110 protein-coding genes and 4 tRNA genes (2 of these 114 running past the window's edge) are annotated in these 113223 nt (G+C 64.8%); 49 read left to right on the top strand and 65 right to left on the bottom strand.

What is annotated here, in order from left to right; translation table 11 throughout:
- From JQ603_RS01395 to JQ603_RS01365, 7 genes are all read right to left on the bottom strand, one after another.
- Positions 1-108: the beginning of an FkbM family methyltransferase gene (locus JQ603_RS01395; protein ID WP_212335987.1), read on the bottom strand. Its footprint begins 855 nt before the window's first position; the window shows 108 of its 963 coding nt (coding positions 1-108); it begins with the start codon at positions 106-108; its stop codon lies beyond the left edge, outside the window.
- The gene (locus JQ603_RS01390; RefSeq protein ID WP_212335986.1) at positions 108-1304 is read right to left on the bottom strand and encodes an NADH-quinone oxidoreductase subunit D; all 1197 of its coding nucleotides are present in this window, start codon (positions 1302-1304) and stop codon (positions 108-110) included. Before JQ603_RS01390 ends, JQ603_RS01395 begins: the two co-directional genes overlap by 1 nt.
- Before the next feature lie 2 nt (positions 1305-1306).
- Positions 1307-1918 (bottom strand): NADH-quinone oxidoreductase subunit C, encoded by a 612-nt coding sequence (locus JQ603_RS01385; protein WP_212335985.1) that lies wholly within the window; start codon positions 1916-1918, stop codon positions 1307-1309.
- Between the two features lie 11 nt (positions 1919-1929).
- Entirely contained in the window at positions 1930-2511 is a 582-nt protein-coding gene (locus JQ603_RS01380; protein WP_371740171.1) for a NuoB/complex I 20 kDa subunit family protein, read from the bottom strand.
- Positions 2508-2873 (bottom strand): NADH-quinone oxidoreductase subunit A, encoded by a 366-nt coding sequence (locus tag JQ603_RS01375; RefSeq protein ID WP_008136158.1) that lies wholly within the window; start codon positions 2871-2873, stop codon positions 2508-2510. Before JQ603_RS01375 ends, JQ603_RS01380 begins: the two co-directional genes overlap by 4 nt.
- Before the next feature lie 715 nt (positions 2874-3588).
- Complete coding sequence (locus JQ603_RS01370; protein WP_212335984.1) at positions 3589-5847, bottom strand: TonB-dependent siderophore receptor; 2259 nt, start codon at positions 5845-5847, stop codon at positions 3589-3591.
- 176 nt (positions 5848-6023) lie between these two features.
- Complete coding sequence (locus JQ603_RS01365; protein WP_212335983.1) at positions 6024-6536, bottom strand: MarR family winged helix-turn-helix transcriptional regulator; 513 nt, start codon at positions 6534-6536, stop codon at positions 6024-6026.
- A 181-nt stretch (positions 6537-6717) separates the two neighbouring features.
- Here JQ603_RS01365 and JQ603_RS01360 point away from each other — a divergent pair, with 181 nt between their 5' ends.
- The 6 genes from JQ603_RS01360 to pepT all read left to right on the top strand — a co-directional run bounded on the left by JQ603_RS01360 (position 6718) and on the right by pepT (position 11731).
- Positions 6718-7908: an aromatic ring-hydroxylating dioxygenase subunit alpha gene (locus JQ603_RS01360; protein ID WP_212335982.1), complete on the top strand. Its 1191-nt coding sequence runs from the start codon at positions 6718-6720 to the stop codon at positions 7906-7908.
- A gap of 57 nt (positions 7909-7965) precedes the next feature.
- Positions 7966-9261, top strand: coding sequence for a spinster family MFS transporter (locus JQ603_RS01355; protein ID WP_212335981.1), 1296 nt, complete (start codon positions 7966-7968; stop codon positions 9259-9261).
- A 143-nt stretch (positions 9262-9404) separates the two neighbouring features.
- Positions 9405-9608, top strand: coding sequence for a hypothetical protein (locus JQ603_RS01350; RefSeq protein WP_212335980.1), 204 nt, complete (start codon positions 9405-9407; stop codon positions 9606-9608).
- A 160-nt stretch (positions 9609-9768) separates the two neighbouring features.
- Positions 9769-9845, top strand: a tRNA-Asp gene (locus JQ603_RS01345).
- 186 nt (positions 9846-10031) lie between these two features.
- Entirely contained in the window at positions 10032-10361 is a 330-nt protein-coding gene (locus JQ603_RS01340; RefSeq protein ID WP_212335979.1) for an HU family DNA-binding protein, read from the top strand.
- A gap of 119 nt (positions 10362-10480) precedes the next feature.
- Positions 10481-11731 carry a peptidase T gene (gene pepT / locus JQ603_RS01335; protein WP_212335978.1) on the top strand — a complete coding sequence of 417 codons (1251 nt, stop codon included), beginning with the start codon at positions 10481-10483 and terminating at the stop codon, positions 11729-11731.
- A gap of 51 nt (positions 11732-11782) precedes the next feature.
- Here pepT and JQ603_RS01330 read toward each other — a convergent pair whose 3' ends face one another.
- Entirely contained in the window at positions 11783-12499 is a 717-nt protein-coding gene (locus JQ603_RS01330; RefSeq protein ID WP_212335977.1) for a cation transporter, read from the bottom strand.
- Between the two features lie 231 nt (positions 12500-12730).
- On the opposite strand from JQ603_RS01330, the gene JQ603_RS01325 reads away from it, so the two are divergent.
- The 12 genes from JQ603_RS01325 (at position 12731) to JQ603_RS01270 (ending at position 27477) form a co-directional block, all read left to right on the top strand.
- The gene (locus JQ603_RS01325; RefSeq protein WP_212335976.1) at positions 12731-13288 is read left to right on the top strand and encodes a sigma-70 family RNA polymerase sigma factor; all 558 of its coding nucleotides are present in this window, start codon (positions 12731-12733) and stop codon (positions 13286-13288) included.
- Complete coding sequence (locus tag JQ603_RS01320; protein WP_212335975.1) at positions 13285-13926, top strand: NrsF family protein; 642 nt, start codon at positions 13285-13287, stop codon at positions 13924-13926. The genes JQ603_RS01325 and JQ603_RS01320 overlap by 4 nt, the downstream gene beginning before the upstream one ends.
- A 464-nt stretch (positions 13927-14390) precedes the next feature.
- Positions 14391-14900, top strand: coding sequence for a DUF411 domain-containing protein (locus JQ603_RS37910; protein WP_245003341.1), 510 nt, complete (start codon positions 14391-14393; stop codon positions 14898-14900).
- A 94-nt stretch (positions 14901-14994) separates the two neighbouring features.
- Complete coding sequence (locus tag JQ603_RS01310) at positions 14995-15351, top strand: hypothetical protein (RefSeq protein WP_212335974.1); 357 nt, start codon at positions 14995-14997, stop codon at positions 15349-15351.
- A gap of 116 nt (positions 15352-15467) precedes the next feature.
- Positions 15468-15866, top strand: coding sequence for a FixH family protein (locus JQ603_RS01305; protein ID WP_212335973.1), 399 nt, complete (start codon positions 15468-15470; stop codon positions 15864-15866).
- On the top strand, positions 15863-17308 hold the full coding sequence (locus JQ603_RS01300) for an efflux RND transporter periplasmic adaptor subunit (RefSeq protein WP_212335972.1): 1446 nt from the start codon (positions 15863-15865) through the stop codon (positions 17306-17308). The genes JQ603_RS01305 and JQ603_RS01300 overlap by 4 nt, the downstream gene beginning before the upstream one ends.
- Positions 17305-20463: an efflux RND transporter permease subunit gene (locus tag JQ603_RS01295; RefSeq protein WP_212335971.1), complete on the top strand. Its 3159-nt coding sequence runs from the start codon at positions 17305-17307 to the stop codon at positions 20461-20463. The genes JQ603_RS01300 and JQ603_RS01295 overlap by 4 nt, the downstream gene beginning before the upstream one ends.
- 142 nt (positions 20464-20605) lie before the next feature.
- The gene (locus JQ603_RS01290; protein WP_212335970.1) at positions 20606-20971 is read left to right on the top strand and encodes a hypothetical protein; all 366 of its coding nucleotides are present in this window, start codon (positions 20606-20608) and stop codon (positions 20969-20971) included.
- Between the two features lie 57 nt (positions 20972-21028).
- Entirely contained in the window at positions 21029-22303 is a 1275-nt protein-coding gene (gene ihpA / locus JQ603_RS01285; protein WP_212335969.1) for a divalent metal ion exporter subunit IhpA, read from the top strand.
- Positions 22300-23277: a divalent metal ion exporter adaptor subunit IhpB gene (gene ihpB, locus JQ603_RS01280; RefSeq protein ID WP_212335968.1), complete on the top strand. Its 978-nt coding sequence runs from the start codon at positions 22300-22302 to the stop codon at positions 23275-23277. The genes ihpA and ihpB overlap by 4 nt, the downstream gene beginning before the upstream one ends.
- On the top strand, positions 23270-26482 hold the full coding sequence (ihpC, locus tag JQ603_RS01275) for a divalent metal ion exporter subunit IhpC (RefSeq protein WP_212335967.1): 3213 nt from the start codon (positions 23270-23272) through the stop codon (positions 26480-26482). Before ihpB ends, ihpC begins: the two co-directional genes overlap by 8 nt.
- A 2-nt stretch (positions 26483-26484) precedes the next feature.
- A complete protein-coding gene (locus JQ603_RS01270; RefSeq protein ID WP_212335966.1) occupies positions 26485-27477 on the top strand; it encodes a cation diffusion facilitator family transporter in 993 nt (330 codons plus the stop codon).
- 58 nt (positions 27478-27535) lie between these two features.
- Here the strand turns inward: JQ603_RS01270 and JQ603_RS01265 are convergent, their stop codons facing one another.
- The 3 genes from JQ603_RS01265 to JQ603_RS01255 all read right to left on the bottom strand — a co-directional run bounded on the left by JQ603_RS01265 (position 27536) and on the right by JQ603_RS01255 (position 30773).
- On the bottom strand, positions 27536-27805 hold the full coding sequence (locus JQ603_RS01265) for a hypothetical protein (RefSeq protein ID WP_212335965.1): 270 nt from the start codon (positions 27803-27805) through the stop codon (positions 27536-27538).
- A 16-nt stretch (positions 27806-27821) separates the two neighbouring features.
- On the bottom strand, positions 27822-28682 hold the full coding sequence (locus JQ603_RS01260; RefSeq protein WP_212335964.1) for a class I SAM-dependent methyltransferase: 861 nt from the start codon (positions 28680-28682) through the stop codon (positions 27822-27824).
- 129 nt (positions 28683-28811) lie between these two features.
- Positions 28812-30773, bottom strand: coding sequence for an acyltransferase family protein (locus tag JQ603_RS01255; RefSeq protein ID WP_212335963.1), 1962 nt, complete (start codon positions 30771-30773; stop codon positions 28812-28814).
- Between the two features lie 260 nt (positions 30774-31033).
- On the opposite strand from JQ603_RS01255, the gene JQ603_RS01250 reads away from it, so the two are divergent.
- The 3 genes from JQ603_RS01250 (at position 31034) to JQ603_RS01240 (ending at position 33947) form a co-directional block, all read left to right on the top strand.
- Positions 31034-32878, top strand: a complete 1845-nt coding sequence (locus JQ603_RS01250) for a caspase family protein (RefSeq protein WP_212335962.1) — start codon at positions 31034-31036, stop codon at positions 32876-32878.
- Between the two features lie 401 nt (positions 32879-33279).
- Positions 33280-33642: a hypothetical protein gene (locus JQ603_RS01245; protein ID WP_212335961.1), complete on the top strand. Its 363-nt coding sequence runs from the start codon at positions 33280-33282 to the stop codon at positions 33640-33642.
- Positions 33643-33870: 228 nt separating this feature from the next.
- A tRNA-Val gene (locus JQ603_RS01240) sits at positions 33871-33947 on the top strand.
- Between the two features lie 141 nt (positions 33948-34088).
- Here the strand turns inward: JQ603_RS01240 and JQ603_RS01235 are convergent.
- The 6 genes from JQ603_RS01235 to JQ603_RS01210 all read right to left on the bottom strand — a co-directional run bounded on the left by JQ603_RS01235 (position 34089) and on the right by JQ603_RS01210 (position 41651).
- Positions 34089-34493 carry a GFA family protein gene (locus tag JQ603_RS01235; RefSeq protein WP_212335960.1) on the bottom strand — a complete coding sequence of 135 codons (405 nt, stop codon included), beginning with the start codon at positions 34491-34493 and terminating at the stop codon, positions 34089-34091.
- A gap of 67 nt (positions 34494-34560) precedes the next feature.
- Positions 34561-36984 (bottom strand): endopeptidase La, encoded by a 2424-nt coding sequence (lon, locus tag JQ603_RS01230; protein WP_212335959.1) that lies wholly within the window; start codon positions 36982-36984, stop codon positions 34561-34563.
- Between the two features lie 325 nt (positions 36985-37309).
- Positions 37310-38581 (bottom strand): ATP-dependent Clp protease ATP-binding subunit ClpX, encoded by a 1272-nt coding sequence (gene clpX / locus JQ603_RS01225; protein ID WP_211402163.1) that lies wholly within the window; start codon positions 38579-38581, stop codon positions 37310-37312.
- Positions 38582-39032: 451 nt separating this feature from the next.
- Positions 39033-39668, bottom strand: coding sequence for an ATP-dependent Clp protease proteolytic subunit (locus JQ603_RS01220; protein WP_212335958.1), 636 nt, complete (start codon positions 39666-39668; stop codon positions 39033-39035).
- Between the two features lie 366 nt (positions 39669-40034).
- The gene (gene tig, locus JQ603_RS01215) at positions 40035-41396 is read right to left on the bottom strand and encodes a trigger factor (protein WP_212335957.1); all 1362 of its coding nucleotides are present in this window, start codon (positions 41394-41396) and stop codon (positions 40035-40037) included.
- Between the two features lie 170 nt (positions 41397-41566).
- Positions 41567-41651: transfer RNA gene (locus JQ603_RS01210), tRNA-Leu, on the bottom strand.
- 154 nt (positions 41652-41805) lie between these two features.
- On the opposite strand from JQ603_RS01210, the gene JQ603_RS01205 reads away from it, so the two are divergent.
- Positions 41806-43110, top strand: coding sequence for a multicopper oxidase family protein (locus tag JQ603_RS01205; RefSeq protein ID WP_212335956.1), 1305 nt, complete (start codon positions 41806-41808; stop codon positions 43108-43110).
- Positions 43111-43215: 105 nt separating this feature from the next.
- Here the strand turns inward: JQ603_RS01205 and JQ603_RS01200 are convergent, their stop codons facing one another.
- Together JQ603_RS01200 and JQ603_RS01195 are read right to left on the bottom strand one after the other, a co-directional pair.
- Positions 43216-43650: a GNAT family N-acetyltransferase gene (locus JQ603_RS01200; protein ID WP_212335955.1), complete on the bottom strand. Its 435-nt coding sequence runs from the start codon at positions 43648-43650 to the stop codon at positions 43216-43218.
- Positions 43650-45149 carry an NAD(P)H-hydrate dehydratase gene (locus JQ603_RS01195; protein ID WP_212335954.1) on the bottom strand — a complete coding sequence of 500 codons (1500 nt, stop codon included), beginning with the start codon at positions 45147-45149 and terminating at the stop codon, positions 43650-43652. Before JQ603_RS01195 ends, JQ603_RS01200 begins: the two co-directional genes overlap by 1 nt.
- A gap of 380 nt (positions 45150-45529) precedes the next feature.
- Here JQ603_RS01195 and JQ603_RS01190 point away from each other — a divergent pair, with 380 nt between their 5' ends.
- Together JQ603_RS01190 and glnA are read left to right on the top strand one after the other, a co-directional pair.
- Positions 45530-45868 carry a P-II family nitrogen regulator gene (locus JQ603_RS01190; RefSeq protein ID WP_007603495.1) on the top strand — a complete coding sequence of 113 codons (339 nt, stop codon included), beginning with the start codon at positions 45530-45532 and terminating at the stop codon, positions 45866-45868.
- A gap of 151 nt (positions 45869-46019) precedes the next feature.
- Complete coding sequence (gene glnA, locus JQ603_RS01185; protein WP_014494828.1) at positions 46020-47429, top strand: type I glutamate--ammonia ligase; 1410 nt, start codon at positions 46020-46022, stop codon at positions 47427-47429.
- A 221-nt stretch (positions 47430-47650) separates the two neighbouring features.
- On the opposite strand, the gene JQ603_RS01180 is transcribed toward glnA, so the two are convergent.
- The 4 genes from JQ603_RS01180 to JQ603_RS01165 form a co-directional block, all read right to left on the bottom strand.
- A complete protein-coding gene (locus JQ603_RS01180; protein ID WP_212335953.1) occupies positions 47651-48790 on the bottom strand; it encodes an asparaginase in 1140 nt (379 codons plus the stop codon).
- Between the two features lie 81 nt (positions 48791-48871).
- A complete protein-coding gene (locus JQ603_RS01175) occupies positions 48872-49633 on the bottom strand; it encodes a slipin family protein (protein WP_063683133.1) in 762 nt (253 codons plus the stop codon).
- Positions 49630-51051 (bottom strand): NfeD family protein, encoded by a 1422-nt coding sequence (locus JQ603_RS01170; protein ID WP_212335952.1) that lies wholly within the window; start codon positions 51049-51051, stop codon positions 49630-49632. The genes JQ603_RS01175 and JQ603_RS01170 overlap by 4 nt, the downstream gene beginning before the upstream one ends.
- A 196-nt stretch (positions 51052-51247) precedes the next feature.
- A complete protein-coding gene (locus JQ603_RS01165; protein ID WP_212335951.1) occupies positions 51248-51502 on the bottom strand; it encodes a tautomerase family protein in 255 nt (84 codons plus the stop codon).
- A gap of 150 nt (positions 51503-51652) precedes the next feature.
- On the opposite strand from JQ603_RS01165, the gene JQ603_RS01160 reads away from it, so the two are divergent.
- Positions 51653-52633 (top strand): GlxA family transcriptional regulator, encoded by a 981-nt coding sequence (locus tag JQ603_RS01160; protein WP_212335950.1) that lies wholly within the window; start codon positions 51653-51655, stop codon positions 52631-52633.
- A 178-nt stretch (positions 52634-52811) separates the two neighbouring features.
- Here JQ603_RS01160 and JQ603_RS01155 read toward each other — a convergent pair whose 3' ends face one another.
- Positions 52812-53585, bottom strand: a complete 774-nt coding sequence (locus JQ603_RS01155) for a gamma-glutamyl-gamma-aminobutyrate hydrolase family protein (RefSeq protein ID WP_212335949.1) — start codon at positions 53583-53585, stop codon at positions 52812-52814.
- A 283-nt stretch (positions 53586-53868) separates the two neighbouring features.
- Between JQ603_RS01155 and JQ603_RS01150 the strand changes: the two genes are divergently transcribed.
- Positions 53869-55002, top strand: a complete 1134-nt coding sequence (locus tag JQ603_RS01150) for an AI-2E family transporter (RefSeq protein WP_212335948.1) — start codon at positions 53869-53871, stop codon at positions 55000-55002.
- Positions 55003-55067: 65 nt separating this feature from the next.
- Here JQ603_RS01150 and JQ603_RS01145 read toward each other — a convergent pair whose 3' ends face one another.
- The 6 genes from JQ603_RS01145 to JQ603_RS01120 form a co-directional block, all read right to left on the bottom strand.
- Positions 55068-55364: an antibiotic biosynthesis monooxygenase family protein gene (locus tag JQ603_RS01145; protein ID WP_025036647.1), complete on the bottom strand. Its 297-nt coding sequence runs from the start codon at positions 55362-55364 to the stop codon at positions 55068-55070.
- A 100-nt stretch (positions 55365-55464) separates the two neighbouring features.
- Positions 55465-55701: a hypothetical protein gene (locus tag JQ603_RS01140; protein WP_212335947.1), complete on the bottom strand. Its 237-nt coding sequence runs from the start codon at positions 55699-55701 to the stop codon at positions 55465-55467.
- 59 nt (positions 55702-55760) lie between these two features.
- Complete coding sequence (locus tag JQ603_RS01135) at positions 55761-56981, bottom strand: GGDEF domain-containing protein (RefSeq protein WP_212335946.1); 1221 nt, start codon at positions 56979-56981, stop codon at positions 55761-55763.
- Between the two features lie 230 nt (positions 56982-57211).
- On the bottom strand, positions 57212-57691 hold the full coding sequence (rpsI, locus tag JQ603_RS01130; protein ID WP_018642439.1) for a 30S ribosomal protein S9: 480 nt from the start codon (positions 57689-57691) through the stop codon (positions 57212-57214).
- A 1-nt stretch (position 57692) separates the two neighbouring features.
- Positions 57693-58157, bottom strand: a complete 465-nt coding sequence (gene rplM, locus JQ603_RS01125) for a 50S ribosomal protein L13 (protein WP_018642440.1) — start codon at positions 58155-58157, stop codon at positions 57693-57695.
- A gap of 158 nt (positions 58158-58315) precedes the next feature.
- Positions 58316-58744, bottom strand: a complete 429-nt coding sequence (locus JQ603_RS01120; RefSeq protein WP_025036650.1) for a PaaI family thioesterase — start codon at positions 58742-58744, stop codon at positions 58316-58318.
- 86 nt (positions 58745-58830) lie between these two features.
- Between JQ603_RS01120 and JQ603_RS01115 the strand changes: the two genes are divergently transcribed.
- The 4 genes from JQ603_RS01115 to JQ603_RS01100 all read left to right on the top strand — a co-directional run bounded on the left by JQ603_RS01115 (position 58831) and on the right by JQ603_RS01100 (position 62312).
- Positions 58831-59655, top strand: a complete 825-nt coding sequence (locus JQ603_RS01115; RefSeq protein WP_212335945.1) for an enoyl-CoA hydratase — start codon at positions 58831-58833, stop codon at positions 59653-59655.
- Between the two features lie 123 nt (positions 59656-59778).
- On the top strand, positions 59779-60363 hold the full coding sequence (locus JQ603_RS01110; protein WP_018642443.1) for a CoA-binding protein: 585 nt from the start codon (positions 59779-59781) through the stop codon (positions 60361-60363).
- Positions 60364-60492: 129 nt separating this feature from the next.
- Positions 60493-61773 (top strand): O-acetylhomoserine aminocarboxypropyltransferase, encoded by a 1281-nt coding sequence (locus JQ603_RS01105; RefSeq protein ID WP_212335944.1) that lies wholly within the window; start codon positions 60493-60495, stop codon positions 61771-61773.
- Between the two features lie 194 nt (positions 61774-61967).
- Positions 61968-62312, top strand: a complete 345-nt coding sequence (locus tag JQ603_RS01100) for a hypothetical protein (protein ID WP_212335943.1) — start codon at positions 61968-61970, stop codon at positions 62310-62312.
- Here the strand turns inward: JQ603_RS01100 and JQ603_RS01095 are convergent, their stop codons facing one another.
- Positions 62313-63395, bottom strand: a complete 1083-nt coding sequence (locus JQ603_RS01095; protein ID WP_212335942.1) for a COX15/CtaA family protein — start codon at positions 63393-63395, stop codon at positions 62313-62315.
- Between the two features lie 109 nt (positions 63396-63504).
- Here JQ603_RS01095 and JQ603_RS01090 point away from each other — a divergent pair, with 109 nt between their 5' ends.
- On the top strand, positions 63505-63726 hold the full coding sequence (locus JQ603_RS01090; protein WP_018642447.1) for a DUF2842 domain-containing protein: 222 nt from the start codon (positions 63505-63507) through the stop codon (positions 63724-63726).
- On the opposite strand, the gene JQ603_RS01085 is transcribed toward JQ603_RS01090, so the two are convergent.
- On the bottom strand, positions 63710-64759 hold the full coding sequence (locus JQ603_RS01085; RefSeq protein ID WP_212335941.1) for a polysaccharide deacetylase family protein: 1050 nt from the start codon (positions 64757-64759) through the stop codon (positions 63710-63712). The two genes, JQ603_RS01090 and JQ603_RS01085, sit on opposite strands and share 17 nt — an antisense overlap.
- A gap of 141 nt (positions 64760-64900) precedes the next feature.
- On the opposite strand from JQ603_RS01085, the gene JQ603_RS01080 reads away from it, so the two are divergent.
- On the top strand, positions 64901-66082 hold the full coding sequence (locus tag JQ603_RS01080; RefSeq protein ID WP_212335940.1) for a GNAT family N-acetyltransferase: 1182 nt from the start codon (positions 64901-64903) through the stop codon (positions 66080-66082).
- Positions 66083-66270: 188 nt separating this feature from the next.
- Here JQ603_RS01080 and JQ603_RS01075 read toward each other — a convergent pair whose 3' ends face one another.
- Positions 66271-68610, bottom strand: coding sequence for a GumC family protein (locus JQ603_RS01075; RefSeq protein WP_212335939.1), 2340 nt, complete (start codon positions 68608-68610; stop codon positions 66271-66273).
- Between the two features lie 202 nt (positions 68611-68812).
- Between JQ603_RS01075 and JQ603_RS01070 the strand changes: the two genes are divergently transcribed.
- From JQ603_RS01070 to JQ603_RS01060, 3 genes are all read left to right on the top strand, one after another.
- Complete coding sequence (locus tag JQ603_RS01070) at positions 68813-69946, top strand: glycosyltransferase family 4 protein (RefSeq protein ID WP_212335938.1); 1134 nt, start codon at positions 68813-68815, stop codon at positions 69944-69946.
- A 119-nt stretch (positions 69947-70065) separates the two neighbouring features.
- Positions 70066-71616, top strand: a complete 1551-nt coding sequence (locus tag JQ603_RS01065; RefSeq protein WP_212335937.1) for an undecaprenyl-phosphate glucose phosphotransferase — start codon at positions 70066-70068, stop codon at positions 71614-71616.
- 153 nt (positions 71617-71769) lie between these two features.
- Complete coding sequence (locus JQ603_RS01060) at positions 71770-73020, top strand: O-antigen ligase family protein (protein ID WP_212335936.1); 1251 nt, start codon at positions 71770-71772, stop codon at positions 73018-73020.
- Here the strand turns inward: JQ603_RS01060 and JQ603_RS01055 are convergent.
- Positions 72995-73465, bottom strand: a complete 471-nt coding sequence (locus tag JQ603_RS01055) for a MarR family transcriptional regulator (protein WP_212338107.1) — start codon at positions 73463-73465, stop codon at positions 72995-72997. The genes JQ603_RS01060 and JQ603_RS01055 overlap by 26 nt on opposite strands.
- Before the next feature lie 147 nt (positions 73466-73612).
- Between JQ603_RS01055 and JQ603_RS01050 the strand changes: the two genes are divergently transcribed.
- Positions 73613-74809 carry an FAD-dependent monooxygenase gene (locus JQ603_RS01050; RefSeq protein WP_212335935.1) on the top strand — a complete coding sequence of 399 codons (1197 nt, stop codon included), beginning with the start codon at positions 73613-73615 and terminating at the stop codon, positions 74807-74809.
- 102 nt (positions 74810-74911) lie between these two features.
- Here the strand turns inward: JQ603_RS01050 and JQ603_RS01045 are convergent, their stop codons facing one another.
- From JQ603_RS01045 to JQ603_RS01035, 3 genes are read right to left on the bottom strand one after another with little or no spacing between them, the layout of a single operon-like run.
- Positions 74912-76090 (bottom strand): saccharopine dehydrogenase family protein, encoded by a 1179-nt coding sequence (locus JQ603_RS01045; protein WP_212335934.1) that lies wholly within the window; start codon positions 76088-76090, stop codon positions 74912-74914.
- A 9-nt stretch (positions 76091-76099) separates the two neighbouring features.
- A complete protein-coding gene (locus tag JQ603_RS01040; RefSeq protein ID WP_212335933.1) occupies positions 76100-76882 on the bottom strand; it encodes a DUF169 domain-containing protein in 783 nt (260 codons plus the stop codon).
- Between the two features lie 60 nt (positions 76883-76942).
- Positions 76943-77746: a YdcF family protein gene (locus JQ603_RS01035; RefSeq protein ID WP_245003432.1), complete on the bottom strand. Its 804-nt coding sequence runs from the start codon at positions 77744-77746 to the stop codon at positions 76943-76945.
- A gap of 132 nt (positions 77747-77878) precedes the next feature.
- On the opposite strand from JQ603_RS01035, the gene JQ603_RS01030 reads away from it, so the two are divergent.
- The 3 genes from JQ603_RS01030 (at position 77879) to JQ603_RS01020 (ending at position 79772) form a co-directional block, all read left to right on the top strand.
- Positions 77879-78820, top strand: a complete 942-nt coding sequence (locus JQ603_RS01030) for an acetamidase/formamidase family protein (RefSeq protein WP_212335932.1) — start codon at positions 77879-77881, stop codon at positions 78818-78820.
- Between the two features lie 200 nt (positions 78821-79020).
- Positions 79021-79218, top strand: coding sequence for a hypothetical protein (locus tag JQ603_RS01025; RefSeq protein WP_007603456.1), 198 nt, complete (start codon positions 79021-79023; stop codon positions 79216-79218).
- Positions 79219-79292: 74 nt separating this feature from the next.
- Positions 79293-79772, top strand: coding sequence for a GcrA family cell cycle regulator (locus JQ603_RS01020; protein ID WP_212335931.1), 480 nt, complete (start codon positions 79293-79295; stop codon positions 79770-79772).
- Positions 79773-80044: 272 nt separating this feature from the next.
- On the opposite strand, the gene JQ603_RS01015 is transcribed toward JQ603_RS01020, so the two are convergent.
- Positions 80045-81601: a porin gene (locus JQ603_RS01015; RefSeq protein WP_212335930.1), complete on the bottom strand. Its 1557-nt coding sequence runs from the start codon at positions 81599-81601 to the stop codon at positions 80045-80047.
- A gap of 408 nt (positions 81602-82009) precedes the next feature.
- Here JQ603_RS01015 and JQ603_RS01010 point away from each other — a divergent pair, with 408 nt between their 5' ends.
- On the top strand, positions 82010-82516 hold the full coding sequence (locus JQ603_RS01010; RefSeq protein WP_212335929.1) for a MarR family winged helix-turn-helix transcriptional regulator: 507 nt from the start codon (positions 82010-82012) through the stop codon (positions 82514-82516).
- Between the two features lie 12 nt (positions 82517-82528).
- Here JQ603_RS01010 and JQ603_RS01005 read toward each other — a convergent pair whose 3' ends face one another.
- From JQ603_RS01005 to JQ603_RS00995, 3 genes are all read right to left on the bottom strand, one after another.
- Positions 82529-83641, bottom strand: a complete 1113-nt coding sequence (locus JQ603_RS01005; protein WP_212335928.1) for an alpha/beta hydrolase family protein — start codon at positions 83639-83641, stop codon at positions 82529-82531.
- Positions 83642-83917: 276 nt separating this feature from the next.
- A complete protein-coding gene (locus JQ603_RS01000) occupies positions 83918-84889 on the bottom strand; it encodes an SDR family NAD(P)-dependent oxidoreductase (RefSeq protein WP_212335927.1) in 972 nt (323 codons plus the stop codon).
- Between the two features lie 143 nt (positions 84890-85032).
- A complete protein-coding gene (locus JQ603_RS00995) occupies positions 85033-85941 on the bottom strand; it encodes a dihydrodipicolinate synthase family protein (RefSeq protein ID WP_212335926.1) in 909 nt (302 codons plus the stop codon).
- Positions 85942-86269: 328 nt separating this feature from the next.
- On the opposite strand from JQ603_RS00995, the gene JQ603_RS00990 reads away from it, so the two are divergent.
- A complete protein-coding gene (locus tag JQ603_RS00990) occupies positions 86270-86509 on the top strand; it encodes a hypothetical protein (protein ID WP_027547402.1) in 240 nt (79 codons plus the stop codon).
- A 155-nt stretch (positions 86510-86664) separates the two neighbouring features.
- On the opposite strand, the gene JQ603_RS00985 is transcribed toward JQ603_RS00990, so the two are convergent.
- Positions 86665-87639 carry an alpha/beta fold hydrolase gene (locus tag JQ603_RS00985; protein WP_212335925.1) on the bottom strand — a complete coding sequence of 325 codons (975 nt, stop codon included), beginning with the start codon at positions 87637-87639 and terminating at the stop codon, positions 86665-86667.
- A gap of 121 nt (positions 87640-87760) precedes the next feature.
- Here JQ603_RS00985 and JQ603_RS00980 point away from each other — a divergent pair, with 121 nt between their 5' ends.
- Positions 87761-88384 (top strand): TetR/AcrR family transcriptional regulator, encoded by a 624-nt coding sequence (locus JQ603_RS00980; RefSeq protein ID WP_212335924.1) that lies wholly within the window; start codon positions 87761-87763, stop codon positions 88382-88384.
- A 29-nt stretch (positions 88385-88413) separates the two neighbouring features.
- Here JQ603_RS00980 and JQ603_RS00975 read toward each other — a convergent pair whose 3' ends face one another.
- The 8 genes from JQ603_RS00975 to JQ603_RS00940 all read right to left on the bottom strand — a co-directional run bounded on the left by JQ603_RS00975 (position 88414) and on the right by JQ603_RS00940 (position 93740).
- The gene (locus tag JQ603_RS00975) at positions 88414-88782 is read right to left on the bottom strand and encodes a hypothetical protein (RefSeq protein WP_212335923.1); all 369 of its coding nucleotides are present in this window, start codon (positions 88780-88782) and stop codon (positions 88414-88416) included.
- A 239-nt stretch (positions 88783-89021) separates the two neighbouring features.
- A tRNA-Pro gene (locus JQ603_RS00970) sits at positions 89022-89099 on the bottom strand.
- 112 nt (positions 89100-89211) lie between these two features.
- Positions 89212-89787 (bottom strand): MerR family transcriptional regulator, encoded by a 576-nt coding sequence (locus tag JQ603_RS00965; RefSeq protein WP_212335922.1) that lies wholly within the window; start codon positions 89785-89787, stop codon positions 89212-89214.
- Positions 89788-89811: 24 nt separating this feature from the next.
- Positions 89812-90153: an integration host factor subunit alpha gene (locus JQ603_RS00960; RefSeq protein WP_026311906.1), complete on the bottom strand. Its 342-nt coding sequence runs from the start codon at positions 90151-90153 to the stop codon at positions 89812-89814.
- Between the two features lie 134 nt (positions 90154-90287).
- Positions 90288-91268, bottom strand: a complete 981-nt coding sequence (locus JQ603_RS00955) for a beta-ketoacyl-ACP synthase III (protein WP_212335921.1) — start codon at positions 91266-91268, stop codon at positions 90288-90290.
- Complete coding sequence (gene plsX, locus JQ603_RS00950; RefSeq protein WP_212335920.1) at positions 91265-92326, bottom strand: phosphate acyltransferase PlsX; 1062 nt, start codon at positions 92324-92326, stop codon at positions 91265-91267. The genes JQ603_RS00955 and plsX overlap by 4 nt, the downstream gene beginning before the upstream one ends.
- A 296-nt stretch (positions 92327-92622) precedes the next feature.
- Complete coding sequence (locus JQ603_RS00945; RefSeq protein ID WP_212335919.1) at positions 92623-93192, bottom strand: YceD family protein; 570 nt, start codon at positions 93190-93192, stop codon at positions 92623-92625.
- Positions 93189-93740, bottom strand: a complete 552-nt coding sequence (locus JQ603_RS00940; RefSeq protein ID WP_212335918.1) for a ubiquinol-cytochrome C chaperone family protein — start codon at positions 93738-93740, stop codon at positions 93189-93191. The genes JQ603_RS00945 and JQ603_RS00940 overlap by 4 nt, the downstream gene beginning before the upstream one ends.
- Before the next feature lie 98 nt (positions 93741-93838).
- On the opposite strand from JQ603_RS00940, the gene JQ603_RS00935 reads away from it, so the two are divergent.
- Positions 93839-94324, top strand: coding sequence for an outer membrane protein assembly factor BamE (locus tag JQ603_RS00935; protein ID WP_183247812.1), 486 nt, complete (start codon positions 93839-93841; stop codon positions 94322-94324).
- 117 nt (positions 94325-94441) lie between these two features.
- Positions 94442-95455 carry a Bug family tripartite tricarboxylate transporter substrate binding protein gene (locus JQ603_RS00930; RefSeq protein WP_271583282.1) on the top strand — a complete coding sequence of 338 codons (1014 nt, stop codon included), beginning with the start codon at positions 94442-94444 and terminating at the stop codon, positions 95453-95455.
- 131 nt (positions 95456-95586) lie between these two features.
- Here the strand turns inward: JQ603_RS00930 and JQ603_RS00925 are convergent, their stop codons facing one another.
- Positions 95587-95964 carry a VOC family protein gene (locus tag JQ603_RS00925; RefSeq protein ID WP_212335917.1) on the bottom strand — a complete coding sequence of 126 codons (378 nt, stop codon included), beginning with the start codon at positions 95962-95964 and terminating at the stop codon, positions 95587-95589.
- A 206-nt stretch (positions 95965-96170) separates the two neighbouring features.
- A complete protein-coding gene (locus tag JQ603_RS00920; protein WP_212338102.1) occupies positions 96171-96689 on the bottom strand; it encodes a DinB family protein in 519 nt (172 codons plus the stop codon).
- Positions 96690-96775: 86 nt separating this feature from the next.
- On the opposite strand from JQ603_RS00920, the gene JQ603_RS00915 reads away from it, so the two are divergent.
- Positions 96776-97639, top strand: coding sequence for a LysR substrate-binding domain-containing protein (locus tag JQ603_RS00915; RefSeq protein ID WP_212335916.1), 864 nt, complete (start codon positions 96776-96778; stop codon positions 97637-97639).
- Between the two features lie 80 nt (positions 97640-97719).
- Here JQ603_RS00915 and JQ603_RS00910 read toward each other — a convergent pair whose 3' ends face one another.
- From JQ603_RS00910 to JQ603_RS00855, 12 genes are all read right to left on the bottom strand, one after another.
- Positions 97720-99834: a sodium-translocating pyrophosphatase gene (locus JQ603_RS00910; protein WP_212335915.1), complete on the bottom strand. Its 2115-nt coding sequence runs from the start codon at positions 99832-99834 to the stop codon at positions 97720-97722.
- Between the two features lie 233 nt (positions 99835-100067).
- Positions 100068-101069, bottom strand: a complete 1002-nt coding sequence (gene thiL / locus JQ603_RS00905; RefSeq protein WP_212335914.1) for a thiamine-phosphate kinase — start codon at positions 101067-101069, stop codon at positions 100068-100070.
- A 154-nt stretch (positions 101070-101223) separates the two neighbouring features.
- Positions 101224-101721, bottom strand: a complete 498-nt coding sequence (gene nusB / locus JQ603_RS00900) for a transcription antitermination factor NusB (RefSeq protein WP_212335913.1) — start codon at positions 101719-101721, stop codon at positions 101224-101226.
- Between the two features lie 4 nt (positions 101722-101725).
- Positions 101726-102217 (bottom strand): 6,7-dimethyl-8-ribityllumazine synthase, encoded by a 492-nt coding sequence (ribH, locus tag JQ603_RS00895; protein WP_212335912.1) that lies wholly within the window; start codon positions 102215-102217, stop codon positions 101726-101728.
- A gap of 179 nt (positions 102218-102396) precedes the next feature.
- Positions 102397-103020: a riboflavin synthase gene (locus JQ603_RS00890; RefSeq protein WP_212335911.1), complete on the bottom strand. Its 624-nt coding sequence runs from the start codon at positions 103018-103020 to the stop codon at positions 102397-102399.
- Between the two features lies 1 nt (position 103021).
- Entirely contained in the window at positions 103022-104170 is a 1149-nt protein-coding gene (gene ribD / locus JQ603_RS00885; protein ID WP_212335910.1) for a bifunctional diaminohydroxyphosphoribosylaminopyrimidine deaminase/5-amino-6-(5-phosphoribosylamino)uracil reductase RibD, read from the bottom strand.
- A complete protein-coding gene (gene nrdR / locus JQ603_RS00880; RefSeq protein WP_011087793.1) occupies positions 104167-104649 on the bottom strand; it encodes a transcriptional regulator NrdR in 483 nt (160 codons plus the stop codon). The genes ribD and nrdR overlap by 4 nt, the downstream gene beginning before the upstream one ends.
- 15 nt (positions 104650-104664) lie before the next feature.
- Positions 104665-105963, bottom strand: a complete 1299-nt coding sequence (gene glyA / locus JQ603_RS00875; RefSeq protein WP_212335909.1) for a serine hydroxymethyltransferase — start codon at positions 105961-105963, stop codon at positions 104665-104667.
- A gap of 270 nt (positions 105964-106233) precedes the next feature.
- Positions 106234-106455, bottom strand: a complete 222-nt coding sequence (locus JQ603_RS00870; protein ID WP_212335908.1) for a hypothetical protein — start codon at positions 106453-106455, stop codon at positions 106234-106236.
- A 37-nt stretch (positions 106456-106492) separates the two neighbouring features.
- Positions 106493-106729, bottom strand: a complete 237-nt coding sequence (locus JQ603_RS00865; protein ID WP_212335907.1) for a hypothetical protein — start codon at positions 106727-106729, stop codon at positions 106493-106495.
- Positions 106730-106924: 195 nt separating this feature from the next.
- Positions 106925-107443: a transcriptional regulator LdtR gene (ldtR, locus tag JQ603_RS00860; protein WP_018320040.1), complete on the bottom strand. Its 519-nt coding sequence runs from the start codon at positions 107441-107443 to the stop codon at positions 106925-106927.
- Positions 107444-107957: 514 nt separating this feature from the next.
- Positions 107958-108455 carry a DUF6163 family protein gene (locus JQ603_RS00855; protein ID WP_212335906.1) on the bottom strand — a complete coding sequence of 166 codons (498 nt, stop codon included), beginning with the start codon at positions 108453-108455 and terminating at the stop codon, positions 107958-107960.
- 123 nt (positions 108456-108578) lie between these two features.
- On the opposite strand from JQ603_RS00855, the gene hemB reads away from it, so the two are divergent.
- From hemB to JQ603_RS00840, 3 genes are all read left to right on the top strand, one after another.
- A complete protein-coding gene (gene hemB, locus JQ603_RS00850) occupies positions 108579-109640 on the top strand; it encodes a porphobilinogen synthase (protein WP_212338100.1) in 1062 nt (353 codons plus the stop codon).
- Between the two features lie 201 nt (positions 109641-109841).
- Entirely contained in the window at positions 109842-110417 is a 576-nt protein-coding gene (locus tag JQ603_RS00845; protein ID WP_212335905.1) for an RDD family protein, read from the top strand.
- Between the two features lie 119 nt (positions 110418-110536).
- Positions 110537-111313: an arginyltransferase gene (locus JQ603_RS00840; RefSeq protein WP_212335904.1), complete on the top strand. Its 777-nt coding sequence runs from the start codon at positions 110537-110539 to the stop codon at positions 111311-111313.
- A gap of 127 nt (positions 111314-111440) precedes the next feature.
- Here JQ603_RS00840 and JQ603_RS00835 read toward each other — a convergent pair whose 3' ends face one another.
- Positions 111441-112793 carry an Nramp family divalent metal transporter gene (locus tag JQ603_RS00835; protein ID WP_212335903.1) on the bottom strand — a complete coding sequence of 451 codons (1353 nt, stop codon included), beginning with the start codon at positions 112791-112793 and terminating at the stop codon, positions 111441-111443.
- Positions 112794-112962: 169 nt separating this feature from the next.
- Between JQ603_RS00835 and JQ603_RS00830 the strand changes: the two genes are divergently transcribed.
- On the top strand, positions 112963-113223 hold the start of the coding sequence (locus JQ603_RS00830; protein WP_212335902.1) for an MFS transporter. 984 nt of this gene lie beyond the right edge of the window; only the first 261 of its 1245 coding nucleotides appear in the window; its start codon is at positions 112963-112965; the stop codon falls past the right edge of the window.

The following is a 113223-nucleotide window of genomic DNA, read 5'->3' as shown; positions in this document are numbered from 1 at the left end:
GGAGATCTTCGATCCCGTCACCAGCGCCAAGGCAGCCGTCCGCTCCCACAGGTTGGCCCCTTCAAGGGCCCCCGAGGCGCGGTCAAACTGGATTGGCGCCTGCGCCATCACCGATCGACCTCTCCGAACACGATGTCGAGCGAGCCCAGGATCGCCGAGACGTCCGCGAGCAGATGGCCGCGGCAGATGTGGTCCATCGCCTGCAGATGGGCAAAGCCCGGCGCGCGGATCTTGCACTTGTACGGCTTGTTGGTGCCGTCAGAGATCAGGTAGACGCCGAACTCGCCCTTGGGCGCTTCGACCGCGGCATAGACTTCGCCGGCCGGCACGTGGACGCCTTCGGTGTAGAGCTTGAAGTGGTGGATCAGCGCTTCCATCGAGCGCTTCATCTCGCCGCGGCGCGGCGGCGCGACCTTGTTGTCCTCGACGACGACGGGGCCCTTGCCATCCGGCGCATTCAGCTTCTGGATGCACTGCTTCATGATGCGCACGGCCTGGCGCATCTCTTCCATGCGGATCAGATAGCGGTCGTAGCAGTCGCCGTTCTTGCCGATCGGAATGTCGAAATCCATCTCGGCGTAGCATTCATAGGGCTGCGACTTGCGCAGGTCCCAGGCCGCGCCCGAGCCGCGCACCATCACGCCCGAAAAACCCCACTCCCAGGCTTCCTTCAGCGGCACCACGCCGATGTCGACGTTGCGCTGCTTGAAGATGCGGTTGGCGGTGAGCAGCCGGTCGAGGTCGTCCACGACCTTCAGGAACGGATCGCACCAGGCCTCGATGTCGTCGACCAGCTTCTGCGGCAGGTCCTGATGCACGCCGCCGACGCGGAAGAAGGCTGCATGCATGCGGCTGCCCGAGGCGCGCTCGTAGAACACCATCAGCTTCTCGCGCTCTTCGAAGCCCCACAGCGGCGGGGTGAGCGCGCCGACGTCCATCGCCTGCGTGGTGACGTTGAGCAGATGCGACAGGATGCGGCCGATCTCGCAATAGAGCACGCGGATGAGCTGGCCGCGGCGCGGCACCTCGATGCCCAGCAGCTTTTCAGCGGCGAGGCAGAAGGCATGCTCCTGGTTCATCGGCGCGACGTAGTCGAGGCGGTCGAAATAAGGGATCGCCTGGAGATAGGTCTTCTGCTCGATCAGCTTTTCGGTGCCGCGGTGAAGCAGGCCGATATGCGGGTCGACGCGGGCGACCACCTCACCGTCCAGCTCCAGCACCAGGCGCAGCACGCCGTGCGCCGCAGGGTGTTGCGGGCCGAAGTTGATGGTAAAGTTTCTGAGGTTCTCAGGTTGTTCATTCATGATCAGACCTTCGGCCCCGCCTTTTCGTCGCCAGGCAGCGGATAGTCCGCGCCTTCCCACGGCGACAAGAAATCAAACTTGCGGAATTCCTGGTTGAGCCGGACAGGCTCGTACACCACCCGCTTCTCCTGGTCGTCGTAGCGGACCTCGACGAAGCCGGTAAGCGGGAAATCCTTGCGCAGCGGATGGCCCTCGAAACCGTAATCGGTGAGGATGCGGCGCATGTCGGGATGGCCGACGAAGAACACGCCGTAGAGGTCGTAGGCCTCGCGCTCGAACCAGTCGGCGCCCGGGAACACCTCGATCAGCGACGGCACCTGGGTGGTCTCGTCGGCCTGGGCCTTGAGGCGGATGCGCGTGTTCAGGGTGGGTGACAGGAAGTGATAGATCACGTCGAAGCGCTTTTCGCGCGACGGATAGTCCGCAGCCGTGATGTCGGTGAAGTTGACGAAACGGCAGTTCGGATCGTCGCGGAGGTACTTGACCACCTCGACGATCTTGCTGGCCTCGACATCAACTGTGAGCTGGTTGAAGGCCACCGTGTGACCGGTGGCGGCGCCCGGAAGCGCGCTAACGATCGTCTGCCCCAGTGCGTCGAGCTTGGCGTCGTCCATGACGTAAAACCTTAGCGTTCGATGGTGCCGGTGCGGCGGATCTTCTTCTGCAGCAGCAGCACGCCGTAGAGCAGCGCTTCCGCCGTGGGCGGGCAGCCCGGCACGTAGATGTCGATCGGCACGATGCGGTCGCAGCCGCGCACGACCGAGTAGGAATAGTGGTAGTAGCCGCCGCCATTGGCGCAGGAGCCCATCGAGATGACGTAGCGCGGCTCGGGCATCTGGTCGTAGACCTTGCGCAGCGCGGGCGCCATCTTGTTGGTCAGCGTGCCCGCGACGATCATCACGTCGGACTGGCGCGGCGAGGCACGCGGGGCGAAGCCGAAGCGCTCGACGTCGTAGCGCGGCATCGACACCTGCATCATCTCGACGGCGCAGCAGGCGAGACCGAACGTCATCCACATCAGCGAGCCGGTACGGGCCCAGGTGATGAGATCGTCGGTCGCGGCCACGAAGAAGCCCTTGTCGGACAGCTCGGAGTTGACCTCGAGGAAGAACGGATCATTGGCCCCGACCGGCTTGCCGGTCGACGGATCCAGAATGCCCTTTGGGGCCGGTGCAACGACCGGACCGGCGGACGGTGCAGGGTTCAATCCCATTCCAGTGCCCCTTTCTTCCATTCATAGGCGAACCCGACCGTCAGCACGGCGAGGAACACCACCATGGACCAGAAGCCGGTCGCGCCAAGCTTGCCGAACGCCACCGCCCAGGGAAACAGGAACGCCACCTCGAGGTCGAAGATGATGAAGAGGATGGCGACCAGATAGAAGCGGACGTCGAACTTCATTCGCGCGTCGTCGAAGGCGTTGAAACCGCACTCATACGCCGACAGCTTTTCCGGGTCCGGCTGCTGGAACGCCACGATGAACGGCGCGATCAGCAGCACGAGGCCGATGAGGCCCGCTACCCCTATAAAGACGACGAGTGGAAGATAGTTCTGTAGAATGCCGCTCATTGACGAGCCCTTTTTCCCGCGACGTCGGGGGAGCCGCGGATTCGTCCCGATTTGGAATTATTCTGAGCCTTAGCGCAGTGCACCAATGGGCGCAAGACACGCTCTTTTCAGGCCCTTTGCCGCCCCCAGAACGGTGGAAATCCCGGAATCACCCCGCGGTTGGTATGGAGCAGATCGCCCAGACCAGCAAGGGTGACCACAGTTTTGCACGGTGGCTTGTTCTGAGATTGTGGGGCGCGGACCAGGACCGCGATTTGCGACACAGCGTCCGGTCAAAATTCTCGGGTTTTTCGTGCGGCAGCGCACCCAGACCCAGGCAATAACGGCCGTGACGGCCCTTTCCGTCACTCGGGCGACATACTGACCCGGCCGGTTGGCGCAACGGAGGGCCGGTGAAGGTCGCGGGCGCAGGCAGGACATGCGCGGCAATATCCGTATCCGCAGGCGCGGCTGGTCAGCCATGCATCATGACGGGACCGCACCTCGTCCGGCGAATGCGTCAGGACAGCATCCGATCCGGAGCGACCGCGAGCGCGGCGGCGACTTGCTGGGCCGTCGCACGCGCCGCGCTCGCATGAGCTTCGGGCCGGGGGGCATGGCCCGGGAGCTCATCGATCTCCCGATGGGAGATCAGCGGTCGTCCGGTCGGTAGAGCCTCGGGATGATCGAGATCAGGGGCGCTCGATGCTGCCCCCGCCTCTCCTCATCCCTTGCTTCACCATTTGTAGGAGACGCTGGCGGTGACGCGCCGGCGGTCGCCGTAGAAGCAGGCCCCGTCCGAGGCGCAGCTCGCGACATAGATCTTGTCGGTCACGTTGATCACATTGAGTGCCGTGCGCCAGTTCTGCCATTCGTAATGGACCGTGAGATCGCCGAGCACCACCGCGGGAACTTCGAGGGTGTTGGCGATGTCGGCCCAGGAGGAGCCGATATAGCGGACGCCGCCGCCGAAGCCGAAGCCCTCAAGCGGTCCGTCCTTGAAGGTGTAGTCGGCCCAGCCCGACACCAGCATCTCGGGCGTGTTGGTCGGCGTCTTGCCGATCACCGAGGGGTCGATATCCTTGCTGTTGAAGAGATGATAGGCGGTGAAGGCGCCGATCAGCTTCAGCTCCTTCGTGGCATTGGCCACCGCTTCGAGCTCGATGCCGCGCGAGGTGACCTCTGCGGTCTGGTTCTGCAACGTGACGATCGCGCCCGGCGCGGTGGACGCCACGTTCTGCCGCTTCAGGTCGAAAACCGAGGCGGTGAAGTAGCCATCGAAACCCTTCGGCGCGACCTTCACGCCGATCTCGGCCTGCTGGCCGGTCTCCGGCAGGAACAACTGGTTCGTCGCATTGAGGCCGATGATCGGATTGTAGCTCGTCGCATAGGAGACGTAGGGCGCAATTCCGTTGTCGCAATTGTAGATCAGTCCGGCACGCCCGCTGAACTTGCTGTCGTCACGCTGGCCGACGACGGCGCCGGTGTCTCGGGCGGCCTGGGTCGTCTCGACCCAGTCGTTGCGGCCGCTCAAGACCAGCGTGAAGTTGCCGAGCTTCATCTGGTCCTGGAGATAGGTGCCGGCCTGCTTCTGCGTGATCTGGAAATTGCGGAACGGCGCGCCCGTGATCGGAATGTCGCCGACACCATATGCTGGATTTAGGACGTTGATCGACGGCACGCCGAAGAAGTTGAAAGCCTGATAGTCGTCGATCTGGTAGCCCTTCAGGTCGACGCCGAACAGCATCGTGTGCCTTACCGGTCCGGTGTTGAAGCGATACTCCAACTGATTGTCGAGATTGGCCTGATTGGCCGTATCCTTTGCATACCAATTGTAACGGAAGAGATCGCCGGTCGCCGCGCTGGTGTAGCCGCTGGCCACGTAGCCGCGATAGGTCACGTCGACATGTGCGAACCGCGCATTCTGCCGGAACGTCAGGTCGTCGGTCAGATTGCGCTCGAACTGATAGCCGAGCATCTCCTGCTCGCGCGTGAACTTGTCGACGCTGGGATCGCCGGCGAAGAAGCTGGTCGAGATCTTGCCGAACGGCGCGCTGGTCACCGTGCCCTGGTAAGGCAGGAAGTTGATTCCACGCGTGTCCTGCTTGGAGGCCGACGCCAGCACCGTGAAGGTGGTGTCGGCATCCGGCTTCCAGGTGAATGACGGAGCGATGAAGTAATTGTTGTCGGGCGTGAAGTTGACCTGCGTCGGGCCGTTCTGAACCTGACCGACGACGCGGTAGAACAGCTTGCCGTCCTGAGGCTGCGTCGCGACCGGACCGCCGAAATCGAAACCGACATAGGCATTGCCGAAATTGTTGACGCCGGTCTCGACGTAGCGGATCGGCTCGGCCGGCGGCATCTTGCTGATGACGTTGACGATGCCGCTCGGGCTCGATCCGCCGTAAAGCACCGCCGACGGACCGCGCAGCACCTCGACGCGCTCCATGTTGAACGGCTGGAGCTTCCAGCTCGCATAGGACGTGTAGAACAGCTGCATGCCGTCGAGAAACAGGCCGATATCGTCGGACTTGAAGCCGCGGATCAGCCACCAGTCGTTGCGCGTATCCGCACCAAAGGTCCCTGCCCGCACGCCGGCGGTATAGCGCAGCACCTCGTCGAGCTTGTTCGGCTTCTGGTCGCGGATCTGCTCCGCGCCGATGACGGACACCGATTGCGGTGTCTCCATGATCGGCGTGTCGGTCTTGGTGCCGGACGAGCTGCGGCCGGCGACGTAGCCGCGCACCGGGCCGCGCGGCGTCTCGACGAAGCCGGCATTGCGCTGGGGCTGCGGCTTGCTTCTGTTCGCGGCCTGCACCGATCGCCGTGGCGCGCTGCGCGCGGCGGAGGCGGGTGCGCGGCGGCGCGCTTCCGGTGCGGTGACGGTCACGGACGGCAGGTTCTGCGCGCCGCTCTGCGTGGACGATTGTGCGAGCGATGCCTGCGGCACCAAAACCCAAGCGGATGCGGTCGCCAACACGGCCGACCGCAGCATTCCAAGACTGTTCAACGCGCCACCCCAAAGCTGCATGTTTGATGCGTCATGCCGTGTCCCGGCACGGCATGCGCCTGATGGTGACGCTTATGTGAGGGCGCTCGATTTCCCTAATTGAAAGCTTCTTAGAGCGACTCTTAGAATCGATCCATTGTTCCCGGGCACGATCGGGAACGTCAGCGCGAATTCTTCTCGCTCTCGAGCATCTCGGCGGCGATCGCCGTGAGCTGATCGACCTGCTGCAGCAGCATGTCGAACTCGGCTGGGCTCAGATGTTCCAGCAGGCGGCGGTTGCGCTCCTGCGCGCCTTCGACGATCGCATCATGCGCGGCGAGGCCCGCCGCGGTGAGCGAGATCAGCACCTCTCGGCTATCTTTCGGATTTGCCGATTTCGCGATCAGCTTGCGCGACACCAGATTGGCCAGAGCGCGGCTGATCTGCCCCTTGTCCTGGCCGACGGCCTCGGCGAGCCGCGCCACGCTCATCGGCGGACGCCGGCCGAGCGAGGCGACGAGACCGAACTCGACGGAGGACAATCCGGTGAGGCGCTTGTAGCGCAGGATGGCGCCGCGCTTGAGCAGATTGGCGAGCACCATCAGCCGCGAGGACAGCATCGCGGTGATCGGCGCCGGCTCGCTCTCGCCCGGCTCGGGGGCCGTCCACCCGTCCCTGCTCGGTGTCTGGTTCATCGTCCACCTCTGCCAAGAAAGCCCGGCCCTGCCAAGCCTGAGCCCGCTGCGGCCAGCCCTTCTCCTCAAATGCGATTAAGAGGCATTTAGAAGATCGTTGACAATGTCATCGAATTAACTTTCACTGCGGCCAAGACATCAAAAAGGCCCGGCCAGCACGGCCGACAGCGGGAGGAGCAGCATGACCATCACCCAGCGGGATCGTGATCTCGGCACGGCCTATGCGATGAAGCCGGCGCACACGCGTACCGAGCTCACCTCGGTCGTGCGCGGCACGCCGATGGGCGAACTGCTGCGCCGCTACTGGCATCCGGTCGGGCTCACCAGCGATGCCACCGACACGCCGAAGAAGGTGCGCGCGCTGGGCGAGGACCTGGTGCTGTTCCGCGACAAGCATGGGCGCGCCGGGCTCCTGCACGCCCGCTGCTGCCACCGCGGCACCACGCTCTATTACGGAAAGGTCGAGGAGGACGGCATCCGCTGCTGCTATCACGGCTGGAAGTTCGACACCGAAGGCCACTGCCTGGAGCAGCCCTGCGAGCCCGATGGCGGCCAGTTCAAGGACAAGATCCGCCAGCCCTGGTATCCGGTCGAGGAACGCTACGGGCTGATCTTCGCCTATATGGGCCCGGCCGAGAAGCGCCCGGTGCTGCCGCGCTATGAGTGCCTGGAAAAGATGGATGACGGCGAGCTGGTCGAGGCCGACGATTCCTCGATCGGCGGCGGCGGTCCCGCGATCATCCCCTGCAACTGGCTCCAGCATTTCGAGAACGTGGTCGACCCCTACCACGTGCCGGTGCTGCACGGCTCGTTCTCGGGCCCGCAATTCACCAACATGATGGCGTCGATCCCGGAGGTGAAATTCGAGAAATCGCCGCGCGGCGTGCTCGTGCGCTCCGAGCGCAAGCAGGACGACGGCAAGGTGTTTTATCGCGTCAGCGAGGCAGCGCTGCCGACGCTGCGCGTGGTGCCGAACCCGCGGGTCGCGCAGTTCGCCCGCGTCGAATCGATCGGCTGGGTGTTGCCGATCGACGACAGCTCGTTCCGCATCTATGTCGCCGGCCGCGTCAAGGCTCCCGGCGAGATCAGCCGCATGCGCTCGAAGTTCAACGGAAAATTCTGGTGGGACATGAGCGAGGAAGAGCACCAGCAATTCCCGGGCGACTATGAGGCCCAGGTCGGCCAGGGCGAGGTGACGGTTCACTCCGAGGAGCATTTCGGCCAGAGCGACCGCGGCATCCTGATGATCCGGCGCATGCTGAGCGACCAGCTCGACGCGCTCGCCGCGGGCCGCGATCCGATCGGCGTGTCCTTTGATGCGAGCACGCCGCCGGTCGAGTTCGAAGCGGGGAATTACATCCGCGAAGGCTGAGCCACCAGCCCACAGGGCTGGACCGACAACGACAACAAAGACAAATTGGGGGAAGCGATGGTCGATGTAACGTCACAAGTGTCGGTGCAAACGGCTGCGGCGGCAAAGCCCTCCGCGCGGCGCTACTACGTGCTGGGGCTGCTCACCGTCATCTACGCGCTGAACTTCCTCGACCGCACGATCTTCAACGTCCTGATCGAGCCGATCAAGAAGGAGTTCGCCCTCAGCGACACCATGATGGGCCTGCTCGCAGGGTTCGGCTTCGCGCTGTTCTATTCCCTGCTCGGCATTCCCATCGCGCGCGTCGCCGACCGGCTGAACCGGCGCAACATCGTCGCCGTCGCCTTCGCGTTCTGGAGTGCGATGACGGCTCTGTGCGGCGCGGCCACCAGCCTGACCTCGCTGGCGCTGGCACGCATCGGCGTCGGCATCGGCGAATCCGCGGGATCCCCGGCCTCGCAGTCGATCGTCGCCGATCTCTTCGCCAAGAACGAGCGACCGCGCGCGCTCGGCATCTACGCCATCGGCACCTATCTCGGCGTCTTCCTCGGCTATTTCGTCGGCGGCTACGTCAACCAGCATTATGGCTGGCGGATGGCCTTCTACGTCGCCGGCCTGCCCGGCATCCTGCTCGCGGCTGTCCTGTGGCTGACGATCTCCGAGCCGAAGCGCGGCGCCATGCAGGAGAGTTTTGTGCCCGAGCCGCTCGGCCCGACGCTGCGCTTCCTCGCGTCCCAGCAGAGCTTCATCATCGTGCTGATCGGCTTCTGCCTCACCACCTACACCAACTATGCGACCGCGGCCTGGATCCCGCCGTTCCTGGCCCGCGTGCACCATTTGTCGAGCGCCGAGATCGGCACCTATGCCGGCACCTTCAAGGGCCTCGCCGGCATGGCGGGCACCCTGCTCGGCGGCTTCGTGGTGGCGCAAATCAGCCGCCGCGACGACCGCTGGAAACTGTGGGCGCCCGCGATCACCTCAGGCCTCGCCGGACCGGTGTTCGCGCTCTGCATGCTGACGCAGGATTTCGCGATGATGGTGGCGATGCTGGCGCTGACCTCGTTCCTGGTCGGCTTTCATCTCGGCCCGATCTTCGCGATCGCGCAGACCGTGGCAAAACCCAGCATGCGCGCGCTGGCCTCCGCGCTGATCGCGCTGACAGCCACCTGCTTCGGCCAGGGTGTCGGCCCGCTCGCCGTAGGGATGGTCAACGATGCCCTGAAGGGCAGCTATGGCGCGGAAGCGGTGCGCTATTCGCTGCTCTCGGCGGCGGTCACGACCACGCTCGGCGCGCTCCTGTTCGTCTGGGCCGCCCGCTCGATCCGGAACGATATCGGCCGGGCCGCGGCCTGAAAGCGGGCCCCGCGCCACCGCCCGGCGAAACCAGCCGGGCGGGCAGATGAAACCATTTTGCGGAACCCGCGAAACCATCCGGAAACAGATGGCCCTTAGAAGAAGAGCCCATAGACGGCGGCAAAGCCCGTCGGGAGGCTCACATGAACCACTCAATTCACTCTGCTGATCGTGCGACCCACCTGAAGATCGTGGTGGTGGCGCTGGTGGCCGGCATTGTGGTGGCCGGATTCGGGATCGCGGCCCGTACCAATGCCGATTACGGCCAGACCGCCCAGTCCAGTCAGGTGATCAAGGCCGGCAAGCCGGTGGCGATCACCAGCGCGGGCACGTCGGAGATTCGCTGATAAGCCCTGCTCCGGGCTAACCAGAGGCCGCCTCCGGGCGGCCTTTTTCGTTTTCCAGAGCAATGCTTAGCCGAGATGTGCTGGCGAAGCGCAACGTCCTTGACTTCACCAAGCCCCGCCTTTAAGTCCCCCCTCGTTCCGCGCGCTTTCAGCGAGCCACGCGGGAGTAGCTCAGTTGGTTAGAGCGCCGGCCTGTCACGCCGGAGGTCGCGGGTTCGAGCCCCGTCTCTCGCGCCATTTTGGCAATCCCTTCATAGCCTTAGTCCGAACTTCTCGACGCCTTTCGCGGCCTTGTCCGCGAAGTCGGGAACCCGTGGCATAGTCAGCCCGCGTCCGAATCGTCTACGCCTTCCAGGACTTAAGAAGGGATCCCCATGCTTTTCCGGCTTTTCCGGGGCTTCCCTGTCATTGAGGAGGCCAGACATGGCAAAAAAGGATTCGGCAAAGAAGGATTCGGCAAAGAAGGCAGTTGCTCCCGCCACCATCACGCTCAAGCACCTCGCCGCCGATATCGCCGAGAGCCAGGACCTGTCCAAGAAGCACGCCGAGGCCGTCCTGACCGACATGGTCGATCTGATCACCAAGCACCTGAAGAAGGGTGACCGGGTCCGCATCGTGGGGCTCGGCATCCTCCAGGTCCGCAAGCGCGCCGCCCGCACCGGCCGCAATCCCTCCACCGGCGAAGCCATTCACATCAAGGCGAGCAAGAAGGTCGCGTTCCGCCCGGTCAAGGAACTCAAAGAGGCGATCTAGCGCTTACATTCCATTAAGGCTGATCCGAGCTCGTTCCGGCCGCATCACGGCCCGCTTTTCTGATATACCGCCTGCTTCCCCAAGACCTGCTCCCAAAAGCCCCGGCGGTTTGACCAGAAATGTCCTCCCTCACCTTTTCGCACACCGTGACCGAGCGCTTCCTGCGCTACGTCACCATCGACACCCAGTCCGATCCGGAATCCCCTCGCTCGCCCTCGACCGAGAAGCAGAAGGATCTCGGCCGCGTGCTCGCCGCCGAGCTGAAGGCCATGGGCGTCGCCGACGCCCATCTCGACGATTACGGCTATGTCTATGGCACCATCCCGGCCAACACGACCAAGAAGGTGCCGGTGATCTGCTTCTGCTCGCACATGGACACCTCGCCCGACGTCACGGGCAAGGACGTCAAGCCGCAGATGGTGAAGAACTATCGCGGCGGCGACATCGTGCTGCCGGGCGACACCAGCCAGGTGATCCGCTTCGCCGAGCATCCGGCGCTGAAGAACCAGATCGGCAACGACATCATCACCACCGACGGCACCACGCTGCTGGGCGCCGACAACAAGGCCGGCGTCGCCGAGATCATGGATGCCGCGCATTTCTTCATCAACAACCCTGATGTGAAGCACGGCACCATCAAGATCCTGTTCACGCCGGACGAGGAGATCGGCCGCGGCGTCGACAATGTCGATCTGAACAAGCTCGGTGCCGATTTCGGCTACACCATGGACGGCGAGAGCGCGGGCTCGGTCGAGGACGAGACCTTCTCGGCTGATGGTGCCACCATCACGATCAACGGCGTCAGCGCCCATCCCGGCTACGCCAAGGGCAAGATGGAGCACGCGATCAAGATCGCGGCCGCCATCGTCGATCGGCTGCCGAAGGAGGGCTGCTCGCCCGAGACCACCTCAGGCAAGCAGGGCTTTCTGCATCCGATCGGCATCGACGGCGCGCTGGAGCAGGCGAGCCTCTCCTTCATCGTCCGCGACTTCACCGAGGAAGGGCTGAAGGAGAAGGAGGCGCTGCTCGAGGGCATCGTCAAGGACGTGATGAAGGACTATCCGCGCTCGACCTATAGCTTCGAGGTCAGGGAGCAGTACCGCAACATGAAGCAGGTGATCGACCGTCACCCGCACGTGCTCGAATACGCCATCGAGGCGATCCGCCGAGCCGGCCTGCGCCCGATGCGCACGGCCATCCGCGGCGGCACCGACGGCTCCCGCCTGTCCTTCATGGGCCTGCCCTGCCCCAATATCTTCGCCGGCGAACACGCCTTCCACTCGCGCCTCGAATGGGTCAGCCGGCAGGACATGGAGAAGGCGGTGCAGACCATCGTCCACCTCGCCATGATCTGGGAGGAGAAGGCGTAGCTTGCGCTGGGTTCAAGTTCCGTCGCGGCTCACCTGTTCGTCCGTCCGGCCTCAGGCCGTCGCAGCAGCTTGCCCGCCGCGATACTCCGCCCACGCTTGCCGCAGGATTTGCAGCGATGAGGTGAGGAAGATTCCTGCCATCACCGCGGCGACAGCCAGATCGGGCCAAGCCGTCGCGGTGCCGAACACGCCAATGGCAGCAACCATCACGATGACGTTGCCAATGGCGTCATTGCGCGAGCAGAGCCATACCGACCGGACATTGGCGTCACCGTCCTTGTAGCGCGCGAGCAGGAGAACCGAGGTCAAGTTAGCCGCCAGTGCGGCCAGGCTCATCGCTCCCATCACCTCTGCGCGGGGCAGCCCCAGGACGAGGGTCTGGTAGACCGTCGACCCGAACACCCAGGCGGCCATGGCGCTGAGCGACAGGCCCTTGAACAGCGCGGCAGTTGCGCGCGTCCTGATGCTCGCACCGATCACCGAAAGGCTCAGGCCGTAGGTGACGGTATCGGCGAGGAAGTCGAGGGCATCGGCCTTGAGAGCCTGCGAGCCGGCCAAGTGGCCCGCCGCCATTTCGCTCACGAACATCGTCGCATTGATGGCGATGACGGTCCACAGCACGCGCTTGTATCGTGGATCGAGCCCGTCGAAGACCGGAACGCCTGCCGAGCAGCAGTCGGCGCAGCCTGACGTGGCGACCTCCTCCACCCGGGGTTTAACGGCTTCCCCGCAGCACGCGTCGTGCGAGCAGCAAGTCTCTTCGGGCATTCCAGGCTCCTCTCCGCGTGCCATCTTACCATCAGCCCGCCCCGATGGCGACTTCCAGGCATGTTTCACAATTGCCTGGGCCTCTAGCCCCTTCGAACGAAGCCATCCGACCCGCGTTGCGCCCTCCTCGATCGGCCCCTTCGCACCGTTTCCCTTGGAGCCGGAAAATGAGAATCTTTCGAACTGACTGTAACCGGGTCGGCAATACGACCGAACTAAAGCCAAGTGGGTATGACGTCTCCAGAAATAGAGCTGAAGGCACTGATGCTTGCCAGCCAGGACGGCGATGGGGCTGCGCATCGGGTGCTGTTGGAGCGGTTAAGCCGCCATTTGCGCGCCTATTACAAGGGCAAGCTCGTAAGAATAGGCCGAGGTACAACGGAAGCCGAGGATCTGGTTCAGGAGGCCGTGCTGGCGATCCACCTCCAGCGACACACCTACGATCCGGAGGAGCCGTTAACGCCCTGGGTATATGCGATCGCACGCTACAAGCTGATCGATTTTTTGCGCCGGAACCGGGCATCCGTCGCCGACGTGCCGATCGATGAAGCGCACGAAGTCACGGCGAATGACGATCACCTCGGCGCAGAGAGCAGCTTTGATGTCAGGCGCCTGCTAATGCGCCTGCCCGAAAAGATGCGATGCGCCATCGAGGCCGTGAAATTGGACGGATTGAGCGTAGCCGAAGCGGCACTGCGCTGCCGTATTTCGGAGTCTGGGGTGAAGGTCAACATTCATCGCGGGTTGAAGGCGTTGGCGGCGCTGATCGCACAGAGGACGCAATCATGAAGACGGACGAACTGATCACTGCACTCAGCATGAACGTCGAACCGGTCAACCGCCGGCTGGTCAACCGCGGCGTAGGCATTGCGCTCGCGGTAGGAACCGCCGTTGCGATAGGTGTGACGCTCGTTGCGCTCGGCCTCCGCGCGGACCTGGCCACACCTCGCGCCGTGATTTTCCTGTTCCTGAAACTCCTGTTCGCGATCGGCACGGTGGGCGCGGCATCTGTCTATCTGGCGCGGCTGGCACGTCCCGGAGGCGAGCGAAGAGTATCCTCAGGTCTCGCCGCGCTGCCATTTTTGGCGATCCTGCTGCTTGCCGGCATCAGCCTGGGACAGGCGCCCAGCTCCCATTGGGACAAGATGGTGATGGGGAATGACTGGCTCGAATGCCTCGTTTCCATCCCGGTCATTGCGGTCGTTCCCTTTGCCGTCGTTATTTGGGCAGTGCGAAGGGCGGCCCCAACCAGTCTGGTTCGCACAGGCGCCTTCAGCGGGCTTGTCGCAGGCGGGATCAGTGCGATCGCCTATGCACTTCACTGTACCGACGACTCGCTGCCCTTTGTCGCGCTCTGGTATGGCGGCACGATCGTGCTGTGTACGCTCGCAGGCGCGATACTGGGGCCGCGGCTGCTGCGCTGGTAACAGATCTCACGTCGGCGTGAGCTTGTAACCGTCGGACGGACGGCTCCGAACTCCTCAGTAGAAGCGCAACAGAGGCGCTTCCGCAAAAATGATGGAGCCGGAACTATGTTGACGAAGAGCCTACTCGCACTCACGCTTCTCGTGGCCGTGTCGGCCAGCGCCCATGCGGGCTCTACCATTTCCGACAGGAGCTACTGGCCGAGCGAGGCCAGGCAAGCCACACAATCCAGCGCAGGTATCTCGCAACGCGACCTGAGCTCCGCGTTCGCCTATGATGCCGGATCTCGCGCGCAGCCTGCGACTGCACCGACCGTCGGCGCATCCGGCGGGCGCTATCAGGGGGGACCCAAGTCCCGCTAGTTCTTTGAGCGGCCTATATTCGCTTTGTCCGGCGTGGGATCGCGCAATAGCATGGTGCTCCGCGATCCCTCGCGTTCGAATTCACCGCAACGGAGACACGTCTGATGATTCCAAGCGACCATGCAGGAAGCGCCAAAAAGGACGCACACCGTTTTGCGCGACGATCCCTTCTGGGGTTGATCGCTGCCGCAACACTCGGAGTGGTGACGCGCCCTGCTTTAGCTGCTGAACCGGTGATCAAGGTTCACAAGGATCCGAACTGCGGCTGTTGCTCTGGTTGGGTACAACACTTGCGCGACGCAGGGTTCACCGTCGAAGCGGAGGATGCTTCTGACCTCCCGAGCGTGCGGAGGCGCCTGGGCGTCCCACTCGATCTAGCGGCGTGCCATACGGCAGAGGTGGGCGGCTACATCATTGAGGGACACGTCCCGGCGTCGGCGGTGCAGCGGTTGCTGGCCGAACGCCCGAAGGCTACGGGGCTCGCTGTGCCCGGCATGCCCATAGGGTCGCCGGGAATGGAAGGTGGGGACCCCCAGCCTTATACCATCGTGCTGTTTGGACCGGCCGGTCGGACGCCGTTCATGCGTTTTGTTGGCAAGGAAGCCATTGGTTGACCCGTTTGAGACAAGTTAACCACAGGGCGCCTGGCTCGCGCATTTGTGAACCGGAGGACTTTCCAGCGTCTCCCCCGCGTGAGAGTGTGGCACCATGATTGCTCGTCGCATCCTCAGGCTCCTGCTCGCGGTCCTCGTGACCGCGGGGCTGACGGTTGCGCCGCTGGTGACGCCGGCGGCGGGGCCAGCGATGGCGAGCGACATGCAGATGACCGATGCGCAAGGCATGTCGGCCGACATGCCCTGCTGCCCCGACGAGCCGAACAGCAAGCAGTGCCAGGACTGCCCTCTCCTCGCGATCTGCATGTTGAAGGTGTTGCAGGCGGGGCCCGCCGTCATGACGGCAACCCGCTATGCGCGCGCCCTCGCTCTGCTTCGGCCGCTCGATGATGCCATCGTCGACGGCCTCGCCCGCCCGCCTCCGGACCACCCACCTCGATCGATCGTCTGACAGGCGCCCCGAGCGCCTGGTGAACATGCGCGCCGGAACCGGCGCGCATCGCTGCCTGCCGTCTCGCAACACGTCGTTGCGTGCGGCTCCATCAGACCCATCGAGGAATTGAAATCATGACAACGTCCAACCTCGCGCGCGCCGCTCTGGCCGCGCTCATCACCGCAGCGTTCGCGACTGCCGCGCGCGCCGAGATCAAGAACTACGAATTCCAGCTGGTGCAGCCGACCGTCAAGGCCGGCGCCGATCGCGTCGTGGCGGTGCGACTGGTCGACAAGACCACCGGCAAGGCGGTGCCCGACGCGGTGATCTTTGCCAGCCGGCTCGACATGGCGCCCGACGGCATGCAGGAGATGGCCACCAAGGTCACCGCGATGTCGGGCACCGAGCCCGGCACCTATCGGTTCAAGGCGACCTTCGGCATGGCCGGGCGCTGGCAGCTTTCGCTCGGCGCCAAGGTGCAGGGCGAAACCGGAACGGTCGAGAACAAGCTCCTCGTCACGGCCGAGAAATGACCCGCCGCCTCCACATCGGTGCTGCCGCTATGATCCTCGCAGCGGCAGGCGTCATGCCGCTCGCGGGGCTGCTGCGACAGCAGCCGCATGAGGGCGCCATCGTATCCGCGGCAAATGCTGCGGATACGGCTGCCCCGATCTATTACCAGGACCCGGACGGCAAGCCGCTCTATTCGCTGACCCCGAAGAAAGCCAAGGACGGCCGCGACTATCGTGCCGTCCCTGCCGGCGCGGACATCAGCTTCGACGAGTCCGAGCAGCCCGCGGAGATGACGGCGGCCGAGCCCACGACGGAGCATAAGGCTGAGCAAAAGAGCGTTCGCAAGATCAAATACTACCGCAACCCGATGGGCCTGCCCGACACCTCGCCGGTGCCGAAGAAGGATTCGATGGGGATGGACTACATCCCCGTCTATGACGGCGACGACAGCGACGATGGCTCGGTAAAACTGTCGCCCGGCAAGATCCAGCGCAGCGGCGTCAAATCGGAGCCTGCCGAACTGCGCCGGCTGCGGACGCTGGTGCGCGCGCCCGGCACGATCCAGCTCGACGAACGGCGGATCTCGGTGATCGCCATGCGCGCCGAGAGCTTTGTGCAGAAGGTTGCCGACGTCACCACCGGAAGCCGCGTGACCAAGGGGCAGCCGCTGATGGAGATCTACAGCCCCGCGGTGTCGTCCGCGGCGGCCGAATATCTCGCGACCATCACCTCGAAGACCACCGCGGGCATCGAGCCCTATGGCCGGGGCTCGCGGCAGCGGCTGGTCAATCTCGACGTCCCCGAACCCGTCATCACCGAGATGGAGAAGAGCCACTCGGTCCCGATCACCATCCCATGGTCGTCACCGCGTGACGGCATCGTGCTCCAGCGCAATGCCATCGACGGCATGCGCGCCCAGCCGGGCGACATCCTGTTCCGCATTGCCGACATCTCGCTGGTGTGGGCCAATGTCGACATCGCCGAGCGCGACCTCGGCGGCATTGCGGTCGACCAGCCCGTGACGGTACGCGCGCGCAGCTATCCCGGCCGCGAGTTCAAGGGCCGGATCAGCGTCATCTACCCGCAGCTGAACAAGGAGACGCGCACGGCCCGTTTGCGGATCGAGCTCGCCAACGCCGACCTCGCGCTGCTTCCCGACATGTATGTCGATGCCGAGATCGATACCGGCACTCCGACGCCGGTGCTCAGCGTCGCCGAAAGCGCGGTGCTCGACACCGGCAGCCGCCAGGCCGTCCTGGTCGACAAGGGACAGGGCCGCTTCGAGCCGCGCGAAGTCAAGCTCGGACGGCGGGGCGATGGTTATGTCGAGATCCGCGACGGCCTTGCCGAGGGCGACGCCATCGTCACCTCCGCCAACTTCCTGATCGACGCCGAGAGCAACCTCAAGGCGGCCCTCAAGGGGCTCGCCGAAGGCGGCAACCCGATGGGAGGCAAGCCATGATCGCGCGCATCATCGCCTGGTCGGCACGCAACCTGCTGCTGGTGCTGTTCGGCACCGGCTTTGCCGCCGCTGCCGGCCTTTATGCCCTGCTGCATCTGCCGCTGGATGCCATCCCCGATCTCTCCGACACCCAGGTCATCGTCTACACCGAATACCAGGGGCAGGCGCCCCAGGTGATCGAGGACCAGGTCACCTATCCCCTCACCACCGCGATGCTGACGGTGCCGAAGTCGAAAGTGGTGCGCGGCTTCTCCTTCTTCGGCGTCTCTTTCGTCTACGTCATCTTCGAGGACGGCACCGACATCTACTGGGCCCGCTCGCGCGTGCTCGAATTCCTCAACGGTGCAGCCTCCCGGTTGCCGGCCGGGGTCACGCCGACGATCGGCCCCGACGCCACCGGTGTCGGCTGGGTCTACCAATATGCCGTGATGTCCAAGGAACTGAACCTCGCGGAAACCCGGACGATCCAGGACTGGAATCTGAAGTTCGCGCTCGCCAGGGCGGAAGGCGTGGCGGAGGTTGCCGGCGTCGGCGGCTTCGTCCGGCAGTACAACGTCGTCCTCGATCCGCAGCGCATGCGCGACCTCGGCATCACCATGCAGAAGATGCGCGAGGCCATCCGCGCCAGCAACGCCGACGTCGGCGGCCGCACCGTCGAGCTCTCCGAGTTCGAATATGTCATTCGCGGCAAGGGCTATCTGAAAAGCGTCGACGATCTCGGCAACATCGTGCTGAAGACCGACAACGGAACGCCGGTCAAGCTGCGCGACGTCGCCCGCGTCGAGCTCGGGCCGGACGAGCGGCGCGGCATCGCCGAGCTCAACGGCGAGGGCGAGGTGGCGAGCGGCATCGTGCTGCAGCGCTTCGGCATGAACGCGCTCGACGTGATCGAGAACGTCAAGAAGCGGTTCAAGGAGATCGCGACCAGCCTGCCGAAATCGGTCGAGATCGTCCCGGTCTACGACCGCTCCAACCTCATCAAGGCCGCGATCGACACGCTCCGGCACACGCTGCTCGAGGAGAGCATCGTGGTGGCGCTGGTCTGCATCGTGTTCCTGCTGCATGTCCGCAGCGCGCTGGTTGCCATCCTGATGCTCCCCGTCGGCGTTCTCATGGCCTTCGGGGCCATGAAGCTGCTCGGGATCGGCTCCAACATCATGAGCCTCGGCGGCATCGCGATCGCGATCGGCGCCATGATCGACGCCGCCATCGTCATGATCGAGAACGCGCACAAGCATCTCGAGCGCGCCGAGCCCGGCCAATCCAGGGTCGCGATCCTGACCGAGGCCGCCGCCGAGGTCGGCCCGGCGCTGTTCTTCAGCCTCCTGATCATCACCGTATCGTTCATGCCGATCTTCACGCTGGAATCGCAGGAGGGCCGGCTGTTCAGCCCGCTCGCCTTCACCAAGACCTTTGCGATGGCGGCGGCAGCCTTGCTGTCGGTGACGCTGGTGCCGGCGCTGATGGTGATCTTCGTCCGCGGCAGGATCATTCCGGAGCACAGGAACCCGATCAACCGCCTCCTGATCTGGATCTACCGGCCGGTGATCTCAGGCGTGCTGCGGGCGCGGATCCCGGTGATCCTGCTCGCGCTCGGCGTGCTCGCCGCCTCGATCTGGCCGGCGGGCCGGCTCGGCTCCGAGTTCATGCCGAACCTCAACGAGGGCACCCTGCTCTACATGCCGACGACGCTGCCCGGCATTTCCGTGACCAAGGCCGCCGAGCTGATGCAGACCCAGAACCGGATCATCCGCTCGTTTCCGGAAGTCGCCTCGGTCTACGGCAAGGCCGGCCGCGCGGCGACCGCGACCGATCCGGCGCCGTCGGAGATGTTCGAGACCATCGTCGACCTCAAGCCGAAGGAGCAATGGCGCACCGGCGTGACCATCGACAGCCTGATCGCCGAGATGGACAAGGCGCTGCAGTTTCCCGGCGTCTCCAACGCCTGGACCATGCCGATCAAGGCGCGCATCGACATGCTCTCGACCGGCATCCGCACACCCGTGGGCATCAAGGTCATCGGCACCGATCTGGTCGGAATCGACAAGCTCGCCCGGCAGATCGAGCAGGTGCTCAAGGCGGTGCCGGGCACGTCCTCGGCCTATGCCGAGCGCAGCCTCGGCGGCTACTATCTCGAGATCGCGCCGGACCGCGAGGCGCTGTCGCGCTACGGCATCATGGTGCAGGACGTGCAGGACACGATCGCCACCGCGCTCGGCGGCCAGGCGGTGACGACGACGGTCGAGGGCCGCCAGCGCTTCACCGTCAACATGCGCTACCCCCGCGACCTGCGCGACAATCCGAAGGCGATCGCCAGCGACATCCTGGTGCCGATGCCATCAGGCGGTGCCGTCCCGCTCGGCGAGGTCGCCAGCGTCACGCCGGCGCGCGGGCCGACCTCGATCCGGACCGAGAACGGGCAGCTCGCCACCTACATCTATGTCGACATCCGTGACCGCGACCTCGGCGGCTATGTCGCCGATGCGCGGGCGGCGGTGCAGGCGAGCGTCGCGTTCCCGCCCGGCTACTACGTGGTCTGGAGCGGACAATACGAATATCTGGAACGTGCCACCGCGCGGCTCAAGATCGTCGTGCCGGTGACGCTGCTGATCATCTTCCTGCTGCTCTATCTCAACTTCCGCTCCATCACCGAGACCATGATCGTGATGCTGTCCCTGCCCTTCGCGCTCGTCGGCGGCTTGTGGCTGATGTGGTGGCTCGGCTTCAACCTCTCGGTCGCGGTCGCCGTCGGCTTCATCGCGCTCGCGGGCGTGGCCGCCGAAACCGGCGTGGTGATGCTGATCTATCTCAACCAGGCCCTTGCCGAGACCAAGGCGCGCTGCGCGCGTGCAGGCCGCGCCCTGACCCGCGCCGATCTCAATGAGGCCATCATGGAAGGCGCGGTCGAGCGCGTCCGCCCGAAGATGATGACGGTGGTTGCGATCATGGCCGGCCTGCTGCCGATCATGTGGAGCAGCGGAACGGGATCGGAGATCATGCATGGCATCGCCGTGCCCATGATCGGCGGCATGATCTCGTCGACGCTGCTGACGCTGATCGTGATCCCCGCCATCTTCGCTCTGGTGAAGGGTTTTGGGCTGCATGCGGGCGACGGGGTTGTCGCATCTGAGCAAGTCCGGGAGGCCGCCGAATGAGCTCGCACATGTTGCGAGCCGGTCGCAGTCGCACGGAGACGTGCGGCTGCGACGTTGAGTTCCCCACACGTAACACTATTGCGGGTCGACACTGTTCCCGCTGCCATGCTAGGCCAGCCGGATCGACAGCAAGAGTGAATTCGTGGCCCCGAACCGCAAGCCCTTCAGACTGAGCTCGACGCACAACTGGCGCGGGCTCGTGGCTGTGGTGGTCGCGGTCCTGTATCTGCTCTCGGGCGCACTCCATGGCGCCCATGACATCGATGTGACCAGCCCCTCCGGCGGCTCGGAGATCGCCTCGATCCTCGACGAAGGCGCGGCCGGCCATGGCGACCACAAGGCGCTGGCCGGCCATCACTGCCACGGCTGCTTTTCGGTCGCCGTCATACAGCCGGTGCAGTCGGACGCCGCGACCGACGTGATCGCCCCGCCGGTCCAGCAGCGGCAGCCGGCGCTTGCCGGCATCGCGCCCGATACCGATTCCCCGCCTCCAAAACACCTGACCTGAACGGATCAGCCGGGCGCTGCGCGCGCGCCCATCGGTTCTCCTTCACGGGTCTTTTTCATGCTTCGCAGACGAACGGCCGCGCGCATCGCGTGCGCGCTGGCTATTCTCATCAGCCCGCCCCTGGCGCTGACCTCGCACGCCCAGACGCTGACCATGCGCGCAGCACTCTCGCGCGCGCTGGCCGCGAGCCCGCGCCTGACGGCGGCGGAGCGCGATGTCGGCATCGCCACAGGTCAGCGCATCCAGGCGGGCGCGCTGCTCAATCCGGAGCTGTCGTACGAGCAGGACAATTCGTTCGGCTCCGGCATCTATCGCGGCACCAGATCGGCCGAGACGACGCTCCAGATCAGCCAGGCCTTCGAGCTGTTCGGCAAGCGCGACGCCAGGATCGCCGCCGGACAGGCCGGCATCGAGGTCGCCGCGATCCAGCGCAAGGCGGTCAGGCTGGAGGTGCTGTCGGAGACCGCGATCGCCTTCCTCAGCGTGCTCGGCGCGCAGCGGCGCATCCAGATCCTCGACGAGCAGATCGACGCGATCGACCGCCTGACGCCGCTGCTGCGCCGCCGCGTCGAGGCCGGCGCCTCCTCTCCGGCCGAGACCGGCCGCGCCGAGGTCGCCTCCGCCCTGGTGAAGGCCGACCGCGAGCGCCTCAAGGCGACGCTGGCGAGCGCCCGGCGCGAGCTTGCGGTGCTGATGGGCGATCCCTCGGCGAAATTCGGCGAGGTCTCCGGCCGGCTCGACACCACGGGGCGCCCGCCAACGTTCCAGTCGGTGGTTGCGGCCATCGACGCCAATCCGCAACTGGTGCGCTGGACGGCCGTCTATGCCCAGCGCAATGCCGAGCTGCTGATCGCCCGGCTCAAGCCCTATCCCGACGTGCGGATCGCCGCCGGCTGGCGTCACTTCAACGAAAGCAATGACGACGCGGTACGCCTCACCGTCTCGGTGCCGATCCCCGTGTTCGACCAGAACCAGGGCAATATCCTCTCCGCGCAGGAAAGCCTCGCCAAGACCAAAGCCGAGCGCGAGGCCAACCGCAACACGCTGATCGTGATTGCCGGCCGTGCCTATGACTCGCTGCAGGGCTCGCTGCGCGAGCTCGCCGTGCTGCGCGAGACTGCGATTCCCAAGGCCGTCGAAGCGGCCGAGGCGATCTCGCAAGGCTACGGCCAGGGCCGCTTCACCCTGCTCGAAGTGCTCGACGCCCAGGCGAGCGTCACCCAAGCGCGGCTGCGCGAGCAGGAAGCGCAGCAGAATTTCCACGCCGGCGTTGCGACCATCGAAGGCCTCGTCGGCAATCCCTTTGCGCTGGCCCGGGAGAGCGCGCGATGAAGACATCGTCCACCATCGTGGTGGCCGTCATTGCCGCCGCCCTCGGCGCCTACGGCTATTCCCTGCTCGTGCCGGCCAAGGTCGCCTCGACGGAACATGCCGAGCATTCCGAACCGAAGAAACCGAACGACCATGTCGAGCAGGACGAGCACGGCGCCGACCGCATCCGCATCTCGGATGTCAAGCTGGCCGCCGCCGGCGTGACCCTGGCGGAAGCCGCGAGCGCGACGCTGACCGACACGCTGTCGTTCAACGGTATCCTGCGCGCCAACCAGGAGGCGGTCGTTCAGGTCACGCCCCGCTTTCCCGGCATTGCAAAATCGATCCAGAAGCGCATCGGCGACAAGGTCGCCAAGGATGACCTGCTCGCCGCGATCGAGAGCAACCAGAGCCTCACGGTCTACGAGCTGAAGGCGCCACTCGCCGGCACCATCATCGAGCGGCAGATCTCGCTCGGCGAATACGCCTCCGAGCAGAAGCCGGCTTTCGTCGTCGCCGACCTCTCGACCATCTGGGTCGATCTGTCGATCTACCGGCAGGATTTGAAGCGCGTCCGTCTCAACGACGAGGTGCTGGTCGATCCCGACGACGGCCGCGGCGAGATCAAGGGCACGATCTCGTACATGGCGCCGATCGGCTCGAGCGAGACCCAGACCGCGCTCGCGCGCGTGGTGCTGCCCAATCCCGACGGCCGCCTGCGCCCCGGCCTGTTCGTCACGGCGCGGCTGATCCTCGCCGCGCGCAATGTCGCGGTTGCCGTGCGGCGAAGCGCGATCCAGACGCTGGAGAACAGGACCATCGTGTTCGTCCGCGAGGATGGCGACAAGATCGAGGCGCGCCCCGTGGAGCTTGGCGATTCCGACCCGAAATTCGTCGAGATCCGCGCCGGCCTTTCGACCGGCGAGCACTACGTCGCCGAGAACAGTTTTGTGGTCAAGGCGGAGATGGGCAAGGGAGACGCCGACCATGATTGACGCCCTCATCGCCTTTTCCGTCCGCCAGCGCTGGCTGGTGGTCCTGCTTGCGCTCGCGGCCGGCGCCTTTGGCGTCTGGAATTTCACGCGCCTGCCGATCGACGCGGTGCCTGACGTCACCAACGTCCAGGTCCAGATCAACACGCGCGCGCCGGGCCTGTCGCCGCTCGAAGCCGAGCAGCGCATCACCTTCCCGCTCGAGACCGCGATGGGCGGCCTGCCCAGGCTCGACTACACCCGCTCGCTCTCGCGTTACGGCCTGAGCCAGGTCACGGTCGTATTCCAGGACGGCACCGACATCTATTTCGCGCGGCAGCTCGTCAACGAGCGCATCCAGCAGGCGAAGGAGCAGCTGCCTGCAGGCACCGAGGTCGCGATGGGGCCGATCTCGACCGGGCTCGGCGAGATCTACGTCTACTCGGTCGAAGCCAAGGCCGGCGCGAAATCATCAACCGGCAACGAGTTCACGCCGACGGAGCTGCGAACCATCCAGGACTGGATCATCAAGCCGCAGCTGCGCACCATTCCCGGCGTGGTCGAGGTCAACTCGATCGGCGGCTATGAGCGACAATTCCACGTGCTGCCGATCCCGGGCCGGCTGATGGCCTACAAGCTCGGATTCCGCGACATCATGACGGCGCTGGCCGCCAACAATGCCAATGTCGGCGCCGGCTATATCGAGCGCAACGGCGAGCAATATCTGGTACGCGCGCCCGGCCAGGTCGCCAATATCGAGGACATCAGGGACATCGTGATCGGCTCGCGCGGCGGCGTGCCGGTGCGCATCCGCGACGTTGCCGACGTCCAGGAAGGCCAGGACCTGCGCAGTGGCGCTGCGACGACGAACGGCAACGAGACCGTGCTCGGCACCGCCATGCTGCTGATCGGCGAGAACAGCCGCACCGTGGCCCAGCGCGTCAAGGCGAGGCTCGCCGAGATCGCCAAATCTCTCCCCGACGGCGTGATCGCGCGCGCCGTCTACGACCGTACGCATCTGGTGGAAGCGACCATCCAGACGGTCGAGAAGAACCTCATTGAGGGTGCGGCATTGGTGATCGCCGTGCTGTTCCTGATCCTCGGCAACTTCCGCGCCGCGCTGATCACAGCCTTCGTCATCCCGCTCTCCATGCTGTTCACGATCACGGGCATGGTCGAGAGCAAGGTCAGTGCCAATCTGATGAGTCTGGGCGCGATCGATTTCGGCATCATCGTCGATGGCGCGGTCATCATCGTCGAGAACTGCCTGCGGCTGCTCGCCGCCGAACAGCACCGGCGCGGCCGGCTGCTGACGCTGGATGAACGCCTGCAGACCATCCGCGCCGGTGCGAGCGAGGTGATCAAGCCGAGCCTGTTCGGCACGCTGATCATCGCCGTCGTCTATCTTCCGGTCCTCACCCTGACCGGGACCGAAGGCAAGATGTTCACGCCGATGGCGCTGACGGTGCTGATGGCGCTCGCCGGCGCGGCGCTGCTGTCGGTCACCTTCGTCCCGGCCGCGGTTGCCATCTTCGTCACCGGCAAGGTCTCGGAGACGGAGAACGTGTTCATGCGGGCGGCCAAGCGGTTCTATGTGCCGCTGCTCGACCGCGCCATCCGCTATCGCGGCAGCGTCGCGTTCGGCGCCGTGCTGATCGTCGCCGGCAGCATCTTCGCCGCAACGCGCATGGGTGGCGAGTTCATTCCCAGCCTCGACGAAGGCGACATCACCATCGAGACCATCCGGATTCCCGGCACCAGCCTGACCCAGAGCGTCGACATGCAGCTGCGGCTGGAGAAAGCGGTGAAGCAGGTGCCGGAGGTCGCGACCATCTTCTCCAGGATCGGCACCGCCGAGATCGCCAACGACCCGATGCCGCCGAACGTCGCCGACACCTATGTCACACTGAAGCCGCGCGAGGAATGGCCCGATCCTGCCAAGCCGAAGAACGAGGTGATCGAGGAGATCGAACGGGCCGCCAACACCCTGCCCGGCACGGCCTATGGCATGACCCAGCCGATCCAGATGCGCTTCAACGAGCTCATCGCGGGCATCCGCAGCGACGTCGGTGTCAAGATCTTCGGCGACGATCTCGACGTGCTCGCCGGCATCGCCCAGCAGGTCAACGGCGTGGTGCGCGGCATCGAGGGCGCCGCCGACGTCAAGACCGAACAGATCGCGGGCCTGCCGATCCTCACCGTCAAGCTCGACCGCCAGGCGCTGTCGCGCTACGGCCTCAGCCTCAGCGAGGTGCAAAACCTCGTCGAGATCGCGATCGGCGGCAAGCCGGTCGGCAAGCTGTTCGAGGGCGATCGCCGCTTCGACATCGTGGTGCGGCTGCCGGAAAGCCTGCGTGCCAACCCTGACACGATCAAGTCGCTGCCGATCCCGCTGCCGCCGGGCGAGGACGTCGTTTCCGTCACGAAGATCGCCTGGCCGGGCGCCTCGGCGACGACACCGCGCTACGTGCCGCTCTCGTCCGTTGCGGCGATCGAGATCGCACCGGGCCCCAACCAGATCAGCCGCGAGAACGGCAAGCGCCGCGTCGTGGTGATGGCCAACGTTCGCGGGCGCGACCTGCGCTCCTTCGTCGCCGAGACGCAGGCCGCCGTCGCCGAGAAGGTCAAGCTGCCACCCGGCTACTGGATCGGCTGGGGCGGGCAGTTCGAGCAGCTGGTCTCCGCCACCAAGCGGCTGACCATCGTGGTGCCGGTGGCGCTGCTGCTGGTGTTCCTGCTGCTGTTCATGGGCATGGGATCGGCGGCGGATGCGGCGCTGGTATTCTCCGGCGTGCCGCTGGCGCTGACCGGCGGCGTCGCGGCGCTGCTGCTGCGCGGGATTCCGTTGTCGATCAGCGCCGGCGTCGGCTTCATCGCGCTGTCGGGCGTCGCCGTGCTCAACGGCCTCGTCATCATCGCCTTCATCGAGCGGCTGCGCAGCGAGGGACGGCCCATTGCGGAGGCGGTGCGCGAGGGCGCGCTGACGCGCCTGCGCCCGGTGCTGATGACGGCCCTCGTCGCCTCGCTCGGCTTCGTGCCGATGGCACTCGCCACCGGCGCCGGCGCCGAGGTGCAGCGGCCACTCGCAACCGTGGTGATCGGCGGCATCATCTCCTCGACGGTGCTGACGCTCTTGGTGCTACCGGCGCTCTACGTGCTGTTCCGGCGTGACGGGGCGCACGAAACGCCTAGAATGGCCCCTGATTTGGCGGCTTCCGGGGAGCGCTAGATTTGGGCAGCCACGACCATCACGGCCATCACCATCATGACCATGCCGGCCATGCGCATGATCATGGCCATGGTCACGACCACGGGCACGCTCATGGGGTTGGCCACGGGCACGTCCACGCGCCCGCCAATTTCGGCAGAGCCTTCGCGATCGGCATTACCCTCAACACCGCGCTGGTCGTGGCCGAGGTGGTCTATGGCTATATCGGCAACTCCACTGCGCTACTCGCGGATGCCGGCCATAATCTGTCCGACGTGCTGGGCCTGGTCGTGGCCTGGGGCGCATCGATCGCGGCAAAGCGCGCGCCGAGCGGCCGCTTCACCTACGGCTTGCGCGCCTCCACCATCCTGGCGGCGCTGGCGAACGCGGTGTTGCTGCTGGTTGCGACCGGCGCCATCGGCTGGGAAGCGATCTTGCGCCTGCGCCAGCCGGAGCCGATCGCGGGCGTGACCGTGATGGTGGTTGCCGGCATCGGCATCCTCATCAACGGTTTCACCGCCATGCTGTTCGCGCGCGGACGCAAGGACGACATCAACATCGAAGGCGCGTATCTGCACATGGCGGCGGATGCCGCCGTCTCGCTCGGCGTCGTCGTCTCGGCCGCGCTGATCATCTGGACCGGCTGGCTCTGGCTCGATCCCGTCACCAGCCTCGTGATCTGCGCCACCATCCTCTGGAGCACGACCAGCCTCTTGCGCGGCTCGATCGACATGTCGATGGCGGCCGCGCCCAAGGGCACCGACCTCGCTGCGATCAGGGCATTCATGCTCGCGCGCCCCGGCGTGTCCGCGATCCACGATCTCCATGTCTGGCCGATCTCGACCACCGAGACGGCGCTGACCTGCCATCTCGTCATGCCCGACGGGGCCGGCGACGCCTTCCTGATGGAGACCGCGCAGCTGCTGAAGGCATCCTTCCGCATCGGCCACACCACGCTTCAGGTCGAGACGCATCCCGACAATGGCTGCGCGCTGGCACCGGATGACGTGGTGTGAGGGAGCCACAGGCCCATCCACATCGTCATTGCGAGCGCAGCGAAGCGCGAGCGCTGGCCTAGCCGGGCCCCTCGGCGAACCACTGGACGCCGGCAGCAGAAATCTCGAGCATCAAAGTGCGCGACAGCTCCCTCCACGGCAGCGTGCCGTCATCGAACTCGACCAACTCATGTCTGCGGCCGCAAGTAACCCAGCTGGTGCACGGCGCTGCGTTCGGTTTTTCGTTCCAGGGAATCAAAGCTCTTCGCTGCAGCTCCGCGATTGCCTCCTGCCGCGACCAAAACTCGCCCTGCCATTCGGCGTGCAACTCGTCTTCAATGACAAACATGGCGTGATAGCTACCGCTAAGCCGCCTTCGCCGTCACGATCCAGATCGCGCCCTGCAGCGCCACGCTTTGCTCTTTCAAAAACGGCGCGAGCGCCTCGCGGATCGAGGCTTTCGCGGCCTCATAGGTTTCCGGCGGATGGCCCTGCAGCGCACGGCTGGCCGGGCCGATCTGGAGCGAGCCGTCGACGGCGGCATCGAGGCCGCCGCCGATCGCGATATCCATCGCCAGATTGTGCGGCTCCATTGCCACATCCGCGAAGCCGGCGCCCTTCAGGATGCGCATCACGCGCTCCTCTGAAGCAAAGGCGAACGGGCCCGGCTCCTCAGGCCCGACCGGCGGCATCTTCGGCACGTGCTTGTAGACCGCCATCAGCGGCGCCATCATCCACGGATTTTCCTTCGGCTCGCGCCAGCAGACGAAGGCGAGTCGCCCGGTGGGCTTCAATGCACGGCGGAGATTGGCAAAGGACGCGATCGGATCGGCAAAGAACATGACGCCGAAGCGCGAGGCCAAGAGATCAAAGCTCGCCGGCGCGAACGGATGCACCGTCGCGTCCGCCAGCACGAAATCGAGCGGCAGGTCCTTTGGCGCCAGCGCCCGCGCCTGCGACAGCATCGGCTCGGAAACATCGAGGCCGAGCGCGAAGCCGTCCGGCGCGACAGCCTTCGCGAACGCGACCGTCGTTGCACCCGAGCCGCAACCGACGTCGATCACGCGCTCGCCCGGTCTTGGTCCGGCGCGGTCGATCAGCACATCGGCGATCGGCCCGAGCAGCTTCTCCTGCACGGCATGGCGGTCAGCCCAGCGCTGTCCGCTCGGCCCGTTCCAATAGGCGATCTGGTCGGCGTTTTGCTCGTGTCCGCTTGGCTGTTCCATGGTGTCCCTCGGTCATTCCCATTCGCGCGATGCCTGCCGCTGCGGTCCGACCGCATGCTGCGGCAGCACAGCGGCGATATCACGTCGGGATGACGGGCGCACCTTTCGCCGGAGCGCCTGAGACGCTGGTCACATAGCGGAGTTCAGCCAGGGCAAATGCGCTTCGAGCTTCTTGCCGAGCAACGCTTCACCGCACGCACTGAGATGATCTGGATCGCTGAATGTCAGACAGTCATCGGTAAACAGCAAATACTTATCGACCTTGAGGACGTCGTAGAAGGACAAGTATTGAATTGTCTGCGGCCCGTCAGCGACCTCCTTCGCAATCTCCTCGTCCAATTCCTTGAAATGATGAAGCGCGACCGGGTTCATCAAGAATCCATCGCTGGCGAGTTGGGGCAGGTCCCTGAAATTAACCCGCGCTTCGACAAACGGGCCGAGCCAAGTGATCTTCGCGAGTGGGGCAAACGTCCTCAGAAGCCTCAGCGTGAAGCCGATCTTCTCGTAGTTGATCAGATATCCGGTCTCCCATTCGAACAGATGGTGGTTTTCCACATTGCCCGCGGGATCGGTGAGAAGATGCGCGCCTGATACGTTGAAGACGATTCCGCGCACAGAAGAACCATTGCGTTCGAGGAAGCCCTTCAATCCCGCATACGGACAGAGCTCGCTGTCATTCCAGGCCCGGCAACCTTCGTTGACGAGACCGACGACGAACGGGCCCGGCCTGGCTTTGGCAAGACCATTATAGACGTTCATGCCGTGGGAATCTCCGACGACCATGACCGCCGGTCCATATTTTGCGGCGCAAGCCTTGAACCGCATCTCGAACTTGCTGTCCGGACTGGGAGACCAGAACAGGCAGTCACCATCGTCGATCAAACTGCCCTTCAGATCGCGCAAGGCGTAGCGCTTGATCAGTTCGTAGGCGCGGCGGGTCGCCATATCATACCTGGTGTAGTGGCTGCTCTCGAGGCCATTGGTGAAGACGCCCACCGAGCCGAGACCGACAAAAATCGCCATGGCGACGCCGCACGACGCAAATACCGCGCGCCGGCCGAACCGTTTGCGATCGCGAGCCGGCCGTTCGACCAGCAGATAGGTCAGATATGCCAGAACCATCGAAAGAACTGACAAGCCCGCAAACACCGGGATGTTGGTCTCATAGAATCGGGTCAGTCTTGCGAAAGCAAACAGCGGCTGATGCCACAGATAAGCGCTGTAGCTGACGAGGCCGATGGCCCGGGGGACTCGCGATCCAATGATGCGGCCCGACACCGTGTCCGGCCGCAGGAACAGGATCGCCAGCGCGGTCCCCAAAGTCGGCGCGAGCGCGTAAACTCCTGGATACGGAACGTTGCGATAGACGAACACGGGCAAGGCAATCATCGCGAGGCCCAGCACGGCGAGTGCGTCAGCGTATGAACGGGCAATCCGGCTTTGCACCGCAATGCCCGAGAGCGGCAGGAGCGCACCGAGCAGGAGCTCCCAGAACCGTGCAGGGAGCAGATAAAACGCTGCCGCCTCCGCGTGATGCGAGCCCCACTCCGCATAGGCAAAGCTCGCTGCTGCGATGACGACGAAGCAGGCCGTGGCCCTGGTCCGACCTAGCCTCAGCAACCAGAACAGCAAAATCGGAAACAAGAGATAGAACTGTTCTTCGACCGCCAGGCTCCAGGTGTGAAGCAGCGGCTTGAGCTCGCTCGCGGTATCGAAATATCCGCTTTGCGCCCAGAAGAAGAAATTCGAAACGAAGGCGCATACCGACAGCAGACTCTTCGAGAAGTCCGCCAGATCGCGCGGACCGAGGCACCAGACGGCGACCGGAACGCAAACGAGACACACGAAGAAGAGCGGCGGCAAAATGCGCCGGGCGCGCCGCTCGTAGAATCCGACGAAACTGAAGCCTCCGTTTTCATGCTCATCGAGGATGATCGAGGTGATCAGATAGCCGCTGATCACGAAGAAGACGTCGACCCCAACGAAGCCTCCCGAGAACCCGGGTATCCCCGCGTGAAAGAGGATCACAGGCAGGACCGCAATGGCTCGCAAGCCATCGATCTCCGGTCGGTAGGGCAGCTTGGTCGGCATGTGGCCGGCGTCGAATCCAGATGATGCTTGGTGGGCAGCCGCTCTACGCGTCCCGATTCGGGCCGATATGCCCGACGTGGAGACACGCCGCAAGCGCAAGATGCTGCGGGAACCGGACGATTGCTGGTGCGTCGCGCTTCCCGCAAGGCAAGCCCGACAGGCGATAGATGAGACCGCCGCCTGTGACGTTCGTCACATAGGGGCTTTTGCCTTGGTGGCACTCTGCGACTACTCTGGTCACATTGCGATTTGGGACTGCAATGGGCGCGATTCGGATTTTTCTGCTTTTATTGACCGTCTTCTGTTTCAGCTGCGGCGGCGCGCAGGCGGAAAAGCGCGTGGCGCTCGTGATCGGCAATTCCGCCTACAAAAGCGCGCCGAGGCTTGCCAATCCCGTGAACGACGCCTCGCTCGTCGGCGGCATGCTGAAGAAAGCCGGGTTCGACCTGGTCGACATCAAGCTCGACCTCAATGCTGCGGAAATGCGCCGGGCGCTGCGTGACTTCGGCGGCAGGACGCGCGAGGCCGATGTCGCCATCGTCTATTATGCCGGTCATGGCATCGAGCTCGACGGCACCAATTACCTGATCCCGACGGATGCCAGCCTCGAAACGGACAGCGATGTCCTCGACGAGACACTGCCGCTGGAGCGCGCCCTGTTCGCGGTCGAGCCGGCCAGGCAGCTCCGCCTCGTCATCCTCGATGCCTGCCGCGACAACCCGTTCGCCAAGACGATGAAGCGGACCATCGCCGCGCGCGCCATCGGCCGCGGCCTTGCCAAGGTCGAGCCAACCAGCCCGAACACCATGATCGCCTTCGCGGCGAAGGCCGGCTCCACCGCCTCGGACGGCGACTCCAGGAACAGCCCGTTTGCCTCAGCGCTGGTCGAACGCCTCCCTACGCCCGGGCTCGACCTGCGCAAGGCGTTCGGCTTCGTCCGCGACGACGTTCTCAAGACCACCGGTTACAAGCAGGAACCTTATGTTTATGGCTCGCTCGGCGGCGATGACGTGCCGCTGGTTACGGCAAAGCCGATCGCGGCCGGCCCCCAGGCCAACCCCGACAGCGAGCTCCGGCGCGACTACGAACTGGCGCTTCAGCTCGGGACGCGCGACGGATGGACAGCGTTCCTCAACCGCTTTCCGAGCGGCTTCTATGCCGATCTCGCCAAGGGCCAGCTGAACAAGATCGCCGCCGAAGAGACCCGCGCGATCACGGCAGACAAGGCTCGCCAGGCGGAAGAGGAGAAGGCCCACCTTGCCGCCGAGCGCGCCAACAAGGCCGAGCAGGACAAGGCGGCCGCCGCGGCCAAGGCGGCCGAGGACAAGCGTCTTGCCGCCGAGAAGGCCAAGCAGATCGAGGAAGCCAAAGCCGCTGCAGCCGAGCAGCGGCGCAAGGACGCCGAAGCCGCGGTCGCGAAGGCCCTGGCTGATAAGCAATTGGCCGAGAAGGCGCTCGCCGAGAAACTCGCCAGCGACAAGGCCGCCGCCGAACTCGCCGCGAAGCAGGCGGCTGAGAAACAAGCCGCCGCCGCTGCTGTCGAGCAGAAGATCGCGGCTGTGACATCTTCCTCGACCCCTCCGGCCATGTCGCCGCAGGAAACCACCAAACTGGTGCAGTCCGAGCTGCGCCGCGTCGGCTGTTTGACCGCCTCGGCAGACGGCGATTGGAACCTTGCGTCACAGCGCTCGCTGACGCTGTTCAACAAGTACGCCGGCACCAGGTTCGACGCCAAGCTCGCCACCTTCGATGCGCTGGATGCGATCAAGGCCAGGCCGGGCCGCGTCTGCCCGCTGGTCTGCGACCACGGCTTCAGAGCCGATGGCGACGCTTGCGTGAAAATCACCTGCCGCGCCGGCTACCGCGTCAGTGACGACAATGAATGCGAGAAGGTGCAGGACAAGAAGCCGGTCGCGACGCGCGAGGACGCCAAGAAGCGGGATACTGAGCGCAAGCAAACGGAAGCCAAACCATCCAAGCCTCAGGCAAGCGGGCAGCTTATATGCGGCAACGCAGGCTGTCGTCCGGTCAAATCGGGATGCCGGGTCGAGAGTGGGAGCTCATCGGGTGCGGGATCGGTCGGATACAGGGAAGTGTGTCCCTAACTCTTCGGCAGCTTCAGGAGTTTAGCCGGGTCGAATTTTGGTGCCGGCCCGTTCGGCCCCAGAGTTGGCTGTTCTTCACCTTCCATAGTGCCAGCATTCCGCTCCCTCTCTAATCGTTGCCGATCTCGCTCAAGGCCGCCCCCCGCGTGCATTTCATTGGGCCACCGCCTGTTGCGCAGGTGGATGTGCCTGCGGTGCACGTCGCTCCCGGTCGCATCGTGGCTGTCGAAGTGAACGCCGCGGGCGCAGCGCGGCGAAGGCGAGTTACATCACCGGAGCCCGCGCAGCGCGTCTCACCTATGCACATTACGGCCGCATTGGTTTCACCGAACCGCCGCATCAGAATCAGACGCCAACCAGATTTCGTCGATAGGTTTCGCCGTTCCTCAAACTGGATAGGCATGACCATGCGCAACTTCACGGCATCCGTCATCGTTGCAGCTCTCTCCCTCGGAACACCTGCTCTGGTGCAGGCACAGGGCGCATCGTCGCAACCCGGTACGGAACAGCCGTCCACACAGTCCAGCACGGTGATCCGGAGCATACAGGTTGTGGACGTCAAGGAATTGCAGCCGGCGGTGCGCGCGAAAGTCGATGAACTCGTGGCGCATACAAGCGACCAAGACATCCAGTCGCTCCGGCAGTCCATCGACGCCACGCCGCAGGCCGCCTCCGTGCTCAAGGCCAAGGGCTTGAGCTCGTCACAAGTCGTCGCGATCAACATCGCCGACGGAGTCCTGACGATGTTCACCAAGACGGCCTGACGTGGAACTCCAGGCCGAGGCACTGCACAGCGGCGGCGAGCACGATCGCCGCCTGCTCGGTCGGATGACGCGATTCGCGCTACGAAAATGGATTCCCCCTGCAGCAGGCTCGTCGCAGGGCTGCTCGTGTCCGGTCTGAAAACCCTGACCGAGCCGCAAATTGGGGCCAGCTCGCGGCGCGCTCGCCCCTTGCTCCTCCCCCCGCCGGAGCGCTAAAGAGGCGCCGTGGGGCGGTTAGCTCAGCTGGTTAGAGCATCTCGTTTACACCGAGAGGGTCCGCGGTTCGAATCCGTGACCGCCCACCAGCCTTCGCTCGCTTCGCGAGCTACGGCTCGGCAGGCCAGCGCAGCAGGTCATGAGCGCGAAGCGAGCGAAGGCTGCCGCGCCGAAGCCCAACGGGCGAAGGAGGACTTTCGCGGCGAACTTCGGCCCGGCAATCTCAGCCCTCAATCCCCGGGCCGTCCCGGCAGCAGCGGCACGGCGTCGATCCACACGGCCGCCGACTGGCACCAGATCTGCCTGCCAGGCCGCAGGGCGTCGCGCTGGCGGATGCTGCCCCAGCGGATGCCCCAATCGTCGGCCTGGTCGCCCTCCCCGCTGGTGAACAGCGGGGAACCGCAGTCGGCGCAGAAATGCTGGAAGCGCATGCGGCCGTTGTCGCCACGCTTGCCGTAAACCTTGGGCGTGCCGGCGGTCAGCCTGACGTCGGCGCCTGTGCAAATCGCAGTCACCCGGAACGGCGAGCCGGTCAGCGTCTGGCAGTCGGTGCAGTGGCACACCGAGACCGCCTCGGGGTCGATCTCGGCCTCGAAGGTGATCTTGCCGCAATGGCATTGCCCGTCGACCTGCATGGCTCTCTTCCCGTCAGGAAACAAAAACGGCGCCCGAAGGCGCCGTTTTATCATCTTTCGCTTGAGGTCAGTGAGCGGTCAGGCCGCCGGCGGCTTCATCGCCATCCGGCTTCACCGTCACTTTGGTGTCTTCTTCCCAGACGATCGGCACCGGCTTCTTCACCAGCGCCTTGGCGACGACGTCGTCGAGGCGGGAGACCGGGATGATCTCCATGCCGCCCTTGATCGCATCGGAAATCTCCGTGAGATCCTTGGCGTTGTCCTCGGGGATCAGCACCGTCTTGATGCCGCCGCGGGCCGCAGCCAGCAGCTTCTCCTTGAGGCCGCCGATCGGCAGCACGCGGCCGCGCAGCGTGATCTCGCCGGTCATCGCGACATCGTGGCGGACCGGGATGCCGGTCATCACCGAGATGATCGCGGTGGCCATGGCCACGCCCGCCGACGGACCATCCTTCGGCGTCGCGCCTTCCGGCACGTGCACGTGGATGTCGCGGCGGTCGAACATCGGCGGCTCGATGCCGTAATTGATCGCCCGCGAGCGGACGTAGGACGCCGCCGCCGAGATCGATTCCTTCATCACGTCGCGCAAATTGCCCGTGACCGTCATCTTGCCCTTGCCGGGCATCATGACGCCTTCGATCGTCAGCAGCTCGCCGCCGACATCGGTCCAGGCAAGGCCGGTGACGATGCCGACCTGCGGCTCGCTCTCGATCTCGCCGAAGCGGTACTTCGGCACGCCGAGCAGCTCTTCCAGAGTCTTCTCGGTGACCTTGACCGACTTCTTCTTGGAGATCATCAGCTCCTTCACCGCCTTGCGGGCGAGTGTGGAGAGCTCACGCTCCAGGTTGCGCACGCCCGCTTCGCGGGTGTAGCGGCGGATCAAAAGCAGCAGCGCGTCGTCGTCGATCGAGAACTCCTTGGAGTCCAGGCCGTGCTTGGACACCGCGTTCGGGATCAGGTGCTTGCGCGAGATCTCGACCTTCTCGTTCTCGGTGTAGCCCGCGATCCGGATGATCTCCATGCGGTCCATCAGCGGTCCGGGAATATTGAGCGTATTCGCGGTCGTGATGAACATCACGTTCGACAGATCGTAGTCGACCTCGAGATAGTGGTCGTTGAAGGTCCCGTTCTGCTCGGGGTCGAGGACCTCGAGCAGCGCCGAGGACGGATCGCCGCGGAAATCGGCGCCCATCTTGTCGATCTCGTCCAGCAGGAACAGCGGATTGGACGACTTCGCCTTCCGCATCGACTGGATGATCTTGCCGGGCATCGAGCCGATATAGGTGCGGCGGTGACCGCGGATCTCGGCCTCGTCGCGCACGCCGCCGAGGGAGACGCGCACGAACTCGCGCCCCGTGGCCTTCGCGATCGACTTGCCGAGCGAGGTCTTGCCGACGCCGGGAGGCCCGACGAGGCACAGGATCGGTCCCGTCAGCTTGTTGGCGCGCGACTGCACCGCGAGATACTCGACGATGCGGTCCTTGACCTTCTCCAGCCCGTAGTGATCGGCATCCAGAACCGCCTGCGCGGCCTCCAGGTCCTTCTTCACCTTGGACTTCTTGTTCCACGGAATCGACAGCAGCCAATCCAGATAGTTGCGCACGACGGTCGCTTCCGCGGACATCGGCGACATCTGGCGCAGCTTCTTCAATTCATGCTGCGCCTTCTCGCGCGCTTCCTTGGAGAGCTTGGTCTTGGCGATCTTCTCCTCGAGATCGGCGAGCTCGTCGCGACCGTCGTCGTCGCCGAGTTCCTTCTGGATCGCCTTCATCTGCTCGTTGAGATAGTACTCGCGCTGGGTCTTCTCCATCTGGCGCTTGACGCGCGAGCGGATGCGCTTCTCGACCTGCAGCACCGAGATCTCGCTCTCCATCAGGCCCAGCACCTTCTCCAGGCGCGTGGTGACGGACAGCGTCTCCAGGATGCCCTGGCGGTCCGCGATCTTGACCGCGAGATGCGAGGCGACCGTGTCGGCGAGCTTGGCGAAATCGGTGATCGCCTGCACGACGCCGACGACCTCGGCCGAGATCTTCTTGTTGAGCTTTACATAGCTCTCGAAGTCGGACACGACCGAGCGCGCCAAGGCTTCCGCCTCGACCGATTTCGCATCGGTGTCGGCAAGCGCCACGGCGGTGGCTTCGTAGTAGTCGGCGCGATCGGTGTATTTCTGCACGCGCGCACGCTCGAGCCCTTCGACCAGCACCTTCACGGTGCCGTCGGGAAGCTTCAAGAGCTGGAGCACGCTGGCGAGCGTACCGGTCTCGTAAATGGCGTCGGGCGCCGGATCGTCGTCGGACGCGTTCTTCTGCGTCGCGAGCATGATCAGCGCGTCGTTCTTCATCACCTCTTCAAGCGCGCGGATCGACTTCTCGCGGCCGACGAAGAGCGGAACGATCATGTGCGGGAAGACGACGATGTCGCGCAGCGGCAGCACGGGATAAGCGTGCGCTTCGCCGTGGACGATGGTTGGCCGGGGTTTTGGATTAGTCATGGCCTTTTCCTTTTGCTTTGCCCCCTTGCACGCAGCCCGCCATGCTCATGCGCAACCGCCACAAGGTGCCGAGGTGATCCACAAAACCGGTCTACCATTTCCAGGTTGGACCGGGCTTGCCGGATCGGAACTGAGGCGAATCTTGAAGAGAATTCTCGCTCGCCGCCGACATTAGGTGGCTATCGACCCGGGGGGTGTCAAGTCATTGAAATACGCGCGCCATCAGGCGCTTACGCACGCAGATATGCGACGCAACACCGGCTGCGGAGATACACGTCCGCAGCCCAACTCGATGAGACGATTGGAGCGTTCCCAGCGCCGCAGATCAGGCGCTGGCATTCTCGACGGCGCGATCGGTCCGGTCGGCGTAGATGTAGAGCGGACGCGCCGTACCTTCCACGACTTCGCGGGAAATCACGACTTCTTCCACACCTTCCAGGCCCGGCAGGTCGAACATGGTCTCGAGCAGGATCGCCTCGAGGATCGAACGCAGCCCGCGCGCACCGGTCTTGCGCTCGATCGCCTTGCGGGCAACCGCGCCAAGCGCCTCGTCGGCGAAGGTCAGCTCGATGTTCTCCATCTCGAACAGCCGCTGGTACTGTTTCACCAGCGCGTTCTTCGGCTCGGTGAGAATCTTCTTCAGCGAGGTTTCGTCGAGGTCCTCGAGCGTCGCCACGACCGGCAGACGGCCGACGAATTCGGGGATGAGGCCGTACTTCAGGAGGTCCTCAGGCTCGACGTGACGGAAGATCTCGCCGGTCCGGCGATCTTCCGGCGCGAGCACCTGGGCGCCGAAGCCGATCGAGGTCGACCGGCCGCGCGCCGAGATGATCTTCTCGAGGCCGGCGAAGGCGCCGCCGCAGATGAACAGGATGTTGGTGGTGTCCACCTGCAGGAATTCCTGCTGCGGATGCTTGCGGCCGCCCTGCGGCGGGACCGAGGCCACCGTGCCTTCCATGATCTTGAGCAGCGCCTGCTGCACGCCCTCACCCGACACGTCGCGCGTGATCGAGGGATTGTCGGACTTACGGCTGATCTTGTCGATTTCGTCGATGTAGACGATGCCGCGCTGGGCGCGCTCGACATTGTAGTCGGCGGCCTGGAGCAGCTTCAGGATGATGTTCTCGACGTCCTCGCCGACATAGCCGGCTTCGGTCAGCGTGGTCGCATCCGCCATCGTGAACGGCACGTCCAGAATGCGGGCGAGCGTCTGCGCGAGCAGCGTCTTGCCCGAGCCGGTCGGACCGATCAGCAGGATGTTCGACTTCGCGAGCTCGACGTCGTTGTGCTTGGTCTGGTGGTTGAGGCGCTTGTAGTGGTTGTGCACCGCGACCGACAGGACCTTCTTCGCATGGCTCTGGCCGATCACGTAATCGTCCAGCACCTTGCAGATTTCCTTCGGCGTCGGAATCCCGTCGCGCGACTTGACCAGCGAGGACTTGTTCTCCTCGCGGATGATGTCCATGCAGAGCTCGACGCACTCGTCGCAGATGAAGACCGTGGGACCCGCGATCAGTTTACGGACTTCGTGCTGGCTCTTGCCGCAGAACGAGCAATACAGCGTGTTCTTGGAGTCGCTCGTGCCGACCTTACTCATTCATGTCTCCGTCCGCGGTTCGATCCCGTTCCGCTCGATCGCTCCATTCCGACACGATGGCCGGGATGAAGTTCAAATAGAGCAAATTCCGTACCAAAAAAGACCTACGCGTTACTACATCCCGTGCGAATCACGGTCACTCGATTCTCCCGCGATCATAGCCGATCAATCGTAGCCAACCATGCTGTCACCCGACTATCAAGAATTCGCTAATCGGGGGTCGCGCGCTACCCGTGACAATACCGTGATTTCCGGTCTTGGCACGGGCGAAGTGACCGAAATCACCCCGGCGTTGCTGGATTACCACGAAATAACAAGCACGAAAGCGGAACTTTCTGCCTGTCGCAGGGCGCAAAACGACGTTTTGCAATGCGCTCACGCGCACCTAGCGTGAACGCCACCCTGATGGGACCCCGGCGATCCCAGGGATCGCCGTTACGGTCCGGTAGTGCTACTGGGCCTTCGCCGGCGCCGGCTCCTCGGCGCGCTTGTCGATGACCTTGTCGACCAGGCCGAACTCCTTGGCGTCGTTGGCGGTCAGGAACTTATCGCGTTCCAACGCGTCCTCGATCGTCTTGTAGGTCTGGCCGGTGTGCTTCACGTAGATCTCGTTGAGCCGCTTCTTCAGGTTCAGGATTTCCTGGGCGTGCAGCATGATGTCGGTGGCCTGACCCTGGAAGCCGCCGGAGGGCTGGTGGACCATGATGCGCGCGTTCGGCAGCGAGAAGCGCATGTCCTTCTCGCCGGCGGCGAGCAGCAGCGAGCCCATCGAGGCGGCCTGGCCGGTGCAGAGCGTCGAGACCGGCGGGCGGATGAACTGCATGGTGTCGTAGATCGCAAGGCCCGACGTCACCACGCCGCCCGGCGAGTTGATATACATCGAGATTTCCTTCTTCGGATTTTCCGCCTCAAGGAACAACAGCTGCGCGACGATCAGCGTCGACATGCCGTCCTCGACCGGACCGGTCACGAAGATGATGCGCTCCTTCAGGAGGCGCGAGAAAATGTCGTAGGCGCGCTCGCCACGGTTGGTCTGCTCGACCACCATGGGCACGAGGTTCATGTAGGTTTCAACCGGATCGCGCATGAGTCACCTAGGTTTTGAGAGGCGGACATCGCCAGTCTTGGCTGCCAGTTGGGCTGGATGTGCCGGAAGGCCGATGGACGTCCCGTGATGCAGGACTTGTAGGATGTAGCGACAGATATAGCCCAATTCGCGCCTGACAAGTGCGGAGCGCATTAAGGCTTAATCCGCGGGGCAGTTGAAGCTGATTCGCACAAAGAGGCCCAGCCGACCATCTGGCTAGCTGGGCCCCTTCGCTGATCATCCTTAATAGAAGACTGTCCCAGAGCCCCGTTCCGATGGAATCGGAAAGGGGCGCCAGCTTCTATTTTTGACGCGTCTTCTTCGCGCGAACCGGTATCCACTTCGCTCGAAAACGCTCTAGAGTCTTCAGGCGGCGGTCTTTTCCGCCTCGTCGTCCTTGTAGAGATCCTCGCGCGAGACCTTCTTCTCGGTCACGTTGGCGAGCTCGAGGATGAAGTCGACGACCTTGTCCTCGTAGATCGGTGCACGAAGCTGGGCCAGCGCCTGGGCGTTGCTGCGGTAATAGTCCCAGACCTCCTTCTCGCGACCGGGCATCTGCCGGGCGCGCTCGATCACGGCACGGCCGACCTCGTCGTCGGTCACGGTGATCTTGTTCTTCTCGCCGATCTCGGAGAGCACGAGGCCGAGCCGCACGCGGCGGTCGGCGATCTTGCGGTACTCTTCCTTCGCCTTGTCCTCAGTGGTGTCCTCGTCGGCAAAGGTCTTGCCGGCGGAGTCCATCTCGGCCTTGACCGAGTTCCACATCAGATTGAACTCCTCGTCGACCAGCGAGGGCGGCGCCTCGAAGCGATGCGCTTCGTCGAGACGGTCGAGCAGCGCGCGCTTGACGCGCTGGCGCGTCGCGGTGGCGAATTCGGCGACCAGACGCTCGCGCGCGGCTTCCTTCAGCTTGTTCAGCGATTCCAGACCGAGCGTCTTGGCGAACTCGTCGTCGATCGCGACGTCCTGCGGCGCCTCGATCGTCGTCGCGGTGGTCTCGAACTCGGCCGGCTGGCCGGCGAGCTTCTCGCTCATGTAGTTCTTGGGGAACGTCACCTTCAGCGTGCGCGTCTCGTTCGCACCGATGCCGATGAGCTGCTCCTCGAAGCCCGGGATGAAGGTGTTGGAGCCGATCACGACCTGGATGCCTTCGCCGGCACCGCCCTCGAAGGCCTCGCCGTTGATGCTGCCCTTGAAGTTGATGGTGACGCGGTCGCCGGAGGCGGCCTTGTCGCCCTCGCCCTTCGCGGCATAACCGCGGTTGCTGTCCGCGATGCGCTTGATCGCCTCGTCGACGTCGGAATCGGTCACGTCAGCAACGGGCTTCTCGACCTGGAAGGTCTTGAAATCGGCGAGCGCAATCGACGGCACCACCTCGATCGCGACCGTGTAGGTCAGATCGGTCTTGCCGTTCAGCAGCTCCTCGACCTCGGCCTGCTCGGTCGGCATCGTGATCTTCGGCTCGGTCGCGAGACGGAAGCCGCGCTCGGAGAACAGCTGCGTGTTGGTATCGCGGATGGTCTGGTCGATGGTCTCGGCCATCACCGAGCGGCCATAGACCTTCTTCAGGTGCGTCACCGGCACCTTGCCGGGACGGAAGCCGTTGATGCGGACCTTGTCCTTGAGATCGACGAGCTTGGCGCCGGCCTTGGCGTCGAGATCAGACGCCGGAACGCTGATCTTGAACTCGTGCTTCAAACCTTCCGAGAGGGTCTCTGTGACCTGCATGGCGTCCAATCTTCTTTTCGTTCGGCCCCGGCGCGCATGCGTCGGGACGCTGTCATTAATCGATCCGGCGCGAGGCAAACGCCTCACCGCCGGTGTTCATCGGACCGGCTTCAGGCGGACAACATCCGCCGGCAGCAGGCCCCGTAATCCGTGCAAACGCGATAAGCGCTTGGTGCGGGCGGAGGGACTCGAACCCCCACAACTTTCGTCACCGGAACCTAAATCCGGCGCGTCTACCAGTTCCGCCACGCCCGCGTGAATTTGCATCCAAACCGGCCGCGATGCCGCGGGCGGCCGGGCTTATAACATGTGCCTGACTGTTCGCAGCAAAAAAATGGCCCGATGGCGGCAGGCTTCAAGTAGGCATGACGACTGGACTTATCCAGCGCGGCGTGGTCCGGATCGCGACATGAAACCGCGGATCTTTGACCTGAACAGACGCCAGGTTTTGGCAGGCCTCGGAGCCTCGGCGGCCGGGTTGATCGCCGGCGGCGCCGGCCCCTCCGTGACCGCCCAGCTCGCGCTTCAGGCAAGGCCCTCAACGCTGGCTCTGAGGCCAGATCAGCCGGCTACACCGATCTGGGAGCTGGCCGCCGTAAGCCACCTCAGGGACGTCCGTCTCAAGCGTTTTGACCGCTGCGAGGTGGTGTTCCGGAACGACCTGCCTGTGCCGCTTGCACCAGTCTGGTACGGCCTCAATGCGCCGGCCGCTTCCGATCCGCTCCGGGGGCGCGCGCCGGCGGCTCCGAGCACGACAGAAACATCAATTATTTCAATAGCTAATGCAGGAACCCTGCTGGCCGACTTCCGTCTCTTCGAGGACGGCCTGAAGCAGCCCGCGCGGCCGCTTCCGATCATCGCGGTCGAGACCAGCCCGGTCGCCGTCGATCGCGACCAGATCCTGCTGATCGAGGAATGGCGCCTGCGGCCGGACGGAAGCGCGCTTCTCCCAGGCCAGGACCCGACGGACACGACACCGCTCTACACGGTCAACGGACAGACCTCATTCGAACTCTCAGCCGCGGCCAATGAACGGCTGCGGCTGCGCTTTATCAATGGCTCCCAACGTACTGTTCTTGCGATCAAATTGGAAAGCCATGAGGTTCGCGTGATGGCCATGGACGGGCAGCCCGCCGAGCCGTTCCCGGCCCGCAACGGCGCCCTGGTGCTGGCGCCCGGCGGACGGGCCGACGCGTTTGTGGATACGGCCACATCGGCCGCATTCCTGCTGCATGACGGCAAGGAGGCGCGCCGGGTGGGCAGCCTCAAAGTATCGGGCCAATCGGAGCGGCGCGTGCCGCTGTTGCCGTCACAGCCGCTGCCGTCGAATGATCTCCCCGAGAAGCTCGATCTGAAAGGCGCCCTGCGGTTCGATGTCGCGCTCGGCGCGGCCGATGCCGGCTGGGCACGGCCCGCAAGCTTCTCCACGGCGTCCGCCCCCGCCTTCCGCGCCAAGACCGGCCGCACCGTCGTTCTGGCCCTGAAGAACCCCGCCCCCGCCACCACCGTCTTCCACCTGCACGGCCACCCGTTCCGCCTGCTCGACAAGCTCGACGACGGCTGGAAGCCCTACTGGCTCGACACGCTCGCGATCGAGCCCGGCCAGACCCAGCGCATCGCGTTCGCGGCGACCTCACCCGGACGATGGCTGATCGAGTCGGTTGTGACGGACTGGGCCGCGCCACGCCTGGTGCGCTGGTATGGGGTGGAGTGAGGCCTTGTAGGATGGGTAGAGCGCAGCGAAACCCATCGCCATCGCGCCGAGGTTTGAGATGATGGGTTTCGCTGCGCTCTACCCATCCTACCCGCCCCATCGGTGTTAGCGCGTCCAGACGTACCGCGCGTCCGGCTCCCTCTCCTCGTTCCGCGTCCCGTCGGTCTGCTCGACCAGCCTGAACCCGCGCGCCTCATAAAAGCGTCGCGCCGGCGCGTTGCGCTGGAAGGTCCAAAGCTCCAGCCGGTCGCAAGCGCTTTTGGCGACGTTGAGAAGCTCGGTGCCGATGCCGAGGCCATGGGCTGCGGGGCGCACGTAGAGCTGCTCGACCCAGCCATCGCTGAAGGCGATGATCCCGCTCAGTTCGCCACCATCGAAGCGGCCCCAAACCTGGCATGTCGGAAAGACACGCTCGCAATAGAACCAGCGGTCCTCCTCCGGCGTGTGCAACCCGGCGAGCCACGGCATCGCCTGGTCGAACGCGATCCGGTGGATCTGCGCCACCGCGCCCATGTCGGCGAGCGCGAGCTGCCTCAGCACTAGTACTCCACTCCCAGCGCATCATAGATACGCCGGTGCACGGCCGGCAGCGTCTCGGTCAGGTCCTCCGCAATCAGTCCCGGCCCGGCCTCGCTTGCCGCCTCGCCATGCATCCAGACGCCGATGCTGGCGGCTTCGAAGGCGGGCACGCCCTGCGCCAGAAGACCGGCGATGATGCCGGAGAGCACGTCACCGGCGCCCGCGGTGGCGAGCCAGGGCGGCGCGTTGGCGGCGATGGTGGCGCGGCCGTCGGGCGCGGCGATGGTGGTATCGGGCCCCTTCAGCAGCACCACCGCGCCGGAGCGCTCGGCGGCGGCCCGGACGCGCTCGAGCTTGGAGCGGCCCGGATGCTTGTTGCTGAGGTCGGAGAACAGGCGCGGAAACTCGCCCTCGTGCGGCGTCAGCACCACCGCACTGTCGTGCGAGGACTTGATCGATTCAAACAGGCGCTCGGGGTTTGCGGCAAAGCTCGTCAGCGCATCGGCGTCCAGCACCAGATGCCGTTGCGCCGTGAGCGCGGTATGCACCATGTCGCAGGTGCGCTCACCGATGCCGGTGCCGGGGCCGATGATGCAGGTGCTGTAGCGCTTGTCGCCCAGCAGCTCGCCGAACTCGACCACGCTATCGACGGGGCGCACCATCACCGCGGTGAGCGCGGCCGCATTGATGCCGAGCGCATCGCGTGGGCTCGCAAGCGTCACGAGGCCAGCACCGGACCGCAGCGCCGCGCGCGCCGCGAGCCGCGCTGCGCCGGTCGCGGCAGCGTCGCCGGAGACCGCGAGCACGTGCCCTCGCGCATATTTGTGGCCGTCGATGCGCGGCACCGGAAACGCCGCGCCCCAGAAATCCGGGTCGTTCTCGAAAATCTGCGGCCCGATCTCGTCCAGCACCTGTGCGTCGATACCGATGTCGGCAACCCGCACCCGGCCGCAATGCATCCGTCCCGGCAGCAGCAGGTGAGCCGGCTTCTTGCGGAAGAAGGTGACGGTCTCGGTGGCGTTCACCGCCACGCCCAGCACCGCCGCGCTGGTGCCGTTGATGCCACTCGGCAGGTCGACCGCCAGCACAGGCGCGCCGTTGGCGTTGATCGCCTCGATCATCTCCCGCGCCTCGCCCTCGACGGAGCGGCTGAGGCCGGCGCCGAACAGCGCGTCGATGATCAGCGCGGGCCTTCCGATCGCCTGCGGATTGAACGGGAGCACCGGGTGCTTCCAGCCGCGCGCGGCGGAGGCCGCATCGCCCTGGAGCTGGTCGCGCTCGCACATCAGGATCACCGAGACCTCGCGGCCTTGCGCGGCGAGCTCGGCGGCTGCGACAAAACCGTCACCGCCATTGTTGCCGGGGCCGGCCACGATCAGGATCGGCCCCTCCTCCACCAGTACGTTGGCGGCCGCCGCAACCGCCTGGCCGGCGCTCAGCATCAGCTTGAAGCCGGGTGTCCCGGCCGCGATCGCGAGCTGGTCGGCGCGCTGCATTTCGGCGTTGGTCAGAACTTCCATGCCACTTCCCTGGTACAACGCCTCTTCAACAGGCATCTTTTGTGCCGATCCGGCGCCCGGAACACAGATTTGCACAGATACTGAACTGTTTGCCTATTTCGTAGTCTTCGGTATTTTGGCCCGTCGGCACCACCTATCAGAGATGCTCGTTAAAAGGCTGATAACGCTCCAATAATCAGGGCATTTGCAACTTGGCATAGACCCTGCTTTCGAGGAAGCTGCTTCGGTTCGTCGTGCTCACTGGCATTTATCAGGGTGTGGCCGGCCGTTGTTGCCGGACTGGTCAGGGATCCCGGCATAGCGAAGACAACATCGTGCTTTAAGAAAAGCGCATCCTGACGAAGACGTTGCTATTTGATCGAAAGGCCGGGAGGCGCGCAGTGAAGAAAATCGAAGCCATCATCAAGCCGTTCAAGCTCGACGAGGTGAAGGAAGCGCTTCAGGAAGTCGGCCTTCAGGGCATCACCGTCACCGAAGCCAAGGGCTTCGGCCGGCAGAAGGGTCACGCCGAGCTTTACCGCGGCGCAGAATACATCGTCGATTTCCTGCCCAAGGTGAAGATCGAGATCGTGATCGGCGACGATCTGGTCGAGCGCGCCATCGACGCGATCCGCCGCGCGGCGCAAACCGGGCGCATCGGCGACGGCAAGATCTTCGTCTCCAACATCGAAGAGGCGATCCGCATCCGGACCGGCGAATCCGGGCTGGACGCTATCTGAGCCGGGTGCTATCCCGCATTTTGCGACACTCTGACAAGAAATAAGGCTGCTTCGGCGGCCTGATTTCGTTTGTGCGGTCGCGCAAAACTCGCCCAAGCGAGAATAATTTTGCTCATCTGGAAACCGACCCGCAGAGCCAAAAGGGGTATGCATGAAGACCGCCAAAGACGTCCTGAAATCGATCAAGGACAACGACGTCAAATACGTCGACCTGCGCTTCACCGATCCGCGCGGCAAGTGGCAGCACGTCACGTTCGACGTCAGCATGATCGATGAGGACATTTTCGCCGAAGGAACGATGTTCGACGGCTCCTCGATCGCCGGCTGGAAGGCGATCAACGAGTCCGACATGTGTCTGATGCCCGATCCGGTGACCGCGACGATCGATCCGTTCTTCGCCGAGACCACGATGGTCATCACCTGCGACGTGCTCGAGCCGACCACCGGCGAGCCCTACAACCGCGACCCCCGCGGCATCGCCAAGAAGGCCGAAGCCATGGTGAAGTCGATGGGCGTGGGCGACAGCGTGTTCGTCGGCCCCGAAGCCGAGTTCTTCGTGTTCGACGACGTGCGCTTCTCCTCCTCCCCCTACAACACCGGTTTCCGCCTCGACTCCTCGGAGCTGCCGACCAACACCGACACGGAATATGAGGGCGGCAACCTCGGCCACCGCATCCGCACCAAGGCCGGCTACTTCCCGGTCCCGCCGCAGGACTCGGTGCAAGACATGCGCTCCGAGATGCTCGGCGCCATGGCCAAGATGGGCGTCAAGGTCGAGAAGCATCACCACGAGGTCGCTTCCGCCCAGCACGAGCTCGGTATGAAGTTCGACACGCTGACGCTGATGGCCGACCACCTGCAGATCTACAAGTACTGCATCCATCAGGTCGCGCATATCTACGGTAAGACCGCCACCTTCATGCCGAAGCCGGTCTATGGCGACAACGGCTCGGGCATGCACGTGCACCAGTCGATCTGGAAGGACGGCAAGCCGGTGTTCGCCGGCAACAAGTATGCCGACCTGTCGGAGACCTGCCTGCACTACATCGGCGGCATCATCAAGCACGCCAAGGCGATCAACGCCTTCACCAACCCGTCGACCAACTCCTACAAGCGTCTGGTCCCGGGCTATGAGGCTCCCGTGCTGCTCGCCTACTCCGCGCGCAACCGCTCGGCCTCCTGCCGCATCCCCTACACCGCTTCGCCGAAGGCCAAGCGTGTCGAGGTGCGCTTCCCCGATCCGCTTGCCAATCCCTATCTCGGCTTCGCCGCGATGCTGATGGCCGGCCTCGACGGCATCAAGAACAAGATCGATCCGGGTCCGGCGATGGACAAGGACCTCTACGACCTGCCGAAGGAAGAGCTGAAGCAGATCCCGACCGTCTGCGGCAGCTTGCGCGAGGCGCTGGAAAACCTCGACAAGGACCGCGGCTTCCTCAAGAACGGCGGCGTGTTCGACGACGACTTCATCGACGCTTATATCGAGCTGAAGATGACCGAGGTCGAACGCTTCGAGATGACCCCGCACCCGGTCGAGTTCGACATGTACTATTCGGGCTAATCGGCCCGAACTCTCTGCAACAAGCAAAAGGCGCTCCGAAAGGGGCGCCTTTTCGTTTGGGACGTAGGGTCCGTAGGGTGGGTTGGCATTGCAGATGTGCGAAGCGCATTTGCAATGTGTAACCCACCACTGTCTCTACCCGAGCGAGCAGAAGAGGTGGGTTACGCCGTACGGATTGCGCTTCGCACAATCCGCACGGCTAACCCACCCTACAAGATATATCACCACGTCGCCGTAAAGGCCTTCTGCAGGTCGGCCGGCGCCGTCACGCCGCTCGCGATCAGCAATTGCGTGAGCACGCGCGCCTTCTGGGGATTGAGATCCTCCGACACCACGAACCCGTTCTTGTCGTCGTCGACCTCGACGTTCCGGGTGACGAAGCCGGAGCGAACCCGCGTCGAGCGGACGACGATGATGCCCTTCTTGGCGGCCGCTTCGAGCGCATCGAGGGCGGACTTGGACGTGTTGCCGTCGCCGACGCCGGCCAGCACGATGCCCTTGGCACCATGGGAAATAGCGTCCTCGATCGGAACGGCATCCATGTTGGCATGCGAGTAGACGATCTCGACGCGCGGCAACTGCTCGCCCGTGGGAAGCTGATAGGTCGCGCGCTTGAAGCCGGCGGCCTGGGTCATGAAACGGATGCCGCCGGCGGTGTCGACATAGCCGATCGGGCCGTCATTGGGGGAGCTGAAGGTCTCGATGCTCGTCGTATTGGTCTTGGTGACCGAGCGCGCGCCCTGAATCTTGTCGTTCAGCACGGCCATCACGCCGCGGCCGCGCGAGCGCGGATCGGCCGCCACCTGCACCGCCTCGTAGAGATTGCCGGGGCCGTCCGCGCTGACGGCCGTCGCCGGCCGCATCGAGCCGACGATCACCACCGGCTTGTCGCCGCGCACAACATTGTCGAGAAAGAACGCGGTCTCCTCGAGCGTATCGGTGCCGTGGGTAATGAGGATGCCGTCGGCTTCGTTCTTGTCGAAGGCCTCCTGGATGCGGCGGGCCAGCGCAAACCAGACCTTGTCGTTCATGTCCTGGGACCCGATCGACGAAATCTGTTCGGCGTTCAGCTTCGCCAGCTTGTCCAGCCCCGGCACCGACGCCATCAGCTGTTCGCCGGTGATCTGGCCGGATTTGTACGCGCCGGTCGCACGCGGGTCGGCCTGGCCCGCGATGGTGCCCCCCGTCGCAAGCACGAGAATGCGCGGCAGGCTGCCGGCCGCAGCGTCCTTGCCCGGCTCTGCGGCGTACGCCGCTGCGCCGATGCCGCCGGACCAGAGTGCGAATGAGATCAGCGGAATGGCGAGCATGAATGTTCGACGTTGGCGACGGCTGGCTCGGCCGGCGGTAGGCTTCGTCATCGAATTGTCCTCCCGTTTAAGTAGGGATCGACATTCGATACGCCCATTAAGGCCGAAGATGGGTCAGCTCGTTGCCAATCGCTACGGGTTGTCCCGCCGCGGCATGAAATGGTCGAGCAGTCCTGTCGGCAGAGGAAAGACGACGGTCGAGGACCGTTCGCCCGCGATGTCGTGCAGAGCCGCAAAATAGCGCAGCTGCATCGCCTGGGGCTCCTGCGCAAGAATCCGGCCGGCTTCGACCAATTTTTCAGCAGCCTGCTGCTCGCCCATCGCATTGATCACCTTGGCCCGCCGCAAGCGCTCCGCCTCAGCCTGTTTGGCAATGGCGCGAACCATGGTTTCGTTGATATCGACGTCCTTGATCTCTATGCCGGTGACCTTGATGCCCCAGACGTCGGTCTGCTTGTCGAGGATCTCCTGGATGTCGGCGTTCAACCTGTCGCGCTCGGCAAGCATCTCGTCGAGCTCGTGCTTGCCGAGGACCGAGCGCAACGTGGTCTGGGCGAGCTGGCTGGTGGCGGCCATGTAGTCGCCGACCTTGATGATGGCACGTTCGGGGTCGACGATGCGGAAGTACAGAACGGCGTTGACCTTGACGGAGACGTTGTCCCGGGAAATCACGTCCTGCGGCGGCACGACCTGCACCATCACCCGGAGATCGACCTTGACGAGTTGCTGCACGACCGGAATGAGGAGGATGAGGCCCGGTCCTTTCACGCCGGTGAAGCGGCCGAGTGTAAAGATGACGCCACGCTCGTATTCGCGCAGGATTCGAATGGCCTGGGATAGAAACATGATGACAAGCAGCGCAAGCGCCGCATAAGTCAGATATTCCAGCATCATGATGGACCTCCCTCGCCGGTTCGGGCTGGTGCGCGCCGTATCAGCAGCGTCAGGTCGATGACGCTCGCGACTTCGGCCATCTCTCCGGGCTTGAACGTTTCGGCACCGCGCGCCTGCCAGCGCTCACCATGGGCGAACACATGACCCTCGTTCCCGTTCCAGTCGAGAACCTCCGCAGGCAAGCCTCGCATGGCCTTCGCGCCGACCAGTGCAGGAGCCGAGCGGACGCGCCGAAGTGAACCGAGCACGACGAGCGCGAAGCCGGTGAACACGGCCGCAGTGATGCCGATCACCCACCACGACAGCTGGTAGCCGGGCGCCTCGCCCCTGACAAGCATCAAGGCTCCCAGCACGAAAGCGATGATTCCTCCGAGACCGACGACCACGGTCGGGTTGAAGGCTTCGATCGTGAGAAGCACGAGCCCGACCAGCATCAGCGCGAAGCCGGCATAGTTGACCGGCAGCAGATTAAGCGCATAGAGGCCGATCAACAGACAGATCGCGCCGACGACTCCCGGGGCGACGGCACCGGGAGACATGAATTCGAAGATCAGGCCGTAGATGCCGATCATCAGGAGAATGAACGCCACGTTCGGATCGGTGATGACCGCCAGGAAGCGCGATATCCGTCCGGGGTCGACGGCTTCAACGACGGCATCCCTGGTCGCGAGGCGTTGCGTCTTGCCGCCTGCAACCTCCACCACACGGCCGTCGAGCTGCCTCAGCAATTCAGCCTGATCGCGCGCGACGAGATCGATGGCATGAGCTTCCAGCGCGCCGTTGGCAGAGAGTGTGGCAGCCTCTCGGACCGCCTTCTCCCCCCAGTCCGCATTGCGGCCGCGCAGCTCCGCAAGGCTGCGGATGAAAGCAACCGCATCATTGGTCGCCTTCGCCGTCATAGGATCCTTGAGCTGATCCTTGGAATGATCCTTGGGCTCGCTCTGCTGGTCACCGTCCTTCTTGTCCTTTCCGCCCTTGTCCGGCGCACCGCTCGGCAGCCCCGGCAGCGGCCCGCCAATCTGCACCGGCGTCGCCGCACCAATATTGGTACCTGGCGCCATCGCCGCGATGTGGGTCGCATAAAGGATATAGGTCCCCGCACTCGCCGCGTGGGCGCCGGAAGGAGCGACATAGCCGATAACAGGGATGGGCGAGGCGAGCACATCCGCGATGATCTCGCGCATGCTGGAATTGAGGCCGCCGGGCGTGTTCATTCTCAGAAGCACGACCTCGGCGCGCCGTTCACTCGCCTTGGCCAAAGCCTCCTTCACGTAGCTGGCCGACGCCGGGCCAATGGCCCCGTCGATCGAAACGATCAGTGCAACACGCCCGCTCTCCTCCGCTGAGCTGGGAAGGAGGCAGCAGGTCAAAGCCACGACGGTGATCGCCGCAACGAGGGCCGCCTTCATGGTCTGCACGGCAAGGGCTCCCTTGCAGAGGATATGGTGTTCCTCTCGAGAACCTCAATGCTGCGCGCGGAGACCCAACGTCGCGATTGTGCGACGCAATGGGGAATGGCCATGCAGGATGGCGATGTGATCCGTTGAGCGGCGGCAGTGGCGGACCATGCCTTGGGGACAGGCCTTGGGCTGATCCGCCCCGCGCCAGGCGCTGCTACCGTGCCACCCTCACGCCATCGGCTCCGATCGCGCCGAACGTGCTTGCGATGATCTCGCTCGTCGGCTGCATGCCGCCGAGCGACCAGTGCGAGGGCTCCTGCTCCTCGATCCGGACCCAGACGTTGCGGCGGAAATCCGCACTGCCCTGCCCTTCGACCTCGACCATCAGGTCGGTGATCCGCTCGAGCAGCGTCTTCTTCTGTGCGGCGTCCAGGATGCCGCGGACGGTGGAAATGGTGATGTAAGGCATGTCTCTCTCCAATCATGTCGGGTGACGACGCGGCGAATTTGGACCCGGCAGGCCCGGCAAGGCAGTGGCGGATAAGCCAGAGATCGGGCAATTTCCGCCACGCGCGGGCGCGGCGATCGGCTAGGATCGCCGCATCCTGCTGGAGGTCCCATGAAGCTCGCAATTCTCGCGCTGGAAGGTTGCATGCATTCGGCGATCGCCGGCGTCGCCGACGTGCTGTCGCTCGCCAATCATGTGATGCAGCAAGGCGGCGCAAAATCGCGCTTCACCTGGCAGACGCTGTCGCTCGACGGCCGGGCCGTGCGCGCCGGCGGCGGCCAGATGGTCGCGGTCGACGGCGCGATCGGCAAACGCGGCAGCTTCGATGCGATCCTCGTCCCCGGCAACCTCGTCGATCACGTCACGGCCGCGCGGCTAAAGCCGCAATATGCCCGTGCCGGCGCCTGGCTGCGGCAACAGCATGCAAACGGCCGCCTGATCGGCGCCTTTTGCAGCGGCGTCTTCCTGCTCGCAGGCGCCGGCCTGCTCGATAACCGCCGCGCCACCATCACCTGGTGGCTGCAAGGCGAGCTGCGGCAGCGGCATCCCTCGATCGACCTCGCTGCCGACGCCGTCATCACCGCGACCGACCGCATCGTCTGTGCGGCCGGACCAATGTCGTGGGTCGATCTGCTGCTCAGGCTGATCGAGATGGTGGATGGGAAAGAAATTGCCAAACTCTGCGCGGACTATGTCGTGATCGACACCGCGCAGCGCACCCAGTCGATCTTCATGCCCGTCGGCTATCTGCTGTCGCAGGACCCGCTGCTGACCCGGGCCGACCTTCTGGTTCGCCGCACCGGCAAAAGCCCGATGACGGTCAAGCGCCTCGCGAATGCGCTCGGCCTCAGCGAGCGCACGCTGAACCGCAAGTTTCAGGAGCTGACGCACGAGCCGCCGCAGGCCTTCATCATGCGCCGCCGCGTCGAGCATGCGCGCACGCTCCTGGAGACGACGACGCAGCCGGTCAAGACCATCGCCCGCGCGGCCGGCTACGAGGACGAGAGCAGCTTTCGCAAGGCGTTCCGCAAGCTGACCCTGATGTCGCCGCAGGCGTATCGCGCGCGGCGGATACCGGCGACGACGAGTTAGTGTTCGCCTTCGCGCCGTCAGCCTTCGTTCTGCATCTGACTCCACTTCGTTCTCAAAGAACAAATCAGAGCCGCGAAAATCAGCGCGGACCAATTCCTACTGATTGGTTTATCTCGTCCGAATTTCGAGCGCGCGATTGCTTCGCTCCGCTCGCAATGACGGCGGGATGAGAGTTTGCCTACGCCGCCGCCTTCTGCCGCGCCACCAGTGCTTCGCCGAAAGCCTCGAACAGCTTGCGGTTGATGGGATTGTGCTGCGGGTCGTATTCGGCATGCCATTGCACGCCGAGCGCAAAGGTCGGGGCCTCCGCGATGCGGATCGCCTCGATGGTGCCGTCCTCGGCGATACCCTCGATCAGCACCCGCTTGCCGGGGTCCAGGATGCCCTGGCCGTGCAGCGAATTGACCCTGATCTTCTCGCAGCCGAGAATCTTTGCGAAGGCGCCTCCCGGCGTCAGGTCGACGTCGTGGCGGTCGGCGAACACCACGGTCGGATCGGGATGGATCTCGCCGTTCTCGAGCCGGGGCATGCGGTGGTTCATGCGGCCCGGGATCTCGCGGATTTCGGGATGCAGCGAGCCGCCGAAGGCGACATTCATCTCCTGGAGGCCGCGACAGATGCCGAACAGCGGCACGCCCCGGGCAACGCAGGCGACCGAGAGCGCCAGCGCCACCTCGTCGCGATGGATGTCGTAGGGTTCGTGCTTCTCGCAGGGATCGACGTTGAAACGGGTCGGATGCACGTTGGCCCGGGCGCCCGTGAGGATGATGCCGTCGACGGTATCGAGCAGCGCCCCGATGTCCGTGATATCGGGGGAGCCCGCGAACATCACCGGCAAGCCGCCGGAGACCTCGGCCACGGCGCGCAAATTGCGCTCGCCGACCATCTGGACCTGAAATCGATTCTCGACGCGATGGGCATTCCCGATCACGCCGACGACCGGCTTTCTCATCTGTCCTTCCGACCTCCCGCGTTAAGAAGATTCTCCAAACATGCCCCTGGCATGGAACAAATTCAACCGAAGGGATCGCGGGACGGCAATGCTATTTTCGCGCAAATGGCGGGCCCAATGCGCGGATATGGCCCCTTTTGGTGCCCGGGGCGTTGATGCTTTCAGGCCGGACGCGTCAAATCGGCACCAGGCCGGCACCAAGCCCACACTTGGACCCGGCTTGATCCCCGCTGGAATTTCGCGAAAGAGTGGCCGCCTGCAGCGTTCCCGAAAAGGACCCGATGTGACCATTTCCAGAGAAGAACGGCCCCGGACCCGCACCGATCAGGCCTGGGCGATCTCGGTCGGCGGCATCGGCGTCGTTCTGTTCACCGCGCTCTTGGTCTTCACCTGGCACTTTGCGGCCACCCTGCTCCTGATCTTCACCGGCATGCTGCTCGGCGTCGGCCTCAACGCCCTGACCAATGCGCTCGGACGGCGCGTTCACCTGCCACATACGATGCGGCTCGCGATCGTCTGCCTCGTCCTTGCGGTGCTGCTCGCCGGCGTTGCCTATCTCGGCGGCGCCACCATCGCCGAGCAGGCCTCCCTGCTCAGCAAGACCATCAAGTCGCAGATCACCAACGTCCGGTCCTTCCTGGAGAACCACGGCATCGACACCAGCGTGTTCGATCTCGGCAATGCCGCGCCTGCGGCCTCAACCGACGAGACGTCGGCGCCCGCCCCGAGCCCCAGTTCCCACGGCGGCCTACCGGGCGCGGGCGCGCTTGCCTCCAGCGGCGGGGCGATCGTAAGCCAGACCTTCAAGCTGCTGTTCGGCGCGATCAGCGCCGTCGGCAACATCTTCATCGTGCTGTTTCTGGGGCTCGCCTTCGCCGCCCAGCCCGCCGTCTATCACGACGGCCTGCTGTTCCTCGCGCCTGCGAAGTATCGCACCCGCGTCGCGCTCATCATCGATCGGACGGCGGAGACGCTTGAGCGCTGGCTGATCGCACAGATCATCGTCATGATCGCGGTTGGCGTCGTAACCTGGATCGGGCTCGCCATCATCGGCATTCCCGGCTCGTTCATCCTGGGGATTCAGGCCGGCCTGCTCGCTTTCATCCCGACCGTCGGCGCCATCATCGCCGGCGTCGTCGTGGTGCTGGCGAGCCTCGCCTCGGGCTGGATCCCGGCGCTGTCGGCCTTTCTGCTCTTCATGGGCGTGCACGCCATGGAGAGTTACGTGCTGACGCCGCTGCTGCAGCGGCAGGCGCTCGACATCCCGCCAGCCACGCTGTTCGCGTTCCAGATCCTGCTCGGCGTCGTGTTCGGAATCTGGGGCCTCGCGCTGGCGCTCCCGCTGGTCGCCATCGCCAAGGTCATGATCGACCATTTCAAGACGTATGAGGCGCCTCCTCTGGCGGAGGCGGCGTAGAGCATGGTCCGGAAAAGTGCGCAGCGGTTTTCCGAAAAGATCATGCTCCAGAAATAGAGCCTGCCTTACGTGGTCAGCACGGTCTCGGTGTGCTCGACCTCCGGCGGCGCTGCAAAATACTGGCCGACGAGGCCGCGCCATTCGGTGAAATTCTCCGAGCCGCGGAAATCGACGGTGTGGTTTTCCAGCGTCGCCCACTTCACCATCAGCCGGTAACGCTGCGGCTTCTCGATCGACTTGTGCAGCTCGAAGCCGTGAAAACCCTTGGAGCGGCCGAAGGCGGCCTTGGCCTTGGCGACGGCGGCCTCAAAATCCTTCTCGCTGCCCGGCTTGACGTCGATTTGCGCGATCTCGGTGATCATCGGTTTCCACCCTTTTGTTTGATGGCCGTGTCTACCGCAGACCGCCGCAAAGAAAAAGGCGCCGAAACGGCGCCCTGGTGGAGCAAAAATGCGGGCGCTGTCAGGCGAACAGCAGAACCGTGCCCGCCACGATCAGCGCGCAACCGATGAAAAGAGCCAGCGGCCAGTAGCTGCGGCCTTGCGTATAGCGCCCCTGCGCACGGCGCGCGGTGATCAGCGCGGTCTCGTATTCGTCCGCGGTCGAGAACAGGCAGGCGAAGCCGCCGCGTGCCGAGGCTGCTTGCGCTTCGAGCGACATCAGGGCGGCCTGCGGGTTCTGTCGACGGATCGATTCCATGACCGCAATGGTAGGGATCGATTGGTAAACAGCGGATTACCGCAGGGCCGCCCTCGAGCTTACGCCGTGACCGGACGCGCCTGCGGCGCACCGACCCGCGCGGCGCTCTGGCGGCGCCAGTTCTCCAGCGACAGCGGCAGCTCCTCCGCCGCCTCGACGCGGTTACGGCCGCCGCGCTTGGCCTGGTAGAGCGCGGTGTCGGCCGAGGCCAAGAGCACCTCGAGCTCGGTGCCGGCCGGACCGCCGGCAACGCCGATGCTGACGGTGGTGTCGACCGGGCCTTCATCGACCACGACGCCGGAGGTCTCGAACGCCTCGCGCACGCGCTCGGCCACGAGCACGCCCTCCTCCAGCGCACACGGCAGGAGCGCGGCGAACTCCTCGCCGCCGATGCGGCCCGAGAGGTCGGAGATGCGCAGATTGTTGACGACGACGGTCGAGAACAGTCTCAGCATCTCGTCGCCGGCGGGATGGCCGAAGCGGTCGTTGATCGACTTGAAGTGGTCGATGTCGAAGATCATCACGGTGACGGGCCGTCCGGCCTTGGCCTCCCGATCGATCACGCGGCCGCAGGCTTCGGAGAAGCCGCGGCGATTGAGCATGCCGGTGAGCGGATCGGTCGACGCCGCGGTCCGGTGCGCGGTGACGGTGCGCTCCGAGACCAGCATGAAGATCACGAAGACGGTGCCGACGGCGTAGAGCACGAGCTCGACCGCGAACACGGTGACCCAGATGCTCGACGAGAAGCCGGCATCGTGCGGGCGCAGGAAGCTGCCGATCAGGATCGGCAGCATCAGCACGCAGCCGTGCATGACAGGCACGACGAAGGCCGGCCAGCGCCGCTGCAGGCTCTTGCGCCGCTCGACCCAGAGCTCGCTCGCCGTCACCGCCGCGTACACCGAGACGATGCCGGCGCCGATGATCATGCGCAGCATGGACGCCGTGGGATCGAGCAGCGTCACGGCGGCGACCCAGGCGAGCGCGCCGAGCACGAGGCCGGGCCAGTTCGGCTTGCGCCCGTGGAAGACGCGCGCAGCATTCCACACCATGCCGCAGGCCACGAAGCCGACGGCATTTAACGCCAGATAGAGATGCGGCCCCAGCCTCTCGCCGGCCGCCGTCCACAGTGCGACGGAGGCGGCGCCGAGCAGATAGGCGGTGCCCCACCATTTCAGCGCAGGACTGTTCTCCTGCTTGCCGAAGAACACCATCATGGCGCCGAGCAGTGCGGCAACCATGGTGGCAACCAAATAGAGCGTGATGCTATCGAGCGACATCATGTCGGCCCCCTTGAAAACATAGCAGTTACGCGATCGGCACATCCGATTTGCGCGCCCTTCCGAATGCGACGCTATGGCCCGCGGGTTCCATTCAGGTTTTCGCGCGTCCGCAAGTTTTCCGGAAACTCGTCGTCAATTTGCATACAAACGAACAATAAAAAGGGCGCTGAAAATCAGCGCCCTTTTGCATCTCATTGAAGCCGCTTTCGCGGCGAATGCGACCGAAGCGATTAACGCTTCGAGAACTGGAAGGACCGGCGGGCCTTGGCCTTGCCGTACTTCTTACGCTCGACCACGCGCGAGTCGCGGGTGAGGAAGCCGCCCTTCTTGAGCACGGAGCGCAGCTCCGGCTCGAAATAGGTGAGCGCCTTGGAGATGCCGTGACGGACCGCGCCGGCCTGGCCGGACAGACCGCCGCCGGCGACGGTGCAGATCACGTCGTACTGGCCCGAACGCTGGGCCACCGAGAACGGCTGCTCGATCATCATGCGCAGCACGGGACGGGCGAAATAGACCTCGACCTCGCGCGAGTTGACGGTGACCTTGCCGGCGCCCGGCTTGATCCACACGCGAGCGACCGCGTCCTTGCGCTTGCCGGTGGCATAGGCGCGGTTGAACTTGTCGACCTTCTTCTCGTGCTTGGGCGCCTCGGGCGCCGCCGCCGTCTTGAGCTGCGAGAGCTGGTCGAGCGACTGGATGGATTCGGCCATGTTATGCGGCCCTCGTGTTCTTGCGGTTCAACTTGGCGATATCGATCTTCTCGGGCTGCTGCGCCTCGTGCGGATGATCGGCGCCGCCGTAAACACGGAGGTTGCCCATCTGCACGCGACCGAGCGGACCACGCGGGATCATGCGCTCGACGGCCTTCTCGAGCACGCGCTCGGGATGACGACCCTCGAGGATCTGGCGCGCGGTGCGCTCCTTGACGTGGCCGACATAGCCGGTGTGCTTGTAGTAGGTCTTCTGCTCGCGCTTGCGACCGGTGAGGACCGCATGCTGCGCGTTGATGATGATGACGTTGTCGCCGCAATCAACGTGCGGGGTGTAGGTCGGGAGGTGCTTGCCGCGCAGGCGCATGGCGACGATGGTGGCGAGACGGCCGACGACCAGACCCTTGGCGTCGATCAGCACCCACTTCTTCGTCACCTCGGCCGGCTTTGCCGAAAAGGTTTTCATGTCAGAGTTTCCGTGGACGGGGAGCATCGGCGCGAACACCGCGCCGGACTGCGCGGGTTTCTAGAGAAGAGACGCGCAACGGTCAATGCTACACGACGGAAATTACTTAAGCAAAATCAACAATTTAAAAATATGGTGCTATATTACCTGCAAAAAGCTCAAACATTTGGAATGGAATAGGTCGAGGTGACATGGGCGATCGGATCGGGTGAGGTCCCGGACAACAGGTTCACCTCCCCGACCGCCAGGCGCTTGCCGAGCTTGAGCAGCCGGGCCTCGGCCAGCACATCCTGCCCGGGCTGGCCCTTGCGCAGGAAATTGATGTTGAGATTGGTGGTGACCGCGAGCCCGATCGGCCCGATCGCGGACAGCAGCACCACGTACATCGCGAAATCGGCCAGCGCCATCAGCGTCGGGCCCGACACGGTTCCACCCGGCCGCAGCATCCTTTCGCTGTAGCGCTGGCGCAAAAGGCTGGTCTGGCCGTCCGCGCTCTCGATCGTGATGTCGTCGCCGCTGAAGGCCTGGGGAAACTCGTCACGGAGAAACTGCTCGAGCTCCGCCACGCTCATTTTCGCTAACGCCATGCCGTTCCCCACCCTCGCTTCGCTTGCCCTGGTACATTAAGTTATTGGTGTCATCCAATTGCAATCATTCCACGGAAGTCGCGTCAATGTCCGTCCAGGCCGCCCGCGCCCCCTCCCCGCAACCGCAGATCCTGCTGCGTGAGACCATTGGCCCCATCGCGGTCCTGACGCTCAACCGCCCGGCTGCGCGCAACAGCCTGTCGGCGGCGATGATCGCGGCCCTGCATGCCGAGCTCAACGAGATCCGCGACGACAAGGCCGTCCGCGGCGTGGTGATCGCGGCCAACGGTCCCGCCTTCTCCGCCGGCCACGACATGAAGGAACTGACCGCGCGCCGCGCTGACCCGGACCGTGGCCGCGCCTTCTTCGCCGAGATGATGAATGCCTGTAGCGCGATGATGCAGGCGGTCGTGCATCTGCCCAAGCCCGTGGTCGCCGCCGTCCAGGGCATCGCGACCGCGGCCGGCTGCCAGCTGGTTGCGAGCTGCGATCTCGCGATCGCATCGGAGGACGCGAAGTTCGCGACGCCCGGTGTCGATATCGGCCTGTTCTGCTCGACGCCGATGGTGGCGCTGTCGCGCAACGTGCCGCGCAAGCAGGCGATGGAGATGCTGCTGACGGGCGAGCCTGTCACGGCCGACCGCGCCCGCGAGATCGGGCTCGTCAATCGCGTCGTGCCTGCCGGCACCGAACTCGGCGCCGCGATCGAGCTCGCGCAACAGGTCGCGCTCAAATCCGCCTATACCGTCAAGCTCGGCAAGGAGGCCTTCTACCGCCAGGCCGAAATGAGCCTTGCGGACGCCTATCGCTATGCCGCAGAGGTGATGACCGAGAACATGATGGCGCGCGACGCCGAGGAAGGCATCGGCGCCTTCATCGAGAAGCGCACGCCGACATGGCGGGATGAGTAGTCAACTCCTCATCCTGAGGAGCCGCGGAACGCGGCGTCTCGAAGGATAGAGGCCCGACTGCGGCTTCATGGTTCGAGACGCGCGTGCCGCGCTCCTCACCATGAGGGTCAGAGAAAGAAAAAGATGAACCACGACGCCTATCCCGACAATTACATCCGCGGCATCCTCAACAGCGTGAAGTCGATCGCGATGGTCGGCGCCTCGCCGGTCAACGTGCGGCCGAGCTATTTCGCGTTCAAATATCTGGCACAGCGCGGCTACGACATGATCCCGATCAATCCGGGCCATGTCGGCAAGGATCTGCTCGGCAAGCCGTTCGTCGCCTCGCTGTCGGACATCGGCCGTCCCGTCGACATGATCGACATTTTTCGCAACTCCAGCCACATCATGCCTGTCGTAGAGGAAGCCCTCACGCTCGATCCGCTGCCGAAGGTGATCTGGATGCAGCTCGGCGCACGCGACGATGCTGCGGCGGCGAAAGCGGAATCGGTTGGTATCAAGGTGGTCATGAACCGCTGCCCCAAGATCGAATATGGCCGCCTGTCCTCTGAAATCTCCTGGATGGGCGTGAATTCGCGCACGCTCAGCTCCAAGCGTGCGCCGGCACCGACACAGGGCATGCGGCTATCCCTCAATCGGATGAGCGTCGGCGGCGGCGATACCGCAGCATCGGATCGCGCGGCGAAAAACAAGACCGAGCAAAGCTGACGCAATAAATTTCCGCCTCTGCGAACGTGACAATGCGTAGCGTCGAGCTGTGAAGCGGCGGCTTGACGACAGCCGCGGCGCCGATCAGCATGCCGCGCGATTTCAGACCACAAGAACAGGACGCCCTCAATGAGCGATCGCCTTCCGGGATTTTCAACCCTCGCCGTGCATGCCGGTGCACAGCCCGATCCGACCACCGGCGCGCGCGCGACTCCGATTTATCAAACGACATCATTTGTCTTCAACGACGCCGATCACGCCGCCTCGCTGTTCGGCCTGCAGGCGTTCGGCAACATCTACACCCGCATCGGCAACCCGACCAACGCCGTGCTGGAAGAGCGCGTCGCCGCGCTCGAAGGCGGCACGGCTGCGCTGGCGGTGGCCTCGGGCCATGCCGCGCAGGTCGTGGTGTTGCAGCAATTGCTGCAGCCCGGCGACGAGTTCATCGCCGCGCGAAAGCTCTATGGCGGCTCGATCAACCAGTTCACGCACGCGTTCAAGAGCTTTGGCTGGAACGTGGTGTGGGCCGACCCTGATGACATCGCAAGCTTCGAGCGCGCGGTGACGCCGCGCACCAAGGCGATCTTCATCGAGTCCATCGCCAACCCCGCCGGCAGCATCACCGACATCGAGGCGATCTCGACGGTCGCGCGCAAGGCGGGCGTGCCGCTGATCGTCGACAACACGCTCGCTTCGCCCTACCTCATTCGCCCGATCGACCACGGCGCCGACATCGTCGTGCACTCGCTGACGAAATTTTTGGGCGGCCACGGCAATTCGCTCGGCGGCATCATCGTCGATGCCGGCACCTTCGACTGGTCGACGGGGGGCAAATACCCGATGCTGTCGGAGCCGCGGCCGGAATATCACGGCATCCGCCTGCAGGAGACCTTTGGCAATTTCGCCTTCGCGATCGCCTGCCGCGTGCTCGGCCTGCGCGACCTTGGACCGGCGCTCTCGCCGTTCAACGCCTTCATGATCCTGACCGGCATCGAGACGTTGCCGCTGCGCATGCAGAAGCACTGCGACAACGCCAAGGCGGTCGCCGAATTCCTCGCCGGCCATCCGGCGGTGGCCTCGGTGAGCTATGCGGGCCTGCCGAGCGACAAGTACAACCAGCTCGCGCGCAAATATGCGCCAAAGGGCGCGGGCGCGGTGTTCACCTTCAGCCTGAAGGGCGGCTATGACGCCGGCGTCAGCCTGGTGTCGAAGTTGCAGCTGTTCTCGCACCTCGCCAATGTCGGCGACACCCGCTCGCTGGTGATCCATCCGGCCTCGACCACCCACAGCCAGCTCGACGACGCCGCGAAGGTGAAGTCCGGCGCGGGCCCCGACGTGGTGCGGCTTTCGATCGGCATCGAGGACAAGGAAGATCTGATCGCCGACCTGGAGCAGGCGCTGGGGGCTTAGCTTCCGGTCGTTCCGGGGCGCGCAAAGCGCGAATCCGGAACCTCAAGATTGTCTGGTCATCTCTAGATCCGGGTTCGGTGCTGCGCACCGCCCCGGAATGACGGCGGCCGTTTCGGCCGCCGTCAGTTAACAGTCATTAACCATATCTGCCGCATACATCGTCCTTGGATCGCCCCTTTGATTCGGAGCCGACGATGCTGCGCTGGATGGTACCTGCCCTTGCGGCGATGCTGACGGTTTCAGGCGCGCTCGCCGCCGATCTGCCGGCGACGGCAATGCGGCGCGCTGCCGTGCCGCCGCAGGACCCGCCACAGGTCTATGTCGAGACCGATCCGGATGCGCTGATCTCGCCGGCCTATGGCATCGGCAGCTACATCCGCAACCTGCCGGGCACGCCGCTCCTGCCCGGCTCCAGCACCTTGCCGGGCTATTACGGCCGGCCCTGGAGCTACGATTATCAGGGCCCGTATTACGGGGGGAAGCAGGTCGATTATTTCTGGCGCCTGCCCTACGCGTGCGGCGTCTACGGTTATTGCTGATCAGCCGGGCTGGCTGACAGGAACCGCGCGCGGCTGCGCTTGCGCAGACTGTCGCGAGGCCAGCCGCTCGACCTGCATCACCGCGAGCGTGAGCACCACGATCGCCATCGCCTGGTGCGAAAGCGCAAGGTCGATCGGCACCTGGTTGAGCAGCGTGAGGATGCCGAGCACGGCCTGCACGCTGACCGCCGCGAACAGCCAGAGCGCGCCGCCAGCCGCGGCACCCGCGCGCGAACGCACCGCATCGAACGCATGCAACGCCGCCAGCACGAACAGCAAATAGGCCGTCATGCGATGCTCGAACTGCACGGTCAGCACGTTGTCGAACATGTTGCGCCACCACGGCGTCTCGAACCACAGCCGCTCGGCCGAGGGAATGAACGCACCGTCGATCTGCGGCCAGGTATTGTAGGCGCGCCCGGCGCGCAGGCCCGCGACCAGCGCACCGAAATAGATCTGCACGAAGGTCACGACGAGGAGCAGCGCGCTGGTGAACCGCAGCCGCGCGGGCGCGGCGATCTGCCGCCGCTCCTTGAGCCGCCGCACCGTCCAGACGATGCCGGCGAAGATCAGCAGCGCCAGCACCAGATGCGTCGCCAGCCGGTATTGCGAGACCTCGACCCGCTCCGTCAGGCCCGAGGCCACCATCCACCAGCCGACCGCACCCTGCAGCCCGCCGAGCGCGAACAGCAGCCACAGGCGCCGCTTCAGCTCACCCGACAGGCCGCCGCGCCAGAGGAAGAACAGGAACGGCAGCAGATAGGCGACGCCGATGAAGCGGCCGAGCAGCCGGTGGCTCCATTCCCACCAGAAGATCTCCTTGAACTCGGACAGGCTCATGCCCGCGTTGAGCTCACGATATTGCGGGATCTTCTTGTAGGCCTCGAACGCCTCGGTCCACTGCGTCTCCGAAAGCGGCGGAACGCTGCCCGTGACCGGCTTCCATTCGACGATCGACAGGCCGGATTCCGTCAGCCGCGTCGCCCCGCCGACCAGCACCATCAGCGCGATCAGAGCGGCCACGGAGATCAGCCACCAGCGCACGGCGCGGTGCGGCTCGGACGGGGTGGAAATCATCGTCATTTCAAGGACAAAACCAAGCCTGTGCCTAAGAGACTTGAACCGGACTGCGTGCCCCTTATAGTCCCCCGCTCCCGCAGCGCAAGTTACGCGAAAGCCGCAACAGTCCGCCATGACGATCCGCACCCGCAAGTTCCTCGGCGCCATCCTGCTGCTGGTGCTGGCCACCGTCTGGGCCCTGCTCGGCATGGCGGCGGCGCAGATGCCGTGGATCGCCGAATCCGGCTGGCGGCAGGCGATCTATTACGTCGTGGTCGGCATGGGCTGGGTGCTGCCGGCGATGCCGATCGTGAGCTGGATGCAGCGGCCCGATCGCGTCAAGTCTGGCCCGTAGCGCTGCCGGTCGGCCTCACCGGCGCAAAGGCCACGCCTGATACCAGCACGCGCAGCATCCGCAGCGAGCGCACGCGCCCGTCCCAGGAAATCCGCGGCAGCGCGCGCAGATTGGTGCGCCCCTCCGCCTCCACGATGCCCGGGATCGTCGAGACCGCGCTGGCAAACCCGGCCTCCTCCGCCATCACGACGTGGCTGCGCCGGAACGCGGCGCGGTCGCCGAACGGAAACGCCAGATGCCTGATCTCGCGATCGAACGCGGATTCCGCGACCGCCTTGCCCATCGTCATCTCGCGCAGCGCGCCTGCGTCCTTCATGTTGGCGAGAACGGGATAGTTCACGGTCGCGTTGCCGATCGTGACCAGTGGGTCGGCAGCGAGCTTCGCGAGGTCCTCCCAATCCATCGACGCTTCGCGCGATAGCGCGGCGAGGTCGACCCGGTAGCGCGTGCAGAGATCGGCGATTGCAGCCGACAGCTCCACCGGCGGCAGCGAGCGCAGCCAGCCTTCGAGATAAGCGAACAACGCCTGCTTCTCGGCATTGCCTGTGACCGTGAAGCGCTGCTCCCTGTCGCCCATCATCAGGCTGATGCGGCTCTCGCGCGCGATCACCTGCTCCAGCCCGAGCCACCAGGCTTCACCGACGCCATCGGGAAACGCGGTGGGCACATAGATCGTGAAAGGCACGCCGTGGCGTGCCAGCACCGGATAGGCAAACTTGATGAGATCCTTCGGCGCGCCGTCGAAGGTGAGCGCCACGAAGCGCCGCTTCTCCGGCAGCGTCACCGCACGCCGGCAGACCTCGTCCATGCCGAGGAAATCGTACTTCCACCGCTTCAGCGCGCGAATGGCGCGGTCGAGGAATTGCGGAGTGATCTCGTGCTGGCGCAGCGGCTGAAACCCACCGCGCCGCCGCGGCCGCACATGCGCAAAGCGCAGGATGGCGCCGGCACCACGGCTGCGCAGCGCAGCCTGACCGGTGAACCAGGTCAGCTCGAGGCGCAGCCGTTGCAGCCATCTGTCGTCGGATGCCAATATCCCACCTTCGCGCTCGCCGGCGGCCCGTTCGCTTGCTCAGGTCCTGGCCCCTCCTCATTACCCTTTGTTGACATTTGTTTGCAAAGGTCGGCCACAGGCCGAATTACGCATTTTTCGTTTTCTCGACAGGTTTCGCGAATGACCATGGCTGCGGCGATGCAAAGCCGGACGGCAGAAGCGCCAGCGCGGTCGAAAGCGAGCCGTATCGCGCATGTCGATATCCTCGGCGACCTCGGCGAGGCCGAAGCGATCTGGCGCGCCTTCGAGGAGCCCGGCCATCTCTTCACGCCCTATCAGCGCTTTGACCTGCTCGGCCCCTGGCAGCGGCAGGTCGGCGCTCACGAAGGCGCCGGTCCCTTCATCGTCATCGCCCGCGACGCCGACCGCCAGCCGCTGCTGCTGCTGCCGCTCGCGCTGCGCCAGAACCACGGCGTGCGCACGGCCTGCTTCATGGGCGGCAAGCACACGACCTTCAACATGGGATTGTGGAACGCCGAGTTCGCAGGCGAAGCCGGCACCGCCGATCTCGACGCGCTGCTTGCACCGCTGCGCGCGCATATCGACGTGCTCGCGCTGACGCAGCAGCCGCTGCGCTGGTGCGACCAGCACAACCCGTTCGCGGCCTTGCCGCGACAGAGCGCGATCAACGGCTGTCCGCTGCTGACGATGGAGCCGGGCGGCCCGCCCACATCGCGGATCAGCAACTCCTTCCGCCGCCGCCTCAAGAGCAAGGAGAAGAAGCTCCAGTCGCTCGCCGGCTACCGCTATCACCTCGCCACGACGGACGCGGACGTCACCCGCCTGCTCGACTGGTTCTTCCGCGTCAAGCCGGCGCGGATGGCCGAACAGAAACTGCCGAACGTTTTCGCCGAGCCCGGTGTCGAGCAGTTCGTCCGCAGCGCCTGCCTGTCGCCGCGTGGCGAAGGACGCGTCATCGACATCCACGCGCTCGAATGCGACGACGAGGTGATCGCGATCTTCGCCGGCGTCGCCGACGGCCAGCGCTTCTCGATGATGTTCAACACCTACACGATGTCGGAGCACGCCCGCTACAGCCCGGGCCTGATCCTGATGCGCTACATCATCGACCGCTACGGCGAGCGCGGCTACCGCTCGCTCGACCTCGGCATCGGCTCGGACGAGTACAAGCGGATGTTCTGCAAGGACGACGAGGACATCTTCGACAGTTTTGTTCCGCTGACTTCGCGCGGCAAGCTCGCGGCGATGGCGATGTCATCGCTCAGCCACGGCAAGCGGCTTGTGAAGCAGAACCAGGTGCTGTTCGACCTGGCCCGACGACTGCGCCAGGCGTTCGGGTAAACTTCGCAGTGTCGTAGGGTGGGCAAAGCGAAGCGTGCCCACGTCTGCCGCAATCGTTGAAAGGTGGTGGGCACGGCGCAAGTGCGCCTTTGCCCACCCTACGATTCCGGACTCGCGGAGAGAGACCCCTCACCCGGCTTCGCTTTCGCGAGGCCACCCTCTTCCACAATGGGAGAGGGTAATATCTACTACGCCGCGACCACGCGCGGCGTCTCCACGGCATCCGACGGCTGCACGGGCTTGCTCAGCATCGTCACCTCGCTGAAGCCGACGGCCTTCAGCTGCTCGCACATCAGCGTGCGCGCGTCCTGTGCCATCGAGGCATCGGGCACCACGACGGCGCGGGCGCTGGTCGTCAGCAGCTCGGCCGGAAGGTCGGAAGCACCGCCGGCATCGAGCAGCACATGGTCATAGGCGCGCAGCAACGCGTCGATCGCGAGGCCCACGCGCGGCGATTGCAGCAGGCTGCGGTCGAAGCCGGGACGGCCGGCCATGACCAGATGCAGCCGCGAGAGCTTGTCGCGGGTGATGACCTGGGCGAACGAGGCTTCGCCCTGCATCAGCTCGGCAAGGCCGGGCGCGGAGGCGTCGACCGACACGGCGGCGATGGTCGGCGAGGACGCGGCGAGATCGACCACGACGACACGCGCGTCGCGCGCCAGATGCCGGGCCAGCGTCAAGGCCGATAGCGTCACGGCTTCGCCGGACGCGGTGCCGAGCACCGTGACCTTCTTCGCCGCGGCGCCTGCAGCGCGCAGGCTGCCCGCCAGATGCTCGATCTCGGCGAATTCGGCGACACCGGCACCGGCCGTCATCTCCGGCTGAAGCGGCGCCGGCTCTTCGATGACCGGCTCGACGAACGGCTCGACGGGCGGCTGGACGGGCGGCTGGACGGGCGGCTGGACGGGCGGCTGGACGACTGGTTCCTGGCGGACCGCCGCCTGCGGTTGCGCCGGCGCCGGCGTGAAGGCGGCCACCGCGCGCGGCGCGGTCTGGCGGAGCAGCTCGCTGGTGACGACGACGCCTGACGAGAGCAGCAGCGTCGCGATCGTCGCGATCAGCACGATCGGCAGCTTCTTCGGATAGGCCGGCGTATTGGAGACGATGGCGCGCGAGATGATGCGGCCATCGGTCGGCGCGGTGTCGATGGTCTCGCGGGTATTGGCCTCGCGATACTTCGCGAGATAGGTCTCGAGCAGGTCGCGCTGCGCCTTGGCCTCGCGCTCGAGCGCGCGCAGTTGCACGTCCTGCCCGTTGGTCGAGGTCGCCTGCTTCTTGAGCTGCTCGAGGCTCGCCGTCAGGCCGTCGACCCGGCCACTGGCGATGCGGGCGTCGTTTTCGAGCGAGCGGGAGATCTTGGCCGCCTCGTCCCGGATCTGGTTGTCGAGGTCGCCGAGCTGGGCCTTCAGCTCCTTGATGCGCGGGTGGTTGCCGAGCAGCGTGGACGATTGTTCGGCGAGCTGCGCCCGCAATGTCACCCGCTGCTCCGACAATCGACGCATCAGCTCGGAGTTCACCACTTCGGATGCCTCGATCGGCTTGCCGCTCTGGAGCATCTCCTTGATCAGCCGCGCCTTGGATTCCGCATCCGCCTTCATCGAGCGCGCATTGTTGAGCTGGGTGTTGACCTCGCCCATCTGCTGGTTCGACAGCGTGGTGTTGTTGGTGCCGACGAACAGGCTCGACTTCGAGCGGAAATCCTCGACCCTGGCCTCGGCGTCGGACACCTTCTTGCGCAGATTCTCGATCTCGCCCGCGAGCCACTGGCTCGCGTTCTTGGCCTGGTCCTGGCGGGCATTCTGCTGCAGCACGAGGTAGCCGTCGGCGATCGAGTTGGCGACGCGTGCGGCAAGGTCCGGATCGGCGGACTGGAATTCGACCACGATGACGCGCGACTTGTCGACGGCGTAGGCCTGCAAGCGCTCGTAATAGGCATCCAGCACGCGCTCTTCCGGCGTCATCGAGAACGGATCGCGGCCGATGCCGACGAGGGCCGCCAGCGACTTCAGCGGCGAGATGCCTTGCAGCACCGGATCGAATTCGGGCCGCTCGGCAAGCTTGTTCTTCTTGATGATCTCGCGCGCGAGATCGCGCGACAGCACGAGCTGCACCTGGCTGGTGACGGCCTCGGCGTCGAGCGCCTGCCGCTCCTCGGTGCGGTCGCTGTTCGGGCGCAGGAACACGTTCTCGCGGCCGTCGATCAGGATGCGGGTTTCCGACTTGTAGCGCGGCGTGACCAGGTTGACGGCGGCAATCGACGCGACGAGCGCCAGCACCGTAGGCACGACGATCCAGCTGCGCTTGCGGGCCAGTGCTGCGCCGAGCGCGTGCAGATCGATGTCACCGGATTCGACCGCGGCCTGCTTCGCGATGACCGGCGCAGGCTTTGCTTCAACCTTGGCGGCTTCGACCTTGGGCGCGGCTTCGACCATCCTGGCTTCGGTCGCCTTGGCTTCGGCTTTGGACTTCGAAACAGCCCGCTCGATCACCGCCTTGTCCTTGCCGGCACGCCAGAACGCTAAACGCATCGAACACTCCCGCAGGGGCAACGCCACCAAGCTACCTCAACCGCAGCGATTACACTCCATTAAGGTTGCCGCTGGGTTAATCGTGCCATCCAGCGCCTCGCGCCCGCGCGTTCCTCACCGTTTGTTAACCACGAAGGCTCTTAATCCCTCTCGATATTTCCTGGAATTGTTCGGTACTCGCCGTCGAGCGCTGGTTTTGATCATGCCCCCCTCACCCGACCAGCCGCTTCGAATCCTGCACGCCGTGCGCGCTCCGGTCGGCGGCATCTTTCGCCACATCCTCGACGTCGCCAACGGCCAGGTCGACCGCGGCCACCACGTCGGGATCCTTGCCGACAGCCTCACCGGCGGCGAACGCGCCGACAAGGCGCTGACGGAGCTCGCGCCGCGCTTGAGGCTCGGCGTGTACCGCATGGCGATTCGCCGCGAGCCGTCGCCCGACGATGTCATGGTGTGGATGCGGATGCGGCGCCTGATCTCGAAGCTCAAGCCTCACGTCATGCACGGCCACGGCGCCAAGGCCGGCGCCTTCATCCGCATGCGACGGCGCACCGACGACACCATCCGCATCTACACGCCGCATGGCGGCTCGCTGCACTATCCGCTCAACACCTTGAAGGGCGAGTTCTACGCGCGGCTCGAACGCTCCTTGATGGGCGCGACCGACCTGTTCCTGTTCGAGAGCGCCTTTGCCCGCGACACCTATCAGCGCATCGTCGGCACGCCCAAGGGCGTGGTGCATTGCGTCTTCAATGGCGTGACGCCTGAGGAATTCGAACCCGTCATCACCGCCGAGGATGCCACCGACCTCTGCTATGTCGGCGAGTTCAGGCACATCAAGGGCGCAGACCTGCTGGTCGATGCCGTGGCGCGCCTGCGCGAAGGCGGCAAGAACGTCACGCTCACCCTCGGCGGCGACGGTGAGGAGACGGCGGCGCTGAAGGCGCAGGTCGAGAAGCTCGGCCTCACCAGCACCATCCGTTTCATCGGCCACGTCAAGGCGCGCTACGGCTTCTCCAAGGGGCGACTGCTGGTCGTTCCCTCGCGCGGCGATTCCATGCCCTATGTCGTGATCGAGGCGGGAGCCGCCGGCATTCCCATGATCGCCTCGAAGATCGGCGGCATCCCCGAAATCTTTGGCACCAACAGCCCCGCTTTGTTCGCGCCGAGCAACCCCGAGGCCATGGCCGAGGCGATCGCAGCGGCGCTGGACGATCCGCAAGCGACCGCGCAACGCGCGACCTCCTTGCGCGAGCGCATCTCCGCGCATTTCTCCCAGCAGGCCATGGTCGACGGCGTGCTCGCGGGCTATCGCGACGCATTTGCCAATCATTAACCATCCTTAAGGCCGCTTTAGAAAATCTTCCGATTTGTCCGGTAATCGAGTGCCAGGGGATGCTTGCCCGGGGCCGCAAAGTCGCGACCCACGGGTTCTTGGAATGGACGTGGACGCCCGTGGAACCGCTCAACGCACGCTCGATGCTCGATGCCGCGGCCAGCGCTGCGGCGAGGCCCGCTGATCAGCCCTTTGTGGAACGCCGCCGCCGGCTCTCGCCCGCCGCGCTCGAGGTCGTCAACCAGAAGGTCGCCCGCGCCTATTCGCCGATCGTGATCGCCGGCTTCGTCCGCCTCATTGACTTCGCGCTGCTGAGCCTCGTCGGCCTCGGGGTCTATATCGGTTATGTCATGCCGCTCGCCGGCGGCTTCAGCTGGACCTATCCTGCGGAGATCGTGGCCGTCGCGATCGCCGCCGTGGTCTGCTTCCAGGCCGCCGACATCTACCAGGTGCAGCTGTTCCGCGGACAGCTCCGGCAGATGACGCGAATGATCTCGTCCTGGTCGTTCGTCTTCCTGCTGTTCATCGGCGTCTCCTTCTTTGCCAAGTTCGGCAGCGAAATGTCGCGGCTGTGGCTCGCCGCCTTCTACTTCCTCGGGCTCGCCGCACTGATCGCGGAGCGCCTGGTGCTGCGCTCGCTGGTGCGCGCCTGGGCGCGGCAGGGCCGGCTCGACCGCCGCACCATCATCGTCGGCGCCGACCGCAACGGCGAGGAGCTTGTCGAGGCACTGAACGCGCAGGAGGATTCCGACATCCACGTGCTCGGCGTGTTCGACGACCGCAACGACAGCCGCGCGCTCGACACCTGCGCCGGCGCGCGCAAGCTCGGCAAGGTCGACGACATCGTCGAGTTTGCCCGCCGCACCCGCGTCGACCTGGTGCTGTTCGCGCTGCCGATCTCCGCCGAGACGCGCATCCTGGAGATGCTGAAGAAGCTCTGGGTGCTGCCGGTCGACATCCGTCTCTCCGCGCACACCAACAAGCTGCGCTTCCGTCCCCGCTCCTATTCCTATCTCGGCGAGGTGCCGACGCTCGACGTGTTCGAGGCGCCGATCACCGACTGGGATCTGGTGATGAAATGGCTGTTCGACCGCATCGTCGGCGGCCTCGCGCTGCTCGCAGCGCTGCCGATCATGGGACTGGTGGCGTTGGCCGTAAAGCTCGACAGCCCCGGTCCGGTGCTGTTCCGCCAGAAGCGCTTCGGCTTCAACAACGAGCGCATCGACGTCTACAAGTTCCGCTCGATGTACCACCACCAGGCCGACCCGACGGCATCGAAAGTGGTGACCAAGAACGATCCGCGCGTCACCCGCGTCGGCCGCTTCATCCGCAAGACCAGCCTGGACGAGCTGCCGCAGCTCTTCAACGTGGTATTCTCCGGCAATCTCTCTTTGGTCGGCCCGCGCCCGCATGCGGTGCAGGGCAAGCTCCAGAGCCGGCTGTTCGACGAAGCCGTCGACGGTTATTTCGCCCGCCATCGCGTCAAGCCCGGCATCAGCGGCTGGGCCCAGATCAACGGCTGGCGCGGCGAGATCGACAACGAAGAGAAGATCCAGAAGCGCGTCGAGTTCGACCTCTATTACATCGAGAACTGGTCGGTGCTGTTCGACCTCGTCATTCTCCTGAAAACGCCGATCTCGCTGCTGACCAAGAACGAGAACGCGTATTGAGTTTTCCGTCATGCCCCGGCTCGACCTGGGCATCCAGTACGCCGAGACGCCGAGGCCGAACCTCGCTGCCGCGGAGTACTGGATCGCCCGGTCAAGCCGGGCGATGACAGCTGTGTTTGTGGCGTGCGAGTTGCGTAAGCGTATGAGCGTGTGATGGCGTATGCGGCGACAGCCGGTGGAGTGAAATTGGCCGCACCGGCTGCGCCCGGCGTGCTGGCGCTCCAGCGCGCGCTGGTGTGGCTGGTCGGCGCCTCCGGCGCCATCGTCTTCATCGAGCCGAGCCCCTACGAGATCGTGACGCTGCTCGCGACCGTCACCTTCTTCGCCACCGGCCTGCGCCTGCGGCTCGTGCTAATGCCGCTGGTGCTGATGCTGGTCCTGCTCAATGTCGGCTACACCATCAGCGCGATCCCGCTGTTCGAGCAGTCCGAGGTGGTGAGCTGGATCGCGACCTCCTGGTACATGGCTGTGACCGTGGTGTTCTTCGCCATGGTCATCTCCGAGGACACCGAGGCCCGGCTCGACATGCTCCGCCGCGGTCTCGTGGTCGGTGCGATGGTCGCCTCACTCCTGGCGGTCGCCGGCTACTTCCACCTGGTGCCGGGCAGCAACGACCTGCTGACGCTGTACGGCCGTGCGCGCGGCACGTTCAAGGATCCGAACGTGCTCGGCGCCTTTCTGATCCTGCCGGCGCTGTTCGCGCTCCAGAGCGTGGTCTCGGACAAGCTCGGCAAGGCGATCCGCAACGTCATCGCCTTCGGCATCATGTCGCTGGCGATCCTGCTCGCGTTCTCGCGCGCCGCCTGGGGCGGCCTCGTGCTGACCTCCGCCTTCATGCTGGCGCTGATGGTGCTGACCAGCCGCACCAACGCGCAGCGCTCGCGCATCGTCATCATGGCGATCGTCGCCGCGGTGCTGGGCCTTGCGCTGATCGCGGTGCTGCTGTCATTCGATGCCACCGCCGAGATGTTCAAGCAGCGCGCCAGCTTCGACCAGAGCTATGACGAAGGCCGCTTCGGACGCTTCGGCCGGCACATCCTGGGTGCGGAGATGGCGCTCGAGCTGCCGTTCGGCATTGGCCCGCTGCAATTCCACCGCTACTTCCCCGAGGACACCCACAACTCCTACCTCAACGCTTTCATGTCGGGCGGCTGGCTCTCGGGCGTGTGCTATCCCGCGCTGGTCTTCACCACCGTCATCATGGGTTTCAGGCACATCTTCGTCCGCGTGCCCTGGCCGCGCGCTTATCTCGCGATCTTCTCCGCTTTCGTCGGGACCGTCGGCGAAAGCTTCGTGATCGACACCGACCACTGGCGCCACTTCTGGATGATGCTGGGCGCGATGTGGGGCATGATCGCCGCCGCGCAGGCCTATAAGGTTAGCGACGAAGCTTCTTCAGCTTGAGATCGGGACGCTTCTCCGGCGGCGTGTCGAGAAGGCTTTTCAGCGCTTCGGTTGCCGCGAGCACGCCCTTGTAGCCCTCATTGGCGAAACGCAGCAGCAGGCGCAGCTCCTCGTCGGAATAGGCGCCGAACACTTTCTCCATCGCCTGCTGCATCGGCACGTAGAGCTGGCCGATCTTCATGGCCGTCTCCGGCACGACCGAAATGAAGACCTTGCGGCGGTCCTTCTCGTCCCGCTCGCGGCGCACGAGGCCGGCCTTCTCGAGCCGGTCGATCACGCCGGTGATCGCGCCCGTCGTCAATCCGGTGACTTCGGCGAGCCGGCCGGCGGTGACGCGGCCCTCGAGATAGAGGATGTCCATGCATTCGAGGTCGGAATTGGCGATTCCGGCAACATTCGCAACGGTCTGGCCATAGAGCACGCCCTGCGCGGACGACCTGCGCATCGCCGCCTCGAGCTCCTGCAACAGCGCAACGCGCGCCTTCGTCCTTGACAAGGTCGGCCTCTTATCTTACTCGATATATATCTTAGCCACTAAGAGATTTAGCGACCGTAATTTCTCCTAGCACCACGGAAACGTCGGGAGCAAGCCATGTCCAGCCGTCCCCGCAAGGCCCTCATCATCGGCGCCGGCATCGCCGGGCCCGTCGCCGCGATCCTGCTGCGCCGCGCCGGGATCGAGTCCGCGATCTACGAGGCGTGGCCCTATTCGAAGGGCATCGGCGGCGGCCTCCAGATCGCGCCGAACGGCATGCATGTGATGGACGAGATCGGCCTTGCGAACGAGCTGATCAGCCGCGGCTCGGTCGCGGAGGCCTTCGACTTCTATTCGCAGGGCGGCGAGAAGCTCGGCTCGATCAACCGCGACATGGCGCGGCGGTTCGGCCAGCCGGCCGTCAATATCTCCCGCGCGACACTGAACGAGATCCTGATCGACAAGGCCTGGTGCGCCTGCGTCTCGCTCTATTTCGAAAAGCGCCTGATCAAGATCGAGGATCGCGGCGACCAGCCGATCATCGCCTATTTCTCTGACGGCACCACCGCCGAAGGCGACTTCCTGATCGGCGCCGACGGCGTGCACTCGGTGGTGCGTCGCCAGGTCGTGCCGGACGGACCGCAACCCTTCGACACCGGCCTGATCGGCTTCGGCGGCTTCGTGCCGCACGCCGTCCTCGACGGCAGGCCGATCGGCCGGCATGTCGAGACCACCTTCGGCCAGAGCGGCTTCTTCGGCTACGGCCATTGCAGCCCGGACCCGAACGACGGCGTGATGTGGTGGAGCACGCAGCCCGCGCACGGCATGGACGCGGCGATGTTCCGCGCGCTCGACCACGCGACGCTGAAGCAGCATCTGCGCGGCTTCCACCGCGGCTGGCACGATCCGATCCCTGATATCATCGCGGCGGCCGAGAACATCGTGGTCACCGACACGCTCGACGTCGCGACGCTGCCGACCTGGTCGCGCAAGCGCTCGCTGCTGATCGGCGATGCCGCGCATGCCACCAGCCCCCATGCCGGTCAGGGCGCCTCGCTCGCGTTGGAGGATGCGATGCGGCTCGCCCGCCTGATGCAGGAGGGACAGGAGCTCGGCGCCACCTTCCAGGCCTTCGAGGCCGAACGGCGTCCGCGCACCGAGAAGATCGTCGCGATGGCCCGCCGCAACGGCAACAGCAAGCGCGAGTTCAGCGCTACCGGCGCGTGGATGCGCAATCAGATGCTGAAATGGCTATTGCCGCTGGGCTCGAAGAGCATGGAGTTCATGTACGCGTACGACGCGCGGGCGGCGTAGCGGCAATCTCAACTGCCGTAGGGTGGGCAAAGCGCAGCGTGCCCACCACTGAGAGATCGTGGGCACGGCGCGTTGCGCCTTTGCCCACCCTACGATACCGAGCTAGCTCTCCACCCCAAACGTCAGCCCCGCATTGTCCTGCAGCCGCTTGATCAGCTTGTGCTGCATCGCTGCGCCCGGCGTCCAGAATCCGGCGGCAACATCGCTCGCGTCACGCAGCAGGCAGATCGCGCATTCGGAGATCATCTTGGAGGTCGAGCCGTAGCCGGGATCGCGGTCACCGGTGACGCCGGCGCGGACCATGCGGCCGTCGGGCGCGATCGCGACATAGAGCAGGTTGAAGAGGCCGTTCTCACGCTCCTCCTTCGACGGCCCCTCGCCCGGCTTCGGTGCATTCGGGCCGGTCTTCTCGGCATTGGCCGCCATCACGCGCTTGGCGTTGGCCTCGCCCTTCTCGCCGGGACCGGTCAGGACCATCTCGTCGTAGACGAAGTCCTGGCCGTAGGGAAAGCCCATCAGCATGTTGGAACGATGGACGTTGCGGGTGTTGATCAGCGCCATCATGAACGGTGCGGCCCAGGACTGCAGGTCCTCTTCGTAAACGGCTCTGTTGCCCTTGGGCTGCTTCGGGCCGGTGAAGCCGGGCGTCAGCGCGAAGTGATCGTTGAGGATGGCGACGAGGCTGAGGTCCTTGGCGACGGCGTCGAAAGTCGCTTTCGCACTGGCTGCGGTGCCGCCCGACAGCGTGCCGCGCATGTCGCGCACGCGTCCCTTCACGCGGGCCGCCGGCGCGCCGAACACACGCTTCGCCTCTTCCTGCACGAAGAACGTGCCGAGCTCGAACGGCACGGAATCGTAGCCGCAGGAGAACACGATGCGCGCGCCGCTCGCCTTGGCCGCCGCACCGTACTTGTCGATCATCTGCCGCATCCAGACCGGCTCGCCGCAGAGATCGAAATAATCCGCACCCGCAGCGACGCAGGCAGCTAACAGGTCCTCGCCATAGAATTGATACGGGCCGACCGTCGTGATCACCGACTTCGTCTGCGCCACCATCGCCTTCAGCGAGGCCGCGTCCGACGCGTCCGCCACGATCAGCGGCGTATCGGCGGGTGCGCCGATGGCATCACGCACCGCTTTCAGCTTGTCGAGGCTGCGGCCCGCCATCGCCCATTTGAGCGCCTTGTCGTCCTTGTAATGCGCCGCCAGATATTCGGCGACGAGCTGGCCGGTGAAACCGGTCGCGCCGTAGACGACGATGTCGAATTTCGCAGAGCTCATGACTGGCCTTTACTTCTTCGCGTAGCTCACGCCCATGCCGGCACGGACGTCGCTTTGAATACCATAGGGCGGGATCGGATAGCGCAGGCCGTTCTTCGCCAGCGCCTTCATGCCCTCGATTGCCTTGGCGAGATGCGAAGGTTTCAGGGCCATCAGCATCTCCTCGTCCGGCACGCCGCCATAGCGCCGTTCGGCATAACATGGCAAGGACAGGCTGGGCTCCCCGGTCTTGAGCGCCCGGCCCCAGGAATCCGCGCAAGCGGTCTCGCCGACCACGCCCCATTCGAATTTCCTGTAGCCGGTATATTGCAGCCCGTTGATCAGGATGATCATTTGCCCCGGCGTCGCGTAGACGAGGCAGATGTCGGGCGGATCGAGCCGGCCGCTGGCGAGCGGGCTGACCGCGAGCGCCTGATAGTGCCCGAACGGAACCACGTCCAGCGCCTCCTGACGCTTGCGCGCGTCCTCCGCGGTGCCGTGCCAGACCCCGACATAGTTCTCGCCGGCGAGCCATTTGTCGTCCTGGGGGCTGAGCCCAATCACCGCGCGGCACTGGCTGCCTACCAGATCGTCGGCGGTGATGCCGACGGTCCAGCCCAGACGCGCCGCCATGCTGACGATCTGGTCGGTGGTGTGGATCGCATTCGGCCGCCGTATTTTCGGGATCGCTTCCATCTCAGCAGCGTGCGCGAACAGCTTCATGCCGATCACCGTCGTCTTCAGCCGCAACAGGCTGTTGAGATCGGCGACGAGGCCGGCAAGGTCGATCCTCTCTGCACTCTGTTGCTGCATCGCGTCCTCCCGACCGGCGGTCGCGCGCCGGTGCTGTGTTCTTGTTTTGCGACCCCCGTTCTAGTCCTTGGCCGGCCCCGGTAGCAACTTGCCGGTCCGGCCCATCACGCGGTACGCCAAAAGACCGATCCATTCGCGCATGGCGACGTCGGTCCTGCCGAGACCCTCCTTGCCGAGATGGGTGAACGCGAAGAGATCGTCACGCCCGCCCATGCGCCAGTCGACCGGATAGGCCTCGACGTCAAATCCGGCCTTGCGAAAGATCCCCATCGCGCGCGGCATGTGGAAGGCCGACGTCACCAGCAGCCAGCGCTCACCCGGCTTCGGCGCCACCAATTGCCGGGTGAAGACCGCATTCTCCCAGGTGTTGCGCGAGTCCCGTTCGACGATCAGGCGTTCCTTCGGGATGCCGAGGTTTTCCAGGATCGGCGCGGAGTAGTCGGCTTCCCTGGCATCGGTGGAGACCAGGTTCGCCGAGCCGCCGGTGAAAACGATGCGCGCATTCGGATAGCGGCGCGCGAGCTCGGCCGGTGCCAGCATGCGATCGGCCGCGGCCGAGACCACCGGCGTGCGATGCGCCGCCGACAGATCGGTGTCGACGGAGCCGCCGAGCACGATGATGCCGTCGGGCGCGCCCCGCGACGGGTCCCATTTCGGAAAGCGCGACTCCAGCGGATAAAGCAGCAAATTGCCGAGCGGCGAGAACGCAGCCAGCGCCAGCAGGATCAGCGTGGTCACCGCAAGCTTGCGGCCGAGCGCGGCAAAGCGCGTCAGCATCAGCACCAGCGACAGGATGCCGAGCTCGACCAGGAGATTGATCGGCAGCAGCGCCGTGCCGAGCGTCTTGGAAAGAACGAAATACAGGAGAGCCTCACTCGAATGACCGTGCCATGCGCGGGCTTGACCGCCCCGCCCATGATCGGAAATCTTCTTGAAAGAGGATCGCTCGCCGGGTCAAGCCCGGGCATGACAAGCAAACCGATTGGACGGCCGCAAATGACCCATCACCACCTGCATTCCAGCCCCGAGACCTGTCATTGGGGCTTCTTCGAAGCCAAGCTCAAGCCGGTGCTGACGATCAAAAGCGGTGACGAGGTGACCGTCGACACCATCAGCGGCGGCCCCGACATGCTGCCCGACCGCGACAAGTTTCACATTCCGCCGGAGATGTACGAGGTCCATGCCAAAAGCGAGCGCATGCTGCCCGGCCACATCCTCACCGGCCCGATCGCGATCGAGGGCGCCGAGCCCGGCGACGTGCTCGCGGTCGAGATCCTCGACGTCCAGCTCCGGCAGGACTGGGGCTGGAACATGATCAAGCCGCTGTCCGGCACCCTGCCCGACGATTTCCACGAGACACGCATCCTCAACATCCCGCTCGACCGGACGCGGATGGTGGGACGTCTGCCCTGGGGCCTCGATCTGCCGCTCAAACCGTTCTTCGGCGTGATGGGCGTGTCGCCGCCACCTAGCTGGGGCCGCATCTCCTCGCTGGTCCCGCGCGCCATGGGCGGCAATCTCGACAACAAGGAGCTCGGCACTGGGGCGACGCTCTATCTGCCGGTGTTCGTTCCGGGCGCGATGTTCTCCTGCGGCGACGGCCATGGCGTGCAGGGCGACGGCGAGGTCTGCGTCACCGCGATCGAGACCGCGCTGCAGGGCCGCTTCCGCCTGACGCTGCGCAAGGACCTGAAGCTCGACTATCCCCGCGCCGAAACGGCAACGCACTACATGACCATGGCCATGGACCCCGACCTCGACCAGTGCGCGGTGCGCGCGCTCCGCGACATGATCGCCCTGCTCGGCGAGAGGCGAAACCTGTCGCGCGAGGACGCCTACACCCTGTGCAGCCTGGCGGCCGATCTGCGGGTGACCCAGACCGTCAACGGCTCCAAGGGCATCCATTGCATGATCGAAAAAGCCATCGTGCACGGCTGAGCCGGCCCGCACCTTCTGCCCTGTCGACGCCACGCCGCCGCGCGGGTTTCCGCGCGGTGCGCCGCCGCGTGCCAGATTTCTCCAGTGATTCCAATGCGCTGAGCTGCGGCCTGTGACCGCATTTGACTTCCACCCCCGAACCTAAATAGAGTCTTAATCGTTACTTTTATGTACCCGGGTAAGAGGCTAGCGTTCGGGCCATGGCCACCGAAAAAGCCGAGACTGACCGCATTCCCGTAACCTTGGCGCTCTCGACCATCACCTATCTGGAGAAACTGGTGAGACAGGGCACCCACGGCACCAGCGTTCCCGGCGTCGCACGAACCTTGATCGAGGAAGGCATCCGTCTCGCCATCAAGGACGGGCTCCTGTCGATTCGCGACAATGGCAGGACGTGAGCGCGCGCCGGACGTGAGGCGGACGGATCTCGAGAAGGCGGATGGCCGGCATCTGCAACCTGGGACCGTTACCAATGCCTATTCTCTCACCGACCTGGACCGACGAACGAATTGAACTTCTGAAGCAGCACTTCGAGGCCGGCCTCTCCTGCCGCGAGATCGCCGCCGACATCGGCGTCAGCCGCAACGCGGTCATCGGCAAGCTGTCCCGGCTCAATCTGACCCGCAGCCGCGCGGTCGAAGACCGCAGGCTCGAGCGAAGCCTCGCGCCGCCGGCGCGCGCGACCCGCGCCGTACCGCGGCTGCAATACGAGATGCTCGCGACGATCTACGGCGAGACCGATGCGCCTGTCGTCGCCGGCCCCATCGACGACGCCAATCGCTGCTCGCTGCTGGAATTGTCCGAGAACCGCTGCCGCTGGCCGATCTCCAGCCCGGGTGAAGACGATTTCTGCTTCTGCGGCAATACTTCGCCCGACGGCCAGCCCTATTGCGCCGGCCACAGCCGCCTCGCCTACCGGCCGAACTCGCGCGCCCGCATGATGCGCGGTTGAGCCCTGTTCTTTCAAAAAAGAAAAACCTCCGGCGGGGCATCACCGGAGGTTCCTGGAGGCTTAGCGTGAAGCTAAGAGCCGCAACTTTCGTATTTGGCTGAGAGCTATATAGCTGATTAACTCAGGTAAGTAAATAAGTTTGAAGACGATCGACTCGCATAGCTCGTCTTCGTCCCCGGCAGAGGCCCGCCGGATTTTCCGAAAGCCCCTCCCTTCGAGAAAAAGCCCCGGCGGTTTCCCGCCGGGGCTTCATCAAGTCCGATAGACCGACCTTACCAGTTGCGCTGGGCGCGCAGCAGCAGGCTGTAGGTGTCCTGGTCCTTCAGCTCGTAGGTGGCCGCCGGCTTGGCGACGCCCGTCAGTGCACCGGTCGTGATCACGCCCGAATACTTCTGGTCGAGGTGGCTGTAGGTGAAGTCAGCCGAGAAGGTCAGACCCTTCACCGGCGTCCAGCGGGTGATGACGCCCACCTGGCCGATGTTGAAGTCCGGGTTGCAGGTGCCGGTCAGGGTCGCGAACGCGGCGCTGCCGCAGATCAGGCCCTTGGCCGTGCCGCTGTAGTTGACCGCAGCCCACGCGCCATAGAGCGCCGTGTTCCAGTACGGGCTCCAGTTGTGGGTGTAGGCACCACGGAAGCCGTAGGTCTTGGTCAGCTCGAGGCCGCCGCCCGGACCGAACACCGCGTCAGACACGCCGGCAAAGCCGATGCTCTGATAGGCCGCGTTCGAGCTGCCGAACATCGAGTAGCTGGTCGCGGCCAGCTCCTGGAAGTTGTAGCGGCTCGCACCGTCGGTGTAGACGCCCGAGATGTTGATCGTGTCGCCGGCGCCGGTCGGGATGTTCTTGATCTGCAAGGCGAGCTGGACGGCCCAGCCCCACTTGTCTTCCGGATGACCGGTGGCTTCGGTCGCGCCGTAGTAAGCGACGTGGTTGTCGTGCGCGGCGACCGACGCCTGGAACAGGCCCCAGGCCTGGTCGACGCGGACCATGCCGACGATGTCGGGAGCACGGCTGCCGCCGAGGTTGTTCGAGCCATAGGCACCGCCGAGGACGCCGGTGGTGCTCATGCCGGCGGTGTTCCAGATGTTGGTCTGGAAGACCTGCGTCTGATCCTGCAACGAGAACGCAGCCGTCACGCCCTGGCCGAAATCGGCCGTGTAGGTGGCCTGAACGACGCCGTTAGTGGTGCCGCTGCCGCCGACGAGCTGGTCGAAGTTGTTGCCGGGATAGTTGATCCAGGGCGCGTCGAACTGCGAGACGGCCTTACCTAGGGTGAAGCCGGCGAACTGGATGAAGGCGTAGTAGACGCCGAGCGCGCCGCCGGAGATGCCGCCGTCGGTGCCGTTGACGGCACCACCGCTCGAGCCCGTGAGGCCGGTCCCCGCAGCATTGAGGCCGATCGTGCCGCTGTACTGGGTGCCGCCCGTGGCCGAACCGGTGCCGCCATAGTTGCCGGTCGTCCAGGTGAAGACCGCGTCGAAATAGGTGCGGACCACGCCGTACTCGGTCGCGGTGCGCGTGTCGATGTTGAGATCTTCACGAGCACGCATCGAGTAGTAGTTGGTGAGCCGGTTATTGGCCGCGAAGACGCCGTTGTACTGGGCGCTGTAGTTGCCGCCGGCATTGAGCGCCACTTCGGCACGCAGATAGCCGCCGAGCTTGATGCAGGTGTCGCTGCCCGGGATGTAGTAGAAACCCGCGCCGTAGAGCGAGCAGATCTTCACGTACTCGACCGCCTTGGCCTTGACCGGAAGATCGGCTGCCTGAGCTCCGCCGACGGCGATCAGACCCGCCGCAGTGCCGAGCAAAAGGCTCTTCACCATTTTCATTTAAAACCTCCAAGTTGCTCATTTTACGGAGACTGGACCGTGAGGCCCCCCAGATCCCCGTCTCTTCAAATCCGCCCGGCCGCTTCGCGCTTTCGGACACACCCGCTTTCGACGCGAGGGACGTGAGCGAACCACCTGCAACGGGACGATCGAGTACCCCCCACCGTCACCGGCCAATATGCCTGCGCCGTTCCGCTAATCAAAATAGTTTATTTGATCAGCTTTCTGGTTTCACTAAGCCTGTGCCCCGGGCGCAACACCTGGGGCGGACGAATATGCTGACCGGCTCATCTTTGTAGTTTTAGTGACAAAATTAGCATGCTCTGCACTTGCGTCAGAGCAGGCTTGCGTGGACTATGCCCTCCGCACGAACACCGGCCTGAAGAATCATTTCACGGGAGTGATGCTGTGTCCGCGACGAGGAAAGAAGGAGCGCGCCTGCGCTCCGTCGGCAACCTGGATATCATCAGGCGCTTCACCTGGGAGATATCCTCGATCAACATGTATCTGGAGGAGCTGCGTCAGTTCTGGGCGAGGACGCTCGGCATCAGCGGCCCGCAATGGTTGATCCTGATGGCGATCTCCGACCTCGACAAGGATGACGGCGTTCCGGTCAACGTGGTCTCCAAGCTGCTCCACGTCGATCCCTCCTTCGTCACCACCCAGTCCAAGCTGCTGGAGAAGAAGGGCCTGCTGCGCCGACGCCCCTCGCCGACCGACGCGCGGGTCGTGCGGCTGTCCCTGGTCGACAAGACCCAGAAGCACATTGCGAGCCTCAACGAGCAGTACAAGACGATTCGCGAATTCGTCTTCCAGGAATTCGACGAGAACGAGCTGACGGAATTCACCACAAAGCTCGCAACACTGAAGACCCGGCTGGAAAAGGCCTGCGTCAGGATCTCGCTCGATTTCTGAGCGAGATTGCAGTCAGGCGCCCCGCCCGGCACCGAGCCGGGTCTCCAGCCAGTCGAAGATGTATTCGTTGGCAAGGCTCGGATTGTCCGCATGGGCCTGCGCCGCGCCAGTCTCCGCCGCGGTGAATACCTTCAGCGCGATGTCGGAGCTGGCGAGGCGGGATTTCTGGACGATCTGACGCGCCCGATCGGCCTTGAGCCAGCCATCCTCGCCGAGCGTGATCAGCACCGGACAATCGGCGCTGGAGGCCATCAGCGGCGAATGCGGCACCGGGACGATGCTGAGGTCGCTCACCGCGAATCGGCTGGCGAAGAAGGATCGTTCGTGCAGATCCCACAGGCCGCCGTCGCAGACTGCCGCAGCCAGCCGCGGCTCCTGCAGCACCGCGCGCGCCACGAAAGAGGAGCCCCACCCGTCCGCCACGATGGCGACGCGGTCGAAATCGACGTCGCCGCGCGTTTCCAGATAATCCATGACGCTCGCAATCGAGCTCTCGAGGTCGCGGCGCTGCAGAAGCGTATCGGTGTAGTCGTCGCGCTGGTCGCCGAGCAGGTCCAGCGCCAGCATCGACAGTCCGCGCTCGCGCGCATGCGGCGCGAGCTTGAACAGGAATTCCTCCTTGCGGTGCCCGGGCTCGCCGATGCAGATCACGGTCGGCGCCCGCCCTCGCGCCGACGGCGCGGGCAGGAAGTAGCCCTGCAACGCATGATCCTCGACCCAGGGAATGGTCACGACCTCGCCGGTCGGCGCGCGCGCCGTGAGATAGCGGCGGGCGCACTCCTGCATCGCCAGCACCGCAACCCAGCGGCGCTCGTCGGCCGGATCGAGCGGCATCGCCGCGGCACCATAGTAGTTGAGCGCCCGCAGCCAGTTGCGCTGCGCGGTCGCCATGTGGCCTTCCGCGAACGCGGCCTCGGCACGGTGGCGATTGGTCCGCGCGAGCCTCTTCCACTCGCGATGCCAGGATTGCTCGTCGCCGCGCTTGAGCTGCCGCGCGATCATCAGGCATTCCGCGATCGTGGCGCCGCCTTCCTGGGCCGCGGTCAGGAGCCGCGTGAACTCAGCGGAGATGTCCTCTCTCTCCGGGCAAAGGATCCAGTCGTCGGAGAGGCATGCGGGCGTCATCGGGAGCTACGCTCTATCATCGCGTTACCCTTGATTGACTAAACTATTTCGGTTCGCCAACCAAGCTGCCGTGCGCCGAATGAGAGCCGTTGGACATCACCATCGCTTGAACGATGCTTGAACGACGGGCCACGTCGCATGCGTGACATTCCAATTCGTCATGAGGCTGTGAACAATGGCAGGAGGTGGCACATCAAATGACCTGCGCACCTCTTGCCATGACGATCATCATACCCATATTCGCGCGCCTTCATTGACCGGCGCAGCCAGGCAGACTCAACCGAGTCGCCAGCCGACCTCCTGGGTAAAGCTTTCGTAGAAGGCGCGGTCATAGGCCTGCTCCGGCGTGGCGCGGACACGCTCGTCGAGGCGCTTGGCATCCTCGCCCACGAGGATGCGCCAGCGCTCCGCCTTGACCCCGTCGAGGATGATCTTCGCGGCCTGCGCGGCCGTTGTCGGCGCGTCCTCCAGGAAGCTGCGGGCGCGCTCGGCGAACGTCGCCTGGATGTCCTCGTCCGACATCTTGTCGGCATCCGGCACGCCGGCGGCAACCATGCGTTTGCGGGTCAGCGCGACCTCGTCGGCGTTGAGCCGCTCCGAGCCGTCGGCGCTTTGCACCTTGCGCGAATTGGAGACGATCGAGGTGCCGATATGGCCGGGCATCACCACCGAGCATTTGACGTGCGGGGCGTGCAGGCGCAGGTCGTTGATCAGCGCTTCGGTAAATCCCTTCACCGCGAACTTGGCCGAGCTGTAGGCGGTGTGCGCCTGGTTCATGCCGATCGAGGCCCAGAAGCCGTTGACGCTGGCGGTGTTGACGATGTGGGCCTCGTCGGCCGCGACCAGCATCGGCAGGAAGGTGCGCACGCCGAGATAGACCCCGCCCCAGCAGATGCTGAAGGTGCGCTCCCACTGCTCGCGCGTGTTGGTGAACAGGCTGCCGCCACCGCCGATGCCGGCATTGTTGAACAGGAGATGGATCCTGTCGGTCTTCTGCTGCTCGGCGAGCTCGTCGCGGAAGCGCTTGAGATGATCCTCGATGGCGACGTCGGCGACATGCGTCGTGACGCGCAGGCCCTGCGGCAGCTTCTCGATCTCGCACAGCCGCTTGGTCTCGGCCATCGCGGCCTCCGAGACGTCGCACATCGCGACATTGCAGCCTTCGGCAACGAGCTGCCGTGCGAGCTCGCGCCCCATTCCCGTGCCGCCGCCGGTGATGACCGCGATCTTTCCAGCAAAATCCTTCATGGGCTTTCCGCCTCTCCCCTTGTCGGTATGTTTCTTCGTCACTGCGCCGTTCGTCGGCGCGCGCGCAAAATGTAGCAGCGCCGCATCCGCAGGTAAAAGCGGATCGGCGCTGCCGTTCGATGTCAGTTATTTCGGCCGGCGGACTATTCGGCCGCCGCGATGCGCGCCCCGTGTAGCGCGCCGAGGCCCTCCAGCGCCTTGCGGATCGCGGCCTGCTGCGCGCTTGATGCCTCCGGCATCGGGGCGCGCGGATACGTTTTCGGCAGGCCCTGGAGCGTCTGTGCGTAGCGCGTGCAGGCCGGAAGATTGTCGGCGATGACCGCGTTCCACAGCGTCAGCAGCTTCTTGTGCAGATCGAGCGCGCGCGGATGGTCGCCCGCCTTCACCGCATCCCACAACGCGACGGAGGCATGCGGTGCCGCGGTCAGGATCGCGGCGATCGAGCCATGGGCGCCGAGCGTGTAGGACGGGTACATCAGGGCATCGACGGCACTGTAGATCAGCTTGTCGGGCGCCATCATCATGAGGTCCGCGAACAGTTTCAGATCGCCCGCGCTCTGCTTGACGCCCACGACCAACGGCACCTCGGTCATGATCCGCGTCAACAGCGCCGGTGACAAATACGACCACGGCACCACGTTGTAGATGATGATGGGCATGCCGGTCTCGTCCGCCATGGCGCGGAAATGCGCGACCATCGCCTCGTCGTCCGGCTTGAACAGGTAATGCACCGGCGTGACCTGGAGCGCTGCGACATCCATGTCGCGGACGAGCTTGCCGCGGCGGATCGCATCGCGCGTGGAGTCGACGATGATGCCGGCGATCACGGGAATGCGTCCCTTCACCGCCACCACGGTCGCGGCCACGAGGTCGCGATATTCCTCATGGTCGAGCGTGTGGCCCTCGCCGGTGGAACCGCCGGCCGCGACGCCGTGCACGCCGGCACCGACCATCCAGTCGACCTGGGGCGCCACGAGCTCAAAGTCGATCTCGCCGTCTTTCCGGAACGGCGTCGTCATCGGCGGGATCACGCCGGTCGGTCTCACCTTCATGGTCCGCCCTCGCGTTTCCTGTGGTACTGCGGCGGCCCCGCTCTTTTGACGAGTGCCCGCAGCTTCACGAATCGTATCGGCCGCGCGGGCCTTGTGAAGTGGCTCATACGCGGCGCTGCCCTGACAATCGATCATTCCCGGGTGTTTTCCTGCGGGTTCCCCGTATTTGTCCGGCTTCGGGTTAATGGCAATTTTTTACAATCCGAATCGTCAAATGAAGGTGGACGCTAGGTCGAGTCGTCCAGGCCAGCGTGTTGTTTGTGTCACAGGCTCTGGCACTCCGCTTGCATCCTCTTCGTGGTCTGAAACTACCGATGAGGTGACTGGAATGTTCGTGACCGTCGTTGCCGTGCTCTGCCGGCTAGGTGCATCTGCCTCGGGCGCTTGCGTCGAGGAAATCGTGACCGACAGCAACATGACGCCCGAAATGTCGATGATGCAGTGTGCGATCGGTGCACAGGCACCGCTGGCAAAATGGATGGGCGAGCATCCGATCTATCACGCCAACTGGCGCCTCGAGCGCTACAAATGCGTGCCGGGTCACTACGAGATCAAGGGCCACGCCTGAGGGCCCCGCAAAATTACTGGTACCGGGTCGACGGATACCAGGACGACTGATCTAGGAGGAAACGCCCCGGGGGTCGCCTTATCCCTCCGTGCGGGCACCGCCAGCGCCGGACCGATCGCGGCGGCGCGCTCTGTGACGATGATCACGCCACATTCCTAGCCAATCTCGCGCACGATGATTGCACGCGCCCGCCGTCCCTCCGGCGTCGGCATCAGCGCATAATTGTGCGGCTGGTCACGCAACAGATGCAGCTCGACCAACACGCCCACCGCCCTCGCCCGCTCCGCGAGATCGACGCTATCGGGATAGAGCAGATCGCGAGTCCCAGCGAAGATCGTCATCGGCGCCAGCGCACGAAACGCGCCGTTGAGCGGACTGACGAAGGGATGGCCGACATCGAGCTCGCCGGCATAGAGCCGTCCCGCCTCGACGATCCCCGGAATGTCCTGGATCGGATCGCGCGCAGCGATCGCAACCTGCTCCGGACGGCTGACCGACGCATCGGCTGCGGGCGAGATCAGCACCAGCCTGCTTGGCTGCCGATGGCCGCGATCGCGCAGCCACTGGCAGGCCGCGAGCGCGAGGCCCGCGCCGGCGGAATTGCCGACCACCGTGACCTTGGCCGGCCCTGCGTCTTCCAGCAACATGCGCAACAGCTCGGCCGTTGCCGGCACGACATCCTTCGCGGTCGCGCGCGGCGCCAGCGGATAGATCGGCACGACGCAGCACACGCGCGCCTGCCGCGTGATCTGTCCGACAAAGCGCCAATGCGCCGGCACGATCTCGTTGATGTAGCCGCCGCCATGCAGGAACATGACGTAGTTGCAGCCTTCGTGTCCCGACGACGGCGCGGTGTAATAGACCGGCCAGCCGCCCATCTTCGTCAGCGTCGCCTCGACGCCGCGGCCAAGCCCCGTCGGCTCGAACGTTACAGGCTCCAATGCGAGCCTCTGCACGTGCGCCTGCACGGCTTCGGCTGATGCGAGCTGCTGCTTGTAGGGAAGCTGCCGCAGCAGCAGGTTGAAGGCGCGGCTTTGCAGGCTTGGCGCGGGATCGCGCTGGGCCGGCGGACTGAACACGCAACCGCCCGGGCAAAACTGCAAGGCCGACACGATCCTGGCAACGCTCATGGCCACATCCCCATCTGGCTCTTTCGACATGGCGACAAAGAGGCTTGCCGACCCGCCGCCACTTGCCGCTATAATGCGAGCATTCGCTCGCTTTTCCTACTCGCATTCAGATCACAAGGCCGTGGCCCGCAAACCGTACACAAAACCTCGAAAAAATGCCCTGCAGCAGCGATCCCGCGCCACCGTCGACGCATTGGTCGAGGCAACTGCTCGCATTCTGGTCAAGGAAGGTTTTGAAAAGGCCAGCACCAACCGCATCGCCGAAATCGCCGGCGTCAGCGTCGGCTCGCTCTACCAATATTTTCCGAGCAAGGAAGCGCTGGTCGCCGCCGTGATCGATCGCCACAACGAGGAGATCATGGGCCTCGTCCGCACGGCGCTCCTTGAAGTCGCCGACCTCCCGATCGACAAAGCCGTGCGAAAGCTCGTCACCGTCGCGATCGACGCCCACCGCATCAACCCGAAACTGCACCGCGTGCTCGCCGAGCAGATCCCCCGCACCGGCCAGCTCGCCGAGGTCGAAGCCTTCAACCGCGAGGTCCACACTTTGGTGCGCACCTATCTCGAAAGCCGCCGCAGGGAGATGCGCAAGGTGGACGTCGATGTCGCAACCTTCATCTGCGTCAGCGCGATCGAATCCGTCGCGCACAACACGGTGCTGAACCATGCGGAGATGCTGACGGAGAAGACGGTGAAGGTGCTGGTGGATGAGACGACAAGGATGGTGGTGGGGTATTTGAGGTAGGCGCGTGGTCAATCGTTAGTAGGCGCGCTTTAGGGAAGCCCGCGCTCTCTAAGCTGCCGAATCTGCCGTCCGATCGCGATCGCCCTCTCCTGCGCCCAGAGTTGGTCGTATTGAGCGACCTCATGCCTGACGAGGTCTTCCGTCGTCGCCCCCTGAACGATCCGCTCCTTATTCTTCTGACTGCAGAAATAGGCGACGACTCCAGCAATCTTCTGCTGCTCGTCTGGAGTCTGGTTGGACAATCGTGCCAAGCTCTCCCGCCACAGACAATCTTCGCGCGCGATCTCGTCACGAATGATCTGCATGAGCCGATCAGTTTCTCGATCTTTTGGCCCGTCGCCGGCCCACGTGGGTGAAGCGGTCAATACGAACAGGCAGAGCAGAGCGATCCGATACATTCCCCCATCCCACAGAGTAGCACGATGCCATAATGCCCCTGTTTTGCCCGACGCGTCAAATCGCTTCGGAAAAACATCATTCCGACAATGGCGTCGCTACTGTGCATGGGGTTGTTTTCGGCATTTTGGTTTGCCGACCACCGAGGCAGCCATTCGCGACGGACCGTCGCGCATGCGTCACCGGCGGGAGCAGGCTCCACGCCGACGGTCGATCCACCCGACAGATGTGTTGAGAAAAATGGTCGGAGCGAGAGGATTTGAACCTCCGACCCCTAGTCTCCCAGACTAGTGCGCTAACCGGGCTGCGCCACGCTCCGAACGCCGTTCCATTAGCTAGGATCGCCGGTTTGCGCAAGGCGAGGTCACACCATTTTGGTGTGCCCCCGGCCAGATCTCCCGGAACTGGCCGAAAAAGCCGCCGGCGGCCCCCTAGCCGTCCTTCAGCGCCTGGTCCAGCATCTCCCGGCAGGCGACGAGGTCGGCGAGCGCCCGCCCGAGGCGCTCCCGGTCGAGCGCGCTGGGACCGGCCGGCACGGCGGCACCGCCCTTGCGGAAGGTGGTGAGGATCTCCTCGTCGTCGACCTCCGTGAAGCGGAAGTCGATGCCTTCCTCCTCATCGCCCTGATAGTCGTCATCGTCGGCGTCGGCGATGCCCTTGATGGGGCCCTCGTCGTCCGGCTCCATCAGGCTCGCGCCGATGGCGTCCTCGATGGCCCCGAACGAGACCGCGGCCGCGCCGTCGGCGAGGCCCTGCACCGATTTGACGCCGTGCTCCTTCAGGATGCGCTGCACCCCGCGGATCGTATAGCCCTCTCCGTAGAGCAGCCGGCGGATGCCCTTGAGCAGGTCGACGTCGTCGGGACGGTAATAGCGGCGGCCGCCGCTGCGCTTCATCGGCTTGATCTGGGAGAATCGGGTCTCCCAGAACCGCAGCACATGCTGCGGAATGTCGAGTTCCTGCGCTACTTCGCTGATGGTTCGGAACGCATCCGGCGCCTTGTCCAAATGCCCATCCTTTCCGAAAGGCAGTTACGCCTCGGGTTGAACCTTGCTGCCGTCGCCGTTGGTGCGGTGCTGCGCGTTGATGCGCTGCTTCAGGATCGCGGACGGCTTGAACACCATGACGCGGCGCGGCGAGATCGGCACCTCGGTGCCGGTCTTCGGATTGCGGCCGATACGCTGGCCCTTCTTGCGCACCATGAAGGAACCGAACGAGGACAGCTTCACCGTCTCGCCCTTCTCAAGGCAGTCGGTGATCTCCTTCAGCACGAGTTCCACGAACGCGGACGACTCCGTCCGCGACAGGCCCACCTTCTGGTAGACGGCTTCGCAGAGATCGACACGCGTTACGGTTTTACTTTGATCGGTCATCGCCCTGCCCCACATCACGGCGAACAATTGTTGTCTGAAATTATGAGGTTACGATACGGCGGTCAACAGCGCTCATCAATGCAGACGCATCGATAATCGCGGCTGATTCTGGCAAAATTTTATCAACTGTGGCGCTACCAGCGCACCAGCGCTGAACCCCAGGTAAAGCCGCCGCCCATCGCTTCCAGCAGAACGAGGTCGCCCTTCTTGATGCGGCCGTCCTTGCGCGCCACCGCCAGCGCCAGCGGAATCGAGGCGGCCGAGGTGTTGCCGTGACGGTCCACCGTCAGCACCACCTTCTCCGGCGCGATATGCAGCTTGTGGGCGGACGCGTCGATGATTCGCTTGTTGGCCTGGTGCGGCACGAACCAGTTGATGCTGTCGGCGTTGAGCCCGGTCGCCTGGAAAGCGTCGACGATCACGTCGGTGATCATGCCGACTGCATGCTTGAAGACCTCGCGGCCCTCCATGCGCAGATGCCCGACGGTCTGGGTCGAGGACGGCCCGCCGTCGACGAACAGTTTTGCCTTGTGGCGGCCGTCGGAACGCAGATGCGTGGTGACGATGCCGCGGTCGGTCGCGGCATTGCCCGGCTGCTCCTGCGCCTCCAGCACCACCGCGCCGGCGCCGTCGCCGAACAGCACGCAGGTGCCGCGGTCGTTCCAGTCGAGGATGCGCGAGAAGGTCTCGGCGCCGATCACCAGCGCGCGCTTGTAGGCGCCGGTGCGCAGGAAATTGTCCGCCGTCGCGAGCGCGAACACGAAGCCCGAGCACACCGCCTGAAGGTCGAAGGCCGCGCCGTGGTTGATGCCGAGCCCGTGCTGCACGGCGACCGCCGATGCAGGGAACGTGTTGTCGGGCGTCGAGGTCGCCAGCACGATCAGCTCGATCGACTGCGCGTCCACGCCGGCATCGGTGAGCGCCGCCTGCGCCGCCTTGATGGCGAGATGCGAGGTGAACTCGCCCTCGGCCGCGATGTGCCGCTCGCGAATGCCGGTGCGCTGGACGATCCACTCGTCGGAGGTGTCGATACGCGCCGCCAATTGGGCGTTGGTCACCACCTGCTCCGGCAGGTAGGAGCCGCAGCCGAGCACGACCGAACGGATTTTCGTCACGAAACAGCCTCCTGCGCGGCCTGCACGGAATTGAGTGCACCACCCTCGCGGTTGAGCATCTGATTGATCTTGTTCAGGAGATCGTAGTGAGCCATCTCATAGCCAACATCGATCGCATAGGCAAAGCCTTCGGCGCTGGTTCCGCCATGGCTTTTAACCACCAGTCCGTTGAGCCCCAGGAACACGCCACCATTGGACTTGTTGGGGTCCATCTTGTCCCGCAGGGCCTGGAAGGCGCTGCGCGCAAAGAGATAGCCGAGCTTGGACAGCCAGCTCCGCTGCATCTCGTTGCGGAGTAATTCCGCCATCTGCCGCGCGGTTCCCTCGGCAGCCTTCAGGGCAATGTTGCCGCTGAAACCTTCGGTCACGATGACGTCGGCCAGCCCCTTGCCTATACCGTCGCCCTCGACGAAGCCGATATAGTCGAGCTCCGGCAGATTTCTGGCACGCAGGATTTCCCCGGCCTCACGGATCTCCTCATGCCCCTTGATCTCCTCGGTTCCGATATTGAGGAGCCCGACCGTGGGGCGTTTCTTGTCGAACAGCACGCTCGCCATCGCTGCGCCCATGAGCGCCAGCGACACCAGATGGTGCGCATCGCCGCCGATGGTGGCGCCGAGGTCGAGCACGACGGATTCGCTGCGCCTGGTCGGCCATATCCCCGTGATCGCCGGGCGGTCGATGCCCGGCAGCGTGCGCAGATGGAAGCGCGACATCGCCATCAGCGCGCCGGTATTGCCGGCGGACACCGCGACATCGGCCTCACCCTTCTTCACCGCGTCGATGGCCAGCCACATCGAGGAGGTCTTGCGGCCGCGCCGCAGCGCCTGGCTCGGCTTGTCGTGCATGCTGACGGCGACGTCGGTATGGATGACCTTCGAGGCGGCCTTGAGCTGGGGATGCTTCTCGAGCTCGGGCTCGATCTTGGCCCGGTCCCCGACCAGCAGGAACTCGGTGTCGCGATGCCTGCCAAGCGAGATGGCGGCGCCTGGAATGACCACGGCGGCGCCGTCGTCGCCCCCCATGGCGTCAAGCGCGATGCGAACCTTGCTGGGCATGAAAGTCCTGGAAACCTGGTCTGGTGCGGTCTTGAACGAGCGGGGCCGCAAATGGGTTCGCCATGACATGGCGGCCGGCCAAGCGCCACGCCGCACCCGGACCGGGGCGCGACAATAGCGTTTTGTTATCCCGAAACAACCTCTTGCCCCCAGCCTTTTGCATTCAGGGCGACCAGGCGGCGGATCGGTAAAATCCACCGGAAATATATAGAAATCAAATAGATAAATCGGACTTTCAAACCACGGCCGCAGACACCTCCCATGCCGTGGCAAGCGGTCTTACGGGGAATCGGCAGCTACCGGTTCTTTTTGTTGTCTTGGAGCGCCTTCAGCGCCGCGAACGGATGGTCCTCCGGGTCAGGGGCGACCACCTCCGCCTCGAATACGGCCCCCTCCTTGCGCGGATAGGGATCGATCGCCAGGAACAGGGCATCCGTGGCGAGCCGGCCGAGGTCGATGACGCCGTTGATAATGGCCTCCGGCGGATCGACGACCTCGGGCGGCTCCTCGTCGTCCCGCCCCTCCTCGATCAGGTCGGCCAAGCGCCGCGCCTCGGCCTCGGGGGCGAACGTCAGGTCCACCTCCTCGTCGATCTCGCTCTCGATCGGATCGAGCGTGACCACACAGGTCTGGCCGATCCGGGCGCGGACCTGCCCCGTGACCTGGATCCGGCCGCCACTCTTCGGCACGACGTCGAAGCTGGCGTGCGCGGACAGGACCTCCCGCAGGCCAGCGAGCTCCGCCATGGCCTGCCGCTCGGCGGCCGATGCCTCGAGCTCGCGATGCAAACCGGTGTCGGGGATGTGCGCCACGATGACGGGCGCCCGCCAGGGATCGGGCGATGGTGTGGTGTTGGGTCGGTTCATGGCGTGACACCCTCCCTGAACGCCGGGGGAAAATTGAAGGACGCACTGAGCAGCGCAGCCTCGCTGGCCCGGCCGAGATCGGCCTCGGCGGCCCTGGCATAGGCCGCGAGCTGCCGGGCCTGGTCCATGCCGGCTCCATTCAAGATATTCTTGCAGATCGCCGCCGCCAGCGCCTCGCCGTCGCCCTCCATGGCCTGGTCATAAGCCTGGACGCGGCCATAGAAGGCCTCGCCGAAGGCCCGCATCCGCTTCGGCACGGTCTGGTCGCCCACGCCCATCTCGCGCAGATTGTCGTCCATGTCCTCGCAGAAGCGATCGAACAGCGCCTGAGACAGCTCCGTGGCGCTCTGGACCGTACGCAGACGCCGCAGCAACAGCCACAGATGCAGCAGCAACAGGTCGAAACGGCCGTTAACCGTATCCGGCACGCCCAAGTCGCGGTAAAATATGGGTTCTCGCGCCTGCGTCACGATCATGCCATAGATGGCTTCAATGGTGCCCGGCGGGGTTAGCCGGGGTTTCCTGAAGTGATTGAACGGCCAAAGCATTGTGGTTTCCGCAAGCGGGCGCGCGCGAGTTGCATTCAGAGCCTCCGCCCGGTACTTCAGCGCCTCGCGCGACGCAAGGGGACGGAATCAGTTCCGCTATGACGATAACGAACCAGACTGGCCTGCGCGCAGACAAGCGGCGCGGCCTTCATGCACGCTGGCGCGGCTTGCGCCTGGCGGCCGCGGCTGCCTTGGTCGGCGTGGCGCTTGCGGGCTGCACCGGCGAGCAATTCCAGAAGGGCTACATCCTGCCGCCCGGCGCGTTGGAGCAGATTCCGATCGGCGCAAGCCAGGACCAGGTGCTCATCGTGATGGGCACCCCTTCCACCGTCGCGACGCTCGACGGCGAGGTGTTCTACTACATCTCGCAGCGCTCGGAGCGAATGGTTGCCTTCATGAACCAGAAGGTGGTCGACCAACGCGTGATCGCGATCTATTTCGACAAGAACCGGCGCGTGCGCCGGCTGGCGAATTACGGCCTGCAGGACGGCAAGATCTTCGACTTCATCAGCCGGACCACGCCGACCTCGGGCCAGGAGATGAGCTATCTCGCGCCGATCTTCAAGCTGCTGAGCTTTAACTAAGCCTTCAGCCTGCGGCGTCGTGCCGCGATCCGCGCGGCACTCGCCGTCGCTCGCGACTTGCCGTTGCGCAGCGGGTTCCCTACGCTCCCAGCAAAACAAGAAGCTGGGAGTGGATTCGTGTCCAAGAAACTTCAGAACACTTTGTTGTCCCGCCGTCGTGTGCTTGCCGGCGCTGCCGGCCTTTCGGCCGCAGCGATCCTGCCGCGATCGAGCCTGGCGGACTGGAAACCCACCGAGAACGTCCGCCTCGTCGTACCGGCCGCGGCCGGCGGCTCGACCGATGTCATGGGCCGGCTGCTGGCCGCTCATCTGCAAACCGCCTGGGGCCAGTCGGCCGTCGTGGAGAACCGCTCCGGCGGCGGCGGCACGATCGGCACCGCCGAGGTGGTCCGCGCCAAGCCCGACGGTCACACCATCCTGATCGGCAACCCCGGCCCGAACGCGATCGCCTACAGCATCTTCAAGAACCTGACCTACAAGCCGGACCAGCTCCAGCCGGTCTCCAACATGATCCGGATCCCGAACATCGTGTCGGCGCATCCGAAGACCGGCATCAAGTCGGTCGCCGAGCTGATCGCGTACCTGAAGGCCAATCCGGACAAGCTCAGCTACGCCTCCTCCGGCGTCGGCCAGAGCCCTCACCTCACCGGCGCCTGGTTCCTCCAGCTCACCGGGCTGAAGATGACGCACATCCCGTTCCGCGGCGCAGGGCCCGCGCTCCAGGCCGCACTCGCCGGCGACATCCAGATCCTGTTCGACAATCTCTATCCGAGCCTGCCGCAGGTGCAGAACGGCACGCTCAACGGTCTCTGCGTCACGACGACGGACCGCAGCGACCTCGCGCCTAACCTGCCGACCATGCGCGAAAGTGCGCCGGAGCTGGCTAATTTCGACATATCGTCCTGGTTCTCGGTGTTCCTGCCGAAGGGGGTCTCACCCGAGGTGCTCAACGCGCTCAATCTCCAGGTCAAGGCGATGCTGGAGCGCGACGACATCAAGAAGCAGATCGCCGCCATGGGCGCCCGCGCCGATTACGGCACCCCGCAACAATTCGCCGACTTCGTGGACGCCGAGACGAAGAAGTTCGCCGGCATCATCCAGAAGGAAGGCCTGCAGATGGATGTGCAGTGAGTTGCCGTCGGGCCAGCATGAACCGGAAGGCAACAATCCGAGAGGAATCCCTATAGCTCTAACCGCAGCTGTGGATGAGCTGCTAGCGGAATTGCTGGCAGTTACTCCAACCACGCTGAGCGACAACGCCTCTATTGCGCTCCGGCGCGGAGAGGGGTTGGCCAACCGACACGGACCAACGTTTCATCCGGGTCAGAGATCGCAAATTCGTACATCCCCCACGGCTTGTCTTCGGGTGATTGCTGAAATTCGCGCGCCGCAGCATCAACACTCTCGAGGTAAAGATAAAGCCCAAAAGGGTTTCTGCCCGGCGTTAGCCATCCCTCGACCGCGTCCGTCAGATGTAGATATCCGCCCTTCCCGTTCGACAGCATGCGATAGGTGTCAGGCTCTCCCGGAGCAGGCCTTTCACTGTCCGGGCGCGCAAAGCCCAGCCGATTGTAGAACCGCTCCGACGCATCGAGGTCGTTACACGGCAGGATCGCGATCAAAGCTCCGGAAGGGCTCATTCGTACACTCCGACGTCATGCAACAATTTTCGTCTGCTCTTCTCAACGTCTGAAAATTTGTCACCTTTGAGGTGGGAGTTGCAGTTGGGACAGCGCCACGTGCCACTGGATGTCGATCGACCGCTCGCGCTGCTCGACTGCATCCCTGAGCCTTGCGATTCCTCGCCCGCGCGACACTGACGGGGTAAACCGAAGCGACCCCTTTCTTAGTCGATCGATATTGAAGGCGCCGGGACCCCTCGTTGGAACGCTAGGAGATCCAGGGAGGGCGGCTCCTTTCCGGTTAGAATAGAGCAACAAGCATGTGCTTGACCGCGATGATGCGTCTGGTGGTTGAAAAGGTGCTGGAGGATATCTGCGATCCGCTGCTCGTGTGGCCGACCGCTGGTCGTCCGATAGCCATGCGCCCGATCCAAGTCGCTATCGCTATAGGCTTCGACCACGGAAATCAGGCGCTCGTCTTCCCCAAAACGAGCACGTGCCAGTTCGTTCCGGTCGTCATGGATGATGGCATTGAGCCGATCGGGGTGTTCACCCTCGCCAGTCAGACGACGGAGCCAGATTCGATCTGTGACGAGCAGATGATTGAGCGTCCCGTGAAGGCTCCCGAAGAAAACGCCGATCGGACGCCGATACGCTTCGTCTGGCAGAGCTAGCGCAGCAGCGTAAAGGCGAGCATTGGCCCATCGGTTATACGCAGCGAACTGACTGAAAACGGCTGTCATCATCCAAGCCTCCGCTCGGGAATGTAGCGGCTTCGCAGGGGATATTGCGTGAGATATATTCACACGTTGTGTCGGGGAACATTAGTATGGATCTGCCTTCGACAAGGGGCTTGCAGGCACTTGCGGCGCTGAAGAAGGCGCCAAGCCTATCCAAGGCGGCCGAAACGCTTGGCGTGACGCGATCGGCACTGTCGCACAGGATTGCAGAATTGGAGCGTCAGCTTGGCGTCACGCTCGTCCGCCAAGTCGGTCGATGCGGCAAACTGACCGAAGACGCCGAATCCCTTCTGATGGTTATGGGTGACGCGCTCGACCGCATCGAAGCAGCAGTGACACCCCTTCGGCGCCGGCGTGGGCAACTGAGGATCAGCACCGTTGCGACTTTCGCTTCACACTGGTTGATCCCGCGCCTTCCGGATTGGCAACACCTGAACCCCGATGTGGAGTTGGCGATCTCGACGACGACCCGGACGATCGATCTTACGAACGAAGACTTCGACTGCGCTATTCGACATGGCCTCGGCGATTGGAAAGGCCTCACGGCAACTCGCCTGTTCAACGAAACTTTGCTTCCCGTCGCTCACCCGCATATCTCTGAGCTTTCGAGCAATAGTACCGTCATCCGCGCGCGCTCCCGCTTTCGCGATTGGAATCGTTGGTGGCGCTTATCAGGTAAGGTCGGTGATCCACCCGGTCGGAGCGTCGTGGTAGAGACCCGAGCCCAGGCCATGGATGCCGCGCTAGCTGGTGCGGGCATAGCAGCGATGGATCTCGCCTATGCTGCGCCCCATCTTGCGAGCGGTCGCCTTCGCGCTCTCGACGCAACAGTCCCTCTTCCCGAGGGCTATTACCTTGTCACAAAAGGCGGGCATAAATCACGTGCCGATACGATAAGGCGCTTGGAGATATGGCTTCTCAGCCAGGCGCAGACCAACAACCCGCAGGGCTAATCCACCCTGCGCAGCCCACCCACCAAACAAAAACCCCGCGGCTCGCGCCGCGGGGTTTCGTCTTGTCTCGTTATCGCCGCTCAGTGCGCCAGGATCGCCAGCAGCAGGAGCGCCACGATGTTGGTGATCTTGATCATCGGGTTCACCGCGGGACCCGCCGTGTCCTTGTAGGGATCGCCGACGGTGTCGCCGGTGACGGCGGACTTGTGGGCATCGCTGCCCTTGCCGCCGAAATGGCCGTCCTCGATGTACTTCTTGGCGTTGTCCCAGGCACCGCCGCCCGAGGTCATGGAGATCGCGACGAACAGGCCCGTCACGATGACGCCGAGCAGCATCGCGCCGACGGCGGAGAACGCCGCCGACTTGCCGGCCGCGCCCCCACCCGCGATCGCGTAGATCACGAAATAGACGAAGATCGGCGACAGCACCGGCAGCAGCGACGGGATGATCATTTCCTTGATCGCCGCCTTGGTCAGCAGGTCGACCGCCTTGCCATAGTCCGGCTTGTCGGTGCCCTGCATGATGCCGGGTTTTTCGCGGAACTGACGCCGCACTTCCTCGACGATCGCGCCGGCCGCACGGCCCACCGCGGTCATGCCCATCGCGCCGAACAGGTACGGCAGCAGGCCGCCGAACAGCAGGCCGACGACGACGTAGGGGTTGTTGAGCGAGAAGTCCGGAGCGACGCCGACGAAGTACGGGGTCTTGCTCGCGACGAAGAACTTGAGGTCTTCGTTATAGGCCGCAAACAGCACCAGCGCGCCGAGACCGGCCGAGCCGATCGCGTAGCCCTTGGTCACCGCCTTGGTGGTGTTGCCGACCGCGTCGAGCGCGTCGGTCGACTTGCGCACCTCCTTGGGCAGGCCCGCCATCTCGGCGATGCCGCCGGCGTTGTCGGTGACGGGGCCGAAGGCGTCGAGCGCGACGACCATGCCGGCCAGCGCCAGCATGGTGGCGGTCGCGATCGCGATGCCGAACAGGCCGGCCAGGCTGTAGGTAACGAGGATGCCGGCGATGATGACGATCGCGGGCAGCGCGGTCGCCTCCATCGAGACGGCAAGGCCCTGGATCACGTTGGTGCCGTGACCGGTCACCGACGCCTGGGCAATCGACTTCACCGGACGATAGTCGGTTCCGGTGTAGTATTCGGTGATCCAGATGATCAGCGCGGTGACGATGAGACCGACCACGCCGCATTCGAACAGCGCCATGCCGGTGTAGTCGACGCCGTCGAGCTTGCCGAAGCCGATCAGGGCGTAGATCACGCCGCCGATGCCGATCAGCGACAGGACGCCGGTTGCGATCAGGCCCTTGTAGAGTGCCCCCATGATCGACTGGCTCGGCCCGAGCTTGACGAAGAAGGTGCCGATGATCGAGGTGATGATGCAGATGCCGCCGATGGCGAGCGGCAGCGTCATCATGTTGGCGAGGATCGGCGTCTTGGCGAAGAAGATCGCCGCGAGCACCATGGTGGCGACCGCGGTCACCGCGTAGGTCTCGAACAGGTCGGCGGCCATGCCGGCGCAGTCGCCCACGTTGTCACCGACGTTGTCGGCGATGGTCGCGGGGTTGCGCGGGTCGTCCTCGGGAATGCCGGCCTCGACCTTGCCGACGAGGTCGCCGCCGACGTCGGCACCCTTGGTGAAGATGCCGCCGCCGAGACGGGCGAAGATCGAGATCAGCGAGGCGCCGAAGCCGAGCGCCACCATCGCGTCGACCACCGTGCGGCTATCGGGCGCGAGCTTCAGCGAATGGACGAGGAAGCCGAAATAGAGGGTCACACCGAGCAGCGCGAGACCCGCCACCAGGAGCCCGGTGATGGCACCCGCCTTGAAGGCGAGTTCAAGGCCGCCGGCCAGCGACGTCGTCGCCGCCTGGGCGGTGCGCACATTAGCGCGGACCGAGACGTTCATGCCGATGAAGCCGGCCGCCCCCGACAGGATGGCGCCGATGGCAAAACCGATCGCGACATAGAGGCCAAGGAAATAGGCAAGCAGCACGAAGATGACGATGCCGACGATACCGATCGTGGTGTACTGGCGCCGGAGATAGGCCTGTGCGCCTTCGCGCACCGCCCCCGCGATCTCCTGCATGCGCGGCGACCCCGCATCCGCGCCTAACACCGAAGACGTCGCCCAAATCGCGTAGACGACGGAAAGCACTCCGCAGAGCACTATCAACCATAATGCTGTCATGTGATTTTTGCCTCAGATCCTTGATGTACCCCCGGCGCCTTTTGTTGTCCGTCGTGCGGTGCGGCGCCTTGATTTTGAACAAAGCCGCCCCTTTCCCGAAGGGGCGGCTCCAGTCGGTCACAAGCTTGCCAAAATCAAATTGAGGGTGCAACGCCGGATAGAGCCGAAAAGGCCGATCTCGGCAGGTATTTAGGCCAAGTCCCGAGAACCAGGATGCCGGTTTGGAGCAATTCCTAGAAGTGACTGTAGGACAGCCGCTTCAAGGTCAGTTCTCGCCCCTGCCCGTCGAGGAAGCGTGGCCGCTCCTGGCCCGCGACGATCGTGCCGATCGCGGCAACGGAAAGGCCCGCGGCCCGACCGGCTGCGATCAACGCATCGCTTTGCGCCGGCGGAACAGTGCACAGGACCTCGTAATCGTCGCCCCCGGCCAGCAGCGTCTCAACACAAACAACGTTGCGGGCGACGAGGCTTGCTGCGGTCGCCGAAAGCGGCACGCTCGCCACGTCGACCGTGGCCGAGACGCCGGACGCCGCACAGAGTTTGGTCAGATCGCCGGCAAGGCCATCGGAGACGTCCATCGCGGCCGACGCATGGTCGCGCACGGCCAGCGCCAGCGCGTTGCGCGGCTGCGGGATACGATAGCGCGAGATCAAGGCTTCTCTTCCAGCGGGATCGGACGCCAGCGCCTCAGCCGCTGCGCCGCCGGTGAGCACGCCTAGACCGAGCGCGGCATCACCGATCGTGCCTGTCACCAGGATGCGGTCGCCGGCCCTAGCGCCGGTGCGGCCGACCATGCGTCCCTTCGGCACACGGCCGAAAGCGGTGATCGAGATCATCTGCGGTCCCGGCGTCGACACCGTGTCGCCGCCCAGCAGCGGACAGGCGAAGGCTTTCGCGTCCTCGCCGAGCGCGTCCGCAAACGGCCGGAGCCAGGAGTCTTCCTTGCTGCGCAGCGCCAGCGTCAGCACGAAGCCGGCGGGCGCTGCGCCCTTGGCGGCAAGATCGGACAGATTCACCCGCAGCGCCTTGCGCGCGATGGTGTCAGGGGGATCGGCGGCAAGATAATGCACGCCCTCGACCACGGCATCGGTGGTGACGACGATGTCGTCGCCGGATGAGGACAGGATCGCGGCGTCGTCGACCAGCCCGAACGCACCGGGATCGGTCGCCAGCGGCTTGAAATAGCGCGCGATGAGGGAGTCTTCGGCGGAGGGCTGTGTTCTGTCTTGTGTCACGACAGTAAACCCGTCATCCTGAGGTGCGAGCTCTTGCGAGCCTCGAAGGATGCACGGCCGAGGTGCACCTTTAATGGCACGCCGCCGCCCTTCGAGGCCTCCGCTTCGCTCCGGCACCTCAGGGTGACGGCTACGGCGGAAGTCGTTGTCTCAATTACCCCCGCCCGAACTCGTCGCCACGAAACTGGCGGCCGATCTGGTCGAGCACCGCGTTGACCATGCCGGTCTCCTCGCGGTCGACAAAGGCATTGGCGACGTCGACATATTCGGAGACGACGACGCGGCCCGGCACGTCCTTGCGGTGCTGGAGCTCGTAGGCCCCGGCCCGTAGCACCGCGCGCAGGATCGCCTCGATGCGCTTGAGCGGCCAGCCCTTCGAGAGCGCTTCGTCGATCAGGGGATCCAGCTTCTTCTGGTCGCGCACGACGCCCGAGACGACGTCGCGGAAGAAGGCGGCTTCGGCCGGCAGATAGGTGTCGCCCTCGACCTCGTTGCCGAGCCAGTGGCTCTCGAACTCGGCGAAGATGTCGTTGATGCCGGCGCCGGCGATATCCATCTGGTACAGCGCCTGCACGGCCGCGAGCCGCGCCGCACCGCGGCGGTTCGCCTTCTTCTCGCTGAGCCCCGCCGGTTTCTTGGTGTTGTCGGCCATGGCTTCAGGCCCGCGCCAGGCGGCGTTTGATGCGCAGCATCGCCAGCGCCGCGCGCGCGGCATCGCCGCCCTTGTTGAGCTCGCTGGCGCGCGCCCGCGCCCAGGCCTGCGCCTCGGTGTTGACGGTGAGGATGCCGTTGCCGAGCGGCAGCTTGCGCGCCACGGCGAGGTCCATCAGCGCGCGCGAGGATTCCTGCGAGACGATCTCGAAATGGATGGTGTCGCCGCGGATCACGCAGCCGAGCGCGACCACCGCGTCATAGGGCTTGCCGTTCGCCGCCGCGGCATCGACCGCGATCGCCACCGCCGCCGGGATCTCCAGCGCGCCGGGAACCGTGATCACGTCGTGCGTCAGACCGGCCGCCTTCAGCTCGGTCACCGCGCCGTCCAGCAGCGCGTCCTGGAGATCGTCATAGAACCGCGCCTCGACAATCAGCGCCCGTGCGCCGGAAATGTCGGTCTGGTCCTTCAGGGGTGCGCGCCGCGCGTCTGCCATCGTTCAATCCGTTTCGAAAGGGGTTGGCCTATGTAGTCGCCGCCAGAGGCTAAGCCAAGTTTTAAACTGTCATTCCGGGGCGATGCGAAGCATCGAACCCGGAATCTCGAGATTCTCAGGTGCGCAATTGCGCACCGTAGTTCGGCTCTTCGAGCCGCCCCGGAATGACGGCTCTGCCGTCACTTCATTTCCGTCAGCCGCGCTGCGTAGCGGGCCATCAGGTCGACCTCGATATTGACCTCGGCCCCCGCCTTCCAGCCGCCGATCGTCGTGACCGTCAGCGTGTGCGGGATGATCAGCACCGAAAAGGTCACGTCTGCAACCGTATTGATCGTCAGGGAGACACCATCGAGCGTGATCGAGCCCTTGGTGGCGATGAACCGCGCCAGCTCCCGCGTCGTCGAGAGCTCGAACCGCGCCATGTCGGGCAGGTCCTCGCGACTGACGATGGTGGCGATGCCATCGGCATGGCCGGCGACGATATGGCCGCCGAGCTCGTCGCCGATCTTCAGCGCGCGCTCGAGATTGAGCTTCGTGCCCATCTTCCAGTGCTTTGCCGTCGTCAGCGCCAGTGTCTCTGCGGCAGCATCGACGTCGAACCAGGTCTTTTGAGTAGAATCCCTGCCGTCCGCAACGCCCGAGGCAACCACCGTCAGGCAGACGCCGTTGCAGGCGATCGAGGCGCCGTCGGCTATGGTGGTCTGATCGTAGCGGCAGACGATGCGCAGCCGGTGCAGTTGGCCCTGCGCCGTCGGCGTGAAGCTGACGATCTCGCCGATATCGGTGACAATGCCGGTGAACATGCTAGGCGTGCTCGTAGATGGTGAGAGTATCCCTGTCGAATGTCTCGCTAGCATGAACCTTGTAGGCCTGCGACTGCGTGATTTTCGACAGGGGCAATGCATCGAGCGCATCGACGCCGCCCTCGCCGACCGCTTCCGCCCCGCGGAACAGCCAGATTTCGTCGACGAGATCGGCCGCGACGAACGAAGCCGCAACGCGGCTGCCGCCTTCGACCATCAGCCGCGTGATGCCCTTCTCCGCCAGCGCATGCAGCACGGCCGCCAGATCGAGCCCGGATGCACTGCCCGTAGGCATGCGCATGATTTGCGCACCGGCAGCGCCAAGGCGGGTCGCGGCGGCCGCTTCCGCAAGCTCGGAAGCGATCACCCAAAGCGGCGTCTCGCGCGCGGAGCGCACCAGCTGGCTCGATGCGGGTATGCGCAGGCTCCGGTCGAGCACCACGCGCACCGGCGAGCGCGCTTCCATGCCTGGCAGGCGGCAGTTCAGCTGCGGATCATCGGCCAGCACCGTACCGATGCCGACCAGGATGGCGTCGCTCTGCGCGCGCAAGAGATGCACGCGATTGCGCACGGCCTCCCCCGTGATCGCGACTGGCTTGCCGCCGGCGGCGCCGATCTTGCCGTCGGGGGAGACCGCGAGCTTCAGGATCACATGCGGGCGCTTGTCCCGGATGCGGCGGAAATGGCCGGCGTGATCGAACGCGGCCTCTGCCGCGCAAAGACCGACATCCACCGTGATGCCGGCGGCGCGCAAGCGCGCATGGCCCTGGCCCGCCACTTCCGGATTGGGATCCTCGATCGCCGCCACGACGCGCTTGATCCCGGCGGCAATCACCGCATCGGCGCAGGGCGGCGACTTGCCGAAATGCGAGCACGGCTCCAGCGTCACGTAGAGCGTGGCACCCCGCGCCGCTTCGCCCGCGCGCCGCAGCGCCTCGGGCTCGCCATGCGGGCGCCCACCGGGCTGCGTCCAGCCACGGCCGACGATGACGCCGTCCTTCACGATGACCGCGCCCACAGCCGGATTGGGCCAGGTACGTCCCTGCCCGCGCCTACCCAGCGAGAGTGCCAGCTCCATGAAGCGGCGATCCGCGTCCTTGGCCTCGCGGGCCTTCTGCGCGAACTGATCCTCCAGGATGCGGAAGATCATTTGCGGATCGCGGCGAGCCGCGCTTCCTCCTCACCGGAGAGCTCGCCGAGCACGTCGGCGAAATCCTTGGCCTCGCGGAAATTGCGATAGACCGAGGCGAAGCGCACATAGGCGACGTCGTCGAGCGTGCGCAGATGCTCCATCACGGTCTCGCCGATCACCTCGGAGGAGATCTCGGCCTCGCCCCCGGTCTCGAGCTCGCGCACGATGGTGGAGACCATCTTCTCCACCCGCTCGGGTTCGACCTGCCGCTTGCGCAGCGAGATCTGCACCGAGCGCATCAGCTTGTCGCGGTCGAACGGCACGCGGCGGCCGTTGCGCTTGATCACCGTGAGCTCGCGCAGCTGCACGCGTTCGAAGGTGGTGAAGCGGAAATTGCAGGCGACGCACACGCGTCGCCTGCGGATCACGGACGAGTCCTCGGTCGGACGCGAGTCCTTTACCTGCGTATCGAGACTGTTGCAGTTCGGGCACCGCATCCGCTTGGCCTGACCTTACTGGTAGATCGGAAACCGGTCGGTGAGCGCCTTGACCCGTTCCTTGATCGCGGCTTCGACCAGCGGCGCCTTGCCGTCGGAGGACTGCGCGATCGCGTTCAGGACCTCGGCGATCATGCCGCCGACCTGCTGGAATTCAGCGACGCCGAAGCCGCGGGTGGTCGCGGCCGGAGTGCCGAGACGCAGGCCCGAGGTCACGAAGGGTTTCTCGGGGTCGAACGGGATGCCGTTCTTGTTGCAGGTGATGGCCGCACGGACCAGCGCCTTCTCCGAGACGTTGCCCTTCAGCCCCTTCGGCCGAAGGTCGACCAGCATCAGATGGTTGTCGGTGCCGCCGGAGACGATATCGAACCCGTGGCTCTTCATCGCCTCGGCCAGCGCCTTGGCGTTCTCGACGACGTTCTTGGCGTAGACCTTGAAGTCCGGACGCAGCGCCTCGCCAAAGGCAACGGCCTTCGCAGCGATCACGTGCATCAAGGGGCCGCCCTGCAGACCCGGGAAGATCGCCGAGTTGAGCTTCTTGGCGAGCGTCTCGTCATTGCTGAGGATCAGGCCGCCGCGCGGACCGCGCAGCGACTTGTGCGTCGTGGTCGTGGTGACGTGCGCATACGGCACCGGCGAGGCATGCACACCGCCGGCAACGAGGCCCGCGAAGTGCGCCATGTCGACCAGGAGATACGCGCCGACGCTGTCGGCGATCTCGCGGAAACGCTTGAAGTCCCAGGCGCGCGAATAGGCGGAGCCGCCGGCGACGATCAGCTTCGGCTTGACCTCTTCGGCCTGCTTGGCGACCGCATCCATGTCGATGATCTGGTCTTCGCGGCGCACGGTGTAGTGCGCGGCCTTGAACCACTTGCCGCTCATGTTGACGGGCGAGCCGTGGGTGAGATGGCCGCCGGCCGCGAGATCGAGGCCCATGAAGGTGTCGCCGGGCTGGAGCAGCGCCAGGAACACCGCCTGGTTCATCTGGCTGCCGGAGTTCGGCTGAACGTTGGCGAAGTTGGCGCCGAACAGCTTCTTGGCGCGATCGATCGCGAGGTTCTCGGCGACGTCGACCCACTCACAACCGCCGTAATACCGCGCGCCCGGATAACCCTCTGCGTACTTGTTGGTCATCACCGAACCCTGCGCTTCCAGCACGGCCCGGCTGACGATGTTCTCGGAGGCGATCAGCTCGACCTCATGGCGCTGCCGGCCGAGCTCGCCCTTGATGGCGGCGGCGATTTCCGGGTCGGCCTGCTCGAGCGAGGCGGTGAAAAACGAATCGGGCGCGGAGGCGGTTTTTGCGAGGGTCATCTTGCGAATATCTCCACCGCCGCAGCCTTTTGGCGGGCTACGGGCGGGTCTGGTGTGGCGATCGGAAGCACGCGCGATCTACCACATTGCCCGCCCCCGGCCAAGCATTTGCGGGTCAGGCCCGATATTTATGCAAGATATGGTGGGATTGGAGGATTGGAGCGCACGAGCGGTTTTGAGGAAGCCGCCTGCGCACCGAATATCCTTAAAGGTCCGTTTCGGCCCCTTAAAGCCTTTCCAAGGCCAGCCCCGAGACGCCCCGCCTGCCCCCTAAAGCCCCGTATACCCAGCCTTGACCGGGTCCACGCTGCCGTCGAGCTGGCGCAAATAGGTCAGGCCGCAGACCGTCAACCTGTGCGGGTCCTTCTCGCCCGCTTCCATCAACGTATTGATGTAGGTCGTCACCTTTTCCCGTGCCTCCTCGCTGGCCGCAGCGGTGCGGTTGGCAAGCAGGTCATAGGTCTGCATGATGCGGTCGATGGCAGCTTCCATTGCACCCTCTGGTTCTTTCAAATCTTGGGAGTCTTGATCAGGCAACCGCGCGGGCCTCGGATTGCGTCTCGAACCACGTGATCGCCTTGTTGGCGAGCCTGATCTTGTTGAATTCGCCGTGCTGGATCAGCTTGATGATGATCTCGAGCAGGCGCTCGTTGGTGACGAGCGTGTCGGGGATCGCGCCGGAGCGGCGGAGATAATTGGCGGCGATCGCATAAGCTTCGCTCACGAGCTCGACATTCATTGCCTGCAACCCGCGCCCGCCCAGCATCGCATCCTCCGATCCAGAGGACTAACCGCGATGCCGGGATCTGGTTCCAGCCGAACGGCGATTTTTTCGCAACTGCAAAATGGCAAAACGCACCGGTCCGGGCGAAGCCGGGCCGATGCGCTTGGGGAGGTCAGGCACGTTCGGGAGGCTTGCCGGTCTTGTTATCGGGCCGGCTTGGCCTTGATCCCTTGGAACTCAGAGGCGGTACAGGATCTGGTCGGTCCAGAACCGCTCGAGACGGTGCAGCGACTTGTTGAGGGTCGAGAATTCCTCGCCCGAGATGCCGCCGACCTGCTCGACCGTCTTGACGTGCTTCTGGTAGAGCGCGTCGACGATGCGGCGGACTTCCTGGCCCTGCGGGGTCAGGCGGATGCGCACCGAGCGGCGATCAACGCGCGAGCGCTGATGATCGAGGAAGCCGAGCTCGACGAGCTTCTTCAGATTGTAGGAGACGTTGGAGCCGAGATAGTAGCCGCGCGTGCGCAGCTCGCCCGCAGTCAGCTCCTTGTCGCCGATGTTGTAAAGCAAGAGCGCCTGCACCGAGTTGATGTCGGCGCGACCGCGGCGATCGAACTCGTCCTTGATGACGTCGAGGAGCCGGCGATGCAGCCGCTCCACCAGAGTCAAAGCTTCCAGATAGAGCGACTGCACCGAACCCTGCTGGCCGGAGACGCGCTCTGCGGTATCTGCCGCAGTTGCGACGGCTTTCATCATGACACTTCCCCTGTTGTCGTTTTTATCGACACTTATTCGACGAAACTTGTGTCCCGTCCGATAGGTGCAACTTAAGGGGCTCGTTTGAAGATCGGCTTAAATAAGAGAATAAAGAGATCATGAATTTAAGACAGTGAATTGCTGATTAAGCCTGTGCCACAAGGACTTTTCGCAACCCTCTGTTGACCTTCGCAAGGTCCTGTTCACCCTCCGTCCGCCGCAGCTGTCGCATTCCAGAACAGCCCCGCCCCGTTTCGAAACGGGCGCGTAACGGCTGTGGCGGAACACGCTGGTTAGTGAAAACTTACCGCAAATTCGAGGCAACCAGCGGTCAACCAATCGCAACACTCGTGTCCCGGACAAGCGCAGCGAAGCGGAGCGCAGAGCCGGGACCCAGATGTATCAAAGCGAGATTGCGATAGATGGGCCCCGGCTCTGCAACGCATCACGCCGCAAGTAGCGGCGTGCTGCGTCGCGTCCGGGGCACAAGAGTATTTTCGAGCGACGACGTCGCCTACGGCGGCCGTTCGCGCGCGGCCATCCAGGCGAGCGCCAGATATGCGGCGAGCATGAAGACCTCGACACCGACCACGACCAGGCTGCCGCCGTAAATTCCCGGGAACATCAGCTCGATCACCGCCATCGACACCACGGTGGTCAGCCACACCACCGCGCCCCAGGGCGTGGCCAGCCAGAGGCCGACGGCGGCGACGAGCTCGATCACGGCGAAATAGACGGTCGCGGCCTGCCAGGCCATCGACTGGTTCTCGAACGCCTCGTCCTCGCCGCCGACGAAGCCGGTCACCTGCGCCCAGTGATAGAGGCCCTTGAGGATCGAGAGCAGCGCCATCACCCGCAGGAACAGCACGAGCCGCCGCGTCCAGACATTGTCGTCGGACTCGGGCCGCTCCGATGAGATCGCCGCCACCGAGAGCGCGCTCTCTCTGGCATTGTCTCGGGCAGCGTCCCTGGCACTGTCACGGGCCGCATCGCGGGTGGAGATCTCGGACATGGGCTCCTTCTGGCTGCTTCGGCCCGCAAAATCAATCGGCTGCCATCCCTTGCGGCAGGTCAAGCCGCGGTGACGGGAACCATGCGAGCTGGTATAAGAATAATTCCAGCCGGAGGAAGAATGATGGCGATCAAATACGGACGTCCGATCGAATTGCGCGAGGTGTCGCGCCGGGATGGCGGAGCAGCCTCCCCTGCCCTCGATCTGACCGTCCGCCCGCGCCGCAACCGCAAGGCCGAATGGGCCCGGCGGATGGTGCGCGAGAACGTCCTCACCACCGACGATCTGATCTGGCCGCTGTTCCTGATCGACGGCAACAACAAGCGTGAGCAGGTCGCCTCAATGCCGGGCGTCGACCGGCTCAGCGTCGACCAGGCCGTACGCGAGGCCGAGCGCGCGATGAAGCTCACCATCCCCTGCCTCGCGCTGTTTCCCTACACCGACCCCTCCTTGCGCGACGAGGAAGGCTCGGAAGCCACCAATCCGAACAACCTGGTCTGCCAGGCGGTGCGCGCGATCAAGAAGGAGTTTCCGGAGATCGGCATCCTCTGCGACGTCGCGCTCGATCCCTTCACCAGCCACGGCCATGACGGCCTGATCTCCGACGGCAAGATCCTGAACGACGAGACGGTGGCCGTGCTCGTGCGTCAGGCGCTCGTGCAGGCCGAAGCCGGTTGCGACATCATCGCCCCCTCCGACATGATGGACGGCCGCGTCGCCGCGATCCGCGAGGGGCTGGATCGCGCTGGCCTGCTCGACGTGCAGATCATGGCCTATGCGGCCAAATACGCCTCGGCCTTCTACGGTCCGTTCCGCGACGCGATCGGCTCGGCCAAGACGCTCACCGGGGACAAGCGCACCTACCAGATGGACAGCGCGAACACCGATGAAGCGCTGCGCGAGGTCGAACTCGACATCGCCGAGGGCGCCGACATGGTGATGGTGAAGCCCGGCATGCCCTATCTCGACGTCGTCCGCCGCGTGAAGGACACCTTTGCGATGCCGACCTTCGCCTACCAGGTCTCCGGCGAATACGCGATGATCGCAGCCGCCGCCAACAACGGCTGGCTCGACGGCGAGCGCGCGATGATGGAGAGCCTCGTCGCCTTCAAACGCGCCGGCGCCGACGGCGTGCTCAGCTATTTTGCGCCGCGGGTGGCGGAGAAGCTGCGCAGCCAGGGATAAGGTGCCGTAGGGTGGGCAAAGCGCAAGCGTGCCCACCAATCCATCCATCGTGCACGACAGCAGGCAATGGTGGGCACGGCGCTAACGCGCCTTTGCCCACCCTACGGCTTCCGCGCCAGCGGCCCCATCCGCCCCCGAATCGCCGGAATATTTCGGCTTGTTGGCACCCGCGCGCCCTTGGCACGGGGATGGCCTGTTCCCATGTCCTGCGACGGGGGCTTCGCTGGAGAACGGACTATGTCGGACTCGGGTAATTCAGGTGCTTGGCGCAACGACGGCGCCATGCAACCGCACGCCTACGATCCCTATCTCCACCCGGAACTGTTCCGGGGTGTCGCGACGCGGCGCGTTTTCGCGTTCCTGATCGACATGGTCGTGATCTCCGTTCCCGTCATCCTCGGCTACATCTTCATCGCGCTGTTCGGGGTGGTCACGCTCGGCATCGGCTGGGCGCTGTTCTGGCTGGCCTGGCCGGCCTCTGTGATCTGGGCCATCGTCTATTATGGCGCATGCATCGGCGGTCCATCGTCGGCAACGATTGGCATGCGGGTGATGGATCTGGAGCTGCGCACCTGGTACGGCGCGCCTGGCTATTTCGTACTCGGCGCCACCCATGCCGTGCTGTTCTGGGTGACGGTCTCGTTCCTGTCGCCCTTCGTGGTTCTGGTCGGCCCGTTCAACGGCCGCCGGCGCCTGCTGCACGATTTCGTGCTGGGAACGGTCGTGATCAACAACTCCGTCCGCGCGCCCGCGCCCCAAGCGGCCAGACCGTATTGATCAACGGCCTGTCAACCAGGACCCACTAAGCTGACTGATCTGACCTGCCGAGCAGACCGATTGACCGAGAGCTTCCGTAGCGCGATGCTGATACTCATTTCGGAGGCCCACGACGTCCCTTGACCCAGCACTCGCGCGACACCCCCCAATTTTACCTTACGGCGCCATCCCCCTGCCCGTATCTGCCGGGCCGGCATGAGCGCAAGGTGTTTACGCACCTCGTGGGGGAGCGCGCCGGCGACCTCAACGACCTCCTGACCCATGGCGGCTTCCGCCGCAGCCAGTCGATCGCCTACCGGCCGGCCTGCGACCAGTGCCGCGCCTGCGTCTCGGTCCGGGTCATCGCCAACGAGTTCCGGCCCTCGCGCAACTTCCGCAAGGTGATGGCGCGCAACGCCGACATCATCGGCGAGCAGCGCAGCGCAGTGCCGACCTCCGAGCAATATTCGGTGTTCCGCGCCTATCTCGACGCCCGCCACCGCCACGGCGGCATGGCCGACATGACCGTGCTCGACTACGCCATGATGGTCGAGGACAGCCATGTCGAGACCCGCATCATCGAGTACCGCAAACGCGGCCCCGACAGCGGCATCACCGGCCGCGGCGATGAGCTGATCGCAGTCGCACTCACCGACGTGCTCAGCGACGGCCTGTCGATGGTCTATTCTTTCTTCGAGCCGAGCCAGGTCAGCCGCTCGATGGGCACCTTCATGATCCTCGACCACATCGCGCGCGCGCGACGTCAGGGCCTGCCTTACGTCTATCTCGGCTACTGGATCGAAGGCTCCAAGAAGATGGACTACAAGGCCCGCTTCCTGCCGCAGCAGCGGCTCGCTCCCTCGGGCTGGCTGCGCATCGACGCGCAGGGAGATACGGCGTCCGAGCCGCAGGATTAGCTTTCTGTCATGCCCCGGCTTGACCGGGGCATCCAGTACGCCGCGGCTTCTCGGCTCAATCACAACCGTCTCTGGAATACTGGATCGCCCGGTTGAACCGGGCGATGACAGCTGCGTCGTGACAACATCACCCGAACAGCGTATCCGCCAGCAGCTTCAGATTCAAAACCACGATCACGCCCGCGACGATCCACGCGATCGCGGCGACGGACACTGGGATCGCGAACTGGCCCATCTTGCGCCGGTCGGAGACGAAGCGGACCAGCGGGATGACGGCGAAGGGCAGCTGCATCGACAGCACGACCTGGCTGAACACCAGCAAATCCGCCGTGCCGCGCTCGCCATAGATCGCGGTGACGATGATCACCGGAATGATCGCGATGCCGCGCGTCAAGAGGCGGCGTGCCCAGCTCGGCAGGCGCAGGTCGAGAAAGCCCTCCATCACGATCTGGCCGGCGAGCGTCGCAGTGACGGTCGAGTTGAGACCCGAGGCGAGCAGCGCCACCGCGAACAGCGTCGAGGCGATGCCGAGGCCGAGCAGCGGCGACAGCAGCTCGAAGGCCTGGCCGATCTCGGCGACGTCGGCATGGCCGCTCTTGTGGAAGGTCGCGGCCGCCACGACGAGGATCGCGGCGTTGATGAACAGCGCCAGCATCAGGGCGATGGTGGAGTCCGTCGTCGCCCATTTGATCGCCTCGCGGCGGCCCTCGTCGTTGCGCTCATAGGCACGCGTCTGCACGATCGAGGAGTGCAGATAGAGATTGTGCGGCATCACGGTGGCACCGATGATGCCGATCGCGATGTAGAGCATCTCCGGATTGGTGAAGATCTCGCTCTTCGGCACAAAGCCGTGCAGGACCTCAGCGACCGGCGGGGCCGCCGCCGCGATCTGGACCACGAAGCAGGCCGCGATCACCGCCAGCAGCGCGATGACGAAGGCCTCGAGGAAGCGGAAGCCGCGGTTCATCAGGATGAGCAGCAGGAACGCGTCGAGCGCTGCGAGCAATGCGCCGCCAATCAGGGGAATGCCGAACAGGAGTTTCAGCGCGATCGCGGTGCCGATCACCTCGGCGAGATCACAGGCGATGATCGCCGCCTCGCAGGCAAGCCAAAGCAAAAAGTTCACCGCCGGCGAATAGGTGGCGCGGCAGGCCTGCGCCAGATCGCGGTCGGTGACGATGCCGAGCCGCGCCGCCAGCGACTGCAGCAGGATCGCCATCAAGTTCGAAAGCAGGATGACCGAGAGCAGCGTGTAGCCGAACTTCGAGCCGCCGGCGAGGTCGGTCGCCCAGTTGCCGGGGTCCATGTAGCCGACCGAGACGAGATAGCCCGGACCGACAAAGGCGAGCAGCCGCCGCCACCACTGGGCCGCGACCGGAATGGCGACCGTGGCGTTCACTTCGGCGAGGCTTTTGGTGGCTGGCGCGTCAGCGCGCCAGCCGGCGGCATTGGGGGTCAAATCAGGCGATCGGGCATCCATGCGGTCAGAATACCGAAGTCGGGGCTTATTGCAACTCATTTGCAACTGCATCTAGCCGCATCAGTTCCCGGTGCGGCCGCGTTTTGCCCCGCCGTGTCGGAAAGCGGGTGGGTTTGACCGGCGTCGGGCGCGAATACTGGCGCCAATCCGACTTTGCAGGAAATGAGCCATGTCAAATTCGCCGCGCCTCCCTGACACCTTCAGCCGCCTCGCCTGGTCCAATCTCGCCGCGCAGTCCGCCGAGCAGATCGCGCTGGCCGCCGCTCCGATCGTCGCCGTGCTGACGCTGGGGGTCGCCGAGGGCCAGACCGGGGTGCTGCAGACAGCGCTGACCCTGCCCTTCGTGCTGTTCGCCATTCCGGCCGGCCTGCTCGCCGACCGCATCTCGCGCCGCGCGCTGATGGCAGGGGCCGAGGCGCTGCGGGCGGCG

This window comes from Bradyrhizobium liaoningense (genome assembly GCF_018130825.1).
Lineage (GTDB): Bacteria > Pseudomonadota > Alphaproteobacteria > Rhizobiales > Xanthobacteraceae > Bradyrhizobium > Bradyrhizobium liaoningense_B.
This window is presented reverse-complemented; position numbering and strand designations above follow the sequence as displayed.

Excerpts from the sequence above, each read along its gene's own strand:
- JQ603_RS01205 (WP_212335956.1), top strand. The coding sequence starts at position 41,806 with ATGAAACCGCGGATCTTTGACCTGAACAGACGCCAGGTTTTGGCAGGC.
- JQ603_RS00990 (WP_027547402.1), top strand. The coding sequence starts at position 86,270 with ATGTTCGTGACCGTCGTTGCCGTGCTCTGCCGGCTAGGTGCATCTGCC.
- JQ603_RS01055 (WP_212338107.1), bottom strand. The coding sequence starts at position 73,465 with ATGCGCAGGTCGTCCGCGCAGGGCGTGCTCTATGGCCAGACCGTTGCG.
- JQ603_RS01295 (WP_212335971.1), top strand. The coding sequence starts at position 17,305 with ATGATCGCGCGCATCATCGCCTGGTCGGCACGCAACCTGCTGCTGGTG.
- JQ603_RS00960 (WP_026311906.1), bottom strand. The coding sequence starts at position 90,153 with ATGACCGATCAAAGTAAAACCGTAACGCGTGTCGATCTCTGCGAAGCC.
- JQ603_RS00975 (WP_212335923.1), bottom strand. The coding sequence starts at position 88,782 with ATGTATCGGATCGCTCTGCTCTGCCTGTTCGTATTGACCGCTTCACCC.
- JQ603_RS00865 (WP_212335907.1), bottom strand. The coding sequence starts at position 106,729 with ATGCTGGGCGGGCGCGGGTTGCAGGCAATGAATGTCGAGCTCGTGAGC.
- JQ603_RS01250 (WP_212335962.1), top strand. The coding sequence starts at position 31,034 with ATGGGCGCGATTCGGATTTTTCTGCTTTTATTGACCGTCTTCTGTTTC.
- JQ603_RS01330 (WP_212335977.1), bottom strand. The coding sequence starts at position 12,499 with ATGCCCGAAGAGACTTGCTGCTCGCACGACGCGTGCTGCGGGGAAGCC.
- ribH (WP_212335912.1), bottom strand. The coding sequence starts at position 102,217 with ATGGCAGACGCGCGGCGCGCACCCCTGAAGGACCAGACCGACATTTCC.
- JQ603_RS00985 (WP_212335925.1), bottom strand. The coding sequence starts at position 87,639 with ATGAGCGTTGCCAGGATCGTGTCGGCCTTGCAGTTTTGCCCGGGCGGT.
- JQ603_RS00945 (WP_212335919.1), bottom strand. The coding sequence starts at position 93,192 with ATGAACCGACCCAACACCACACCATCGCCCGATCCCTGGCGGGCGCCC.
- JQ603_RS00890 (WP_212335911.1), bottom strand. The coding sequence starts at position 103,020 with ATGTTCACCGGCATTGTCACCGATATCGGCGAGATCGTCAGCTTCACG.
- JQ603_RS01075 (WP_212335939.1), bottom strand. The coding sequence starts at position 68,610 with ATGCGTTTAGCGTTCTGGCGTGCCGGCAAGGACAAGGCGGTGATCGAG.
- JQ603_RS01005 (WP_212335928.1), bottom strand. The coding sequence starts at position 83,641 with ATGACGCCCGCATGCCTCTCCGACGACTGGATCCTTTGCCCGGAGAGA.
- JQ603_RS00835 (WP_212335903.1), bottom strand. The coding sequence starts at position 112,793 with ATGGATGCCCGATCGCCTGATTTGACCCCCAATGCCGCCGGCTGGCGC.
- JQ603_RS01165 (WP_212335951.1), bottom strand. The coding sequence starts at position 51,502 with ATGCCTTACATCACCATTTCCACCGTCCGCGGCATCCTGGACGCCGCA.
- JQ603_RS01260 (WP_212335964.1), bottom strand. The coding sequence starts at position 28,682 with ATGGAACAGCCAAGCGGACACGAGCAAAACGCCGACCAGATCGCCTAT.
- lon (WP_212335959.1), bottom strand. The coding sequence starts at position 36,984 with ATGACTAATCCAAAACCCCGGCCAACCATCGTCCACGGCGAAGCGCAC.
- JQ603_RS00910 (WP_212335915.1), bottom strand. The coding sequence starts at position 99,834 with ATGACAGCATTATGGTTGATAGTGCTCTGCGGAGTGCTTTCCGTCGTC.
- JQ603_RS01300 (WP_212335972.1), top strand. The coding sequence starts at position 15,863 with ATGACCCGCCGCCTCCACATCGGTGCTGCCGCTATGATCCTCGCAGCG.
- JQ603_RS01120 (WP_025036650.1), bottom strand. The coding sequence starts at position 58,744 with ATGGCGTTAGCGAAAATGAGCGTGGCGGAGCTCGAGCAGTTTCTCCGT.
- JQ603_RS01365 (WP_212335983.1), bottom strand. The coding sequence starts at position 6,536 with ATGAACCAGACACCGAGCAGGGACGGGTGGACGGCCCCCGAGCCGGGC.
- JQ603_RS01100 (WP_212335943.1), top strand. The coding sequence starts at position 61,968 with ATGCTGCGCTGGATGGTACCTGCCCTTGCGGCGATGCTGACGGTTTCA.
- JQ603_RS01115 (WP_212335945.1), top strand. The coding sequence starts at position 58,831 with ATGTCCGTCCAGGCCGCCCGCGCCCCCTCCCCGCAACCGCAGATCCTG.
- JQ603_RS01180 (WP_212335953.1), bottom strand. The coding sequence starts at position 48,790 with ATGACGAAGCCTACCGCCGGCCGAGCCAGCCGTCGCCAACGTCGAACA.
- JQ603_RS01145 (WP_025036647.1), bottom strand. The coding sequence starts at position 55,364 with ATGATCACCGAGATCGCGCAAATCGACGTCAAGCCGGGCAGCGAGAAG.
- JQ603_RS01045 (WP_212335934.1), bottom strand. The coding sequence starts at position 76,090 with ATGAGCTCTGCGAAATTCGACATCGTCGTCTACGGCGCGACCGGTTTC.
- nrdR (WP_011087793.1), bottom strand. The coding sequence starts at position 104,649 with ATGCGGTGCCCGAACTGCAACAGTCTCGATACGCAGGTAAAGGACTCG.
- JQ603_RS01385 (WP_212335985.1), bottom strand. The coding sequence starts at position 1,918 with ATGGACGACGCCAAGCTCGACGCACTGGGGCAGACGATCGTTAGCGCG.
- JQ603_RS01140 (WP_212335947.1), bottom strand. The coding sequence starts at position 55,701 with ATGGAATCGATCCGTCGACAGAACCCGCAGGCCGCCCTGATGTCGCTC.
- JQ603_RS01255 (WP_212335963.1), bottom strand. The coding sequence starts at position 30,773 with ATGCCGACCAAGCTGCCCTACCGACCGGAGATCGATGGCTTGCGAGCC.
- JQ603_RS00915 (WP_212335916.1), top strand. The coding sequence starts at position 96,776 with ATGGATCTGCCTTCGACAAGGGGCTTGCAGGCACTTGCGGCGCTGAAG.
- JQ603_RS01070 (WP_212335938.1), top strand. The coding sequence starts at position 68,813 with ATGCCCCCCTCACCCGACCAGCCGCTTCGAATCCTGCACGCCGTGCGC.
- JQ603_RS00995 (WP_212335926.1), bottom strand. The coding sequence starts at position 85,941 with ATGAAGGTGAGACCGACCGGCGTGATCCCGCCGATGACGACGCCGTTC.
- ihpC (WP_212335967.1), top strand. The coding sequence starts at position 23,270 with ATGATTGACGCCCTCATCGCCTTTTCCGTCCGCCAGCGCTGGCTGGTG.
- JQ603_RS00920 (WP_212338102.1), bottom strand. The coding sequence starts at position 96,689 with ATGACAGCCGTTTTCAGTCAGTTCGCTGCGTATAACCGATGGGCCAAT.
- rplM (WP_018642440.1), bottom strand. The coding sequence starts at position 58,157 with ATGAAAACCTTTTCGGCAAAGCCGGCCGAGGTGACGAAGAAGTGGGTG.
- JQ603_RS01355 (WP_212335981.1), top strand. The coding sequence starts at position 7,966 with ATGGTCGATGTAACGTCACAAGTGTCGGTGCAAACGGCTGCGGCGGCA.
- glnA (WP_014494828.1), top strand. The coding sequence starts at position 46,020 with ATGAAGACCGCCAAAGACGTCCTGAAATCGATCAAGGACAACGACGTC.
- JQ603_RS01050 (WP_212335935.1), top strand. The coding sequence starts at position 73,613 with ATGTCCAGCCGTCCCCGCAAGGCCCTCATCATCGGCGCCGGCATCGCC.
- JQ603_RS01310 (WP_212335974.1), top strand. The coding sequence starts at position 14,995 with ATGATTGCTCGTCGCATCCTCAGGCTCCTGCTCGCGGTCCTCGTGACC.
- nusB (WP_212335913.1), bottom strand. The coding sequence starts at position 101,721 with ATGGCCGACAACACCAAGAAACCGGCGGGGCTCAGCGAGAAGAAGGCG.
- ihpB (WP_212335968.1), top strand. The coding sequence starts at position 22,300 with ATGAAGACATCGTCCACCATCGTGGTGGCCGTCATTGCCGCCGCCCTC.
- plsX (WP_212335920.1), bottom strand. The coding sequence starts at position 92,326 with ATGCCCAGCAAGGTTCGCATCGCGCTTGACGCCATGGGGGGCGACGAC.
- JQ603_RS00940 (WP_212335918.1), bottom strand. The coding sequence starts at position 93,740 with ATGCTTTGGCCGTTCAATCACTTCAGGAAACCCCGGCTAACCCCGCCG.
- JQ603_RS01060 (WP_212335936.1), top strand. The coding sequence starts at position 71,770 with ATGGCGTATGCGGCGACAGCCGGTGGAGTGAAATTGGCCGCACCGGCT.
- JQ603_RS01160 (WP_212335950.1), top strand. The coding sequence starts at position 51,653 with ATGAAGCTCGCAATTCTCGCGCTGGAAGGTTGCATGCATTCGGCGATC.
- JQ603_RS01030 (WP_212335932.1), top strand. The coding sequence starts at position 77,879 with ATGACCCATCACCACCTGCATTCCAGCCCCGAGACCTGTCATTGGGGC.
- JQ603_RS01235 (WP_212335960.1), bottom strand. The coding sequence starts at position 34,493 with ATGCAGGTCGACGGGCAATGCCATTGCGGCAAGATCACCTTCGAGGCC.
- JQ603_RS01090 (WP_018642447.1), top strand. The coding sequence starts at position 63,505 with ATGACGATCCGCACCCGCAAGTTCCTCGGCGCCATCCTGCTGCTGGTG.
- JQ603_RS01105 (WP_212335944.1), top strand. The coding sequence starts at position 60,493 with ATGAGCGATCGCCTTCCGGGATTTTCAACCCTCGCCGTGCATGCCGGT.
- JQ603_RS01135 (WP_212335946.1), bottom strand. The coding sequence starts at position 56,981 with ATGATGTCGCTCGATAGCATCACGCTCTATTTGGTTGCCACCATGGTT.
- ribD (WP_212335910.1), bottom strand. The coding sequence starts at position 104,170 with ATGATCTTCCGCATCCTGGAGGATCAGTTCGCGCAGAAGGCCCGCGAG.
- JQ603_RS01110 (WP_018642443.1), top strand. The coding sequence starts at position 59,779 with ATGAACCACGACGCCTATCCCGACAATTACATCCGCGGCATCCTCAAC.
- JQ603_RS01040 (WP_212335933.1), bottom strand. The coding sequence starts at position 76,882 with ATGCAGCAACAGAGTGCAGAGAGGATCGACCTTGCCGGCCTCGTCGCC.
- JQ603_RS01155 (WP_212335949.1), bottom strand. The coding sequence starts at position 53,585 with ATGAGAAAGCCGGTCGTCGGCGTGATCGGGAATGCCCATCGCGTCGAG.
- JQ603_RS01025 (WP_007603456.1), top strand. The coding sequence starts at position 79,021 with ATGGCCACCGAAAAAGCCGAGACTGACCGCATTCCCGTAACCTTGGCG.
- ihpA (WP_212335969.1), top strand. The coding sequence starts at position 21,029 with ATGCTTCGCAGACGAACGGCCGCGCGCATCGCGTGCGCGCTGGCTATT.
- JQ603_RS01220 (WP_212335958.1), bottom strand. The coding sequence starts at position 39,668 with ATGCGCGATCCGGTTGAAACCTACATGAACCTCGTGCCCATGGTGGTC.
- JQ603_RS00935 (WP_183247812.1), top strand. The coding sequence starts at position 93,839 with ATGACGATAACGAACCAGACTGGCCTGCGCGCAGACAAGCGGCGCGGC.
- rpsI (WP_018642439.1), bottom strand. The coding sequence starts at position 57,691 with ATGGCCGAATCCATCCAGTCGCTCGACCAGCTCTCGCAGCTCAAGACG.
- JQ603_RS01305 (WP_212335973.1), top strand. The coding sequence starts at position 15,468 with ATGACAACGTCCAACCTCGCGCGCGCCGCTCTGGCCGCGCTCATCACC.
- pepT (WP_212335978.1), top strand. The coding sequence starts at position 10,481 with ATGTCCTCCCTCACCTTTTCGCACACCGTGACCGAGCGCTTCCTGCGC.
- JQ603_RS01015 (WP_212335930.1), bottom strand. The coding sequence starts at position 81,601 with ATGAAAATGGTGAAGAGCCTTTTGCTCGGCACTGCGGCGGGTCTGATC.
- JQ603_RS01340 (WP_212335979.1), top strand. The coding sequence starts at position 10,032 with ATGGCAAAAAAGGATTCGGCAAAGAAGGATTCGGCAAAGAAGGCAGTT.
- JQ603_RS01020 (WP_212335931.1), top strand. The coding sequence starts at position 79,293 with ATGCCTATTCTCTCACCGACCTGGACCGACGAACGAATTGAACTTCTG.
- JQ603_RS00925 (WP_212335917.1), bottom strand. The coding sequence starts at position 95,964 with ATGAGCCCTTCCGGAGCTTTGATCGCGATCCTGCCGTGTAACGACCTC.
- JQ603_RS01320 (WP_212335975.1), top strand. The coding sequence starts at position 13,285 with ATGAAGACGGACGAACTGATCACTGCACTCAGCATGAACGTCGAACCG.
- ldtR (WP_018320040.1), bottom strand. The coding sequence starts at position 107,443 with ATGATGAAAGCCGTCGCAACTGCGGCAGATACCGCAGAGCGCGTCTCC.
- tig (WP_212335957.1), bottom strand. The coding sequence starts at position 41,396 with ATGCAGGTCACAGAGACCCTCTCGGAAGGTTTGAAGCACGAGTTCAAG.
- JQ603_RS01265 (WP_212335965.1), bottom strand. The coding sequence starts at position 27,805 with ATGTTTGTCATTGAAGACGAGTTGCACGCCGAATGGCAGGGCGAGTTT.
- JQ603_RS01360 (WP_212335982.1), top strand. The coding sequence starts at position 6,718 with ATGACCATCACCCAGCGGGATCGTGATCTCGGCACGGCCTATGCGATG.
- JQ603_RS01350 (WP_212335980.1), top strand. The coding sequence starts at position 9,405 with ATGAACCACTCAATTCACTCTGCTGATCGTGCGACCCACCTGAAGATC.
- JQ603_RS01325 (WP_212335976.1), top strand. The coding sequence starts at position 12,731 with ATGACGTCTCCAGAAATAGAGCTGAAGGCACTGATGCTTGCCAGCCAG.
- JQ603_RS01195 (WP_212335954.1), bottom strand. The coding sequence starts at position 45,149 with ATGGAAGTTCTGACCAACGCCGAAATGCAGCGCGCCGACCAGCTCGCG.
- JQ603_RS01375 (WP_008136158.1), bottom strand. The coding sequence starts at position 2,873 with ATGAGCGGCATTCTACAGAACTATCTTCCACTCGTCGTCTTTATAGGG.
- JQ603_RS00870 (WP_212335908.1), bottom strand. The coding sequence starts at position 106,455 with ATGGAAGCTGCCATCGACCGCATCATGCAGACCTATGACCTGCTTGCC.
- JQ603_RS01245 (WP_212335961.1), top strand. The coding sequence starts at position 33,280 with ATGACCATGCGCAACTTCACGGCATCCGTCATCGTTGCAGCTCTCTCC.
- JQ603_RS01095 (WP_212335942.1), bottom strand. The coding sequence starts at position 63,395 with ATGACGATGATTTCCACCCCGTCCGAGCCGCACCGCGCCGTGCGCTGG.
- JQ603_RS00855 (WP_212335906.1), bottom strand. The coding sequence starts at position 108,455 with ATGTCCGAGATCTCCACCCGCGATGCGGCCCGTGACAGTGCCAGGGAC.
- JQ603_RS37910 (WP_245003341.1), top strand. The coding sequence starts at position 14,391 with ATGATTCCAAGCGACCATGCAGGAAGCGCCAAAAAGGACGCACACCGT.
- JQ603_RS01370 (WP_212335984.1), bottom strand. The coding sequence starts at position 5,847 with ATGCTGCGGTCGGCCGTGTTGGCGACCGCATCCGCTTGGGTTTTGGTG.
- JQ603_RS01080 (WP_212335940.1), top strand. The coding sequence starts at position 64,901 with ATGACCATGGCTGCGGCGATGCAAAGCCGGACGGCAGAAGCGCCAGCG.
- JQ603_RS01000 (WP_212335927.1), bottom strand. The coding sequence starts at position 84,889 with ATGAAGGATTTTGCTGGAAAGATCGCGGTCATCACCGGCGGCGGCACG.
- JQ603_RS00845 (WP_212335905.1), top strand. The coding sequence starts at position 109,842 with ATGTCCTGCGACGGGGGCTTCGCTGGAGAACGGACTATGTCGGACTCG.
- JQ603_RS01390 (WP_212335986.1), bottom strand. The coding sequence starts at position 1,304 with ATGAATGAACAACCTGAGAACCTCAGAAACTTTACCATCAACTTCGGC.
- hemB (WP_212338100.1), top strand. The coding sequence starts at position 108,579 with ATGGCGATCAAATACGGACGTCCGATCGAATTGCGCGAGGTGTCGCGC.
- clpX (WP_211402163.1), bottom strand. The coding sequence starts at position 38,581 with ATGAGTAAGGTCGGCACGAGCGACTCCAAGAACACGCTGTATTGCTCG.
- glyA (WP_212335909.1), bottom strand. The coding sequence starts at position 105,963 with ATGACCCTCGCAAAAACCGCCTCCGCGCCCGATTCGTTTTTCACCGCC.
- JQ603_RS01175 (WP_063683133.1), bottom strand. The coding sequence starts at position 49,633 with ATGATGCTGGAATATCTGACTTATGCGGCGCTTGCGCTGCTTGTCATC.